The organism is Ruegeria sp. B11 (assembly GCF_056539785.1).
In genome coordinates this window covers 1-112,843 of the sequence record NZ_JBQFVO010000006.1, presented here as the reverse complement: position 1 = coordinate 112,843, position 112,843 = coordinate 1, and the positions used below count along the sequence as shown (strand labels likewise).

111 protein-coding genes, 3 tRNA genes and 1 riboswitch are annotated in these 112,843 nt (G+C 57.9%); of the genes, 62 read left to right on the top strand and 52 right to left on the bottom strand.

Features of this window, described 5'->3' with window-relative positions; genetic code table 11:
• The first annotated feature begins 131 nt into the window (after window positions 1–131).
• Window positions 132–833, top strand: a complete 702-nt coding sequence (locus ACR0I1_RS17855) for a Crp/Fnr family transcriptional regulator (protein WP_170648312.1) — start codon at window positions 132–134, stop codon at window positions 831–833.
• A gap of 33 nt (window positions 834–866) precedes the next feature.
• Here the strand turns inward: ACR0I1_RS17855 and ACR0I1_RS17850 are convergent, their stop codons facing one another.
• The 14 genes from ACR0I1_RS17850 to ACR0I1_RS17785 form a co-directional block, all read right to left on the bottom strand.
• Window positions 867–1,124 (bottom strand): hypothetical protein, encoded by a 258-nt coding sequence (locus ACR0I1_RS17850; protein ID WP_170408114.1) that lies wholly within the window; start codon window positions 1,122–1,124, stop codon window positions 867–869.
• Between the two features lies 1 nt (window position 1,125).
• Complete coding sequence (locus ACR0I1_RS17845) at window positions 1,126–1,830, bottom strand: NapC/NirT family cytochrome c (RefSeq protein WP_170398176.1); 705 nt, start codon at window positions 1,828–1,830, stop codon at window positions 1,126–1,128.
• Window positions 1,831–1,856: 26 nt separating this feature from the next.
• A complete protein-coding gene (locus ACR0I1_RS17840) occupies window positions 1,857–2,291 on the bottom strand; it encodes a nitrate reductase cytochrome c-type subunit (RefSeq protein WP_170398181.1) in 435 nt (144 codons plus the stop codon).
• A gap of 12 nt (window positions 2,292–2,303) precedes the next feature.
• Window positions 2,304–3,215 (bottom strand): quinol dehydrogenase ferredoxin subunit NapH, encoded by a 912-nt coding sequence (gene napH / locus ACR0I1_RS17835; protein WP_480707443.1) that lies wholly within the window; start codon window positions 3,213–3,215, stop codon window positions 2,304–2,306.
• Window positions 3,212–4,030 (bottom strand): ferredoxin-type protein NapG, encoded by an 819-nt coding sequence (napG, locus tag ACR0I1_RS17830; RefSeq protein ID WP_480707442.1) that lies wholly within the window; start codon window positions 4,028–4,030, stop codon window positions 3,212–3,214. The genes napH and napG overlap by 4 nt, the downstream gene beginning before the upstream one ends.
• A 27-nt stretch (window positions 4,031–4,057) precedes the next feature.
• The gene (napA, locus tag ACR0I1_RS17825; protein WP_480707441.1) at window positions 4,058–6,550 is read right to left on the bottom strand and encodes a nitrate reductase catalytic subunit NapA; all 2,493 of its coding nucleotides are present in this window, start codon (window positions 6,548–6,550) and stop codon (window positions 4,058–4,060) included.
• A gap of 17 nt (window positions 6,551–6,567) precedes the next feature.
• Window positions 6,568–6,840: a chaperone NapD gene (locus ACR0I1_RS17820; protein ID WP_170466518.1), complete on the bottom strand. Its 273-nt coding sequence runs from the start codon at window positions 6,838–6,840 to the stop codon at window positions 6,568–6,570.
• On the bottom strand, window positions 6,837–7,346 hold the full coding sequence (gene napF / locus ACR0I1_RS17815) for a ferredoxin-type protein NapF (RefSeq protein WP_170466521.1): 510 nt from the start codon (window positions 7,344–7,346) through the stop codon (window positions 6,837–6,839). Before napF ends, ACR0I1_RS17820 begins: the two co-directional genes overlap by 4 nt.
• A gap of 140 nt (window positions 7,347–7,486) precedes the next feature.
• Entirely contained in the window at window positions 7,487–9,415 is a 1,929-nt protein-coding gene (gene dxs, locus ACR0I1_RS17810; RefSeq protein WP_170466524.1) for a 1-deoxy-D-xylulose-5-phosphate synthase, read from the bottom strand.
• A 14-nt stretch (window positions 9,416–9,429) separates the two neighbouring features.
• A complete protein-coding gene (locus tag ACR0I1_RS17805; RefSeq protein ID WP_170466527.1) occupies window positions 9,430–10,296 on the bottom strand; it encodes a polyprenyl synthetase family protein in 867 nt (288 codons plus the stop codon).
• The gene (locus tag ACR0I1_RS17800; protein WP_010443127.1) at window positions 10,297–10,539 is read right to left on the bottom strand and encodes an exodeoxyribonuclease VII small subunit; all 243 of its coding nucleotides are present in this window, start codon (window positions 10,537–10,539) and stop codon (window positions 10,297–10,299) included.
• The gene (locus ACR0I1_RS17795; RefSeq protein ID WP_480707440.1) at window positions 10,536–11,462 is read right to left on the bottom strand and encodes a histone deacetylase family protein; all 927 of its coding nucleotides are present in this window, start codon (window positions 11,460–11,462) and stop codon (window positions 10,536–10,538) included. Before ACR0I1_RS17795 ends, ACR0I1_RS17800 begins: the two co-directional genes overlap by 4 nt.
• Window positions 11,463–11,531: 69 nt before the next feature.
• On the bottom strand, window positions 11,532–12,233 hold the full coding sequence (locus tag ACR0I1_RS17790; protein ID WP_170513633.1) for a response regulator: 702 nt from the start codon (window positions 12,231–12,233) through the stop codon (window positions 11,532–11,534).
• Complete coding sequence (locus ACR0I1_RS17785; RefSeq protein ID WP_480707439.1) at window positions 12,230–12,742, bottom strand: MarR family winged helix-turn-helix transcriptional regulator; 513 nt, start codon at window positions 12,740–12,742, stop codon at window positions 12,230–12,232. The genes ACR0I1_RS17790 and ACR0I1_RS17785 overlap by 4 nt, the downstream gene beginning before the upstream one ends.
• 158 nt (window positions 12,743–12,900) lie before the next feature.
• Here ACR0I1_RS17785 and ACR0I1_RS17780 point away from each other — a divergent pair, with 158 nt between their 5' ends.
• From ACR0I1_RS17780 to ACR0I1_RS17765, 4 genes are all read left to right on the top strand, one after another.
• Window positions 12,901–13,767, top strand: a complete 867-nt coding sequence (locus tag ACR0I1_RS17780; protein ID WP_170566675.1) for a branched-chain amino acid aminotransferase — start codon at window positions 12,901–12,903, stop codon at window positions 13,765–13,767.
• 116 nt (window positions 13,768–13,883) lie between these two features.
• On the top strand, window positions 13,884–14,834 hold the full coding sequence (locus ACR0I1_RS17775) for an AraC family transcriptional regulator (RefSeq protein WP_480707438.1): 951 nt from the start codon (window positions 13,884–13,886) through the stop codon (window positions 14,832–14,834).
• 111 nt (window positions 14,835–14,945) lie between these two features.
• The gene (locus tag ACR0I1_RS17770) at window positions 14,946–15,311 is read left to right on the top strand and encodes an SPW repeat domain-containing protein (RefSeq protein ID WP_480707437.1); all 366 of its coding nucleotides are present in this window, start codon (window positions 14,946–14,948) and stop codon (window positions 15,309–15,311) included.
• Window positions 15,312–15,579: 268 nt separating this feature from the next.
• The gene (locus ACR0I1_RS17765) at window positions 15,580–15,789 is read left to right on the top strand and encodes a hypothetical protein (protein WP_170398221.1); all 210 of its coding nucleotides are present in this window, start codon (window positions 15,580–15,582) and stop codon (window positions 15,787–15,789) included.
• On the opposite strand, the gene cobO is transcribed toward ACR0I1_RS17765, so the two are convergent.
• The 5 genes from cobO to ACR0I1_RS17740 all read right to left on the bottom strand — a co-directional run bounded on the left by cobO (window position 15,786) and on the right by ACR0I1_RS17740 (window position 19,732).
• The gene (cobO, locus tag ACR0I1_RS17760) at window positions 15,786–16,385 is read right to left on the bottom strand and encodes a cob(I)yrinic acid a,c-diamide adenosyltransferase (protein WP_170625409.1); all 600 of its coding nucleotides are present in this window, start codon (window positions 16,383–16,385) and stop codon (window positions 15,786–15,788) included. The genes ACR0I1_RS17765 and cobO overlap by 4 nt on opposite strands.
• A 58-nt stretch (window positions 16,386–16,443) precedes the next feature.
• Entirely contained in the window at window positions 16,444–17,379 is a 936-nt protein-coding gene (locus ACR0I1_RS17755) for a DMT family transporter (protein ID WP_170398226.1), read from the bottom strand.
• A 54-nt stretch (window positions 17,380–17,433) separates the two neighbouring features.
• Entirely contained in the window at window positions 17,434–18,096 is a 663-nt protein-coding gene (locus tag ACR0I1_RS17750) for an HD domain-containing protein (RefSeq protein ID WP_170613152.1), read from the bottom strand.
• Window positions 18,080–19,180, bottom strand: a complete 1,101-nt coding sequence (gene aroC, locus ACR0I1_RS17745; RefSeq protein WP_480707436.1) for a chorismate synthase — start codon at window positions 19,178–19,180, stop codon at window positions 18,080–18,082. Before aroC ends, ACR0I1_RS17750 begins: the two co-directional genes overlap by 17 nt.
• Before the next feature lie 111 nt (window positions 19,181–19,291).
• Entirely contained in the window at window positions 19,292–19,732 is a 441-nt protein-coding gene (locus ACR0I1_RS17740; RefSeq protein ID WP_480707435.1) for a 6,7-dimethyl-8-ribityllumazine synthase, read from the bottom strand.
• Window positions 19,733–19,804: 72 nt separating this feature from the next.
• A riboswitch (FMN riboswitch) is annotated at window positions 19,805–19,951 on the bottom strand.
• A 55-nt stretch (window positions 19,952–20,006) separates the two neighbouring features.
• Between ACR0I1_RS17740 and ACR0I1_RS17735 the strand changes: the two genes are divergently transcribed.
• Entirely contained in the window at window positions 20,007–20,621 is a 615-nt protein-coding gene (locus ACR0I1_RS17735; RefSeq protein WP_480707434.1) for an FMN-binding negative transcriptional regulator, read from the top strand.
• Between the two features lie 22 nt (window positions 20,622–20,643).
• Here ACR0I1_RS17735 and ACR0I1_RS17730 read toward each other — a convergent pair whose 3' ends face one another.
• On the bottom strand, window positions 20,644–21,090 hold the full coding sequence (locus ACR0I1_RS17730) for a c-type cytochrome (RefSeq protein ID WP_480707433.1): 447 nt from the start codon (window positions 21,088–21,090) through the stop codon (window positions 20,644–20,646).
• A 484-nt stretch (window positions 21,091–21,574) separates the two neighbouring features.
• Here ACR0I1_RS17730 and petA point away from each other — a divergent pair, with 484 nt between their 5' ends.
• Genes petA through ACR0I1_RS17715 form a run of 3 tightly spaced genes read left to right on the top strand, consistent with a single transcriptional unit; the run spans window position 21,575 to window position 24,308 of the window.
• Window positions 21,575–22,159 (top strand): ubiquinol-cytochrome c reductase iron-sulfur subunit, encoded by a 585-nt coding sequence (gene petA / locus ACR0I1_RS17725; RefSeq protein ID WP_170398293.1) that lies wholly within the window; start codon window positions 21,575–21,577, stop codon window positions 22,157–22,159.
• A 14-nt stretch (window positions 22,160–22,173) separates the two neighbouring features.
• Complete coding sequence (petB, locus tag ACR0I1_RS17720) at window positions 22,174–23,505, top strand: cytochrome b (RefSeq protein ID WP_170398296.1); 1,332 nt, start codon at window positions 22,174–22,176, stop codon at window positions 23,503–23,505.
• Between the two features lie 17 nt (window positions 23,506–23,522).
• Window positions 23,523–24,308 (top strand): cytochrome c1, encoded by a 786-nt coding sequence (locus ACR0I1_RS17715; protein ID WP_170398299.1) that lies wholly within the window; start codon window positions 23,523–23,525, stop codon window positions 24,306–24,308.
• Between the two features lie 144 nt (window positions 24,309–24,452).
• Here the strand turns inward: ACR0I1_RS17715 and mtaB are convergent, their stop codons facing one another.
• Both mtaB and dapF read right to left on the bottom strand, forming a co-directional pair.
• Window positions 24,453–25,709, bottom strand: coding sequence for a tRNA (N(6)-L-threonylcarbamoyladenosine(37)-C(2))-methylthiotransferase MtaB (mtaB, locus tag ACR0I1_RS17710; protein WP_170648334.1), 1,257 nt, complete (start codon window positions 25,707–25,709; stop codon window positions 24,453–24,455).
• A complete protein-coding gene (gene dapF / locus ACR0I1_RS17705; protein WP_480707432.1) occupies window positions 25,706–26,548 on the bottom strand; it encodes a diaminopimelate epimerase in 843 nt (280 codons plus the stop codon). Before dapF ends, mtaB begins: the two co-directional genes overlap by 4 nt.
• 209 nt (window positions 26,549–26,757) lie before the next feature.
• Between dapF and ACR0I1_RS17700 the strand changes: the two genes are divergently transcribed.
• Window positions 26,758–26,833 (top strand) — tRNA-Lys (locus ACR0I1_RS17700).
• Between the two features lie 293 nt (window positions 26,834–27,126).
• Here ACR0I1_RS17700 and ACR0I1_RS17695 read toward each other — a convergent pair.
• Window positions 27,127–28,395, bottom strand: a complete 1,269-nt coding sequence (locus ACR0I1_RS17695) for a cytochrome-c peroxidase (RefSeq protein ID WP_480707431.1) — start codon at window positions 28,393–28,395, stop codon at window positions 27,127–27,129.
• A 15-nt stretch (window positions 28,396–28,410) separates the two neighbouring features.
• On the opposite strand from ACR0I1_RS17695, the gene ACR0I1_RS17690 reads away from it, so the two are divergent.
• Entirely contained in the window at window positions 28,411–28,881 is a 471-nt protein-coding gene (locus ACR0I1_RS17690) for a tetratricopeptide repeat protein (protein WP_480707430.1), read from the top strand.
• 30 nt (window positions 28,882–28,911) lie between these two features.
• On the opposite strand, the gene ACR0I1_RS17685 is transcribed toward ACR0I1_RS17690, so the two are convergent.
• The 6 genes from ACR0I1_RS17685 to ACR0I1_RS17660 are packed head-to-tail and all read right to left on the bottom strand — an operon-like array spanning window position 28,912 to window position 34,489.
• Window positions 28,912–29,973 carry a TRAP transporter substrate-binding protein gene (locus tag ACR0I1_RS17685; protein ID WP_170408182.1) on the bottom strand — a complete coding sequence of 354 codons (1,062 nt, stop codon included), beginning with the start codon at window positions 29,971–29,973 and terminating at the stop codon, window positions 28,912–28,914.
• A 25-nt stretch (window positions 29,974–29,998) separates the two neighbouring features.
• On the bottom strand, window positions 29,999–31,288 hold the full coding sequence (locus tag ACR0I1_RS17680) for a TRAP transporter large permease (RefSeq protein WP_170398321.1): 1,290 nt from the start codon (window positions 31,286–31,288) through the stop codon (window positions 29,999–30,001).
• The gene (locus tag ACR0I1_RS17675; protein WP_170398319.1) at window positions 31,289–31,876 is read right to left on the bottom strand and encodes a TRAP transporter small permease; all 588 of its coding nucleotides are present in this window, start codon (window positions 31,874–31,876) and stop codon (window positions 31,289–31,291) included. It abuts the gene before it with no gap.
• 53 nt (window positions 31,877–31,929) lie between these two features.
• Window positions 31,930–32,445, bottom strand: a complete 516-nt coding sequence (locus tag ACR0I1_RS17670) for a flavin reductase family protein (RefSeq protein WP_170408253.1) — start codon at window positions 32,443–32,445, stop codon at window positions 31,930–31,932.
• Window positions 32,445–33,335: an aldo/keto reductase gene (locus ACR0I1_RS17665; RefSeq protein ID WP_480707429.1), complete on the bottom strand. Its 891-nt coding sequence runs from the start codon at window positions 33,333–33,335 to the stop codon at window positions 32,445–32,447. Before ACR0I1_RS17665 ends, ACR0I1_RS17670 begins: the two co-directional genes overlap by 1 nt.
• Complete coding sequence (locus tag ACR0I1_RS17660) at window positions 33,335–34,489, bottom strand: LLM class flavin-dependent oxidoreductase (protein ID WP_480707428.1); 1,155 nt, start codon at window positions 34,487–34,489, stop codon at window positions 33,335–33,337. Before ACR0I1_RS17660 ends, ACR0I1_RS17665 begins: the two co-directional genes overlap by 1 nt.
• A 105-nt stretch (window positions 34,490–34,594) precedes the next feature.
• Here ACR0I1_RS17660 and ACR0I1_RS17655 point away from each other — a divergent pair, with 105 nt between their 5' ends.
• Window positions 34,595–35,305, top strand: a complete 711-nt coding sequence (locus tag ACR0I1_RS17655) for a GntR family transcriptional regulator (RefSeq protein WP_170398311.1) — start codon at window positions 34,595–34,597, stop codon at window positions 35,303–35,305.
• A gap of 12 nt (window positions 35,306–35,317) precedes the next feature.
• Window positions 35,318–36,418, top strand: coding sequence for a Gfo/Idh/MocA family protein (locus tag ACR0I1_RS17650; protein ID WP_223117378.1), 1,101 nt, complete (start codon window positions 35,318–35,320; stop codon window positions 36,416–36,418).
• Between the two features lie 9 nt (window positions 36,419–36,427).
• Here the strand turns inward: ACR0I1_RS17650 and ACR0I1_RS17645 are convergent, their stop codons facing one another.
• A complete protein-coding gene (locus ACR0I1_RS17645; RefSeq protein WP_170398548.1) occupies window positions 36,428–38,284 on the bottom strand; it encodes an SLC13 family permease in 1,857 nt (618 codons plus the stop codon).
• Window positions 38,285–38,866: 582 nt separating this feature from the next.
• Between ACR0I1_RS17645 and ACR0I1_RS17640 the strand changes: the two genes are divergently transcribed.
• Both ACR0I1_RS17640 and ACR0I1_RS17635 read left to right on the top strand, forming a co-directional pair.
• Window positions 38,867–40,252: a bifunctional enoyl-CoA hydratase/phosphate acetyltransferase gene (locus tag ACR0I1_RS17640; RefSeq protein WP_170802521.1), complete on the top strand. Its 1,386-nt coding sequence runs from the start codon at window positions 38,867–38,869 to the stop codon at window positions 40,250–40,252.
• Window positions 40,252–41,424 carry an acetate/propionate family kinase gene (locus tag ACR0I1_RS17635; RefSeq protein WP_480707427.1) on the top strand — a complete coding sequence of 391 codons (1,173 nt, stop codon included), beginning with the start codon at window positions 40,252–40,254 and terminating at the stop codon, window positions 41,422–41,424. Before ACR0I1_RS17640 ends, ACR0I1_RS17635 begins: the two co-directional genes overlap by 1 nt.
• Before the next feature lie 213 nt (window positions 41,425–41,637).
• Here ACR0I1_RS17635 and gph read toward each other — a convergent pair whose 3' ends face one another.
• A complete protein-coding gene (gene gph, locus ACR0I1_RS17630) occupies window positions 41,638–42,300 on the bottom strand; it encodes a phosphoglycolate phosphatase (protein WP_170514506.1) in 663 nt (220 codons plus the stop codon).
• A 225-nt stretch (window positions 42,301–42,525) separates the two neighbouring features.
• Here gph and hemP point away from each other — a divergent pair, with 225 nt between their 5' ends.
• Together hemP and ACR0I1_RS17620 are read left to right on the top strand one after the other, a co-directional pair.
• Window positions 42,526–42,693 carry a hemin uptake protein HemP gene (hemP, locus tag ACR0I1_RS17625; RefSeq protein ID WP_170398358.1) on the top strand — a complete coding sequence of 56 codons (168 nt, stop codon included), beginning with the start codon at window positions 42,526–42,528 and terminating at the stop codon, window positions 42,691–42,693.
• Entirely contained in the window at window positions 42,690–43,166 is a 477-nt protein-coding gene (locus tag ACR0I1_RS17620) for a hypothetical protein (protein ID WP_170408198.1), read from the top strand. Before hemP ends, ACR0I1_RS17620 begins: the two co-directional genes overlap by 4 nt.
• Before the next feature lie 45 nt (window positions 43,167–43,211).
• On the opposite strand, the gene ACR0I1_RS17615 is transcribed toward ACR0I1_RS17620, so the two are convergent.
• The 3 genes from ACR0I1_RS17615 to ACR0I1_RS17605 all read right to left on the bottom strand — a co-directional run bounded on the left by ACR0I1_RS17615 (window position 43,212) and on the right by ACR0I1_RS17605 (window position 48,064).
• A complete protein-coding gene (locus tag ACR0I1_RS17615) occupies window positions 43,212–46,277 on the bottom strand; it encodes an aminotransferase class III-fold pyridoxal phosphate-dependent enzyme (RefSeq protein WP_480707426.1) in 3,066 nt (1,021 codons plus the stop codon).
• Between the two features lie 104 nt (window positions 46,278–46,381).
• The gene (locus ACR0I1_RS17610; protein WP_480459897.1) at window positions 46,382–47,308 is read right to left on the bottom strand and encodes an NAD(P)-dependent oxidoreductase; all 927 of its coding nucleotides are present in this window, start codon (window positions 47,306–47,308) and stop codon (window positions 46,382–46,384) included.
• 114 nt (window positions 47,309–47,422) lie between these two features.
• The gene (locus ACR0I1_RS17605; protein ID WP_480707425.1) at window positions 47,423–48,064 is read right to left on the bottom strand and encodes a pyridoxamine 5'-phosphate oxidase family protein; all 642 of its coding nucleotides are present in this window, start codon (window positions 48,062–48,064) and stop codon (window positions 47,423–47,425) included.
• A gap of 219 nt (window positions 48,065–48,283) precedes the next feature.
• Here ACR0I1_RS17605 and ACR0I1_RS17600 point away from each other — a divergent pair, with 219 nt between their 5' ends.
• Both ACR0I1_RS17600 and ACR0I1_RS17595 read left to right on the top strand, forming a co-directional pair.
• Window positions 48,284–49,441, top strand: a complete 1,158-nt coding sequence (locus tag ACR0I1_RS17600; RefSeq protein WP_170398374.1) for an acyl-CoA dehydrogenase family protein — start codon at window positions 48,284–48,286, stop codon at window positions 49,439–49,441.
• Window positions 49,442–49,658: 217 nt separating this feature from the next.
• Window positions 49,659–50,411, top strand: coding sequence for a nuclear transport factor 2 family protein (locus tag ACR0I1_RS17595; protein WP_480707424.1), 753 nt, complete (start codon window positions 49,659–49,661; stop codon window positions 50,409–50,411).
• 7 nt (window positions 50,412–50,418) lie between these two features.
• Here the strand turns inward: ACR0I1_RS17595 and ACR0I1_RS17590 are convergent, their stop codons facing one another.
• The gene (locus ACR0I1_RS17590) at window positions 50,419–51,318 is read right to left on the bottom strand and encodes a LysR substrate-binding domain-containing protein (protein WP_480707423.1); all 900 of its coding nucleotides are present in this window, start codon (window positions 51,316–51,318) and stop codon (window positions 50,419–50,421) included.
• 217 nt (window positions 51,319–51,535) lie between these two features.
• On the opposite strand from ACR0I1_RS17590, the gene ACR0I1_RS17585 reads away from it, so the two are divergent.
• From ACR0I1_RS17585 to ACR0I1_RS17575, 3 genes are read left to right on the top strand one after another with little or no spacing between them, the layout of a single operon-like run.
• Window positions 51,536–53,728 (top strand): dehydrogenase E1 component subunit alpha/beta, encoded by a 2,193-nt coding sequence (locus ACR0I1_RS17585; protein ID WP_480707422.1) that lies wholly within the window; start codon window positions 51,536–51,538, stop codon window positions 53,726–53,728.
• The gene (locus tag ACR0I1_RS17580; protein WP_170398386.1) at window positions 53,725–54,759 is read left to right on the top strand and encodes an ACP S-malonyltransferase; all 1,035 of its coding nucleotides are present in this window, start codon (window positions 53,725–53,727) and stop codon (window positions 54,757–54,759) included. The genes ACR0I1_RS17585 and ACR0I1_RS17580 overlap by 4 nt, the downstream gene beginning before the upstream one ends.
• A gap of 41 nt (window positions 54,760–54,800) precedes the next feature.
• The gene (locus ACR0I1_RS17575) at window positions 54,801–56,072 is read left to right on the top strand and encodes an NAD(P)/FAD-dependent oxidoreductase (protein ID WP_480707421.1); all 1,272 of its coding nucleotides are present in this window, start codon (window positions 54,801–54,803) and stop codon (window positions 56,070–56,072) included.
• Window positions 56,073–56,074: 2 nt separating this feature from the next.
• Here the strand turns inward: ACR0I1_RS17575 and ACR0I1_RS17570 are convergent, their stop codons facing one another.
• The gene (locus ACR0I1_RS17570; protein ID WP_480572295.1) at window positions 56,075–56,776 is read right to left on the bottom strand and encodes an SDR family oxidoreductase; all 702 of its coding nucleotides are present in this window, start codon (window positions 56,774–56,776) and stop codon (window positions 56,075–56,077) included.
• 103 nt (window positions 56,777–56,879) lie between these two features.
• On the opposite strand from ACR0I1_RS17570, the gene ACR0I1_RS17565 reads away from it, so the two are divergent.
• On the top strand, window positions 56,880–57,731 hold the full coding sequence (locus tag ACR0I1_RS17565; RefSeq protein ID WP_480707420.1) for a LysR substrate-binding domain-containing protein: 852 nt from the start codon (window positions 56,880–56,882) through the stop codon (window positions 57,729–57,731).
• Here ACR0I1_RS17565 and ACR0I1_RS17560 read toward each other — a convergent pair.
• Window positions 57,722–58,624, bottom strand: coding sequence for a LysR family transcriptional regulator (locus tag ACR0I1_RS17560; protein WP_480707419.1), 903 nt, complete (start codon window positions 58,622–58,624; stop codon window positions 57,722–57,724). The two genes, ACR0I1_RS17565 and ACR0I1_RS17560, sit on opposite strands and share 10 nt — an antisense overlap.
• A 77-nt stretch (window positions 58,625–58,701) precedes the next feature.
• On the opposite strand from ACR0I1_RS17560, the gene ACR0I1_RS17555 reads away from it, so the two are divergent.
• From ACR0I1_RS17555 to ACR0I1_RS17535, 5 genes are all read left to right on the top strand, one after another.
• Window positions 58,702–61,914: a reductive dehalogenase gene (locus ACR0I1_RS17555; RefSeq protein WP_480707418.1), complete on the top strand. Its 3,213-nt coding sequence runs from the start codon at window positions 58,702–58,704 to the stop codon at window positions 61,912–61,914.
• Window positions 61,915–62,043: 129 nt separating this feature from the next.
• Window positions 62,044–62,910 carry an FAD binding domain-containing protein gene (locus tag ACR0I1_RS17550; protein WP_480707417.1) on the top strand — a complete coding sequence of 289 codons (867 nt, stop codon included), beginning with the start codon at window positions 62,044–62,046 and terminating at the stop codon, window positions 62,908–62,910.
• Entirely contained in the window at window positions 62,907–63,386 is a 480-nt protein-coding gene (locus ACR0I1_RS17545) for a (2Fe-2S)-binding protein (RefSeq protein WP_170408211.1), read from the top strand. The genes ACR0I1_RS17550 and ACR0I1_RS17545 overlap by 4 nt, the downstream gene beginning before the upstream one ends.
• Window positions 63,386–65,641: a xanthine dehydrogenase family protein molybdopterin-binding subunit gene (locus ACR0I1_RS17540; protein WP_170408212.1), complete on the top strand. Its 2,256-nt coding sequence runs from the start codon at window positions 63,386–63,388 to the stop codon at window positions 65,639–65,641. Before ACR0I1_RS17545 ends, ACR0I1_RS17540 begins: the two co-directional genes overlap by 1 nt.
• A complete protein-coding gene (locus ACR0I1_RS17535) occupies window positions 65,634–65,879 on the top strand; it encodes a MoaD/ThiS family protein (protein WP_170408213.1) in 246 nt (81 codons plus the stop codon). The genes ACR0I1_RS17540 and ACR0I1_RS17535 overlap by 8 nt, the downstream gene beginning before the upstream one ends.
• 28 nt (window positions 65,880–65,907) lie before the next feature.
• Here the strand turns inward: ACR0I1_RS17535 and ACR0I1_RS17530 are convergent, their stop codons facing one another.
• Window positions 65,908–66,780, bottom strand: coding sequence for a LysR family transcriptional regulator (locus tag ACR0I1_RS17530; protein WP_480707416.1), 873 nt, complete (start codon window positions 66,778–66,780; stop codon window positions 65,908–65,910).
• 99 nt (window positions 66,781–66,879) lie between these two features.
• Here ACR0I1_RS17530 and ACR0I1_RS17525 point away from each other — a divergent pair, with 99 nt between their 5' ends.
• From ACR0I1_RS17525 to ACR0I1_RS17500, 6 genes are all read left to right on the top strand, one after another.
• The gene (locus ACR0I1_RS17525) at window positions 66,880–68,322 is read left to right on the top strand and encodes an aldehyde dehydrogenase family protein (RefSeq protein WP_480707415.1); all 1,443 of its coding nucleotides are present in this window, start codon (window positions 66,880–66,882) and stop codon (window positions 68,320–68,322) included.
• Window positions 68,322–69,299, top strand: a complete 978-nt coding sequence (locus ACR0I1_RS17520; protein WP_480707414.1) for a membrane dipeptidase — start codon at window positions 68,322–68,324, stop codon at window positions 69,297–69,299. The genes ACR0I1_RS17525 and ACR0I1_RS17520 overlap by 1 nt, the downstream gene beginning before the upstream one ends.
• Window positions 69,299–70,981: a hypothetical protein gene (locus ACR0I1_RS17515; protein ID WP_480707488.1), complete on the top strand. Its 1,683-nt coding sequence runs from the start codon at window positions 69,299–69,301 to the stop codon at window positions 70,979–70,981. The genes ACR0I1_RS17520 and ACR0I1_RS17515 overlap by 1 nt, the downstream gene beginning before the upstream one ends.
• Entirely contained in the window at window positions 70,978–71,607 is a 630-nt protein-coding gene (locus ACR0I1_RS17510) for a DUF3726 domain-containing protein (protein ID WP_170514563.1), read from the top strand. The genes ACR0I1_RS17515 and ACR0I1_RS17510 overlap by 4 nt, the downstream gene beginning before the upstream one ends.
• Before the next feature lie 13 nt (window positions 71,608–71,620).
• The gene (locus ACR0I1_RS17505; protein WP_170514566.1) at window positions 71,621–72,631 is read left to right on the top strand and encodes an Ldh family oxidoreductase; all 1,011 of its coding nucleotides are present in this window, start codon (window positions 71,621–71,623) and stop codon (window positions 72,629–72,631) included.
• Window positions 72,632–72,708: 77 nt separating this feature from the next.
• Window positions 72,709–74,526 carry a BCCT family transporter gene (locus tag ACR0I1_RS17500; protein WP_480707413.1) on the top strand — a complete coding sequence of 606 codons (1,818 nt, stop codon included), beginning with the start codon at window positions 72,709–72,711 and terminating at the stop codon, window positions 74,524–74,526.
• 145 nt (window positions 74,527–74,671) lie between these two features.
• On the opposite strand, the gene ACR0I1_RS17495 is transcribed toward ACR0I1_RS17500, so the two are convergent.
• Window positions 74,672–74,746, bottom strand: a tRNA-Thr gene (locus ACR0I1_RS17495).
• An 83-nt stretch (window positions 74,747–74,829) separates the two neighbouring features.
• Between ACR0I1_RS17495 and ACR0I1_RS17490 the strand changes: the two genes are divergently transcribed.
• The 10 genes from ACR0I1_RS17490 to ACR0I1_RS17445 all read left to right on the top strand — a co-directional run bounded on the left by ACR0I1_RS17490 (window position 74,830) and on the right by ACR0I1_RS17445 (window position 81,540).
• Window positions 74,830–74,985: a hypothetical protein gene (locus ACR0I1_RS17490; protein WP_170425679.1), complete on the top strand. Its 156-nt coding sequence runs from the start codon at window positions 74,830–74,832 to the stop codon at window positions 74,983–74,985.
• A gap of 6 nt (window positions 74,986–74,991) precedes the next feature.
• Complete coding sequence (murA, locus tag ACR0I1_RS17485; protein WP_480707412.1) at window positions 74,992–76,260, top strand: UDP-N-acetylglucosamine 1-carboxyvinyltransferase; 1,269 nt, start codon at window positions 74,992–74,994, stop codon at window positions 76,258–76,260.
• Complete coding sequence (locus ACR0I1_RS17480) at window positions 76,257–76,733, top strand: DUF2948 family protein (RefSeq protein WP_170408222.1); 477 nt, start codon at window positions 76,257–76,259, stop codon at window positions 76,731–76,733. The genes murA and ACR0I1_RS17480 overlap by 4 nt, the downstream gene beginning before the upstream one ends.
• A complete protein-coding gene (locus tag ACR0I1_RS17475; RefSeq protein WP_480707411.1) occupies window positions 76,730–77,251 on the top strand; it encodes a GNAT family N-acetyltransferase in 522 nt (173 codons plus the stop codon). The genes ACR0I1_RS17480 and ACR0I1_RS17475 overlap by 4 nt, the downstream gene beginning before the upstream one ends.
• Window positions 77,252–77,311: 60 nt before the next feature.
• Window positions 77,312–78,613: a histidinol dehydrogenase gene (gene hisD / locus ACR0I1_RS17470; RefSeq protein WP_480707410.1), complete on the top strand. Its 1,302-nt coding sequence runs from the start codon at window positions 77,312–77,314 to the stop codon at window positions 78,611–78,613.
• A gap of 98 nt (window positions 78,614–78,711) precedes the next feature.
• Complete coding sequence (locus ACR0I1_RS17465) at window positions 78,712–79,191, top strand: UPF0262 family protein (RefSeq protein ID WP_170398457.1); 480 nt, start codon at window positions 78,712–78,714, stop codon at window positions 79,189–79,191.
• A 3-nt stretch (window positions 79,192–79,194) separates the two neighbouring features.
• Window positions 79,195–79,647, top strand: a complete 453-nt coding sequence (locus ACR0I1_RS17460; protein WP_170398460.1) for an arsenate-mycothiol transferase ArsC — start codon at window positions 79,195–79,197, stop codon at window positions 79,645–79,647.
• A 2-nt stretch (window positions 79,648–79,649) separates the two neighbouring features.
• Window positions 79,650–80,048, top strand: a complete 399-nt coding sequence (locus tag ACR0I1_RS17455) for a ketosteroid isomerase-related protein (RefSeq protein ID WP_480707409.1) — start codon at window positions 79,650–79,652, stop codon at window positions 80,046–80,048.
• A complete protein-coding gene (locus ACR0I1_RS17450) occupies window positions 80,041–80,634 on the top strand; it encodes a GNAT family N-acetyltransferase (protein ID WP_170648417.1) in 594 nt (197 codons plus the stop codon). The genes ACR0I1_RS17455 and ACR0I1_RS17450 overlap by 8 nt, the downstream gene beginning before the upstream one ends.
• Before the next feature lie 144 nt (window positions 80,635–80,778).
• Window positions 80,779–81,540, top strand: coding sequence for a hypothetical protein (locus tag ACR0I1_RS17445; RefSeq protein ID WP_170513804.1), 762 nt, complete (start codon window positions 80,779–80,781; stop codon window positions 81,538–81,540).
• 56 nt (window positions 81,541–81,596) lie between these two features.
• Here ACR0I1_RS17445 and ACR0I1_RS17440 read toward each other — a convergent pair whose 3' ends face one another.
• Entirely contained in the window at window positions 81,597–82,370 is a 774-nt protein-coding gene (locus ACR0I1_RS17440; RefSeq protein ID WP_480707408.1) for a FadR/GntR family transcriptional regulator, read from the bottom strand.
• 330 nt (window positions 82,371–82,700) lie between these two features.
• On the opposite strand from ACR0I1_RS17440, the gene ACR0I1_RS17435 reads away from it, so the two are divergent.
• The 3 genes from ACR0I1_RS17435 to dld all read left to right on the top strand — a co-directional run bounded on the left by ACR0I1_RS17435 (window position 82,701) and on the right by dld (window position 87,645).
• Entirely contained in the window at window positions 82,701–83,753 is a 1,053-nt protein-coding gene (locus ACR0I1_RS17435) for a TRAP transporter substrate-binding protein (protein ID WP_170398473.1), read from the top strand.
• Window positions 83,754–83,881: 128 nt separating this feature from the next.
• Window positions 83,882–85,948 carry a TRAP transporter large permease subunit gene (locus ACR0I1_RS17430; protein ID WP_170514610.1) on the top strand — a complete coding sequence of 689 codons (2,067 nt, stop codon included), beginning with the start codon at window positions 83,882–83,884 and terminating at the stop codon, window positions 85,946–85,948.
• Window positions 85,949–85,962: 14 nt separating this feature from the next.
• Window positions 85,963–87,645, top strand: a complete 1,683-nt coding sequence (gene dld, locus ACR0I1_RS17425; RefSeq protein WP_170595211.1) for a D-lactate dehydrogenase — start codon at window positions 85,963–85,965, stop codon at window positions 87,643–87,645.
• 33 nt (window positions 87,646–87,678) lie between these two features.
• On the opposite strand, the gene ACR0I1_RS17420 is transcribed toward dld, so the two are convergent.
• A complete protein-coding gene (locus ACR0I1_RS17420) occupies window positions 87,679–88,302 on the bottom strand; it encodes a DnaJ domain-containing protein (RefSeq protein WP_170398478.1) in 624 nt (207 codons plus the stop codon).
• A gap of 107 nt (window positions 88,303–88,409) precedes the next feature.
• Between ACR0I1_RS17420 and ACR0I1_RS17415 the strand changes: the two genes are divergently transcribed.
• The 8 genes from ACR0I1_RS17415 (at window position 88,410) to ACR0I1_RS17380 (ending at window position 98,482) form a co-directional block, all read left to right on the top strand.
• The gene (locus ACR0I1_RS17415) at window positions 88,410–88,664 is read left to right on the top strand and encodes a BolA family protein (RefSeq protein WP_170398480.1); all 255 of its coding nucleotides are present in this window, start codon (window positions 88,410–88,412) and stop codon (window positions 88,662–88,664) included.
• Between the two features lie 162 nt (window positions 88,665–88,826).
• A complete protein-coding gene (locus tag ACR0I1_RS17410) occupies window positions 88,827–89,930 on the top strand; it encodes a cytochrome-c peroxidase (protein ID WP_480707407.1) in 1,104 nt (367 codons plus the stop codon).
• An 11-nt stretch (window positions 89,931–89,941) separates the two neighbouring features.
• The gene (locus ACR0I1_RS17405) at window positions 89,942–91,126 is read left to right on the top strand and encodes a cytochrome-c peroxidase (protein ID WP_480707406.1); all 1,185 of its coding nucleotides are present in this window, start codon (window positions 89,942–89,944) and stop codon (window positions 91,124–91,126) included.
• A gap of 5 nt (window positions 91,127–91,131) precedes the next feature.
• On the top strand, window positions 91,132–91,701 hold the full coding sequence (locus tag ACR0I1_RS17400) for an arsenate reductase (azurin) small subunit (protein WP_170425700.1): 570 nt from the start codon (window positions 91,132–91,134) through the stop codon (window positions 91,699–91,701).
• 13 nt (window positions 91,702–91,714) lie between these two features.
• Window positions 91,715–94,396, top strand: coding sequence for an arsenate reductase (azurin) large subunit (locus ACR0I1_RS17395; RefSeq protein ID WP_170664170.1), 2,682 nt, complete (start codon window positions 91,715–91,717; stop codon window positions 94,394–94,396).
• 144 nt (window positions 94,397–94,540) lie between these two features.
• Window positions 94,541–96,733 (top strand): HEAT repeat domain-containing protein, encoded by a 2,193-nt coding sequence (locus ACR0I1_RS17390; RefSeq protein ID WP_480707405.1) that lies wholly within the window; start codon window positions 94,541–94,543, stop codon window positions 96,731–96,733.
• A gap of 26 nt (window positions 96,734–96,759) precedes the next feature.
• Entirely contained in the window at window positions 96,760–97,245 is a 486-nt protein-coding gene (locus tag ACR0I1_RS17385; RefSeq protein ID WP_480707404.1) for a plastocyanin/azurin family copper-binding protein, read from the top strand.
• Entirely contained in the window at window positions 97,238–98,482 is a 1,245-nt protein-coding gene (locus ACR0I1_RS17380) for a molybdopterin molybdotransferase MoeA (RefSeq protein WP_480707403.1), read from the top strand. Before ACR0I1_RS17385 ends, ACR0I1_RS17380 begins: the two co-directional genes overlap by 8 nt.
• A gap of 153 nt (window positions 98,483–98,635) precedes the next feature.
• Here ACR0I1_RS17380 and ACR0I1_RS17375 read toward each other — a convergent pair whose 3' ends face one another.
• The 8 genes from ACR0I1_RS17375 to ACR0I1_RS17340 all read right to left on the bottom strand — a co-directional run bounded on the left by ACR0I1_RS17375 (window position 98,636) and on the right by ACR0I1_RS17340 (window position 102,939).
• The gene (locus ACR0I1_RS17375) at window positions 98,636–99,154 is read right to left on the bottom strand and encodes a GNAT family N-acetyltransferase (RefSeq protein WP_170425708.1); all 519 of its coding nucleotides are present in this window, start codon (window positions 99,152–99,154) and stop codon (window positions 98,636–98,638) included.
• The gene (locus ACR0I1_RS17370) at window positions 99,151–99,705 is read right to left on the bottom strand and encodes a helix-turn-helix transcriptional regulator (RefSeq protein WP_170802552.1); all 555 of its coding nucleotides are present in this window, start codon (window positions 99,703–99,705) and stop codon (window positions 99,151–99,153) included. The genes ACR0I1_RS17375 and ACR0I1_RS17370 overlap by 4 nt, the downstream gene beginning before the upstream one ends.
• Window positions 99,706–99,821: 116 nt before the next feature.
• On the bottom strand, window positions 99,822–100,838 hold the full coding sequence (locus ACR0I1_RS17365; protein ID WP_170566792.1) for a Fe(3+) ABC transporter substrate-binding protein: 1,017 nt from the start codon (window positions 100,836–100,838) through the stop codon (window positions 99,822–99,824).
• A gap of 141 nt (window positions 100,839–100,979) precedes the next feature.
• Entirely contained in the window at window positions 100,980–101,543 is a 564-nt protein-coding gene (locus ACR0I1_RS17360; protein WP_170398500.1) for a hypothetical protein, read from the bottom strand.
• Window positions 101,544–101,563: 20 nt separating this feature from the next.
• Window positions 101,564–102,085 (bottom strand): hypothetical protein, encoded by a 522-nt coding sequence (locus tag ACR0I1_RS17355; protein WP_480707402.1) that lies wholly within the window; start codon window positions 102,083–102,085, stop codon window positions 101,564–101,566.
• The gene (locus tag ACR0I1_RS17350; RefSeq protein WP_170398504.1) at window positions 102,075–102,461 is read right to left on the bottom strand and encodes a hypothetical protein; all 387 of its coding nucleotides are present in this window, start codon (window positions 102,459–102,461) and stop codon (window positions 102,075–102,077) included. Before ACR0I1_RS17350 ends, ACR0I1_RS17355 begins: the two co-directional genes overlap by 11 nt.
• 185 nt (window positions 102,462–102,646) lie before the next feature.
• Window positions 102,647–102,772: a type B 50S ribosomal protein L36 gene (gene ykgO, locus ACR0I1_RS17345; RefSeq protein ID WP_005648635.1), complete on the bottom strand. Its 126-nt coding sequence runs from the start codon at window positions 102,770–102,772 to the stop codon at window positions 102,647–102,649.
• A 92-nt stretch (window positions 102,773–102,864) separates the two neighbouring features.
• Window positions 102,865–102,939, bottom strand: a tRNA-Val gene (locus ACR0I1_RS17340).
• 149 nt (window positions 102,940–103,088) lie between these two features.
• On the opposite strand from ACR0I1_RS17340, the gene ACR0I1_RS17335 reads away from it, so the two are divergent.
• A complete protein-coding gene (locus tag ACR0I1_RS17335) occupies window positions 103,089–103,961 on the top strand; it encodes an N-formylglutamate amidohydrolase (RefSeq protein WP_170425714.1) in 873 nt (290 codons plus the stop codon).
• Window positions 103,962–103,963: 2 nt separating this feature from the next.
• Here the strand turns inward: ACR0I1_RS17335 and ACR0I1_RS17330 are convergent, their stop codons facing one another.
• Window positions 103,964–105,217 (bottom strand): DNA polymerase IV, encoded by a 1,254-nt coding sequence (locus ACR0I1_RS17330; protein ID WP_170737008.1) that lies wholly within the window; start codon window positions 105,215–105,217, stop codon window positions 103,964–103,966.
• A gap of 91 nt (window positions 105,218–105,308) precedes the next feature.
• Here ACR0I1_RS17330 and ACR0I1_RS17325 point away from each other — a divergent pair, with 91 nt between their 5' ends.
• Window positions 105,309–105,707 (top strand): NUDIX hydrolase, encoded by a 399-nt coding sequence (locus ACR0I1_RS17325; RefSeq protein ID WP_170398509.1) that lies wholly within the window; start codon window positions 105,309–105,311, stop codon window positions 105,705–105,707.
• A gap of 257 nt (window positions 105,708–105,964) precedes the next feature.
• On the opposite strand, the gene pyrF is transcribed toward ACR0I1_RS17325, so the two are convergent.
• A complete protein-coding gene (gene pyrF, locus ACR0I1_RS17320) occupies window positions 105,965–106,669 on the bottom strand; it encodes an orotidine-5'-phosphate decarboxylase (protein WP_170514647.1) in 705 nt (234 codons plus the stop codon).
• Window positions 106,670–106,810: 141 nt separating this feature from the next.
• On the opposite strand from pyrF, the gene ACR0I1_RS17315 reads away from it, so the two are divergent.
• Window positions 106,811–107,131, top strand: a complete 321-nt coding sequence (locus ACR0I1_RS17315; RefSeq protein ID WP_170636920.1) for a hypothetical protein — start codon at window positions 106,811–106,813, stop codon at window positions 107,129–107,131.
• A 127-nt stretch (window positions 107,132–107,258) separates the two neighbouring features.
• Window positions 107,259–109,877 (top strand): ATP-dependent chaperone ClpB, encoded by a 2,619-nt coding sequence (gene clpB / locus ACR0I1_RS17310; protein WP_170566798.1) that lies wholly within the window; start codon window positions 107,259–107,261, stop codon window positions 109,875–109,877.
• 72 nt (window positions 109,878–109,949) lie between these two features.
• On the opposite strand, the gene ACR0I1_RS17305 is transcribed toward clpB, so the two are convergent.
• Entirely contained in the window at window positions 109,950–110,327 is a 378-nt protein-coding gene (locus tag ACR0I1_RS17305; protein WP_170408243.1) for a VOC family protein, read from the bottom strand.
• 40 nt (window positions 110,328–110,367) lie between these two features.
• On the opposite strand from ACR0I1_RS17305, the gene ACR0I1_RS17300 reads away from it, so the two are divergent.
• The 3 genes from ACR0I1_RS17300 to msrQ all read left to right on the top strand — a co-directional run bounded on the left by ACR0I1_RS17300 (window position 110,368) and on the right by msrQ (window position 112,557).
• Complete coding sequence (locus ACR0I1_RS17300; protein ID WP_170408244.1) at window positions 110,368–110,907, top strand: winged helix-turn-helix transcriptional regulator; 540 nt, start codon at window positions 110,368–110,370, stop codon at window positions 110,905–110,907.
• A gap of 131 nt (window positions 110,908–111,038) precedes the next feature.
• Entirely contained in the window at window positions 111,039–111,938 is a 900-nt protein-coding gene (gene msrP, locus ACR0I1_RS17295; protein ID WP_480707401.1) for a protein-methionine-sulfoxide reductase catalytic subunit MsrP, read from the top strand.
• A gap of 4 nt (window positions 111,939–111,942) precedes the next feature.
• A complete protein-coding gene (gene msrQ, locus ACR0I1_RS17290) occupies window positions 111,943–112,557 on the top strand; it encodes a protein-methionine-sulfoxide reductase heme-binding subunit MsrQ (RefSeq protein ID WP_480707400.1) in 615 nt (204 codons plus the stop codon).
• Window positions 112,558–112,843: the final 286 nt, after the last annotated feature.

Here is a 112,843-nt window from a genome sequence, read left to right as displayed (position 1 = left end):
GCCGCAACATGACAATAGTCAAGTTTAGGCAACATAAAACTATGGTGCACAACTGCCGGCTCTGGCATAGCGTGGAACAGGGATGGACCGACCGCGCCCATGCGCCGGCAGGAAATAACAGGGGTATTCTCTTGTCTCACGAAGCACAAAAAGCGATCGCACGTCAGTCGCTGCTGCTGCGCAGTTTACCGGAACAGCATGTGGAAACACTGCTGAGCCACGCGATCTGGCGTCAGTATGACCGTGGTGAGACAATATTCCTGCAGGAGGAAAAAGCGCAGGCCATCCACGTCGTGCTTGAGGGTTGGGTCAAGCTGTTCCGCATGACCCCCACCGGGGCCGAAGCCGTCGTGAGCGTCTTCAAACGTGGTGACAGCTTTGGTGAGGCCGTAGCTCTGCGTAACGTTCCCTATCCTGTATCCGCCGAGGCCGTATCGGCCTGTGATGTCATGCATATCCCCAGTCCGATCCTGATCTCATTGATGAGAGAGGACCCTGAGATCGGTATTTCTATTCTGGCCGCGACCTTTACCCATCTTCACTCGTTGGTGGCGCAGCTAGAGCAACTCAAGGCTCAGACCGGAGCGCAACGCGTGGCCGAGTTTTTGTTGAATCTCTGCGACAGCGACAAAGGCGGATGCGAGGTTTTGCTGCCCTACGACAAGATGCTCATCGCAGGCCGTCTGGGGATGAAGCCGGAAAGCCTGAGCCGGGCGTTTTCGCGGCTCAAGGCGGTGGGTGTGAAGATCAACCGCAACCACGCCGAAATCTCGGATATCGCGCGTTTGCGGGACTATGCGGAAAGCGATCCGGCGGAAAACTGGGGGCGGTGACCCCGGAATTGCCGCCGGGCCCGACCAACCACTTCAGACGGTTGCGCCCTTGCGGCGAATGGCGGTGCCCAGACTTCCGGCGCAGAGACCAACGATAATTGCGATCAGCAGCGCTATCGTTCCAACGTGGGAAATCTGCCAACCGGCAAAGAGCAGAGGTGCGATCAGGCCAACCAATCCACCCATCAGTGCGCCCAACCAGTATTGGCGCGTCATCATTCCCAGTGCCAGACCCAGAATGCCGGGCAGACCCAGTACGTTACCGCCGATGGTTCCAAGTATCTCTAACATCTCAGTCCCCACCTTGTTCCGAGCTTTTGTTCAGGAACGCGCGGATGTCGTCCCCTGATGCTGCAGCGTGTTCCTGCAGAACCTCACCATCTACCTCTTTCGCAATCTTCTCATACGTTTCCAAATAGTTGGGTGGGAGACTGTGTGCGATGCCCTGGTGGCAATCGATGCAGGTCATGCCGGTGTCGATTGCGCGCTGGTGTTCGCTGGCTGCGCGGGTTTCCTGAAGGGTGAAGTCCATATAGTCAAAGTTGTGGCAGTTGCGGCATTCCCGGCTGTCGGATTCCTTCATCTTCTTCCATACGGCCGACGCCATGGAAAGACGATGGTCCTCATACTTCTCTTTCGTGCTGATAGTGCCTGCCAGTTCGTGGTAGACGTCCTTCACGGCCATGATCTTGGCCTTGATCTTGTGGTTCCACTCGTCCGGAACGTGGCAATCGGAACAGATGGCCCGCACGCCGGAATCGTTATTGTAATGGACCGTTTCCCGATATTCGCCCAGATTGGTTTCCATCGTGTGGCAGGATACGCAGAACTCTTCCGTGTTGGTCAATTCCAGTGCCCAGTGGAACCCACCCCAGAACAGGATGCCTGCCAGAAACCCGGCCAGTAGTGTAAAGCCGACACTGAGGACGGCGATCGGGCTCCAGAACCAGGTCCAGAGGCGCCGGATGAGTCCTTGTTTTTCTTGGGAGTCGGACATGTCGCGCTCTCCTTTTCGACCTGTGTTCAGTTTCCGGAGGAAGGTTCAAAAGTGTTATCGACCAGAGGCAGCGCATCGGCCTGTGGTACGTGGCACTGATTGCAGAAATACCGTGTGCCGGCGATCTGATCCAACTCTCGCCCTTCGCGGTCCAGATAGTGAGTCATCGACAACGTCGGAGCGTTGCGTTCACCAGCCTTGGTCCAGTCATGGCAGGAGAGGCACTGATTGGTGCGCAGGTCGATCTGGTACTGTTCGATCGAATGTGGGATCAGCGGCGGCTGCTGGCGATAATTACGCTGCATTCGGCCTTCGACTGTCCGATGCACCTGATCCAGGACGGCGGGCTCATCGACTTCGGCACCGCGTAGGCTGTTAACTCCGGCAGACTGCGCGAGGGCCAGGCCACCGAGGAGCAGCGGCGGGATCAGGGCAAGGCCCACTAGGATCGGCTTTTTCATCTTCTCACTCCTTCAAAAAGGTCTTGAGGCGCGCGGCTGGGGCGCGGCGGTTGATTCCGGTGGCGCGACGGTCAGGGCGTCGAACCGATGGGTGAATTTGAAAACGTCTTCAGCGCAGACATCGATGCAGCGTCCGCAATTGGTGCAGTCGGGCGACAGGATCAGCGGGTTGTCTTTGCCTTTCAGCGCCGGAGAGATCACATGGTTTTCCGGGCAAACCGCGTAGCAGTCCATGCAATCGTCACAGGCGTTGCGATTGGCGGCGCTGACCCGCAGCATCGTCTTGCTGCCCACCAGTCCGTAGAATGCGCCTACGGGGCAGACATGGCCGCACCATCCATGGCGCGAGACAAGCAAGTCAAACAGGAAAATCGCGGCGACCATCGTCCAGACGAAGCCCATGCCAAAGATCAGTCCGCGATGCAGCATGGTGATCGGGTTGACCAGTTCCCATGCAATTGCGCCGGTCAGGCCGGACACGACCAGCACGGTGGCCATGATCCACAGCCGCGTTCCGCGTTTGGGCTGCCAGCCTTTTTGCAGGCCCAGCTTGCGGTGCAGCCAGTGCGCGCCGTCGGTTACAGGGTTGATCGGGCAGACCCACGAGCAATAGACGCGGCCTCCGACCAACGCGTAGGTCGCCAGAACGATGACGGCACCAATGGCGGCGGTCAGCTCGGGCCAGTGCCCTGCGATCAGACTTTGCAGCAAGACGAACGGATCTGTCAGGGGCAGTACGCCTAGGGTCAGCGACCCGGCCAGAGTGCCCTGCACGATCCAGAGGCCGAACCACGGGCCCAACAGGAACAGTACCAGGAAGAACACCTGGCTGGCGCGGCGCAGCAGCAGGTATTTATGGGCACTCAGCCAACCTTTGGCGGCGATAGCTTCATGCCCCAGCGGCATGTTTGTGCGGACGGTCATTGAGTGAACTCCGGCAATTTGAAGCTGGGCTCAAACCCGCCCGGTGCGACAAGGTTATCGGTGCCCGGCCCCGGCAGGCGATCAGGCAAATCGATGATACCTTCGACGACGGGCGCGCCTTTGGCTTCTTTCTCTTCCCAGCCCTTGCGGTAGTGATCGGCGCTGCTGCCCCGAGCCAATCGGGCGGGAAGAACTTTGATCGCCGCTTCGGGCAGAACGCAGCTTTTCTCGCAAACGCCGCAGCCGGTGCAATGATCGGCGTGAACGGTTGGAATGAAGATTGCATGACTGCCCGAGCGGGCGTTGTGTTCGGTCTCCAGCGTAATGGCCTCGTCGATGACGGGGCAGACGCGGTAACAGACATCGCAGCGCAGGCCGAAGAAGTTCAGGCAGTTTTCCTGATCGACCAGAACGGCGACACCCATCTTGGCGTCGTCGATATTGTCCAGTCCGGGGTCCAGCGCCCCGGTCGGGCAGGCAGCGACGCAGGGGATGTCGTCACACATTTCGCAAGGGATATCACGGGCGGTGAAATACGGCGTGCCGGTGGCCACCGCATCGACACCCAGCTCGGCCAGTTTCAGCGTGTCATAGGGACACTCTCGTACGCACAGACCACAGCGGATGCAGGCTGACAGAAAGTCTTTTTCCGGCAAGGCACCGGGGGGGCGCAATGCCTCGGCCGGCAACGCCCGTGCGTCCCGCGCCAGCCAGGCCAGCAAGGAACCGGCTGCTACGCAGCCGCCCGCTGCGCGCGCCGAGTCCTGCAGGAACCGGCGCCGCTGCGGCGAAAGGGGAGTGCCAACACGAGACATGGGGACGACCTTTGCCTTGCCAGCCTTTTACGCGCGCTCGACCTTACAGGCGCATTTCTTGAAGTCGGTCTCTTTCGAGAGCGGGCAGGTCGCGTCCAAAGTCAGCTTGTTTGTCAACTGGCCTTCGTCGAACCATGGCATGAACACCAGGCCACGCGGCACTTTGTTCCGGCCTCGGGTTTCGACCCGGCTGTTAACTTCGCCGCGGCGGGTGGAAAGAACGATCTCCTGCCCGCGGCGCAGACCGCGGTCGCGCGCATCATCCGGGTGCATATAGACAACGGCGGCGGGATAGGAGCGGTGCAGTTCGGGCACGCGGCGGGTCATCGAACCTGAATGCCAATGTTCCAGCACACGCCCTGTGCAGAGCCACAGGTTGAATTCCTCATCCGGTACCTCGGGGGCGGGTTCGTATGGCGCGAAGATGATCTTGGCCTTGCCGTCCTTATGACCATAGAATTTCACGTCTTCGCCTTCAGGCACATACGGATCATAGCCTTCTCGGAAGCGGTACAGTGTTTCCTTGCCATCCACGACTGGCCAGCGCAGGCCACGCGCCTGGTGGTAGGTTTCGAATGGGGCCAGATCGTGCGCGTGGCCGCGCCCAAACTCGGCATATTCCTCGAACAGGCCCTTTTGCACGTAGTAGCCAAAGTGCTCGGACTCGTCGTTGTCGAATCCTTCTGCGGTCTCTGACAGCGGGAACTTGTCGATCGTGCCATTGGCGAACAGCACGTCATACATGGTCTTACCACGATGTTCTGGCATGGTGGCCAGCAGTTCCTCGCCCCAAACCTCTTCAACGGTGAAGCGTTTGGAGAACTCCATCAACTGCCACAGATCGGATTTCGCTTCGCCCGGAGCTTTGACCTGTTGCCGCCAGAATTGGGTGCGACGCTCGGCGTTGCCATAGGCGCCTTCCTTCTCGACCCACATGGCGGTAGGCAGGATCAGGTCAGCCGACAGGGCTGTTACAGTAGGATAGGGATCGGAGACGGCAATGAAGTTCTCCGGGTTGCGATAGCCGGGATAGCCTTCTTCGTTGATATTGGGCGCGGCCTGCATGTTGTTGGTGCACTGCACCCAATAGGCATTCAGATCGCCGTCCTTCAGCTTGCGGTGCTGCAAAACGGCGTGGAATCCGGGTTTGGGTGGGATGGTGCCCGCAGGAATTTTCCACGCGGTCTCGCAAATCTCGCGGTGTTTGTCGTTTGCCACAACCATATCAGCCGGCAGACGGTGAGCGAAGGTTCCGACCTCACGTGCCGTACCACAGGCCGAAGGTTGACCGGTGAGCGAGAAGGGCGAGTTTCCGGGTTCGGAAATCTTACCCACCAGCAGGTGCACATTGTACATCAGCGAGTTCACCCACGATCCGCGAGTGTGCTGGTTGAAGCCCATGGTCCACAGACTCATCACTTTGCGGTTGGGGTCGGCATATTGCTGGGCCAGACGCTCAAGCTGAGCGGCAGGAACACCGGAGAGTTCCGATGTGTATTCCAGCGTGTATTCCGATACCGCTTCGGCATATTCTTCGAAGCTGATCGGCTCCATCTTGCCAGAGTTTGGATTCTCTGCCTCTTCCTGCAGCGGGTTGTTATCGCGCAGTCCATAGCCAATATCGGTGGCGGTTTTGGTGATGTTGACGTGTTTGTTGACGAACTCTTCGTTCACCGCGCCGTTCTGGATAATGTAGTTGGCAATATAGTTCAGGATCGCCAGATCGGTCTGCGGCGCAAAGACCATTCCATTGTCGGCCAACTCGAACGAGCGGTGTTCATAGGTCGACAGTACATGCACTTCGGATCCCGGTTTGGTCAGACGTGTGTCGGTCAGGCGTGACCACAGAATCGGGTGCATCTCGGCCATGTTCGAGCCCCAGAGCACGAATGTGTCTGCGTGCTCGAAATCGTCATAGCAGCCCATTGGTTCATCAATGCCGAAGGTGCGCATGAAGCCGACAACCGCCGAGGCCATACAATGGCGCGCGTTGGGGTCGATGTTGTTGGATCGGAAACCGGCTTTCATCAGTTTGGCAGCGGCGTAGCCTTCCCAAACGGTCCACTGGCCCGAACCGAACATGCCGACACTGGTCGGGCCTTTCTTGGCAAGGGCCTCTTTCCACTTGGCAGCCATGACGTCGAAGGCTTCGTCCCAGCTGACGGGTTCGAACTCACCATTCTTGTCATATTCGCCGTTGGTTTTGCGCAGCATCGGCGTGGTCAGGCGGTCTTTGCCGTACATGATCTTGGACAGGAAATAGCCCTTGATACAGTTCAGACCGCGGTTCACCGGCGCATCCGGGTCGCCTTGCGTGGCGACCACGCGCCCGTCTTTGGTGCCTACCAGAACCGAGCATCCGGTGCCGCAGAACCGGCAGGCGGCTTTGTCCCAACGGATATCAAGGTTGCCGACCTGAGCGCTGGCTTGTCCGGTCGCAAGGGGAAGTCCTGCGGCTGATGCTGTCGCAGCAGCGGCGGTTGATTTCAAGAAGGTCCGGCGGGATTCAGAGATGGTCATGACATGGGTCTCCGGCTTTAGATCTGGCGAGAAGCATTAAGGTGCGGACGGGTCTCCGCGAGGTCTTCGAAATGGTGGTAGGTCAGGGTCAGAGAGATCACACCCGGGATCTGATGCAGATCCATGATCGTCTCAGAAGCCATTTTTTCCGGCGTATCCTCGACCACAACAACAATGCGGCCATCCTCGGATGCCGCGTGAACTTCTGCCCCGTATGTACCTGCAATCGCGGCCTGTGCACTCTGCGTGGTTTCGGGGGTTACATGGACGAGGCATCCACAGATATTCATAAGGCTACCTCCTGAGTGGGCGGGGTGTGGCGTTCAAAGCTGACAGAACCGGCAGGGCAGGCGCTGGCACAAGCGCCACAGCCGGTACAAATATCGGTGTCGAGTTGGGGTTCAGCACGACCACCGGTTTGCAGCCGAAAGCGGATCGCATTGTGGTCGCAGACATCCTGACAGACCCGACAGCTGACACCATTCATCGACAGGCAAGAGGCCGACACCGCAGCGCGCCAAGGCCAATCGGCCACGTGTTCAGGATTCAGCGCCCCGGTCGGGCAAGCGTTGGCGCAATCACCGCAAAAAGTGCAGGGGCCTGCATCCAATTGCACAACAGGCCAGCCTTGCGTGTCGAAACGGATGATATCTTCAGGGCAGGCCTCGCGGCATTCGTCGCATTGGGTGCAAAGCTCAAGAAACTCGTTCACCGCACCCGGTGGGTGGATGGCTGATGTATCCTCGCGCAGCACTTTCCCTTTCAGGAATGCGCGTCGGCTGGCTAGCTTGTTCATTCGCTCGCGACCTTTGAGTGATCGACAGGGGTTGGCCTGCCTGACTCGGGTGTTAGCGTAGCACAGCGTGTAAGGAATTGACCTAGATCATTTTTGAACTGCTTATTTTTTCAGCATCCAGGGGCGGCAACACCCGAATATCAGGCGCGTTTCTCACCGATTGTAGCAACGCCAAGAACCGAAAGCACCTTTGCCTCGATCTGTTCTGCGTTCATTCCTGCGACGGCGTACATATCCGCCGGGCTCGCCTGATCGATGAAGATATCCGGCAGCACCATCGAGCGATACTTCAACCCTTCGTCAAACACGCCCTCATCCGCAAGCAATTGCGCAACATGGCTGCCAAAGCCGCCGATGGCCCCTTCCTCGATGGTGATCAGTGCCTCGTGATTGGCAGCCAGATCAAGGATCAGGTCCCGATCCAGCGGTTTGGCAAAGCGTGCATCGGCGATGGTGGGCTTGATCCCGCGCGCCGACAGCGCCTCTGCCGCTTTCTGCACCTCGGCCAGCCGCGTACCGAAAGACAGCAGCGCCACTCGGGCACCTTTCTGGATCAACCGGCCCTTGCCGATCTCCAATACTTCTCCGCGCTCGGGCAGATCAACGCCCGCTCCTTCGCCGCGAGGATACCGGAAAGCGATCGGGCCATCGTCATGTGCCACCGCAGTGGCGACCATGTGCATCAATTCGGCCTCATCTGCAGCCGCCATGACAACCATACCCGGAAGGTTGGCCATGTAAGCAATATCAAACGACCCCGCATGGGTCGCACCGTCTGCCCCAACCAGACCCGCACGGTCGATGGCAAATCGCACCGGCAGGCGTTGGATCGCCACATCATGCACAACCTGATCATAGCCACGCTGCAGGAAGGTTGAATACATCGCACAGAAAGGCTTCATCCCCCCGGCGGCCAACGCAGCCGAGAAGGTCACGCCATGCTGTTCGGCAATCGCTACGTCGAAACAGCGCGACGGATAGCGCTCGGCAAACAGGTTCAGCCCGGTACCGTCCGGCATCGCGGCTGTAACCGCGACGATCTTGTCATCCCGCGCTGCTTCATCGACCAGTGTCTTGCCAAAGACCGAGGTATAGGAAGGCGCGTTCGAAGGCGCCTTTTTCTGCTCGCCCGTCACCACATCGAACTTGGCGGTCGCGTGACCCTTGTCGCGGGCCTGTTCGGCGGGGGCATACCCCTTGCCTTTCTTGGTCAACACATGGATCAGGATCGGTCCGCTTGCCTTCGCCTTGACCGCACGCAGAACCGTCAGCAACTGGTCCAGATCATGCCCGTCGATCGGGCCAAGATAGGAAAAGCCGAGCTCTTCAAATAGCGTCCCGCCCATGGCCATGCCCTTCAGCATATCCTTGGCGCGCTTTGCCCCTTCGCGGAAGGGTTCCGGCAGCAACGACACCGCACCTTTGGCAGCAGCTTTCAGATCGTGAAATGGTTCTTCGGCATAAATGCGCGATAGATAATTCGATAGGGCACCCACCGGCGGTGCAATGCTCATCTCATTGTCATTGAGAATTACGATCAAGCGTTTCTTCAGGTGGCCTGCGTTGTTCATCGCCTCAAAGGCCATGCCGGCGGACATAGAGCCATCGCCGATCACAGCGATCGCATCGCCCAGCCCTTCAGGCGTAACGCCGCCCAGATCACGCGCGACAGCAAAGCCTAGCGCGGCACTGATCGAGGTACTGGAATGTGCAGCGCCGAATGGATCATAGGCGCTTTCACTGCGCTTGGTGAATCCGCTTAGGCCGTCTTTTGTGCGCAGGGTGCGAATTCGGTCCCGGCGTTCTGTCAGAATCTTGTGCGGATAACACTGGTGACCTACGTCCCAGATGATCTTGTCTCGTGGCGTGTCGAATACCGCGTGCAGCGCCGTGGTCAGCTCGACGACACCCAGACCCGCGCCCAGATGCCCTCCGGTCACCGAAACTGCTGAAATCGTCTCGGCCCGCAACTCATGTGCGACCTGATGCAACTGCGCATCTGAAAACTGCTTCAGATCCGCTGGGCGGCTCACAAGGTCCAACAAGGGCGTATTCGGGCGGTCAGACATTTGGTGTTCCTGGCTTAGCTGTCCCGGGCAATAACGAAGCGGGCAGCCTGCTTCAAGGTTTCTGCAGCGGAGCCATGTTCGTCCAGCGCAGCACAAGCCTGTTCCACAAGCTCAATTGCACGGGATCTGGCGGCGTCCAAACCCAGTAGCGAGACAAAGGTCGCTTTGCCCGCCTCGGCGTCTTTCTGTAGCCGCTTTCCGGCCTTTTCGGCATCTCCTTCGACATCCAAAATGTCATCCGCGATCTGAAAGGCAAGCCCAAGCGCCTGGGCATATTGGCGCAATTGGGTGGGATCGGCCTGCGCCAATCGCGCACCCGCACAGGCGGACCATTCGATCAACGCACCGGTCTTGCCCGCTTGCAGATGTGTAATCTCATCCAGTGTCAGCGGCTCCGCCGCCGTCTCAGCGGCGATATCCAGCGCCTGACCCAGAACCATACCCTGTGCGCCGCTCGCTTTTGCCAGTGTTAGAGCCAGTTCAGCGCGTATTTCAGCATTTCCGACCTCTGGCCGCGTGCAAAGCTCAAACGCAAGTGTCTGCAGCGCATCCCCGGCCAGAACGGCGGTGCCCTCATCCCATTTCACGTGCACCGTCGGGCGTCCACGCCTCAGGTCGTCATCATCCATGCAAGGCAGGTCGTCATGGACCAGAGAGTATGCATGCAGCGCTTCGATACCCGTCGCTGGCCAGATTGCCCGAGCTGTATCGACGCCAAGCAACCGCGCGCTTTCCAATACCAGAAACCCTCGCAGACGCTTGCCGCCCTCGGTGGCATAGGCCATGGCCCGTGTCACATCCAGATCATCCAGCGCGCTCAGAACCAGATCGAAATGGCTCTGAATCAGCGTGGCATCCTGTGCCAGCTTTTCACGAAACATTTACTGACCTTCGACAGGCGTCGTCCCGGTTGGCTGGCCATCTGCGTCCAGAGTGATCGCGGCCACTTTTTCCTCAGCACGCTTCAGCTCATCCTCGCAGCGCTTCTTCAATGCGGCGCCACGTTCGTACAGCGCAATCGATTGATCCAGCGCCACATCACCACGTTCCAACTGGCCAACCACGGCCTCAAGCTCTTTCATCGCTTGTTCGAACGTCATTTGTTCAACTGGGGTATCGGTCATCGTGCTGCCTTTATCAGTTCTTCCACATGGGCGCGTGTCGCCTCGGCCAATGCGTTCAGATCATAACCGCCTTCCAGAGTCGAGACGATACGGCCATCACACACGTCATCGGCAATCTTGCACAGCTCCGCCGTGATCCAGGCGAAATCGCCAGTGGACCAATTGAGATTGGCCAACGGATCATCCTGATGCGCATCAAACCCAGCGGAAATAATGATCAGTTCCGGCCTAAACGCCCGCAGACGCGGAAAGGCTTGCGCTTCATAGGCTGCCCGCATCTCGGCCCCACCCGTGCCCGGAGCCAATGGTATGTTCAAAACGGTTTCATAAGCACCGGTCTCATCCGGGCGGCCCGAGCCGGGCCATAAGGGCATCTGCTGGCTGGTAATCACCAAAGCGCGTTTCTCGTCCCACAGCAGGTCTTGCGTGCCATTGCCATGATGCACGTCGAAATCCACCACTGCCACGCGGTTCAACCCGTGATGATCCAACGCGTGCTTTGCAGCCAGCGCGGCATTCCCAAACAGGCAGAACCCCATGGCCGTCTCGGTCTCGGCATGATGCCCCGGAGGCCGAATAGCGCAAAACGCGTTCGGCGCTTCGCCGGCCAGAACTATATCAACGGCCCGCACGGCGGCACCCGCCGCACGAAAGGCTGCATCAACAGATCCCGGAGACATGAACGTATCCCCATCAATCTGTTTGAACCCATCCGGGGGCCTGTGGTCGAGAATATCGCTGATATGGTTCTGCGGATGCACCCTTAGCAGATCATCATCCGCCGCCAACGGCGCCGTCACACGCTGAAGATCCAGCCCTTCAAGTGCATGTAGGATATGCTCTAACCGCGCCACCCGTTCCGGATGTCCCTCAGGTGTCACATGGTGCAAACAATCTGCATGGGTCAAAAGGGCGGTTTTCATCAGGATCCCATCTTCATCTGGCTAAAAATACCTTCGCCGAAGGCCTAAGATCGCCGCGCAGCGGCAAAATCAATCCGGTGCCAACATATACCCTGCACCCCGTACGGTCTGCAGATACCGGGGTTGCTTCGGATCTTGCTCAAGCTTCCGACGCAAGCGGGTGATCTGTACGTCCACAGCGCGCTCCTGTGCCTGACCTTTGTCACGCCCCAGATCTTCGACCAGCTTGGCTCGGCTGATCGGTTCGCCGGGTTGAGCCGAGAATATTTTCATCAACTGGCTTTCGGTCGCGGTTAGGCGCACCGGGTCTTCGCCCTGCCACATCTCACCGCGTTCGATATCATAGCGAATGGGCCCAAGATGTAGAATCTTCGCCGCCGTGTCCTGTGCAGGTGTCTCTGGCATCCGACGCAGAATGGCGTTGATCCTCAGCAGCAACTCTTTCGGCTCGAATGGCTTGGCCAGATAGTCATCCGCACCCGCCTCAAGCCCGGCAATCCGATGCTCGGTCTCGCCCTTGGCCGTCAACAGCAGGATCGGGGTGGAATGGGTGTCGCGCAGGGATCGGGTCAGGCTAACGCCGTCTTCGCCGGGCATCATCACATCCAGCACAATCAGATCGAAATCCAGCCCCGACAAAACCCGCCGTGCGTGCGCTGCATCCCGCGCCGCGGTTACAAGAAAACCGCTGCGCATCAGGAATTTCTTGAGCAAATCACGAATACGCTCGTCATCGTCGACGATCAGAAGATGGGCGTCCATTTCGCTCATGAAGTCGTATCCCGCAGTTTCGTATATGCACGACGCATATCAGCATCCATCATCGCTTCAAGCACTTTGCGAAACCCGGCCACCGCTTCGGGGCCCGCATCTTTGTAGGCCGCACGCATCCGGGCGCGCTGGGCGTCAGATAGTTTGGCCTCGAGTGCCTTTCCTTTATCCGTCAGAAATAGGTGGCGTTCGCGTTTGTCCACTGTTCCGACCCGGCTTTCGACCAACCCATCTTCAATCAGGCTGCGCAAGACGCGATTCAGCGATTGTTTCGTGACACCCAATATGGCCAGTAAGTTGTTGACGGTTGTACCCGGCGCACGGTTGATGAAGTGGATGGCCCGATGATGAGCACGGCCATAGGCCAATTCAGTCAGGATACGGTCCGGATCAGCGGTAAAGCCGCGATAGGCAAAAAACATGGCCTCGATGCCCTGCCTCAGTTGTTCATCTGTCAGAAACAACAGGCTTTCTCCGCCAAAGACCGGGGCGGGACGGATTTCGGTCATGTTGGGCCTCATTCGCAATATAATCTGACTTTATGTCAGCCTTATTGACATTCCAAGAGCGCACAGGTATCGAATCGCAGTTTTTGCGCAACATTGTGTCCGATACGGACCTAAACGGCGCAACATTCGGAAATATCGACCGGTTCAGGAGGTTTCGCATGGCTGGATATGACGATCGCGACGGTGTCATCTGGATGGATGGCGAATTGGTGCCCTGGCGTGAGGCCAATGTGCACATCCTGTCCCACGCGATGCATTATGCGTCTTCGGTGTTCGAGGGTGAGCGCGCTTACAACGGCAAGATCTTCAAAAGCCGCGAACATTCCGAACGCCTGATCGCGTCGGCAGAGGCGCTGGATATGCCGATGCCATACTCGGTCGATGAGATCGAGGCCGCCAAGGAAGAAGCGCTCAAAGCCAGTGGTCTTCAAGATGCGTATGTACGTGCGCTGGTCTGGCGTGGCTCGGGCGAGGATATGGGTGTGGCGTCCGCCAAGAATCCGGTTCGGATGGCCATCGCTGTTTGGCCTTGGGGTGCCTATTACGGTGACGCTAAGATGCAAGGCGCCAAGTTGGACATCGCCGAGTGGAAACGACCCAGTCCGGAAACCATTCCAGTCCATGCCAAGGCAGCAGGTCTTTACATGATCTGCACCATTTCCAAACACAAAGCTGAGGCCAAAGGCTGCTCGGACGCTTTGTTCATGGATTATAATGGCAACGTCGCCGAGGCGACGGGGGCAAATGTCTTCTTCGTTCAGGATGGCGAAGTGCACACCCCGCTGGCCGATTGCTTCCTCAACGGCATCACTCGTCAGACGGTGATCCAGATGCTGAAAGACAAGGGCATCACTGTTCATGAACGTCGGATCCGTCCCGAGGAGATGGCCGATTTCGAGCAATGCTGGCTGACTGGCACTGCAGCCGAGGTTACACCTGTCGGGCAGATCGGCGATTATACCTTCGAGGTCGGCGATCTGACCCGCGAAATCGCCGAAGATTACGAGAAATTGGTCCGCGCGTAAGTTAACACCGTATTGAACCCCCGCTCAGGCGGGGGTTTTGATTGCAGATCATGCAAATATGCATGCAGATCGTTCGAAGTTATGGACGCTGCCGGGCCAAGCCGTATTGTTGGCTCATGTTAGATCTTCTCAGCGATATCCTTACACGCCTGTCTCTGCGTGGCACATTTTATTTCCGCACATCCTTTACTCCGCCGTTTGGGATACAGGTGCCGGGCTTCGAGAACGTGGCCCGGTTTCACTTTGTGCAACGCGGTGAATTGAAGGTGCACCTGACAACAACCGGCGAGACCTTGCGGTTGCGGCAGGGTGATCTGATCCTTATTCCCCACGGTGCGCCGCATGCGCTGCTGTGTAATGAAGTCAAACCCTATGATGCCTTGCCCCTTGAGCAGGTGTTAGAGCTGTCAGGCTACAAAGGCGATGGTGTCCTGGTTTATGGCGGTGAGGAAGATGAGCGCGATACGCAACTGATTTGCGGACATTTCTCATTCACCGGGCCAGCCGGGCGAAACGGAACCGGTCATATGCTGATCGACCGGTTGCCACCTTTTATACTGATCGAGAATTACGGTGAAGAAGCGGGTGCCTGGATCGAGGCGACATTGCGCATGATCGGATCTGAAGTGTCCGGTGCTCGTATCGGCGGTGACCTGATCGCGCTGAAACTGTCCGAAGTGCTGTTTGCGCAAGCGATCCGGGCATACCTTGAACATCAAAGTCCTCATGATGCCGCGCTTGCCGGATTTGCCGATCCGCGCATCTCGCGGGCGCTGACTGCATTTCACCAGTCTCCGGCGCAGGAGTGGAGCGTTGCGATGCTCGCGCGAGAAGCAGCAATGTCACGCACCGCATTTGCGCAGCTTTTCTCACAAAAGATGGGGACTACCCCGATGCAGTACCTGACGGACTGGCGGATGCAGATCGCGTGCCATGGGTTGACCGAAAATCGCTGGAACGTTGCGGATGCCGCAGCAGAAGTGGGATACGCGTCCGAGGCTGCGTTTTCACGCGTGTTCAAGAAGCAGGTCGGACTGTCGCCCGCCGCGTACCGTGCGATGCACTAATCGTACTGATCAATTGAACGATCTGCAATAATTGCAAAACGAACTGAGATGTTGCGTTCAATCGCGTGCCCCTAATCTTTGATCATCACTGATTGAAGAAAGGAAGTTCACATGTCCCTGCGTTTTGTCACCCGCTCTGTCCATGCCTATCTTGACTACCCGGTTGCGATTGCGCTGATGATTTTGCCTTTTGTACTGGGGTTGGGCCAGTCCAACCCGCTGGCACTCTGGCTGTCCGTTGTGACCGGCATTGCAGCATTCTTACTGACCGTTCTGACAGATCATCACCTTGGGATTTGGCGGGTTCTGCCATACAAGTTTCACTTGGCTGTTGATTTGCTTGTCGGCGTCACCTTCCTTTTGGCACCCAGCCTGTTTGGGTTTTCTGGGCTTGATGCGTTGTTCTACTGGGTGAACGGGGCCGCAGTCGTTGTAGTGATCTCGCTCAGCGCGCCCGAACAGAGCGCTATTGCTTGAAGTGAGTCAGAACCGTAGCGATCAGCTGGGCCATGCGGGCATCCGGATGGCCCTTTTTTGTTTTAGACACTAATAAGGCCAAATTTGCCCAATAGGTCGCCCCTTTTGCATCAGGTTTTCAGGCTTGAATTTTCCGACAAAAACTATCAGATATAACGCAACGCCAGATGACACCATCAAGCAACTGGTTCCGGGGCGATCTGTGGGCTCAGCAAAAGCAGATGTGAAGGCCCGCCATCGCCCCGGGAACGACCAAAGGAGCCCGCGATTGCGTGATCGATTTGAAGAACTGATGGCCGATCCCTGCTGTGCATCGTGTGATTGCGACGCGCTAACCTCAGAAGTCGCGGCCTATCTCGATCACAAGACCTGCAACGCCGAGCGCTGCCGGGCGCTCGAAGAACGCTCAGCCGCAACGATGTACGCAGTCAGGCGCGATTCGATGCGCGCGCTGAATGAGGGTGGTGCGCGGGCCTAGAAATCCACACCACGTTGGGCTTTGATGCCAGCTTGGAACGGGTGTTTTTCTTCGGTCATCTCGGTTACCAGATCCGCATAGTCCCTGAGGGCTTGCGGGGCATCCCGGCCAGTCAGGAACACGCTGGTTTTGTCTGATCGGGTCTGAAGCCCCTCAATAACAGTGTCTACTGAAAGGTATTCGTAGCGCAGGGCGATATTGATCTCGTCGAGAACAACCAGATCGTAGTCGCCGCTTTTCATCAGATCACAGGCCTTGTTGAAGGCCGAAGTCGCTGCCGCGATGTCGCGCTCGCGGTCCTGCGTATCCCAGGTAAACCCTTCGCCCATCGTGTGCCAGGTGACCAGATCGCGTCCCTCAAAGAACCTGCGCTCACCGGTTTTCCACTTGCCCTTGATGAACTGAACCACAGCCACTTTCTGGCCCCAGCCCAATGCCCGGATCACCACGCCAAACGCAGCCGAGGATTTTCCCTTGCCCTTACCTGTATTGATCAGCACCAGTCCCCGGCCGGGATCGACCGCTTCCGAGACTTTCTTGCGGTGCTTGGCTTGCACCTCTTGCATCTTTTCTTTGTGGTTCTGTGCGTCGCTCATCGGGAAACCTCATAGGTGTATCGCGACCCAACCTAGGGAAAGATTGCGAAAGGTAAAGTCAGGCTTTGGGATCCGTTGCTGATCGCGCTTTGGTCCGATCAAGGCCAAGTTGTCGTTCACGCAGGATCACCACGACGTTGCCTGCAATCACCAACGCCGCGCCACCCAGCATCACCAGGGTTGGCAACTCATCGAACCAGAAATAACCAATGACAATGGCGAACAGCATTGTGGTGTAGTCATAAGGTGCCAGCATTGACGCTTGTCCAAACTTGTAGGACGAGGTCACCAGAATCTGCGCCACTCCGCCGATCAGGCCGATTGTCACCAGCAATGCGGCTTGCTCCCATGTCGGGATAACCCAGCCCCAAAACACTGTGAGACCCGAAAGCAAGGTCGCTGTGAGAGAGAAATAGAACACGATTGCGGCGGGATGATCCACCTGTACCAGTTGTCGAATATGTATCTGCACAAAGGCACGGGCAACGGTTGCAGCCAGCACGCAAAGCGCACCTATTGTTGCGGCGGTTTCGGCAGTGCCTGAACCCAGCCGGGGCCAGATCATGATCAGAACGCCGACGAGGCCAAGCGCGACGGCCCCGATACGAATCATTCGTATCCGCTCGCCCAACATGATTGCAGCCAGAATCAGCGTGAAGATCGGGGTTGCATATCCGATGGCGGTTACCTCGGGCAGCGGCAACAGGCTAAGACCAGTAAAGGTCAGTCCCATGGCCGAGGTTCCCAGAACCCCGCGCCAGAAATGGCCCATCGGCTTCTTGACGACAAAGCCGTGCACCAGCTCTCCTCGCCAGACCAGCCAGGCGATGATAACCGGAATCGCGAAAAGCGAGCGGAAAAACACCATCTCTCCCGGCGGGAAATCATCTGACAAAGCCTTGACCAATGCAGACATCGTCGTGAACAGCACGAGCGCACTGAGCTTGAGCGCCACGGCCAATGCCGGACGATGCGATGTTAAGGATTTCGCCATGGTCGCGAACCTGCGCCTTTGAGGCGGAAAGATCAACTGGCCAAAGTTGCCGTATCAGAGATTGGACCAGTCTAGTGGAAGCTGAGCTCCAATTTCCTCTGACAGGTCCTTTAGAAACCTCATCATCCGCGCGGCTCGGTCCTGCGCGATGGCCCTGCCTTTTTCGGTCAGCATATCATTGGGTAAGCGCAGCAGTTTTATTTGCCAGTGATCGATTGAAAAAATCAGGTCATTAGGTAAACGGTTTTCGGCAAACGGATCTGACGGGTCATAAAGGGTGCGTCCCAGGGCGCCCGAGACTGAAAAGTTGCGGGCAATACCGATAGCACCCAACGCATCCAGACGATCGGCATCCCGTAGTATTCGCGCCTCGGGTGTTTCGGGCGGGATGTTAGCCGAAAAGCTATGGGCGGCAATCGCGTGCTGCACGGCTCCAATTTCAGTGGTGGAATAGCCGAATTCTTCAAGAATAGGCTCTGATTCAGCGGCGGATCGCATCGAGGCCAGATGCCGATCCGGGTCATCTTTTGACAGGTTGATCAGATCATGCAGATAACACGCCGCCAGCAAGACACGCGGGTTGGTTTCATCATCCGCAATCGCCTGCGCATTAACCCAAACCCGATCCAGGTGCGCCAGATCATGCGCCGGATCCGTCTGCATCCGTTGCCTGACGACAGCGCGCAGCGAAGCGCGCAGATCAGCCAATCCGTCCACGGTTCTCGCCGATTTGACCACGATGCAGGAGCAGGTGATCGAGGATCACGCAAGCCATCATTGCCTCACCTACCGGAACGGCGCGGATGCCGACGCAGGGGTCGTGGCGGCCTTTGGTAATGATCTTGGTCTCTTCGCCGGATTTGGTGATGGTCTTGCGGGTGGTCAAAATGGACGAGGTCGGCTTGACCGCAAAGCGCACCACAAGATCCTGGCCGGTCGAAATGCCGCCCAGAATACCGCCAGCGTGGTTCGAGCTGTATTGAGGGCCGTCCTGTCCCATGAATATCTCGTCGGCGTTGGCCTCGCCAGTCAGTTCGGCGGCGCTCATGCCTTCACCGATTTCAACCCCTTTAACGGCGTTTATCGACATCATGGCTGCAGCCAGATCAGTGTCTAACTTGGCATAAACCGGCGCGCCGAGCCCCGCCGGAACGCCGCGCGCGACCACTTCGACCACTGCGCCGACCGAGTTGCCGGATTTGCGCAGGTCGTCCAGATAAACGGCCCAATCTTCGGCTGCTTTGGCGTCGGGCGTCCAGAATGGATTCTGTTCGATCTGCGACCAGTCGAAATTGGCACGGTCGATCTTGTGCGGACCGATCTGGGTCATATAACCGGTGATTTGAACATTCGGAGCGATCTGTTTGATAGCCTCACGCGCGAGTCCTCCGGCCGCCACACGTGATGCCGTTTCCCTCGCCGAACTGCGCCCGCCGCCGCGATAGTCACGGATCCCGTACTTCTGCCAATATGTGATGTCGGCGTGTCCCGGACGAAACTTGTCCATGATGTCGCCGTAGTCTTTCGAGCGCTGATCGGTGTTCTCGATCATCAACTGCACCGGTGTGCCTGTGGTCTGGCCTTCGAAAACACCAGACAGGATTTTGACCTGATCGGGTTCGCGCCGCTGTGTGGTGAATTTGTTCTGACCTGGTTTGCGCTTGTCCAGCCAATGCTGGATCATGCCTTCATCGATCGTGACGCCCGGAGGGCAGCCATCTATGGTCGCACCCAAAGCGGGCCCGTGGCTTTCACCCCAGGTGGTAACGCGGAAGAGGTGGCCAAAACTGTTCATCGACATGGGGCATGCTCCTTTGAGCGATGTGATTAGCGGGGAGTGCCTTGGTCCTCAAGCGGATTTGCATTTGCAGAGAAGCAAGCGCCGCCCTGTGGGCGGCGCGATTGGAATAAATCAGGCGGCTTGAGCCACCGCGGCGCGGGTTGCGTTGATCTTGAGCGCTGCATGAGCTGCCTCGCGCCCTTTCTCGATGAAATGCGCGCGATAGATGGCGTTGTGGTGATCCGTTTCCTGATACTGATGCGGTGTCAGCGAGACCGACAGGACCGGAACACCTGAATCGAGCCCGGCCCGCATCAAGCCATCGACAACCGCTTGTGCGACGAAGTCATGCCGGTAGATGCCGCCATCCACTACAAAGGCAGCGCAGGCTACGGCGGCGTAGCGCCCCGTTTGCGCTAGGTCACGGGCCAGCAGGGGCATCTCGAAAGCGCCCGGAACGTCGAATACATCAACCTGATCGGCTGGAATTAGTTCGAGAAACCCATCCAGCGCGCGATCCACGATATCTGAATGCCAGTTGGCTTTGACAAAAGCATAGCGGGTGTGTGTCATCATGATCTCCTTTCGTAACAGACACGTCACCCAAGGCGATCACGAGCAGGCACACCGCATTACCGGCGTGCTGCACGTTCTCTTTCATCCGGACTGTAACCGTCGGCTCTGGCTTCTCACCAGATCTGCTGACACCCCGGAGACCGGGGCCGCTCGCGGGCTTACGGGTCATGCCCGCATACCGCCGGTGGGGAATTTCGCCCCGCCCTGAGAACGAGTGGGACCTTGCCAAGGAGATATCGCTTCTGCAAGAGAAATTGGCAGGAGGACGAATATGCATCCCAATCCCACCTTTCGCGCCGAGACGCGCGAGCGTCACATCGAGTTTGCGCGTGACCGCGCCTTTGGTGTTCTGGCGGTGTCGACATCGGGTGTACCGTTGTTAAGCCACGTTCCCTTTCTTCTGAACGAGGATGCTTCATCGGCTGACCTGCATCTGGTCCGGTCAAATCCGATTGTTAGGGCGCTGAAACAGCCGCAACCTGCGAAGATCGCTGTGTTGGGGCCGGATGGGTATATCTCGCCTGACTGGTACGAAGTCGATGATCAGGTGCCGACCTGGAACTATGTAGCGGTGCATCTGACTGGAGTGCTTGAGATGCGGCCAACGGACGACCTGCGAAATCTGCTCGACCGGCAGGCGGCAGACTTTGAAAATCGCCTGCTGCCAAAGCCGCCATGGTTGGCGTCTAAGATGACACCAGACGCGCTGGATAGAATGATGCGCATGATCGTTCCCTGCCGACTCATGATCTCGGATATCGACGGCACTTGGAAGCTGAATCAGAACAAGCCCGATGAGGCGCGACATCGCGCGGCTGATCACGTGCACTCAGCAGGACTTGGCAGCGAGGTGGCGCGCTTGGCCTCGTTGATGCGCAAGGCCTGAGGCACGCGTTCTCGCCTTCCATTCATTGAGCGCTGAATGTGGCGAGATAAGCAGCGATGTCATCTGCGCCTTTTTTCAGCTTGACGCTCATGTTCGGGCGGGCGGTGTCATCACCCAGATATTCCTTGATGAACCCGATCGGATCCCGAGAATAGGCGGCGATGTTTTCTTCAGTCCACACAAGCCCTTCTTGCCCGGCGCGGATCATGTCGTCGGTGAACATCCCGATGGGCAAACGTTCACTTCCATAAAGATAATCGTTCTCAGTTCCGGCGGTGCGGCCAACTACGCCAAAGAGATTCGGCCCGGTGATGCCGCCTTTGACCAGAACCTCGCCATTTTTGATGATCGCATGGCACGAAGAGCATCTGTTATAGAGCTGTTCGCCTTTCGCCGGATCGCCGGCTGCGATCGCCTGTACTGAAGTCAGAAACGAAACAAAAACTACGGTTGCTGCTATCTTGAGCATTGAACATCTCCGGCTGGGAATATTGCGCCTGTGGCCTTTCACGCATTCCCGTTTAGAGTGCAATCGAATTCTGGTAGATAATCACGTGTTTGAAATATCTATTTTATATTAATAATTTAAGAGAAATCGTATCGCGCTAAAATAGAAGGAATACAGTGTTCTTAAGGTAGAGCTGCACGTGAAATCGGCGGCGTTCGCATAGGGTGAGGAGATTTCAATTTGGGGATCTACCAGCGCGGGTCGATGTCGAATCACGTCCCATCTGCCTGGCGCAATTCGCCGCTCTGAGGGTTAAAATCTGCATTTGAGATTGAAATTTTGCCCTTTCACCGTGACATGAATGCTTAGATGCGGCGTATTGCGCGTTTAAGAGCGCTGGACGAACTCTATTCTCCCCGATAGATACCCCGTTTAAGACGCCGCACTTGTGCGGTGCGCGAGCTTTATGCCCGTTCGCGGGCGCCAGATAATCGGAGATAACCTCGTGTCCCAAGCTGAAGACCACGAAGGCACCCGCAGAGATTTCCTCTACTACGTCGCTGGCGGCGCAGGTGTCGTTGCCACCGGGGCTGCCGTTTGGCCCCTGGTAAATCAAATGAACCCATCGGCAGACGTTCAGGCGCTGTCCTCGATCCGTGTGGATGTGAGCGGGGTAGAGCCGGGTACGCAGCTGACTGCAAAGTGGTTGGGTAAGCCTGTTTTCATCCGTCACCGCACAGGTGCCGAGATTCAGGAAGCTCAGGAGCAGGACGCTGAAGGTGTCGACGCGCTGCCTGACCCGCTGGCTCGTAACTTCAACCTGAACGCCGACGCACCAGCGACCGATGCCAATCGCGTCATGCCTTCGCCCGAAGGCGAAGGAGAAGGGGCGTGGATCGTTCAGATGGGTGTTTGTACACACTTGGGTTGTGTGCCGCTTGGCGATGCTGGCGACTTTGGCGGTTGGTTCTGCCCCTGCCACGGCTCGCACTACGATCTTGCCGGTCGTATCCGCAAAGGCCCCGCGCCTGAAAACCTGCCCATTCCGCCCGTTGAATGGGTGGACGCCACCACCATCAAGCTCGGCTAAGGGAGACCTAACTTATGTCCGGAATTCCCCACGATCATTACGAGCCGAAGACAAATGGCGAGAAGTGGCTGAACAGCCGTCTGCCCATCGTCGGCCTGCTTTATGACACCCTGATGATCCCAACCCCCAAGAACCTGAACTGGTGGTGGATCTGGGGCATCGTCCTGGCGTTCTGCCTGGCGTTGCAGATCGTCACCGGTATCGTTCTGGTGATGCACTACACCCCGCATGTTGATCTGGCCTTTGCCAGCATCGAACACATCATGCGCAACGTGAACGGCGGCTATATGCTGCGCTATCTGCACATGAACGGCGCATCGCTGTTCTTTGTAGCAGTCTACATCCACATCTTCCGCGGCCTGTTCTACGGCTCGTACAAAGCCCCGCGTGAGATTACGTGGATCATCGGGATGCTCATTTACCTGATGATGATGGGCACTGCGTTCATGGGCTACGTTCTGCCCTGGGGGCAGATGTCCTTCTGGGGTGCGACCGTGATCACCGGCCTGTTTGGTGCGATCCCGTTTGTTGGTGATGCGATCCAGACCTGGTTGCTGGGCGGACCTGCGGTGGACAACGCCACTCTGAACCGCTTTTTCTCGCTGCACTACCTTCTGCCGTTTGTTATCGCGGCGCTTGTGATCGTGCATATCTGGGCCTTCCACACCACAGGCAACAACAACCCGACAGGTGTTGAGGTTCGCCGTGGCTCGAAAGCCGAGGCAGAGAAAGACACGCTGCCGTTCTGGCCCTATTTCGTGATCAAGGACCTGTTCGCGCTGGCGGTCATTCTGGTCGTGTTCTGGGCCATCGTGGGCTACATGCCGAACTACTTGGGTCACCCGGATAACTACATCGAAGCCAACCCGCTGGTTACTCCTGCGCACATCGTCCCTGAATGGTACTTCCTGCCATTCTACGCGATCCTGCGTGCGTTCACTGGCGAAGTCTGGGTCGTTCAGTTCGCCAGCTTCATCACCGGCGGCATCATCGACGCCAAGTTCTTTGGTGTGATTGCGATGTTTGGTGCGATCCTGGCCATGGCCCTAGCCCCTTGGCTGGACACCTCGACCGTGCGTTCGGGCAAGTATCGTCCGATGTTCAAATGGTGGTTCTACCTTTTGATCATCGACTTCTTTGCTTTGATGTGGCTGGGTGCGATGCCCGCGGAAGAGCCCTATGCGACCTTCTCGCTGATCGCTTCGGCTTACTGGTTCGCCTATTTCTTCGTGATCCTGCCGATCCTGGGTGTCATCGAAAAACCCGAGGCGCAGCCGGAAACCATCGAAGAAGACTTCAACGCGCATTATGGCAAGGCAAACGCCGACGCCACGCCGGCCGAGTAAGAAGAGGGACCGGAAACATGTTCAAGAAACTTGCAATCGGTGCCGCGTTCGCTTTGGCCCTTGCGCCCGCCTCGACTTTTGCGGCAGGTGGCGGTGAGCAGCACATCGAAGATTTCGACTTCTCGTTCGAGGGACCGTTTGGAACCTGGGATCAGAACCAGCTTCAGCGCGGCCTACAGATCTATACCGAGGTCTGCGCAGCCTGCCATGGTCTGCAATATGTACCTCTTCGGACCCTTGAAGATTTGGGGTATTCGGAAGAGCAAGTCATCACCTACGCGGCCGACAACTTCGAGGTGTTCGATCCCGAGCTGGACGATTTCCGCCCGGCAATCCCGACCGACCACTTCCCGGCCAACAACGGTGTCGGCGCGCCTGACCTGAGCCTGATGGCGAAGGCCCGTGCCGGTTTCCATGGTCCTTACGGTCTGGGCATCAACCAGCTGGTCAAAGGCATGGGGGGCGCGGAATATATTGCCTCGCTTCTGGATGGTTATACCGGTGAAGAAAAGGAAGAAGCCGGTACTGTTCTCTATGAGAACAAGGCCTTCCCCGGTGGTTGGATTTCCATGGCTCCGCCGCTGGCAGAAGATCAGGTTGAATTTGCCGACGGACATCCTGCAACCGTTGAGGCAATGTCCGAAGACATAGCAGCCTTCTTGATGTGGAGCGCCGAGCCGAAAATGATGGAGCGCAAAAATGCCGGTTTCGTCGGTGTTCTGTTCCTGACAGTTCTGTCTGTTCTGCTGTACCTTGTGAACAAGCGCCTGTGGGCACCGATAAAGGGCAAACGTCTGGACTAAGGTCGACGTATAACTAAAAACTAAACCCCCGCGCCATCACGGTGACGGGGGTTTTTTTTGTTGCGATGGTGTGGAAGGGGCCAGCCCCTTCTTGGCCTGCGGCCAATTCATCCCCGAGGTATTTTGGGCCAGATGAACAACGGATCACACTTGTAATTGAGCTTTGCTGTGCCCCCGTATCGTCGCGATTACGATCTCGCCTTCGGGTTGGGCGTTGCCGAAGGTTACTTCGGTGAATTGTTCGGTGCGGCCCATTGTGGGATTTTCCATCAGGATATTGTGGGTTTTGCCGATCTGTGCCGTCAGATGCTTGATGACTTGTGCATCGCCAGCGGCGCGTAGGCGCGCGGCGCGTTCTTTGATGACATTGCCGTTGATCTGTTGCGGTATGCGGGCTGCCGGAGTGCCTTCGCGTTTGGAATAGGGGAATACATGCAGCCAGGTCAGGTTGCACTCGGTGACGAGCTTGAGGGAATTCTCGAAATGAGCCTCGGACTCGGTCGGGAAGCCAGCGATGATGTCCGCGCCAAAAGTCATGTCGGGTCGTAGTTTGATGGCGTCTTCAGTGAAACGAATCGCATCTTCGCGCAGGTGGCGGCGTTTCATGCGCTTCAGGATCAGATCGTCGCCATGCTGCAAGGACAGATGTAAATGGGGCATCAGGCGCGGCTCGGTCGCGATGGCATGCATCAGGTTCTCGTCGACTTCGATCGAGTCGATTGAGCTGATGCGCAGACGAGACAGATCGGGCACCAGTTTAAGGATGCGCATCACGAGATCGCCCAGTTTCGGCTGAGCGGGCAGATCCGCGCCCCATGAGGTCAGATCGACCCCGGTCAGAACAACTTCGTTGTAGCCCCTATCGACCAATCGTTTGATCTGATCCACCACAACGCCCGCAGGGACGCTGCGAGAATTGCCCCGGCCGTAAGGGATAATACAGAAGGTGCAGCGATGATCGCAGCCATTCTGAACCTGTACATAGGCGCGTGAGCGGGTTCCGAAGCCATCAATCAGATGCCCGGCGGTTTCCGTGACAGACATGATGTCGTCAACCTGAATCGCCTCGGTCTGACCGATGAAATCGGCGGCCATGCCTTTCCAGGTATCCGGTTGCATCTTTTCGGTGTTGCCGATGACCGCGTCTACTTCGTCCATAGCAGCAAAGGTCTGCGGCTCGGTTTGCGCCGCGCACCCGGTGACGATCAGACGTGCCGAGGGGTTTTCGCGGCGCAGCTTGCGAATCTCCTGCCGCGCCTTGCGGACGGCCTCGGCGGTCACCGCGCAGGTGTTGACGATCACAGCATCCGTTAGGCCAGCCTGCTGCGACAGTTCTTTCATCGCTTCGGTCTCATAGGCGTTCAGGCGGCAGCCCAGAGTGCTGAACTTAGGCGGGTTCATTCCAGTGACCTCAGGTATTCAGGCGTCAGCGTGCCCGAAAACACATGGGCTGTGGGTCCCGTCATCCAGACCCCATCCTCGCGCCAGTCGATCCAGATTGTGCCGCCATCCAGGTCAACTTGTACTTTGCGCCCAGTGAGACCTCTGCGTGCTGCAGCGACGGCCGTGGCACAAGACGATGACCCCGAGGCCAGAGTGATCCCCACTCCTCGCTCCCACACCCGCATGCGGATGTGGTCGGGTGTGACTATCTGTGCGACCTGAACATTGGTGCGTTCGGGATAGAGTGGATGGTATTCGTAACGCTCGCCGAACTCTTCCATCGGAATGGCCTCGGCGTTGTCGACAAAGAAAGTGCAGTGCGGGTTGCCCATGCCGGTCGCTGTTGGACCACCTTCTATCGGCAGTTCCAGCGTGTCCATCTCTTCCGCCAGGGGAATCTCGTTCCAAAGAAGTTGGGGGTGCCCCATATTCACCGACGTCAGTCCATCGCCAGCGTCGCGGGCCTGCAGTGTGCCGCGTTCAGTTGTGAGCGTGAGTTCGGATTTGCCCGTCTCGTCCATCAGAAACCGAGCGATACAGCGCGTGGCGTTGCCACACGCAGCCGAAGTCGACCCGTCGACATTGTAGAACACCAGATGCGCATCCGCTTCGCCGCGTTCGATCACCGCCAACTGATCGAATCCCACGCCGAACTGCCGGTGCCCGATTCCCCTGGCAAGGGCCGGGGTGACCGGCACGGCATGCGCGCGCGCATCGACAACGACAAAGTCGTTGCCCAACCCGTGCATCTTCATAAAGGCCAAACCGGTGTCGAGTATCTGTTGCATGGCGGGCATATAACGCCGGTCCGGACATGAATCCACCCTGTCGCGTAGATTCCTGAAAAAAGGGGTTGACCCCCCAGTTCCACCTGCCTAATTAGGCCGCCTATCGGGGCGCCGAACTCATACGAATGACGGCGAACTGAAGTACGAAATAAGGTCTTGAACCCGGTCGGGTATTTACCTTACAGAGTGCTGCGGATCGAAGAGATCCTAAAAAGAGTGGGCCGTTAGCTCAGTTGGTAGAGCAACTGACTTTTAATCAGTGGGTCGCAGGTTCGAATCCTGCACGGCTCACCACTTTTTTCAAAGAAAATAGATGCTTGCCTCCTTGGTGGCAAACCGTCCGTCCGAATGTCAGAGTCGGACGGCAGTTACCGCGTTTACGCGCGTGTATTCCAGATTGGCAACAGAGAAAGAGACCGGTGGAGTACGATAAGCGTCGCTACAAACGCCGTAATCGGATCGAGTTCATATTCGGCAGCCTGAAGGATTGGCGACGCGTAGAGAACCGATATGACCGAAGCCTGGTATTCTTTCTCTCAACAATCGCACTTGGCGCATTAGTTGTTTTCACGCTATGAGACTTGGCTCTAGGGCTCAAACCCATCTGGCACACCGAACAGTGGCGCATCCAGTGTGGTCCCGGTCAATGCACCCATGAACGCCACCAGATCTGCGACCTGGGCATCGGTCAGTTCCAGCGGTTCGATGTCAATTTTCTGGCGATGACGCTCCATCTCGAAACGGTCCTGCCAGACGATGAAATCAACATTCTCAAGCCACGGCACGTTGGGCAGCCCGGCCAAATCAGGGGTCCAGGCAGCGAGGCTCTGAGATGGGTTCAAGTGGTGGCGAATAATGCCTTCCAGATCGGGAAAGGCACCGTTGTGACCATAGGGCGCCGTCTCTGTCACATTGCGCAGCATCGGTGTGCGGAAACGATAGGCGTCCTCAAGACGGTTGCTTTCACCCATATGACCCACGTCGCGGGCATAGGGGTCCCATTGGCGGGTCTTGCCCGGTCCAAATGGCGGCAAGCTCAGCGCGTGGAATTTTTGATCCGATAGCAACGGGCCGGAATGGCAGTTTGCGCAACCTGCCTCACCATAGAACAAGGTCATACCATCGTATTGCTCTGGCGTCAGAGCGGCATGGTCTCCGGCCAGATATTGATCAAACGGGCTGTTGGTGCTGCGCCACTCCAGTGCCATGAATGCGGCCAGCGCGTTGGTGATCTGAGTTATCGTGATGTCCTCGGTCGTGTCGATGTCATCGAACGCCTTGACCATGGCGGGCCCATAGCGCGGATCGGTGCGTACCCGTTTGGCGAGGATCGGCCAGCCCTTGTCGATGCGGTCATGCACCGCGCCGGTGACCTGATTTTCGGCCACATTCCCGGCCATTTCAAACTGCGAAGTCAGCGGGAAAAGCGCCTGCGCGGCCAGCAGCGAATTCAAGCCGTCCGGCAACCACTCCTGCGCGGGTGAGTTGAAACCGTTACCGTAGACGTCAGAGATACTCAGACGGCCATCATGGAAAACCGTGTGAAGTTCCTTTGCACCAAGGTTCCAAAGCCCCGGCGAATTGCGGGGAATTCGCTTGCGGATTTTGTCCGTTCCGATGCCCGGCGTCCGGTCTGGCCCCAAGCCCATCCCGCCTTCTCCGATGCCAAGCGACAAGCCGTCCGAGGTGCCGAAATCCGGGTGATGGCAATGGGCGCAGCTTATGTTCCGGTTTCCCGATAAAATGGAATCGTAAAACAGTTGATGACCGATAGCGGCCTGTTCCATATCAAAGGGGATGAAATCGTCATCCGTCAGCGGGCGCGGCAGATCCTGAGCAGCCACAGTCCCTGCCAAAAGGAAAGAAATCCCATGCGCCAGTTTGTATTTGCCCTTTGCCTTCTCGCGACCCCAGCGCTGGCTGAACTGGAACAAGCACGCGATCTGATGGAGGCCGGAGAGTTTGAGGCTGCGCGCGAAGAGTTGATGCCAGCAGCGCGATCCGGCAATGCCGAAGCCGAGGAGTTGATCGGTGTGATGTACGGGTTGGGACTTGGAGTCGAACAGGACTATGAACGCGCGTTTGAATGGTACTTGCGCGCCTCGATGAAAGGTCATCCCGGAGCGCAATCTGGTATCGGTTGGTACTACGAGTTGGGTCTGGGCATGCCCGCGCCTGATCTGGTTCGAGCGTACATGTGGTATACGCTCAGCGCCATCGGCGGCGACCCCGATGCGGCGATCAGCCTTGAAGAAGTGGTCAAAAAAATGTCGCCGGAGCAGATCGAGAAGGCGCATCTTCTGGTCAACGACTACAAAGGGTGGATGTACCCGTTTCGGTGAGGGCCGGACCCCAGAGCCCGGCCCAGCAATTCAGTTCAGATCCGCATCACGTGAGGCATTAACATCCGCCTCGGCTGCTGCCACAGCGTCAGTCAACGCTACAAAGATCTCATCACCACGTGCCACATTGGACTGGAACCAGTCATAGACCGGGGTTGCGGCTTCTTTGAACGCAGCTTTCTGGTCGGGTGTAAGGACATAAAGGTCACCACCGCCGGCAACGAAATCCTCATACGCCTGGATCGACTTGCGCTTGGGTGAGGCAAAGGTCGCCTGCTGCAGCGCATAAAACCCGTCGACTACCACGCGGCGCATATCTTCTGGCATCTCCTGGAACTTGGCGTTGTTCATCCACCACAGCGCACCCATGTAGGCATGCCCATCCAGCGTGACATATTGCAGGCCTGCATCAGGGAACTTCATACCCATGATGTCAGTGATGCCGTTTTTCGAGCCCTCAACCACGCCGGTCTGGAAGCTGGTGAACAGTTCTGGCCACGGGATCGGGGTCGGTGATGCACCCAGTGCTTTGACCAGCTCCTGCGGCAGGTCGGCAACCACGGTGCGGATTTTCAGACCTTCCATGTCAGCCGGCTCGGCGACACGGCGTTGTGTATTGGCGAAGTTGCGCCAGCCACCTGTATTGCCGATTGTCATCAGACGGATCGCACCGCCGGAATCCTCCAGCGCCATGTCGCGCATCTGCCGGGTGAAATCACCAGATAGGACATGTTCGGCAATGCGGTCATCGGCCATCAGGTAAGGCAGGTCCAGAACCTGCACGTAAGGGAAGATGCCCGAGGCCCCTCCAGAGGTTGAGATGTAGATGTCGATCGTACCGTCTGCCACGCCCTGCAGACACTCAGCACCGTTCGAGCAGAGCTGCGTACCGATGAACAGCTCAACCTCAATGGCTCCGTTCGAGGCCGCCTCAACGTAGTTCTTGAAAACGACCAGACCGTCATAGTCTTCGTCGTTTTCATTCGAGTTTGCTGTGGCGCGTAGCGTGTAGTCGGCGGCTGCCGCGGCAATCGCAGACGCGGCCACTAGCGACGTGGCCACCGCTGCGGTTTTGATAAATCTTCTGAGCATGCGTTTCCTCCCTGTGATACTCAGTTCAGTTTGCAAATCCCGTTATCCTCGGGATCGTCATGGATAGTGCGGGGATGTATGTGATCAAGAAGATCACGATGATTTCGACCGCCAGAAACGGCAGGATTGCCTTGGCGATGGTTTCAACCCGTTCCCGAGACACGGCGGCGGCTACGAACAGCACCAGCCCCATGGGCGGGGTGGCCAGACCGACAGTCAGGTTGACGCTCATGATAATGGCAAAATGGATCGGGTCTACACCGAGGCTGGTGAAGATCGGACCGAGGATCGGGCCAAGGATGATAATAGCGGGGCCTGCATCCAGGAACATTCCGACGATGAACAGCAGCAGGTTGATCAGGAACAGCAGGATCAGCGGGTTTTCCGACAGGCTGAGGATTAGCGAGGCCAGCTGCTCCGGCGCATGGCTAAGACTAACGACCGTCTTGAAGGCCATTGCCGCCCCGACCAACAACAGGACGACAGCTGAGGTCATGCCTGCGTTGCTGAGCACTTCGGGGACTTCTTTCCACGTCAATGTGCGCAGGACGAAGAAACCGATGATGAAGGCATACCCTACGGCGACAGCGGCAGCCTCGGTCGGGGTAAAGATGCCACCCAGTATTCCGCCCAGGATGATCACAGGGGTCATCAGTGGGAAGAACGCCTTTAGGCTGGCCTGACGGCGTTCCGGCCAAGTGTATTTACGGCTGGCGACCGGGAAGTCGTAGCGATCCGCCATCAGCTTGATCATGAGCATCAAACCGACACCGACCATGACCCCAGGCACGATGCCAGCGAGAAAGAGCGCAGCCACACTTTCACCCATGACATAGGCATAGATGATCATGATGCCCGAGGGCGGGATGATCGGCCCGATCACCGAACTGGCTGCCGTGATCGCGGCGGCAAATTTGCGGGTATAGCCTTGCTTCTCCATCGCCGGGATCAGCATTGACCCAAGCGCCGAAGTATCAGCGACAGCGGACCCTGAAAGGCCCGCGAACAGGATCGAGCTGAGGACGTTCACATGCGCAAGGCCGCCCCGCAGGTGGCCCATCAGGGCCTGGCTGAACTCCACAAGTCGGATGGTAATGCCGCCCCGGTTCATCAGTTCTCCGGCCAGCATGAAGAAAGGGATCGCCATCAGCGGGAAGCTATCCATACCGTTATAGACATTGCGATAGAGCAGCGTAATGTCGTTGGTCTGACCGCTAAGCCATAGCAGAATGCCGGGCGCTGCCAGCAGTGCGAAAAAGACCGGCAGGCCGATCAGCAGGAAAATCAGGAAGGTGGGCAGGAACCAAATCAGCATTTATTCAGCCCCCACCGCAGCTTCGGGAATTTCAGGCAAAAGATGTGCTCCGCCCAGCATGGTTACTATCGACCGCAAGATCAGTTCGATATTGACCGAGATCAGCAGGATGATCCCAACCAGCAGCGAGGCCATCATCCAACTGCGCGGAATACGGTACCATTCATCGAACCCGAAAGAGGTAGGCAGGTACAACGCCGCAGTGGCGAACCGGCCACCAAAGCCCGTAACCTCAGACCAGCCGATATTGACCGCAACCAGCAACACGGCCAGCGAGATCAGCAGCAGGAACAAATTGAGCGATTGACCAAGCACGCGCGGCAGGAAACGTGCAAGCATATCGATGGCGACGAACCCTCCGCGACGGAAAGCTGTGGGGGCCATCAGGCCCGTCATCCAGAGCATGCAGAACCGGGCAGCCTCATCCGGCCATGGCAGGGCGTTACCCAAGACATATCGGAAGAACACCTGAATCAGGATCGCGATAACCATAACTGCAATCGCAACAACACCGACCGCGCGGCCCAGACGCAGCACGGTTTCGTTCACGAATGCAATCGGCGTCAACGCCGATGCCAGTCCGCCCATGCGGATCCTCCCACTGTCAGCTGCGGGTTTGACCCGCAGTCTTCATATCGCACTTAGCTCTGCGCGAATTGGCCGAGTTTTCCGGCAAAGAACGTCAGCGCGTCTCCATCCGCCATGCTGACTTTCAGAACTTTGCCCACCACGATCACATGATCGCCTGCATCGTGATAAGCGTGCTGCTCGCATTCGAACCGGGCAAGACTACCCGGCAACAACGGGGTGCCGTTTTCACAACGGTCATGTTCGATATCACGCAGCGCATGGGCGTCTTTTGAACAGCCAAAGCACAGCTCGGCCTGTTCAGCAGACAGAACGTGCACACTGAAATGACGCGCCGCGTGAAAATAACGAAACCGGCGCGAATTGCGGTCGCCCGCCCACATCACCAGCGGCGGATCCAGCGACAGGGACGAAAAGCTGTTGGCGGTAATGCAGATTGGCCCATCCTCACTGTCGCAGGTCACGACAGTAACTCCGGTGGCAAAACGGCCAAAAGCATCGCGCAGGGTTCGCGTGTCGTCCTTATGCGGGACGAATGTATGGTTCATATCGCGCGAGATTGCGTTCATCATGGCACCTCATGTCCCAGCGCCGCCTCATACAGGCGGTACCAGCTTTCACGATCCAGCTTGACCTTCAACGCATCCGACGCGCGCTTGATACGGCCCAGATTATTTGTGCCCAGAACAGGCAGAATGTTTGCCGGATGCGCGAGCAGGAAGGCGACGGCCACAGCGGCTCGGTCCACACCAAATTCTGCGGCGATCTCATCTGCAACAACACCGACCGGAGGGTTTCCGGCCATCAAAAGGCCCCCGCCAAGCGGGGACCACGCCATCAGCGGATGTCCATGCTGTTGATGGAACGCCAGATCGCCGTTAGTAAACGGACCGATCTCTCCAAGCGAGATTTCAATCTGATTGGTGACCAACTGGGTTTTCATTGCCGACTGCAGCAGAGACCAATCCCAAGGGCGGAAGTTTGACACGCCTACAGCCCCGACCTTGCCACTCGCAACCACCTCGTCCAGCGCTGCACCGGTTTCAGTGTGGTCCATCATTGGATCAGGGCGGTGGATCAATAGCAGGTCGATGTGGTCAATCGCCATTTCCGACAGAGACGTATCCACCGATTTCAGAACATGCGCGCGCGACGTGTCGTAGTATTTGACCTTGGCCTCCGCATAGCGACCCATTGGCGCGACGATGTCACATTTGGTGACGATCTCCATCTTCTGGCGCAGGCTGGGATTGGCGCGCAAGGCGTTGCCCAGAACAGCTTCGGCTGCGTATCCACCGTAGATATCTGCCTGGTCGAAGGTGGTGATCCCTTGATCCAGACAAGCCTGTATCTTGGCCTCGACATGCGCTGTCGAGGTGTCACTGTCATCACCCAAGCGCCACATGCCATAGACAAGGCGGCTCATTTCCAGCGTGTCAGATAGTTTCACACGTTGCATTAGCGACGAACTCCGTTGCCCAGCGGGGTTGCCGGGGTGGTTGCTGGCACGCGCCCGTAGGCTTCGGGAAGCGAGCAGGTTTTCAGGTTGGGCATCACGCGGGAGCCAAAATGCTTGGCCTCGTCCATGTGCGGATAGCCCGAAAAGATGAAGGCGCGAATGCCCATCTTCTGATACTCTTCGATTTTAGACATAACTTGATCGGTCGAACCGACCAGCGCAGCACCACAGCCCGACCGTGCGCGTCCGACGCCGGTCCAAAGGCCGGGTTCGACATAACCATACTCATCCGCCAGATCGCGGTTCTTGGATTGATGCGCCACACCCAATGATGTCGCGTCCAACGCCCGCTCGCGGATCGCGCGACCGTATTCGTCATCCAGTTTCGAGACGATGTAGTCGGCGTATTCCTGTGCCTCAGCCTCGGTATCCCGCACGATCATGTGGACGCGCAGGCCATAGTCCAGAGTACGATTGTAATTCTCGGCAACTGCATGAACGGCTTTCATCCGCTCGGCCAACTGATCCTTTGTTTCCGGCCACATCAGGTAGACATCGCAATGTTCACCGCACAGGTCCAAAGCAGACGGCGAGTAGCCGCCGAAATACAGCAGTGGGCCACCGGTCTGGTAAGGCCGAGCCGGGTCGGTGGTCAGGCCTGAAAAGTTATAGACCTCGCCCGCATGGTTGATTTCGTCCTGCGTCCAGGCCTGTTTCAGGATCTCGACCACTTCGCGCGAACGCTGATAGCGGTACGCACTGTCGGCTTTCTCGCCCGGGAAATCGGACGAGATGATGTTAACCGTCAGCCGCCCCTTTAGCATGTGGTCCAGCGTCGCGATGGTACGGGCCAGCATGATGGGCTGCATTTCGCCACAGCGCACGGCGGCCAGCAGGTTGATCTTTTCAGTGATCGGGGCGCAGCCTGCAACAAAGCTCAACGTATCCTGACCGACCTGGTACGATGACGGACACAGGATGTTGCGAAAGCCTTGCGCCTCGGCCTCTTTCACGATGCCTAAACAATGCTCCCAACTGGATCGCAGATCACCATCGGGCACACCCAGAAACTGGTAGTCATCCGAGCAAAGCGCTGCAAACCACGAAACCTCGGCCGCATCCAGGTCGGGGGATGTGATGGGGACGATGGTCATTTGATTCACGCTCCGTACATCTTTGACTTTCCTCTTGCGTAGCAAGCGCATTGATGTAGATCAATAGTGTATCAATTTTTCCTGCGACCGAGTGAAGCGCCCTCAATGTCCGCCAACAGCCGCAATCCAAATGCCCTGCCGATCTATGTCCAGATCTCAGAGCTTCTGATCCGCGATATTGCTGCGGGCCGTCTGATTGATGGTGAGCGTCTTCCACCTGAACGGGACATGGCTTCGAACCTAAATGTCTCGGTCGGGACCTTGCGAAAATCCCTCGCCGAGCTTGAGAAAAAAGGCATGTTGGAGCGTATTCAGGGTTCGGGCAACTACATCCGCGAGACCGGAACGCAGAACAGCGTCTATGCTATGTTCCGGCTGGAACTGCCCGAAGGCGGCGGGTTGCCGCGTGCCGACATCCTGTCGGTTGATCATCTCAAGAAGCCTGCGAAACTGCCGAAGTTCGGCCTGTCTGATAGCGGTTCGCGTGTACGTCGGATGCGTTATCTGAATGACACAATCATCGCGGTCGAAGAAATCTGGCTGGACGAATCAGCCGGGACCATCGACCAGAACCTGCTGTCCGACTCGCTTTATCGCTATTACCAGCAACAACTTGGCTTCTGGATCACACGGGCAGAGGATCGCGTTTCTGTCAGTGCCCTGCCCGACTGGACACCTGAAGGCTTCACCAAACCTGCGGGCCAAGCCGCAGGGTATATCGAACGGTTCAGTTGGTCTGAGAAAGCTGAACCTATCGAGTTTTCAAAAACATGGTTTGATCCAGATCGAGCCACATATGTTCAACGCCTGAAATAAAAGGAACTGCGCATGACCCGGACCACCAATTACGGGCTGATCGGATGCGGCATGATGGGGCAGGAACACCTGCACAACATTGCTCTGCTTGAGGGCACACGAGTCGCCGCAATCTTCGAACCCGACCCGGAGATGGCGCATAAGGCGCAGGCGATTGCACCCGACGCGCAGATGGTGTCTTCCCTTCAGGACCTTCTGACGGTCAATGATCTGGACTGTCTGGTCATCGCCAGCCCCAACCACCTGCATGTTGATCAACTGGCCGAGATTGCGGAAACCCGCCCACTGCCACTGTTGATCGAGAAACCGTTGTTCACTGATCCCGCCGATCTTGCACGGCTTGAAGAGTTAGAGCGCAATTTTCCGCACCCGATCTGGGTCGCGATGGAATATCGCTATATGCCCCCGATCACGGCGCTGATCGATGAAGCAGCGACCGCAGGTGGTGAGATCAAGATGCTCACGATCCGCGAACACCGCTTTCCGTTTCTCGAAAAGGTCGGCAATTGGAACCGGTTCAACCGTAACACTGGCGGTACATTCGTCGAAAAATGTTGCCACTTTTTCGACCTCATGCGCCTGATCCTGCAATCAGACCCGGTTCGTGTTTCCGCAAGCGGAGGCCAAGCCGTCAATCATTTGGACGAAGTTTATGACGGCGATACTCCAGATATTCTGGACCACGGCTATGTCATTGTCGATTTTGCTTCGGGCACACGCGCGATGCTCGAGCTTTGCATGTTTGCCGAGGGTTCGCGGTATCAAGAAGAAATCTCGGCCATTGGGCGCGATGCCAAGATCGAAGCGCTTGTGCCCGGCCCGGGCCGCTTCTGGCCCGAACATCTGGGCGACGCGCCTGTACCACAGCTGATCATCAGCCCTCGCGCACCGAAAGGTCCAATCCAGCGCGACATCCCCGTTGATCCCGAGTTGCTGGCGGCTGGCGACCACAATGGCTCGACTTATTACCAGCACAAAGGCTTTCTGGAGCTGGTCAGGGGCGAGCGCGCCAAACCCGAGGTCTCACTGCGTGATGGGATTTGGGCCGTGCGTATCGGCCTTGCCGCACAACAGGCGTCAGAGCAGGGCCAAACGATCAGCCTAGCTGGGTAATTAACAGGGTCAGAAAATCACATTCAGCATCAACAGTGAGACGATCAAGAAGATGATCGTCATGATCCCGCCCGAACGGACGAAATCGGTCACTTTGTACCCAGCTGGCCCCATGATCAGCGCATTCACCTGATGGGTCGGGATAATGAAACTGTTCGAGGTCGAAATCGCGACGGTTAATGCAAAGACCGCCGGGTTGGCACCCGCCGCAACCGCAATTGAAACCGCAAGGGGCACCAACAGAACCGTTGCGCCGACGTTTGACATGACCAGAGAAAATGCCGTCGCCAGAATGGCGACGCCCGCCTGTAGCGCCCAATTCGGCCATCCATCCAAGATGATCATGATCTGCTGCGCAATCCATGCCGCAGTCCCGGTATTCTGCACCGCCTGACCCAACGGGATCAGACACGCCAGCAGAAAGACCGTGTTCCATCCAACTGCTCGATACGCCTCGTCAACACTGAGCACCCGGGTCAACATCATTCCTGCGGCTCCGGTCAGCAAACAGAGCGACAACCGCACATCCGTGAACAGGATCAGTGACAATGAGATCAAGAAGAACAAGAGCGCCCAGCCTACTTTCTGCGGGCGCAATTCATCCTGCGGGAAGTCCGAGGTGACCACAACAAAATCCGGATCACGCTTTATCCGCATTAGGTTGTCCCAGCGGGTATGAGCAACCAACATGTCGCCAGCCTTGAACTTCTCAAGCCCGATCTGGGTGGATTCATGCGTCTCAGTCTCGACATGACTCAGCGTCTCTTCACCCCGGTGGATGGCGAGCAAAGACATTCCGTAGGTTTTACGGAACAGCAATTCGCGAGGGCATTTGCCGATCAGCTTGCTGTCAGGCGTCACGACCACCTCTGCGACCCCAGCATTCGTGGGTGCGAACTCTTCGACAAACACATCCAGATCAGGCAGCACCGTCAGCCCGTACTTTTCGGCAAACTCTTCGACAACCCAGCGCCGACCCACTATCGCCAATCGACAGGGTGCGGCAATCTCGGCTGTTAACACCTGAACCATCGAGGTCTTGCCACGGTAAAAGGTCGAGATGATATAGAGGTGATTTTCAAAGTTGATGTCGGCCAGAATCTGCCCAACCAGCGGGCTGTCGGCCGGAACCACAACCTCGAACACATCGGCCTTCAGCCCGTAGACCCGCTGAAGATATTCCTGAGTCCCGCGCCCGGTACCCGTACTCTCCGACCCTGAATCGCCCGGCAGCACCCAACGCCCCAGCAGCAGGAAATATGCGATCCCCGTCAAGATCAGCACCGCACCGATGGGGGTAACGGAAAACAATCCAAAGGGTTCCATCTTCTGAGCTTCGGGCAGTCCTTCGTTTGCAGTTTGGATCAGGTCATTCAACAGAATAAGCGGCGAGGACCCGACCATCGTCATTGTCCCCCCCAGAATGGCACAAAACCCCATGGGCATAAGCAAACGTGACAACGGAATACCCGATCGCGATGAGATACGGCTAACCACCGGTAGGAACAACGCCGCCGCCCCGACATTTTGCATGAATGATGAGATAACACCGACTGTGCCCGAAACGATCGGCAGCACTCGGTTTTCAGACTTACCACCATATTTCAAAATGACGGACGCGACCTTGTTCATTAGGCCCGTTTTATCCAAACCCGCCCCTACGATCATGACCGCAATGATCGAAATCACGGCATTGGACGCAAACCCGTCAAACAGATGAGGAACATTTGCCAGATTTTCGAGACCCGGTGCATAACTCAGCAGACCCACAATGACCAACACCAGGATGGCCGAAAGATCGATCCTTACAATCTCGGACACAAACAAGAACACCGTGAAGGCCAAAAGCGCCGAGACCACACCCATTTCGTATGTAAACGCCAATTGCTCCACTGGGATCACCTGGTTCCAAAAGCAAATCTAATAGGCATTTCTAGGCAATCAGCGCGGGCCTGTCATGGACTTTGTCTGTTTGGTCGAAATCCATGATTGCAATAACAACCGGCGACGTAGGGTCAGGCTTCATAACCGTTAGATGACGATAGCCCCGAGAGCGAAGGCTGCGAGACAGGCCCTTGGGCAGCGGTCATTGCCCCTCTCGCTCCAGTACTTTCATCGACTGCATAGCGTCTTGTGTGGGCTATAGGCTGCAGAAGCGTTATGCCAGCGCAAATCATTGCGGTTGATGAAAATCATTCCGCGCGACACACGCCTTTCGTCGACTTGGGGTTTTCCATGCGGCTTCGGAAAGAAGAGTTTCAGACCAGCAATCTGCGTGATGCTCGGTCAGAAAAGACTAACCAGATCAAAACTCTGTTCTCCATGTCGTGAAGTATGCAGTGCGATCAAAAATCGATGCATCATGACACGATAAAACCCACCGAACGTCATTGGAAATTTACCTGAAATCTCATAATGATCGGTGCAAAACAGCCGCCGAGAGTTTCAATGCAGTATCACAACAAGCCCTTTGATCAGCTTCAGATCGGTGACACCGCCGAGCTGACTCGGTTCTGCACAGAGGATGATTTTTATGTCTTCGCATCGAATTCCGGCAACCATAACCCTTTGAACCTGGCCGACGAAGATGGGGACGGTGATAACGTAAACGAGGCGATCGCGCCCGAGATGTTTCTTGGGGCTCTGATCTCGGCCGTTTTGGGGAATATCCTGCCGGGCGCGGGTACGCTGTATAAGTCGCAAAGCTTGGATTTTAGCGCCCGGGCATATGCGGGTGAAGAACTGCTGGCCAGAGTTACGGTTATCGAAAAACGCGATAACCGCGAGGTAGTTCTGAAAACTCAGGTGATGCGCCCTAGTGATGAGGCGCTGATCGTGTCCGGCATCGCGGTCGTGATCGCTCCGGAGAAAGAACTGTCATTCAATGAGATTGAAGTGCCTGGTCTGGTCGTCGAGCGGCACCGGCATTTTGATGCACTGCTCGATCGCTCGCGCCCGCTGCCTCCGATCCCCACGGCAGTTGTCGCCCCAGAAGAGCCCAACTCGCTGGGGGGGGCCTTATTGGCGGCGCGTGAAACCATCATCAAGCCGGTCCTGATAGGTGACCCCGACAAGATTGCTGCAGCAGCGCGTGAGATTGAGTTGCCCTTGGGTGACGTCGAGATCGTTCCTGTTAAGGACCATCTGGACGCCGCCAACAAAGCGGTTGATCTGGTTGTCGAAGGACATGCTGAAGCATTGATGAAGGGGCATCTTCATACGGACGAACTGCTACGGGCGGCGTTGCGGCGGGATCGTGGACTTCGCGCGGGGCGCCGATTTACGCATGTCTTCGTCATGGATATACCCGGCCAGCCGCATCCCTTGCTTGTGACCGATGCGGCCATCAATATCGAGCCGGATCTGGAAACCAAGATCGACATCACGCAGAACGCGATCGATCTGGCAATCTCAATCGGAATTGGCGCTCCGAAAGTGGGTGTTCTGTCGGCGGTCGAGACGGTGAATCCGGCTATCCGGTCGTCGATTGATGCCGCATTGCTGTCGAAGATGGCCGAGCGGGGGCAGATCAGGGGTGGCTTGGTCGATGGGCCGCTTGCCATGGACAACGCGGTCAGCCTGGCCGCGGCGCGCACCAAAGGGATCGTGTCCGAGGTGGCCGGACGGGCAGACATTCTTGTCGTACCCAATCTGGACGCAGGCAACATGCTAGCCAAGCAACTGACGTATATCGCGCACGCCGAGGCTGCCGGGGTGGTGCTGGGCGCGCGCGTACCGATTATCCTGACCAGTCGCGCAGATGGTGAAAAGGCGCGGCTGGTTTCCTGTGCCGTCGCGGCCCTGCATGCGGCGCGGATGTCGGGTAAGATCTGATGGACCATATCATCACACTGAATTCAGGCTCGTCCTCGCTGAAGTTTGGGCTGTTTTCCGCGGGCGAAGCAGATCCGATCCTTGTCTGTTCGGGAGAAGTGGAACGCATCGGCAGCCCTGCGGCGCGCATCAAAGCAGAGACCACGGATGGCCGTGTGCTTGCCGATACCGCTTCTGAAGCGCTGTGCGATCAGGCCAGCGCCTTGGACTATATTCTGGATTTGCTGGAACGGCAGTTCCCGTCGGCGGGCGTGACCGCAGTTGGACACCGCATCGTGCATGGCGGCCCGGATAATGACAGGCCCATTCTGCTGACCCCCGAAAGCTTGCAGATGCTGGAAAAACTCGAGCCTTTTGCGCCCCTGCACCAACCTTACAATCTGCAGGGCGCACGTACTGCGATGGACAGGTTCCCCAATGCCAAGCAGGTTGCCTGTTTCGATACCGCTTTTCACCGCCACCACCCTTGGGTCAATGACACCTTCGCATTGCCGACCGAGTATTACGATATGGGCGTTCGCCGCTATGGCTTCCACGGTCTGAGCTATGATTACATCTCGGACCATCTGGCCAAGACTGCGCCGCTGATACATGGCGGACGGGTGGTTGTGGCGCATCTCGGCAACGGTGCCTCGATGTGCGCTATGATCGGAGGTCGCTCGGTCGGTTCAAGCATGGGGTTCTCGGCCATGGATGGTTTGCCGATGGGAACGCGTTGTGGCCAGCTGGATCCGGGTGTTGTGCTGTATCTGATGGATCAGCAAGGCATGAATGCGGATGAGATTTCGGATCTTCTGTATCGTAAATCCGGGTTGCTTGGCCTTTCCGGAATGACCAATGATATGCGTACGCTTGAGGCGTCGAATACGCCGGGTGCACGCAATGCCATCAACTACTACACGTTCCGGATACGCCGCGAGCTGGGCGCTTTGGCCGCTGTGTTGGGAGGTCTGGACGCCGTCGTGTTTACCGGCGGGATCGGTGAGAACTCGACCTATATCCGTGATCGTATCTGCACTGACATGGGGTGGTTGGGTCTTGAACTGGACCACGATGCAAACGCGGACAATCTGCGCGTCATCTCGACCGACCTGTCACGTGTGAAACTGATGGTCATTCCGACGAACGAGGAACTGGTGATCGCGCGTGCCGCGGCTGAGAAAGCCGCATAAATCCCAGTTTTTAGGCTTCTGCGCGCAAAATAATTTGGAAGATCGGGGAAAAAATCGCAGCACTACGGGAATCCCCCAATTTCGCGATCCGCGCAGGTGCGTTAACTTTTCATTAACTACCGGGCCAGTGCGCCCAATCCACTTTCACTAATTTCCCCCGATGAGGGGCTGGCTTCTTACCCCCTTGGCCGGCCCCTCGACCTTTTTTGGGGTCTATGCCTGCGTCAGGATTTTCCGAACAAGTGCAGGCAGTGCGGTACTGTTATCATAGCTGAGCGTGTGCGGCATGTCCGAAACCGGTGACTTTCGATATCCCTGTTCAAACAGCAAAAACGGGACCTGAGCCCGTTGCGCAGTTTCTGCATCAACCTCACTGTCGCCAACGAAGATCTGTGGGCCTGCGGCTTGAAGGGTCTTGAAACAGGCGTGCAAGTGCTCTGGATCGGGTTTGCGTATATCCAGCGTGTCTCCACCAAATACCGTGTTGAAATAGGGTAGCAGGCCAAGTTCGCCCAGCACATGCCGGGCAGGGGCTTCGGGTTTGTTGGTGCAGACCCCAAGCGCACAGCCCATATCTCGAAGCTCGTCCAGCGCCTGGATCACGCCGGGATAAACTACGGTTTGATCGCAGGCGCCTGCATTGTAGTGCTTCAGAGTAAGCTGTGTTAGGTCCTTGTGAAGCGTTGGCTCCAGCCCGCAATGCGTCATCGCCCGCTCGACCAGCTTGGGTAATCCGTTCCCGACGAATCCCCGGATCGTATCCTGAGGCAATGAGGCCTGCCCCTGATCGTGCAGCATTCGGTTTACCGCAGCAGCAAGGTCGGCAAGGCTGTCTATCAGGGTGCCATCCAGATCAAATACGACAACTGCTGCCATCTGCGAATCCGCCTTTGTTTGTTGATATCCAATGCCTAGGTCGTGCTGTGCGACGGCGCAATAGAGACCCGTGGGAGCGATTGAAAAAACAGCAGCTTGACAAACCTTACTATTTTTATCAGATTAATCACACGAACAGATAGCCAGCCCAAAACAGGGTCAGCCAGATCAAGCGAAACGAAGACAGACAAGGCCAAGTGCCACAGATGCTCTGGAGATGCCCCAATGAACGCGCAAACCCCTACCTCGACCCTTAGCTACGCTGTTTCGATGCTTCCGGCCCACAAGGCGGAAGACCTCACCAATGGCGGCAATCTGGCCCATATCGAGCTGGGCGATCAGCTTTATACGCTGCGTATCACCCGCGCAGGCAAACTGATCCTGACAAAATGAGCGCACCTTCTTCGCGTGGCGGGGCGGCTGTTGGCCGTCTGGCTGACCTGAACCCCATTGAGGCCGGAGCCGTCATGTATCTGCGGCTTTGGGGTGATGGGGTCGAAGGCCGGGCAAATGCCGCAAGCGATTTTGACATCGCGCTGGGTGCAGATCAGGGACGCGCCACGATGCTGACGCTGGACCGGCTGTGTTCACTTTGTGCACATCACGGTCGCCGTCCGCTGGTGCGTCATGGGCTGGGATGTGCATGTCTGGGCGCTGATGAGAATTGTTTTGCCCAGATGATCGGTGCCGCCTCTGAAGGGGCGCGTGAAGATGCAATGATGATGGCCTCGCTGATCGTACGGCCCGATTTCGCCCCGGCACTGGCCTCGTTGTCCGAGGAACTGGGCTTGGCGTTACGCCGGATGACCGTTTCGATCCCTTTGCCGACGACCGGGCACCACCCCCCACATTCAGTGCTCCACTGATCGACGGCGACAAAACCCCAGCAATTTCGCTGGGGTTTGTGTTTCTTAGCAGCAGCCGCAGCCCGCATGATGATGATCGTGATCGCACATGGGGGCAGGGCTGTAGTCACCCACTTCGCCAAGAACCTCCCGCAGCGTCCAAAGAATCATGTCGACGTCCTCTGCTTCGATGGTTAGCGGTGGCCGGATTTTCAGGATATTGTCCTTGGGTCCCTCGCTACCGATCAGAATGCGATGATCGCGCATCCGATTCTTGACGTAGCTGCAAATCTCACCGCTTTCCGAGCCATCCGGGTTAATCAGTTCCACACCCAAGAAGAGGCCGATACCGCGCACATCGCCGACACAGCCAAAGTCAGCTTCGATCTGTTTGAGGCCATCCAGCAGGTGAGCCCCCATCACACGGGCGTTCTCTTGCAAGCCTTCATCATCGACGATGTCCAACACCTCTTTCCCGATTCTGCAGGACAGGGTTGAGCCGCCGAAGGTCGAGAAAAACTCGATCCCGTTGTCGAAGCTTTCGGCGATCTCTTTGGTAGTGACCAGCACACCCAGCGGGTGGCCGTTGCCGATGGGCTTCCCCATTACCACGATGTCAGGCAACGCGCCCTGATGTTCAAAGCCGAAGTAATAGTCGCCCAGGCGCCCGAGGCCAGTCTGGACTTCATCGGCAATGCAGACCCCTCCGGCGGCACGGATTTTTTCATATATCGCAGACAGATAGCCTTTTGGTGGAATGATCTGTCCCCCGACTGAGGGGAATGTTTCAGCGATGAACCCGGCTAGGCCTTGCCCTTTTGCCTGCAATGCCGAAATCGCCGGATCAATCAGGTCAGCAAACTTCCGGGCACGCTCGGGGTCATCACGCCGGAACGAACCGCGATAGTCATCCGCGACCTCAACCAGTTCCACCCAATCTGCCTGCCCAATACCGCCAGGTTTGTTGAATTTGTAGGCCGAGATCGCCACCGCAGCGTTTGTGTTGCCGTGATAGCCGTGATCGGGCGTCACGATCCCTTTTGCCCCGGTATGCGCGCGCGCCAGACGCAGAGCCAATTCGTTGGCCTCAGTCCCTGAGTTGACGAAGAAACAGACCTCAAGGTGATCCGGCAGTTTCGACAATACCTTGTCGGCAAAGGCGGTTTGCGCCGGGTGCAGATAGCGCGTGTTCGAATTCATGCGCTTCAGCTGATCCGCTGCAACCGCCTGAATACGCGGATGCGCATGGCCTACATGCGGAACGTTGTTGTAGGCATCCAGATAGGGTCGCCCCCATTCATCGAACAGGTGATGCCTCCAGCCACGCACCAGCATGACCGGGTCGTCGTATGTCAGGCTGAGATTGCCGCCGAAGTGTTCGCGCCTGTCCTGTAGGATCGCCTGCTTGTCGGTTGGTCGATAGAAAACCTTTTCATCAGGCAAGTTCAACAGTGCTGCGGGGTTGGGGCAGACCGCGTGCCAAAGCTCGAGCTCATCAGGATCCGCTACGCCCGGCCAGTCGGCCTGCATACCGTCGGTCGTCAGCGCCAGTTGGAAATGCACATGCGGGGCCCATCCGCCATTCTGACTGGCATCGCCCAGACGGGCAAAAGCTGCACCCTGAGCCACCGGGTCACCTGGTTTCAAACGCTCACTCACCTCAGGGTCCAGATGGCCATAAAGCGTGTAGAATGCATCCCCTTCGGGCGTTTCGTGGTGCAGGATCACAACCCCGCCATAGTCGAGATGCGCGTCCCTGTTTTCAACGGCTTCGACCCGACCGCTGAGAGGTGCATGCAGCACTGTTCCGGCGGGTGCAAACACATCCACGGCTAGATGCACTGTGCGCCGATCCGACGCTTTCCACGGTCCCTTGCGAAACCCCGGCTCAGCATAGATCAGGCGAGGCTCGCTGTAATACCCAAGCCAGGGACCTTCCCCAAACTCCTCACCGACCCGCGCCGCCTCGTCCAGCGGCATGTGGAACGGGTTTTGCGGCCAGGTCGAGTTCTCCACCGACAGTGAGCCCATTGGCGTGTCGCTCAGATCCTGCCCGAACATCTGCGCGAAATGTCCACGATGGTTGGACAGATAGGCATGGATGCGCTCGGCCCCATCCACAACGGGCAAGCCACACGCGGCGCGCAATCGGGCGGGCATGAGTGCGCCATTGATTGCCTCATTTTCAATCAATCGCCACGCCGGGGCCTGGCTGATCGTGACATACGGATCATCCGGGTTCTCAATCGCCATCAGCGTCGAATTCACCACGGACACCGCCAACCGTGCTTGCAACAAAGGCCAGATCAGGTCGATCTCATCCGGGCGTAACCGATTGGCGGCGTGATAACCGCGTACCAGCGCAGCCAATGCGCGCTCGGGTTTAGGGTGCTCCAGAACGACATAGGCCCCGGCAATAGCCAGATCGCAAACGCGCGGCGCCGCGCACATGTCGCCAAGATCGATCAGACCCGAGATGCTGCGTCGTTCGCCCAGATTGCCTTCAACAAGGATATTGTAATCATTGGCATCATTGTGAATCGCCTGTTTTGGCAATGCACCCAGTTGATCAGAGATCGCCTCAAAATCCGCTGTGATTTGTTGAACGCGCGCGCGTCGTGCCGGATCAGAGATGGCCTCTAGTTGGTCGACGATCCAACTCGCCCGCGTCAAATCCCATTTGAAATCCGCGCGATGCAAGCCCTCGTGGGTGAACCCCTCCAGCGCCCGGTCGGTTGCGCCCAGAACACGGCCCAGTTTTAGTATCAGGTCTTCGGTCTTGGGCGCGCTGCTTGCATAGCATGCCCCCGGCAGTCGTTCCTGCAGCCAGACCTGTCGCGGTTGCCCATGCGCGTCGGCAATCTCAGGCAACATCATCCCGTTCAAATCGGGATAAACGGCAGGAAAGGGCAATCCGGGCGCTGCTGCGCTGAGATGTCCCAGCGCCTTGACCTGCAGATCGACCAATGCCGCATCGCACCCCGCGCGCATCACCTTGAGCACATAATCCTGCCCGTTGGTGGCTTTGACCAGAAAGTTGAGGTCGTACTCCCCATCCAGACGCGTCAGACGGGCGTCCAAACCCCAGTGTTCACGCAGGCGACCAGCCCAGAAAGTGTTCAAGTCGCTCATGCGCTATCTCTTGCAACTGCCACGGTGATCCTCTTCATCTGGCCAAAAATATCTTCGGGCGGAGTCGCGTCCTGGCGCGATGGGGCAGACAGCCCCCTCTTTGCTCAGTCCAGTGCTCGCAACCGTTTGAACAACGAGGACGTATCCCACCGGCCCCCGCCAAGTTTCTGCACGTCTTTGTAGAACTGGTCGACCAGCGCCGTCACTGGTAGTGAAGCCCCGGTCTCATTGGCGGTATCCAGACAGATTCCCAGATCCTTGCGCATCCAGTCGACTGCAAAGCCATGCTCAAAATGGTCATCCAGCATGGTCTCATACCGGTTCGCCATCTGCCAGCTGCCTGCCGCGCCTTGGCTAATCACCTCGACCACAGCCCGACCATCCAGCCCAGCCTTTTCGGCAAAATGTAATGCTTCGCTCAGGCCCTGCACCAGCCCTGCAATCGCGATCTGGTTGCACATTTTGGTCATTTGACCCGCGCCGCTGTCTCCAATGCGGCGGCAGATTTTGGAATAGACCTGCATCACCGGCTCAGCAGCACGATAAGCGTCCATGTCACCGCCGCACATGATCGATAGCACACCATTTTCGGCTCCCGCCTGACCGCCCGAGATCGGGGCGTCCACAAAAGCAACCCCCTGTGTCTTGCCAGCCTCGTACAACTCACGCGTGACCTTGGCCGAGACGGTGGTGTGATCAACAAATACCGCACCCTTGGCCATTCCGTGAAAGGCGCCATCTTCACCTGTGCAAACCATACGCAGATCGTCGTCATTGCCAACGCAGGCCATCACGAACTCTGCCCCTTCCGCGGCTTGCCGCGGTGTCAGGGCCATCGCGCCGCCATGCTGGGCGACCCAAGCCTCGGCCTTGGATGCGGTGCGGTTGTAGACGGTGACTTCGTGGCCGGCAGCCTGAAGATGCCCGGCCATCGGGTAGCCCATGACGCCTAGGCCAAGGAACGCAACTTTTGCCATGTGATGATCCTCTCTGTTATCCGCTCCTGCCTCAAGCGGACGGCAGGTCGTGATGTTTAGAAAGGACAAAGCAAAGCTTGGACCAAAGGGCAACCCTGCGTCACAATTTGCCGCTCAGATCCATAGCGATCGCGCGCCATTCGTTTCACATCTGAACCGGCGCGGATTTCATCTTCGAAAAACGGCCGCAGCTTTGAGCTCAGCCAATTCCCTCTGTAAACGCTGGTTTTCTGATTGCAGAACAGCCAGTTGCTGACCCAGATCATTCAGATGTGGCCGAAGCTCGGCCTCGGTAAAGCGCGGCGTGATGTGGCGGGGGCAATTCCAGTCAAGCGCTTCAACTTTGATGATCGCGGCCCGTTCTGCCTCGGTCTCGGAGCCTTTGGTGTAAAGATCAGTTGCTGCCGCGGCACCTTCCTTGAATGTCATCCGGCCAAGTATCTTGAGGCGGCGCTGGTTCGCGTAATCCATCAAGATCAACGCCACATGGTCGTTTCCATCCAGGTTGCCGCGCGAGATATATTGTTTGTTACCAGACAGGTCCGCATAGCCGATGGTGTGCGGGTCCAGCACTTTCAGAAACCCTATCGGCCCACCGCGAAACTGCACATAAGGCCAGCCGGTTTCTGAGACGGTGGCCTGATAGAACCCGTCGCGGGCGCGAATGAACGCCTCTTCGGTCGGTCCGATTTGATGGCCCTGTTTTGGTCCTCGGCTCAGGAATTTCGCATAGGTCGCGGCGGATCCCATCCGCTCTTGATGGGCGCGAACGGCGGGTGTGAAGGTCAGTTCAGAAAAGGCGCGGGGCATTATGCTGTCTCCTGGGTCTTCCGGGGCGTTTGCGCAATATGGTCGATGATGGCCTGCTCTATCAGGCGTGGGAACACAGATGTGAACGTTTGGCCCCAAATTCGGCAACGGTGCCAAGGACGTTGCGTAGTATCTGTCCTGGACGCCACGTCACATGGATTGGAAGGAATCACACACCCGGCTAGTTTTGGGCAAACACCTGATCTGGAGAGCTATTTGATGTCGCTTTTTACCAGCACCGCCGCCTGGGTTACTGACGAACACCGAATGTTTGCTGAAATGGCGGGCCGGTTCATGGATGATGCCTTGGTACCCAATACCGAGAAATGGGCCGAGAACGGGGCGGTTGATCGTACCTTTTGGTTGCAGGCGGGAGAGACGGGTCTGATGGCCGGTTCGATTGCTGAGGAATATGGTGGCGTCGGCGGCGGGATGGGTTTCGATTCCGTTACTTTGTATGAGCAGACTGCGCGCGGGGACGCAGGATGGGGATATGGCATCCAGTCTATCGTGACCCACTACATCACCGCTTATGGCAGTGAGGATCAGAAACAGAAGTGGCTGCCGAAACTGGCCTCGGGTGAGATGATCGGCGCGCTGGCCATGACCGAGCCTGGCACGGGATCGGATGTGCAAGCCGTGAAGACGACCGCTGAGAAGGATGGCAATTCTTATCGGCTCAACGGGTCCAAGATATTTATCACCAACGGGCAATCGGCTGATCTGGTTATCGTGGCTGCCAAAACTGACAAGTCGTTAGGGGCGAAGGGTGTCTCTCTGATTGTGGTCGAAACCGACGGGGCTGATGGATTCCGGAGGGGGCGGAACCTCAAGAAACTGGGAATGAAGGGCAACGACACAGCCGAGTTGTTCTTTGAGGATGTCAAAGTTCCAATGACCAACCTACTGGGTCCGGAAGAGGGGCAGGGATTTTATCAACTGATGAAGCAGTTGCCGTGGGAGCGGCTGACCATCGGGATCATGGCGCTGGGCGCGATCGATTTCGCCATATCGCAGACGGTGGACTACGTGCAGGAGCGCAAGGCGTTCGGACAACGGGTGATGGACTTCCAGAACACACGTTTCAAGTTGGCCGAGTGTAAAACCAAGGCCGAGGTGCTGCGCAGTTTCGTCAATGACTGCATTGGTAAACTGGAGGCCGGTGAATTGGATGCCGCGACGGCCTCGATGGTGAAATACTGGGGCTCTGAGGTGCAGAACGAAGTTATGCACGAATGCCTGCAACTGTTCGGCGGTTATGGGTTCATGATGGAGTACCCGATCGCGCGGCTTTATGCAGATGCGCGGGTCCAGATGATTTATGGCGGGACGAATGAAGTCATGAAAGAACTCATCGCCCGTTCGCTGGACGTCTGAACCAAAACACTCCCGCCCGTCTTCGACATTCCTAGCGGAACGTCTCCTCCCGTTGGGCCAGGCAAGCGCGGGCGCAGCCCGCGCTTGCCTGGCCCCGCTGCCGTCCGCAGGACGCAAGGCCGAAGGCCGCGCAGGGTTTGGCTGTTGCTGGCGTTGATGCCTGACACGTCGCCTGCCATTGTGATCACGGAGTAGTCAGACCTGAAGGGAACCCGGTATGGAGAAGTCCAACAAAGATCGCATATCTGCCCTGCTCAAAAGCATCGAAACGGGCGATCCGGGTCCGGTTTCGGTGGTAAATGAAGCACGATACATCCAGCACAATCCGCAAACCCATGAAGGCAGCGAAGGGCTTGCATCCCTATTCAAACGGCTGTCCCAGACCTCACCGCGCGTGAATATCGTACGCGCCTTTGAAGACGGCGATTTTGTCTTCGCGCATACGGAATATGATTTCTCACGGCGGAATATCGGCTTCGAAGTGTTCCGGTTCGAAGACGGGCAAGCGGTAGAGCATTGGGACAATATCCAGAAGCGGTTGGGGCCAAACAGCTCGGATCACAGTATGGTGGATGGTCCGACTGAAGTTCGGGATGTCGAGAAAACCGAGGAGAACCGGGCCTTTGTTCGCGCCTTCGTCGAAACCGTGTTGATTGCCGGGGATCTCGACCAGATAGAGGCCTGTATCAATACTTCCGCTTACGTAGAACACAGCCCGCAGCTCTCGGATGACTTGACTGCCTTGAGGACCGCATTGGCCGATAGGAACGCCCTAAACTATCAGCATCTGCATCGGGTATTGGCGGAAGGGGATTTTGTACTGACCGTGTGCGAAGGTGAATATCAGGGCACTCACAGCGCATTTTATGATCTGTACCGCGTTGCGGATGGCAAGATCGTCGAACACTGGGACACGGTTGAGGCCATCGCACCACGCAGCGAATGGAAGAATGATAACGGTAAGTTCTGAGGTTGCGTTAGGCGTGGGCGTCTGCCCCAATCTGTTCACTGATCCAGGCTTGGAAAGACCGTAACGGCTCGGGCATCGAGCGGTCATGCGGCCAGACCAGATAATAGCTGCCAAGGCTCACGCGCGGCCCGTCCCATGCCTGGACAAGCCGCCCGGTGCGCAAATCATCCTGCACCAGATATGACGGTAACAGAGCCACGCCCAACCCATGAATCGTGGCCTGAATCATGGTCGAAAACTGATCGAACAGCATCCCCCGCAGGCCGGTGACGGGCTGGCCCTGTATCTCAAACCAGCGCTCCCAGGCATCCGGTCGCGACTCCAGATGCAGCAGTGGCGCGGCGCGGAGAGCATCCAAGTTACTGAAATTGAAGGCGGTAAGGGCAGGGGCGCAGACCGGCAGGACCTCTTCCCGCATGATCGGCAGATACTGAACGCCCGCCCAATCCTGCTGACCGAAATGGATCGCGGCATCAAATGGCTCAGTCGTAAAATCAAACGGTTTGAGGCGGGTCCCCAGATTGACAGTAACCTCGGGATGACCTCGCGCAAAATGCTGCAGGCGGGGTGCCAGCCAGTGCATGCCGAACGCTGGAAGGATCGACAGGTCAAGTGACCCGCCCGCCGGATTGGCTTTGAGTTTCAGTGCGGCCTGCGCCAGATTCTGAACAGCAGACCTTGCGGTTTGCACATAGACTTTGGCTGCAGGCGTCAGGTGCAGTCGCATCTGGCTACGCTCGATCAACTGGACTCCCAGCTGATCCTCCAACGTCTTCAATTGCCGGCTGATCGCGCTTTGTGTCAAGGACAGCTCAGCTGCAGCAGCAGATGCGCTGCCTAGCCGATCTACGGCTTCAAGCGCAAGCAAGGACGAGATTGAAGGCAAGAAACGGCGGGGTGCAATCATATGACAATTCCTCATACCTATTGAACGCAATAGCACTGGTTTTTTTCTGCCGCCAGAGCGATGACTGGTGCGCCACATCACCTTTGTGGCCGAGAGGGTGCCGCGCCATCCGCGATCTTGAAATTCACGTCGGAGCGCGGGACAAATCAGCAAGCGGGTCGCACCCGCGCAGAGGTTCCCCAAGGCCGATGACACCAACAAGACAAAAGCGAGAGACATGGACCGCGCCCAGATCGTACATGAGAATTTCCTGACCCGTGTCGCAAATCGTGATTTTCCCGACGGAGCCCCGCCGCGCGTCGGTCTGGGCGATGCTGAAGCCGTTTCGCTATTCCGGTCGCAAGTTCTCAGCCGCGCGTTGGATCGGACCAGCCGGGCGATGCAGAAGGCAGGGCAGGGGTTCTACACCATCGGCTCATCTGGCCACGAAGGGATGGCCGCCGTCGCGCACGCATTGCGCCCAAGCGATATTGCCTTTCTGCATTACCGGGATGCTGCGTTTCAGATCGCGCGTTCTGAACAGGTGCCGGGCCAGCAGATCGCGTGGGATATGCTGCTCAGCTTTGCGTGCTCGAAAGAGGACCCAACCTCGGGCGGGCGACACAAGGTACTGGGGTCAAGGGCGCTGATGATCCCGCCGCAGACCTCGACCATCGCCAGCCATTTGCCCAAAGCCGTTGGTGCGGCTTATGCGCTGGGGGCAGCCCGGCGACATGCGCCCGAACATCGCGTGTTGCCGGAAGACGGGATTGCGATGTGTTCATTTGGGGATGCCTCGGCCAATCACTCAACCGCGCAGGGGGCGATCAACACGGCAGGCTGGACCAGTGTGCAATCGACGCCGCTGCCGCTGCTGTTCGTGTGTGAAGACAACGGGATCGGGATTTCGGTCAAAACGCCCAAGGGCTGGATTCAGGCGTCGATGGAGCATCGTCCGGGGATCAAGTATTTTCAGGCCAATGGGTTGGACATTTATGAAACCCATGCAGTCGCGAAAGAGGCTGCAGATTATGTCCGCAAGCGCAGGAAACCGGCCTTCCTGCATCTCAGAACCGTGCGGCTTTATGGCCATGCCGGGGCGGATGTGCCCACGACCTATCTGCCGAAAACTGAGGTTGAGGCGGATGAGGCCAATGATCCGCTTTTGCACACCGTACGACTGCTGGATCAGGCGGGTGCATTGTCGTCGGATCAGGCGTTAAAAATCTACAGCGATACCTGCACCCGAACGGATCGTGTGGCTACAGAGGCTGCCAGCCGTCCCCATCTTGCCAATGCGACCGAAGTGGTGGCAAGCCTGATCCCGCCTAAGCGCCCTTGTAAAGCGACCAACGGCCCGAGCGCTGAGGCGCGTGCGAAGACCTTTGGCGCAGATATGCGCGCGATGGATGAGCCGCAGCCGCTCAGCCGCCTGATCAACTGGGCGCTGACCGATCTGATGTTGGAACATGCCGAGATCGTTTGCATGGGCGAAGATGTGGGCCGCAAAGGTGGCGTTTATGGCGTCACACAAAAGCTGCAGCAACGCTTTGGTCCGGACCGCGTGATTGATACGCTGCTGGATGAACAATCCATTCTGGGTCTCGCGATCGGTATGGGCCATAACGGTTTCATCCCGATCCCCGAGATCCAGTTTCTGGCCTATCTGCACAATGCCGAGGACCAGATTCGGGGCGAAGCCGCAACTTTGCCGTTCTTCTCGAACGGGCAGTTTACCAACCCAATGGTGCTGCGAATTGCGGGGCTAGGATATCAGAAGGGCTTTGGCGGACATTTCCATAACGACAACTCTCTGGCCGTTTTGCGGGATATCCCTGGTGTCATCATCGCCTGCCCGTCGACCGGGGCCGATGCAGCACTGATGCTGCGCGAATGTGTGCGGTTGGCGCGCGAAGAGCAGCGGGTCGTGGTGTTTCTTGAACCGATCGCACTCTACCCGATGCGCGACCTGCATGCGGCGCAGGATGGCGGGTGGATGACCACCTATCCTGCGCGGGATCAGAAAATTGCGCTGGGCGATGTGGGAGTACAGGGGGACGGCACCGATCTCGCCATCGTGACCTATGGCAACGGGCATTACCTGTCGCAACAGGCCCTGCCCGAAATTGAGGCGGCGGGTCTGAAAACCCGGATTATCGATATGCGTTGGCTAGCTCCTCTGCCGGTTGAGGCTTTGCGCGAAGCCACCAAAACATGCGCGCATGTTTTGATCGTCGACGAATGCCGCAAGACCGGCAGTCAGTCCGAAGCGCTGATGACTTTCTTCGCCGAACAAAGTTCTTCTACCCGAACTGCCCGCGTTGTGGCCGAGGATTGCTTTATTGCAACTGGCCCCGCCTATGCCGCACCTCTTCCTTCGAAAGACGGTATCGTTGCCGCAGCGCTGGCTTTGACAGGAGCAGCCTCATGACCCGCACCGCCGTTGTGATCTGCCCGGGCCGGGGCACTTATAACAAGCCTGAGCTGGGCTATCTGCACCAACATCATTCGGATCGTATGGACTTGTTCCGCAGCTTCGACGCCATTCGCGCCGGAACCGGACAGGATGCGATTACTGCCTTGGATGGGGCTGATCGCTTTAGCGTCGGGAAGTACTCGCGCGGCGATGTGGCCTCACCCCTGATCTATGCTGCCGCGTTGGCCGATGCGCAGGCATTGGCCAACGATATTGAAGTCGTCGCCGTCACTGGTAACTCGATGGGCTGGTATATTGCGCTGGCCACCGCAGGGGCATTGACCCCTGGGAACGGGTTTCGCGTGGTCAATACGATGGGCACGCTGATGCAGAAGCACCTGATCGGCGGTCAACTGGTTTACCCATTCGTCGATGAGACATGGGCGAATGATCCTGCCCGCAAAGCCGCATTGCTGGATGAGGTGGCGAGGATCAATGCGTTGCACGATCACACTCTGGCGCTTTCCATCGATCTGGGCGGGATGCTGGTATTGGCAGGCAATGAGGCGGGTCTGACGGCGTTTGAGGCGGCACACCCCACCGTGCAGGATCGGTTCCCATTGCGGCTGGCCAATCACGCCGCCTTTCATACGGCGCTGCAGGCCCCGGTGGCGGCGGAAGGTCGGGCGCAATTGAGTTCTGATCTTTTTGCTCAGCCCAAGTTCCCGATGATTGACGGGCGTGGCAAAATCTGGTGGCCCGGCGCAACTGACACGAGTGAGTTGTGGGACTACACGCTGGGCCATCAGGTGACCGAGACCTATGACTTCACCCATGCGATCCAGACCGCCGCACGCGAGTTCGCGCCCGATCTGTTCATCGTCACCGGCCCCGGTGCAACGCTGAGCGGCGCGGTGGCGCAGTCACTAACACTGGGGCGCTGGCGGGGCATGACCGACAAGGCGTCATTCCAGTCGCATCAGGAGGCTGATCCGTTCCTCATCGCCATGGGGCGGGCTGACCAGCGCGCCCTTGCAACCAATTGAGACCAGCCTGATGATCGGCGAAACTTTGGCGAGGCCCGGGCATGCGCGACTATGATCAATCGTTATGGCGGCAGACCTGTCGCGAGCGTATCGACACGCAAAAGCTGTCTGATGACGTAAGCGTTGATCTTGCCGTGATCGGCGGTGGTTACACCGGGTGTTCTGCGGCCTTGACCGCAGCAAAAGCGGGGGCTTCGGTGTGCCTGCTCGAAGCGCATCAGATCGGCCATGGTGGATCGGGGCGGAATGTCGGTCTCGTCAACGCAGGGCTTTGGCTGCCACCCGATCAAATTCGGTCGCATCTGGGGCAAATGGCGGGGGATCGGTTGATCGATCTGCTGGCTAACGCGCCGTCAGACGTGTTCGAGTTGATTGAAGCGCACGGGATTGACTGCGAGCCTGAGCGGCAAGGCACGTTGCACTGTGCTCATTCGGCCTCGGGCTTTGGTGATCTGCGTACCCGCCACGCACAGCTGAGCGCTTCTGGTGCGCCGGTCGAATTGCTCGATACTGACGCGTCGCGCCAGCGGACGGGCAGTCCGGCTGTCCACGGCGCATTGTTTGACCCCCGCGCGGGTACAATTCAGCCGCTGGGCTATGCGGTGGGACTGGCCCGCGCCGCACAGAATGCGGGGGCGCAGATATATACGCAAAGCCCGATTCGATCTTTGCGGCAGGAAGGCGGGGCTTGGGTGCTGCAGGGGGATGGTGGAACCGTACGCGCAAGATCGGTTATTCAGGCGACCAACGCTTATCATCTGGGCATCGCCGATACGGCACCAAACTATGTGCCGGTCTATTACTTCCAATACGCCACCGCGCCGCTGTCCCATAACCTGCGGGCCAGCATATTGCCCAAAGCAGAGGGATGCTGGGATACGGGCCTGATCATGACATCCTTCCGATTGGACCATGCAGGACGGTTCATCATTGGCGGCATGGGCGATCTGAGCAGCGCCGGAGGATTTGCACACAAATCCTGGATCAAGCGCAAACTGGCTGCACTTTATCCGCAATTGGCGGATCAGCCGTTGATTGAGGGCTGGCATGGGCGGATTGCCATGACTTCGGATCATATTCCCAAAATCACTCTGATCGGTCCAAATGCGTTAGCAGCGCATGGGTTTTCGGGGCGTGGGATCGGGCCGGGCACCGTGTTCGGGCGTTTGATGGCCAAAAGCCTGCTCAAGGACGATCCGTCCTTGCTGCCGGTTCCGTCAGTGGCTGAGTATAGCGAAAACTGGACTGGTCTGCGCCGCGCTTTCTTCGAAACCGGCGCGGCGCTGACACATCTTGTTAAGGCGCGGTTCTGAGTTCAGACAGACCGGGTGATACCGCCATCGACGCGGATGTTCTGCCCGGTTATGTAGCCTCCGCCTTCGGAGGCGAGCATAGCCACGACCGAGGCGATCTCATCATAGCTGCGCCCGTAGCGGCCCATCGGGATGCGTGTGCGGAACTCTTCTTTTTCCGGAAGGCTGTCGATGAACCCGGGCAAGACGTTGTTCATGCGGATGTTGTCGGCGGCGTATTTGTCCGAGAACAGCTTGGTAAACGCCGCCAGCCCGGCGCGGAATACGCCCGAGGTAGGAAAAACCGGGTCCGGTTCAAACGCAGCAAAGGTTGAGATGTTGATAATCGATCCACCGCCCTGCGCTTGCATGATAGGGGTCACCAACCGCGTAGGTCTTACGGCATTCATGAAATAGACATCCATGCCGGTGTGCCAGTCCTCATCGGTCAGCTCAAGCACCGCAGCGCGGGGCCCGTGCCCGGCTGAGTTCACCAGCACATCGATCCGCCCCCAATGGGACATTGCTGCATAAACCAGTTTTTGCAGGTCATCATTTGACTGGTTCGAGCCGGTGATGCCCACACCGCCCAATTCATGTGCCAGCGCCTCGCCCTTGCCCGACGAGGACAGGATGCCGATTTTGAAGCCATCAGCCGCCAGTCTACGCGCGGAATCCGCGCCCATGCCGCTGCCGCCTGCGGTGATCAAAGCTACTTTTTCCATCTTCACGCTCCTATGCCTTGTTTCGCAAGAAGATGGCGCAGTAACCTCGATTTGACCAATCAGTTCTGTTGCGCAGTGACAGTAGAAAATCTACAGTTTAGCTATGCCCGCTCTTCCACCTCTCAACGCGATGCGCGCCTTCGAGGCCTCGGCACGCCATCTGAATTTTCGTCTTGCTGCGGAAGAAATCGGCGTAACCCAAGGGGCCGTTGCGCAACAGGTGCGCGGCTTGGAAGCGCGGCTAGGGACGGCGCTGTTCGAACGCCTTCCGCGTGGGTTGCGCCTGACCGAAGCGGGGCGTCGGTTCCACGCGCCGCTGCGTCGGGCGTTTCGGCTGATTGAAGAGGCTGTCGATGAGCTGGCTGATCAGCGGCAGATCACGATCTCGGTCACGCCCAGCTTTGCCTCAAAATGGCTGGTTCCGCGTCTGAACGATTTTGTGACCCGCTACCCCGATATCTCGGTGCAGGTTGACGCGCGCGAGCGGTTGGCGGATTTCCAGTCTGATGGAATCGATATTGCAGTACGCCAGAGCCGTTCACAGGTTGCTCGAGATCTGCAAGCAACACCTTTGTTCTCCACCGAATTCGTTGTCGTGGGCAGTCCGGACCTCGCATCGCAAATTTCAGGTCCAGACGACCTGATGCAACACGTTTTGCTCAGTGATTCCCATGGGCTGTGGCCGTTGTTTCTTGAACGCGCCGGGGTCGAGGGGAAGCCACGGATGATGAGTTTCAGCCAGACAAGTCTGGCGATAGACGCCGCTGTCTCGGGGCAAGGCTTTGCACTTGCCAATGCGCCACTTGTGTCTGCGGAACTGACTTCGGGTCGGTTGGTGCAGCCGCTCTCTGAGGTGCTGGTTGACGATCTGAGCTTTTTCATCGTCACCCCGCAGAAACCGCGCCAACCGGAACTGGTGAAACAAATGCGCGACTGGTTGCTATCTCAGGTCTGAAGCGAGGCCGCAATCGCGTCGATCCGGTCGCGTAACCAACGATGTGCCGGGTCGTTGGCCGAGCGTTGGTGCCAGACCATATAGATTGACACTGCTTCGCATTTGAACGGCAGTGGCGCACTGTCCAGCGTGGCAAGCGGCCCGCATTTCATCAACTCCGTATCGGTCGAGATCAGGTCGCTGCCTTTCACGAATGGCGGGATCGCGTTGAAATGCGGCAGGGTTACGACGGGCGGTCTGATCTGGCTTTGATCCACGCCACGCATCACGGCACGGGCGTTGCGCCCGTCGGCAAATCGCACCTCGACATGATCGCTATTGCAATAGGACCGCCAATCCTCAGGCGGATCACGGAGAGCGGCATCATAGAATACCAACAACGGGCTGGTGATCAGCCGCTTCTGAAAGATATCCGGCCCGTCCGGTGGCAGCGGGGTGAGCATCAATTGACACCGGTCGCTGCGCAGCAAGTCCGGGTCGGGAACACCCGACGGGATGAACTCCAGCCGCAACCTGACGCCTTCGGCGCGTGTCGCCCGCAGAAGTTCGGGAAATATCAACTCACGCGGCATGTCGTTGGTGGCGATCTGAATGTCCATCTGTTCGGACAGCGGATCAAACGGGCGACCTTCTGTCAGGGCGCGCATGTTGTCCAGCACCTGTTGCACCGGCTCTTTCAACGACAAAGCGCGTTCGGTCGGGGTCAGCCCCTGACCGGATCGGACAAATAGTGGATCGCCCAGCACTTGCCGCAACTTGCCCAGCGTATGGCTGATGGCCGATTGCGTCACCCCTAACCGGTCGGCAGCTTTCGACACCGAGCTTTCTTCGAGTATCGTCAGGAACACCCGTAGGACCTTGCCGTCCAGATCTGTGAAATCAATTCTGCTCATATCATTTATGATTATTCATGAATGGATTTGGTGTCCATGCCGGGGTAGGGGAAAGGGCAGCTAACTGGAGGCGCGCGATGGGGATCCGCTTTTTCTCGGACAAGAACAGGCCTGTTCACATGGGTCCGTTCCCGCTGGAACGGCTGGCGCGGCTGGATCGGATGCCTGATCTGGCGCAGGTCGAACCGATGTGTGCGCTTAGCTTTCGCAAGCCCGAGCAGCCCGAAAGCATCGTGAATGCGATGGGCGAGTTTCAGGCGATGATGGATGCAATTCGGGATGGATTTGTGAACCCCGTCGCATCGGAAATTCCTGCCAACCCAGCAGATCGTGCCAATCATCTGAAAGCGTTTGGCTATTTCAACGATGCGTCGATGATGGGCTGCGGGCCGCTACCCGCGGAGGCGATGTTGGCTGAGCCTCGGCGCAACCCGGATATCGACCGGCTGGCACATGCGCTTAGGACGCGGCAAACCAAAACGCTGGCCTCGGGCATCGATGTGATCATGGCGGATCTAAAAGAAAGCATGGAGGCCGCGCCACGCCCGATGGACCGTCATCGCCATACGCTCGTGTTTCTCTATGAGTTCAACCGCGATCCGGACCCCTCGGAGCCCGGGTCCGATTGGATCATGGATGCGCAGGATCACCGCGCCTGTTTGCTTGCCACCGAGAATGCTGTGGTCATTGCCAACTACATCCGCCTCCTGGGTTTCGATGCGCGGGCGCATACGGCGATGTCCTCTGAGGTTGATCTGGGCAAGCTGGCAGTTGCTGCGGGTCTGGCCTCGGTTGAGGATGGTGCGGTTGTGGTGCCTTGGTTGGGTAAGCGGTTCGGATTGGCCGCTGTGACCACCGAAATGGAGATCGCGCATGACCGACCCTTACGACCGCTGGCCGAACAACCGTGGTTCCGCACGCAAGGACCTGCATGGTGGCTGGGTGCAGGCTTCGCCAAGAACGCTCTGAACCGGGATGCCTATGCCAAGCGGCGCTATGTGGACGGGGCACATCCTTTTGAAAACCTCAAACGAGTCGAAACACCGACCACCTATATCGACGAGCAAAACGTAGCCCGGGTGCCCAAACGCGCAGACATGTTTGCGCGGGCTCAGTTCGGCGACATGGGTAAGTCGCTGCAAGACGCGACCAAGGGCGGGCATTACGTGCGCAAATCCGCCCCCAGCTTCGCCCAACGCCGCGCGCTGGGCGCATTTGTTTTGCTGCAGGACGGTGACAGCGCCGAGGCTGTACAGCCCACAGATACCGAAAGAAATGCCGCGAATATCAAGGCTGCAACCTATTTCCTTGGGGTCGATGCGGTCGGGCTCAGCCGGTGCCCCGAGTGGAGCTGGTATTCCCATGACGCCACCGGTGACGAAATCGTTCCGCCCCATGATCAGGCGATCAGCATGATCATCGACCAGGGCTATGAGACGATGGAAGGCGCCAGCGGGGATGACTGGATCAGCGTGGCCCAATCTATGCGCGCCTACCTGCGGTTTTCACTGCTGGGGGGCGTGATCGCGCAGCAAATCCGAAATCTCGGCTACAAGGCCAAGGCGCATACGGTGATGGATGGCGAGGTGCTGCAACCGCCGCTGCTGCTGTTGTCGGGGTTGGGCGAGGTCAGTCGGATCGGTGAGGTGATCCTGAACCCCTATCTTGGCCCGCGCCTGAAATCCGGTGTAGTGACAACCGACATGCCGATGACGCATGACAAACCCATCGATTTCGGCCTTCAGACGTTTTGCGAAAGCTGCAACAAATGCGCTCGGGAATGCCCTTCGGGCGCGATCACTGCCGGGCCAAAGTTGATGTTCAACGGCTATGAAATCTGGAAATCCGACAGCCAGAAATGCGCCACTTACCGTATCACCACGCCCGGGGGGGCGATGTGCGGACGATGCATGAAGACCTGCCCATGGAATCTGGAAGGGATATTCAAAGAACGCCCGTTCCGCTGGGCCGCGATGAATCTCCCTTCGGCTGCGCCCGCCTTGGCCAAACTGGATGACGCCGTCGGTAATGGTGGTCTGAATGACACCAAGAAATGGTGGTGGGATATCGAGCTGGAAACCGACGGAGCCTATCGCCCGTCGCAGCACCCATTGAACCGGCGGGACCTACAAAAAGACCTCGATTTGAAGTACGAGGATCAGACGCTTGCTGTCTACCCCGCTCCGCTCGCTCCGCACCCATGGCCCTATCCCTTCAACATGGACCGGGAAGCCGGAATTGCCGCCTATGAGGCGATGGTCACAGCTGAAGACTACAAAGCGCGCAAAGCGGCAGGCGATATGTCTGTGATCCACCGTTATCAGGTCGCAGGGGACGCGCCGGTGATGCGGGTGGAACTAACCAAGGTCGACAAGATGACCTCGGATGTCACCAAGTACGAGTTCTCAACCCTCGACGGTGCGCCCTTACCGAAATGGACGGCGGGCGCGCATCTGGACGTGCTGGTTTCGCCCGAATTCCTGCGGCAGTACTCGATGTCGGGCGATCCCTCCGACCGCAACACTTATCAGATCGGCGTGCTGCGCGAGGATGAGGGGCGCGGCGGCTCGGCCTTGCTGCATCGCATCTTCAACGAAGGACGCAAGGTCTTCATCTCAAAGCCGATAAACCATTTTGAGCTGGACGAGACTGCAACCAGAACCTTTCTGATGGGCGGCGGTATTGGCATCACACCGATGATTGCTTTTGCCCACCGATTACATGCGATGGGCAAACCGTTCGAGCTTCACTATTCCGCCAGCACACGAGCAGGTGCCGGATATCTGGATGATCTGGCGGCTGTGCTATGGGCCGATCACGTGCACTATCACTTCTCGGACGAGGGCACACGGGCCGATCTGGAGGCTGTTCTGGGCGGATATCAGGACGGATGGCACGTTTATACCTGCGGCCCTGACCGCTATATGGACGGCGTCATTCACGCAGCCGAACGGCAGGGGTTTCCGGAAGGTGCACGGCATCTCGAATATTTCTCGGTGCCGGAACAGCCCGAATATGAGAACCATCCGTTCACTCTGAAATTGGCGAAATCGGGTCGGGAGTTGACTGTACCCGCTGACAAAGATGCGGCGCAGGTACTTAATGAGGCGGGCTTTCACGTGGATGTGAAATGCGCTGATGGGATCTGCGGGGTCTGCAAATGTGACGTGATTTCAGGTGAGATCGAACACCGCGATTTCGTTTTGTCCAACAAACAACGCGAAGGTGCGATCATACTGTGCCAAAGCCGGGCGGCCCGGGCAGACGGGGTGATCGAGATCGATCTGTGATTGCTCTCGATAAAACGACATTTTGAATCCCAAAAATTGGTCGTTCCAGCCATGGACGCCGCCGACTTGCTGCACTAACGTCCCCGGCGAACCCCAGTCTATCCTGATCAACAGGTGCGAGGTACTTTCATGGATTATCACAGCCCCGCCAGCTTTGCCGAGGCGTCGGCTCTGGCCGCAAATGCAACGGGCATCACTCGGTTTCTGGCAGGCGGCACCGATGTGCTGGTGCAGTTGCGCTCGGAATTGGTGACGCCCGATACGCTGATCGACATCAAGAAGATCGATGGCGTTAGCGAAATTACCCGCAATGCCGATGGCAGCTGGACGCTGGGCGTCGCCGCGACCGGCGCCGAGATGAGCGAGCACGCCGCGTTGGGCCGCGATTGGCCGGGTGTGGTCGAGGCGATGGACCTGATTGGATCGACTCAGGTACAGGGGCGTGCGACGCTGACCGGGAATCTGTGCAATGGCTCTCCGGCGGCGGACTCGGTGCCAGCGATGGTTGCGGCAGGCGTTACAGTCACCGTGACGGGCCCGAACGGCACACGAGAGGTGGCGGTCGAAGACATCCCGACGGGACCCGGCAAGACCTCACTGGCCAAAGGCGAACTGATCTCGGCGGTCAACATTCCAGCGCGTGGCGACAACGCCGGTGACGCCTATCTGCGCTTTATCCCGCGGACCGAGATGGACATCGCGGTGGTTGGTGTTGGCGTAAACTTACGTCTGGATGGCGATACCATCACCGAGGCGCGCGTTTCGCTGGGGGCTGTCGCACCGACCGTCTTGCTGGTTGAAGACTGCGCCAAAGCGCTGATTGGCAGCGCGTTGGATGACGCGGCGCTGGACGCGCTCGCTGCAGCGGCCTCGGCTGCCTGCAACCCCATTGATGACAAACGCGGCACTATTGCATTCCGCACCGAAGTTGCTGGCGTTCTGGCCAAGCGCGCCGCAAAAATCGCCTATGCCCGCGCAAAGGGAGAAGACGTATGAGTAAGTTTCACGTATCCACCACCGTGAATGGGGACGCGGTTGAATACCTCTGCGACCCGCGCGAAACCCTGCTGGACTGTCTGCGCGACAAGCTGAACCTGACCGGCGCGAAAGAGGGTTGCGGCACCGGCGATTGCGGTGCTTGTTCGGTCAGCGTCGATGGCCGTTTGGTGTGTTCGTGCCTGATGCTGGGCGTCGAGGCTGAAGGCAAGCAGATCGAAACGGTTGAAGGGATCGCGGACGGTGACGTCCTGCATCCGCTGCAGAAGAAGATGATCGAATATGCCGCCCTGCAATGCGGCATCTGTACCCCGGGCATTCTGGTGGCGGCCAAGTCGCTGCTGGAAAAGAACCCCAACCCCACCGAAGAGGAAACCCGGTACTGGCTGGCGGGCAACCTCTGCCGCTGCACCGGCTATGACAAAATCATTCGCGCCGTGATGGATACGGCGGCTGAGATGCGGGAGGCTTCGTAATGGCACTGGACGATCGCAAATCTGACTTCACCTTTGTCGGCACCCGACCAGATCGCCCTGACGGTCTTGACAAGGTGACGGGCCGCGCCAAGTTCGGTGCGGATATCTCAGCCCCCGGCATGTTACATGGCGCCATCCTGCGTTCACCCCATGCCCATGCGCGGATCGTCAAGATTGATGCTTCAAAGGCCGAGGCCCACAAAGACGTCAAAGCCGTTGTTACCCGCGCCGATTTCGCCGATGTCCCCTTCAAGCCGGGGCTGGAAGGGGAATTCTGGAACGTGCTGGAAAATGTCATGGCGGGCGAAAAGGCTCTATATGACGGCCACGCGATTGCAGCAGTTGCAGCGACATCAGCCTTGGCGGCGCGCGATGCGCTGAAGTTGATCGAGGTTGAATATGAAGTTTTGCCCCATGTCACAGATGTGGACAAGGCGATGGCCCCCGACGCGCCTGTCATCCGCGAAGGTGCGGCGGACTACTCGGTGCCTGAGGGGATGCACCCCAACGTGGTGCGCTATCACGAAAGCGGCCACGGAGATGTCGAAGCGGGATTTGCCGAGGCGGATCTGGTAATTGAGGACAGCTTCGTTACCGAGGCAACCCATCAGGGTTACATTGAACCTCATGCCTGCATGGGGTCTCTGGGTACTGACGGCAAAGGTGAGCTTTGGTGCACCACCCAGGGCCATTGGATCGCACAGAAAACCTGCGCGGCGTTGCTGGGCATCGAAACCTCACAACTGCGTGTGACCGCGTCTGAGATCGGCGGCGGCTTTGGTGGTAAGACCACTGTGTTCATCGAACCGGTTGCGTTGGCGCTCAGCCGCAAGGCCAACCGCCCCGTAAAGATCGTGATGACCCGGTCCGAGGTGTTCCGTGCGACCGGCCCGACCTCATCGGCGTCGATGGATATCAAGATCGGCATGAAAAAGGACGGCACCATCACAGCAGCCGAAGGCATCTTCCGCCTGCAGGGTGGTGCCTTCCCGGGTGCACCCGGCGACATGACCGCCATGTGTGCCTTTGCGCCCTACAACCTGACCAACGTTCGCCAGGTCGGCTATGACGTGATGGCCAACCGCCCGAAACAGGCCGCCTATCGCGCGCCGGGCGCTCCGATGGGTGCGTTTGCGGTCGAATCCGTTCTGGATGAGCTGTGCAATCAACTCGGCCTCGACCCGGTGGATGTGCGCCTAAAAAACGCCGCGCATGAAGGCACCAAAGCCAGCTATGGCCCGACCTATGAGCGTATAGGTCTTGTCGAAACGCTTGAGGCCGCCAAGGCGCATCCGCATTACTCGGCCCCTTTGAAGCCGGGGCAAGGGCGCGGCATTTCCTGTGGGTTCTGGTTCAACCATGGTGGTGAGACCTCGGTATCTCTAGCACTGTCCGAGGACGGCTCGGCCCAAGTCATGGTCGGTACGCCGGATATCGGCGGATCACGCGCGTCAATGGCGCTGATGGCGGCCGAGGTTCTGGGCATTCCCTACGAGAACATTCGCGTCACCGTCGCCGATACGGCAACGCTGGGTTACAATGATGTGAGCCACGGCAGCCGCGTGACCTATGCCTCGGGTCTGGCGACAATCAAGGCGGCGCGCCACGCGGTCGAGCAGCTATGCGCCCGCGCAGCGGCCAGTTGGGGAATCCCGGTTGATGCGGTGAAATGGGAGAACGGCTGTGCCGTGCCCTCAGGCCCCAATGCCGGTGACTTCGATCCGCGCCCGCTGGCCGATATCACCGCCCATATGGGCGCGACCGGCGGCCCGATCTCGGGCCATTTCGAGGCCACGCCGGAAGGCGCGGGTGTATCCTTTGGCACCCATATCGTGGATGCCGAGGTCGACCCGGAAACCGGCAAGACCAGCATCACCCGCTACACGGTCATTCAGGACGCGGGCAAGGCGATCCACCCGACCTATGTCGAAGGCCAGTATCAGGGCGGAGCTGCGCAGGGCATCGGTTGGGCGCTGAACGAGGAATATATCTATGGTGAGGATGGCCGCTTGCAGAACTCGATTTTCCTCGATTACCGCATCCCGGTCGCCAGCGATCTGCCGATGATCGACACGGTGATTGTCGAAGTGCCCAACCCCGGCCACCCGTTCGGTGTGCGTGGTGTGGGAGAGACCGGCATCGTGCCGCCCTTGGCCGCCATCGCCAACGCGGTCTCCAACGCGGCCGGTGTACGCCTGAAGCAACTGCCAATGTCCCCGCCGCGCATTCTTGCCGCGCTCAAGGACAATGGTTGAGGTCCACCTCTGGTCCAGCCTCCGGTCTTTGACCGGGGGTCGCGAGGTGGTCGAGGTTGAGGCCGCCACCACGGGCGAATTGCTGCAGGAACTGGTGCGTATACATCCCCGGCTGCAGGCACCGATCGATGCGGGGGTCTCGGTGGCGTTGGACGGGCGCATCATCGCGACCGGACTGTCCGAGCCGATTCCGGAAGGTGCTGAGGTTTATCTGATGCAGCGTCTCAGGGGCGGTTGAAGGCGAAAGGTCTAATCGACCCCCTCCCTCACGCGAAATCACGGGACAGGATGAACGCGCAACACTGCTCGGTCAGATATTGGAAGCGCGAACGCTCGCGGACATAGAGATACACTTGCCTTTTGTCGTGAAGGTCCGTGATCGGGCGGTAAGACACCGCCTCCGGCAAGAATTCGGCAACGGTTTGAGGAAGCACTGTGATCCACTCGCCCGATCGCACCAGCGTGATCAATGAATGCGTGTTGTGAATTGTGATCTCGGCGTTTTTGATTGCCGTATGGAAAGCCGGCGTTTGAATCAGATCGCACAACGTGTTTCGGACAAAGGGCGCGGTGGCGATGTCGGGGATATTCAGCGGTTCTGCGCGTGTGATCAGAGGATGATCCGAGGCAGCGACCAATCCAAAGGAGTCCTGAAATAGCGGAATGGTTCGGATGCCGTTCAGGGCGTGATACCCGGATGCGATTCCGATATCTGCCTGATCCTGAGCGATAGCATCCAACACCTGCTGCGTGTCGGTGTCGCGCAGCTCGATCTTCACCCCGGGGGATTCGCTGCTCATGTGGTGCAATAGTGGTGGAAAGATCAACGCGCCAACCGACGGGACGGATACGATCCGGATCAATCCCTGTTCAGCCAGCGCGGCGGCCTCGATATTCTGGACGGTCTGATCGAATTGGCGCACTTGCCGCAAGCCCAGATCGAGTACCTGCTCACCCAGCGGGGAAAGCTGGCTCTTGCGCTCGCCTTCGAACAGCTTTTTGCCCAGATGGTCTTCGAGCTGCTTCAATGTCATCGAGACGGCTGATTGCGTTCGACCAAGGCGGTCGGCGGCCTCGGACAGGTTCCCGGTCTGGGCCACCGTGCAAAAGCAACGCAGCATTTCAATCTTGATTGCCAAATTCAGTTTCCTTGAAGTTTGTTTAAGTTATTTGAGTTTGACTGATGTGCATCGGAAAATCCATCCTGTGACAAACGAATTCTGACTCTGGGGCGCATTGTGACCAAACTGAACCTGATCGCTGGCGAATGGCTGGCAGGCGAAAGCGAAATCGAAAACCGCAACCCTTCTGATCTGACTGACCTGGTTGGTATGTTCGCGCAAGCCAGCAGCGACCAACTTGAAGCGACGCTGGATCAGGCACGTGTCGCGCAAGCTGAATGGGCTGCCTATGGGCTGGAACGTAAGCAGGCAGTTCTGAACGCCATCGGTAACGAGCTGATGACCCGCGCCGAGGAACTGGGCACGTTGCTCAGCCGGGAAGAGGGCAAACCGCTGGCCGAAGGTAAGGGCGAGGTCTATCGAGCGGGTCAGTTCTTTACCTACTACGCCGCTGAATGTCTTCGTCAGATTGGGGAAAACGCCGACTCCGTTCGCCCCGACATCGAGATTGACGTGCGCCGCGAAGCGGTGGGTGTTGTCGCCATTATCAGCCCGTGGAACTTTCCCACCGCGACCGCTTCGTGGAAGATTGCGCCCGCGCTGTGCTATGGCAACGCTGTTGTGTGGAAACCGGCCAACATCACGCCTGCCTCGGCTGTGGCCCTGACCGAGATCATCGAACGTCAGGACATTCCCAAGGGTCTGTTCAGCCTGGTGATGGGCTCGGGCCGTTCGATTGGCCAACGTCTGGTCGAAAGCCCCAAGGTCAACGCGATTTCCTTCACCGGTTCGGTTCCGGTCGGCAAGGGCATCGCGGCGGCGGCGATCCAGAACCTGACCAAGGTACAGATGGAGATGGGGTCGAAAAACGCGCTGGCCGTGATGGACGACGCCGATCTGGATCTGGCGGTGACGCTGGCGCTGGGTGGTGCATTCGGCGGCACCGGTCAAAAATGCACCGCCTCGTCGCGGCTGGTGGTTCACGCGGGCATCCATGATGCCTTTGTCGAAAAGCTCGTCGCAGGTGCGCAGGCGATGAAGGTTGGTCACGCGCTGGAGCAGGGCACTCAGATGGGTCCCGTCGTAAGCCAGCAGCAACTAGGCGAGAACCTCGCCTATGTCGATCTGGGTAAATCTGAAGGGGCCGAACTTGCCTGCGGTGGACAGCGCCTAGAGATGCCGCATGAGGGCTTCTACATGTCGCCGGGCGTGTTCCTGAACACCACCAACGACATGCGCATAAACCGCGAGGAAATGTTCGCGCCGCTGACCAGCGTGATCAAGGTCGGCAGCTATGACGAGGCGCTGAGTGTGGTGAACGACACCAATTTCGGCCTGACCTCGGGCATCGTGACTAAATCGCTGGCCCGTGCCACCCATTTCCGCCGCAATGCGCGAACTGGTGTGGTGACGGTGAATCTACCTACGGCAGGCACCGATTATCACGTACCCTTTGGCGGTCGCGGCGACAGCTCGTACGGGCCGCGCGAACAAGGCAAAGCAGCGGCAGAGTTCTATACCACCGTCAAGACCGCCTATATCAGCGCAGGCCCCGTCTGATGCGTATCGACGCGCTGCAATATGCCAACTGGTCGGAGAAGATTTTCCGCCAACTGCGCGAAGGCGGCGTGGATGCGATCCACGTCACCATCGCTTATCATGAGAATTTCCGTGAAACCGTTCTGAACTTTGAGAAGTGGAATCGCTGGTTCGAGCAATACCCGGACCTGATCATGAAAGGCCGTTGGGCCAGCGACATCGACATCGCGCGCGAAACGGGGCGGACGGTTGTGTTCTTCGGGTTTCAGAACCCATCCCCGATCGAAGACGATATTGGTCTGGTTGAGGTTCTGCATGATCTTGGCGCCCGCTTCATGCAGCTGACCTATAACAACCAGTCGCTGCTGGCGACCGGCTGTTATGAGGCCGAAGACACCGGCATCACCCGCATGGGCAAGCAGGTGATCAAAGAGATGAACCGCGTGGGCCTTGTTGTCGATATGAGCCATTCGGCGGATCGGTCGACCATCGAAGCGGCGGAATTGTCCGAGCGCCCCATTGCCATCACCCATGCCAATCCGCACGAATGGTCACCTGCTTTGCGCAACAAGCGCGATGCGGTGATCCGGGCGGTGACGGAAAATGGTGGGATGCTGGGCTTTTCGGTCTATCCTCATCACCTGAAGGACAAGTCCGACTGCACGTTGGAGAGTTTCTGCGAGATGATCGCCCGCACGGCAGATACATATGGCGTCCAGCATCTGGGGATTGGCACCGACCTGTGTCAAGATCAGCCCGACAGTGTGGTTGAATGGATGCGCGTGGGGCGCTGGACAAAACAGATCGACTATGGCGAGGGTTCGGCCTCGGCCCCCGGTTTCCCGCCAATGCCGGGCTGGTTTCGGGACAATCGCGACTTCGGCAACATCGAGTCCGGCTTGCGCGCCACTGGCATGAACTCCGACGAGGTCGCGGGGATCATGGGCGGCAACTGGTACCGCTTCTTTGCCGATAATTTTGAGCCACAAGGCACATGATGGACCAAAACCCGCATATCGCACGCCGCGACCCGGCGACTGTGATGCGCCTGTCCCGTCTAGGATCGTTGCATCAATGCCGTCTAAGTTTCATGCGGCAATTGACCCGTCGGATGGCTGCCGAAAACTGGACGTTCACCCGCCCAGTCTTCCAGATTGATGAAAAGGGCGTCGGTCACGCGGTCTACACTGCACAAGGTCCGGAACGCGCTTATTCGTTGGTGGCGTTTGCCCATGATCTGCCACCCGAGCAACGCTCGGATCGTGTGATCGCCGAGGCATGGGACGCGACCTTTGCGTTGTTTGACGGAATTCCTGACCCGGAAGACATTGAGCGGCTTTCGCAAAACGTACCTCTGCAAGAGGCCGGGCGTGTAAGCGAAAGCGAGCTGTCCTTGTCACGGGCCAACCGCTCGGTGCGTCTGTGGGCACATGTCGTGGATCGTCTTGCCACCGGTCAGCAGCCCGACCTCGAACAGATTTACAAGGTCGGTTACCTGATGCGGACAACCGCCGTGTATGGCTCGGGCAAGTTCGGCGCGGCAGATCGTGAGAGGATTGCAGACCGAGGCGAAGTCAGCGCGCCATTTCAGGCCGAGATGCTTTCGGTCTACCTGACGCGGACCTTCGTGCGCGATCTGGTGGAACATATGGCCCGCGCCAGGGGTGGCGACCAGACCGCAGAGTTGAGCCCGGAAATCGCGCGTTGGCTGGGTATAGGCAATTCGACCGGGCTAGGTATGGCACCTTTCATCGTCAATCACCCGATCCTGTTCAACAACTGGATCATGGTCCGGGAAGAGGCGATCTCGCGGGTTCGGTCCATTGAGACCGCAACAGAGGCAGAAGCGGCCAAGTTTCGCAACATCTTCGCCCGTAGCAAATTGTCGATCTCGTGGTGGAAGTCCGAGCATCCAATCCAGATCGAAAAGCTCGCGGCGCTGAATGCTGACTTGTGCGCAATATCGGACTATCTCGACAAGACCGATCTGACGGGCAATCAGCCGTGGGACCGCTTGATATTGTGGTCTCAGGCTACGCTCAGCGAAGAAGGGCAGGAGTTGTTGGCCTCGCTGATCCTTGAACCCTACGGTGAACTGGTCGATGGGCTGACCAGCTGTATGGCAGACAGCAACGGTGCGGCGCATGTGATTGATGGCACGATGACCGTTGGCGCGGTGCGCGACCTGATCCGCGCCAGCTTTGGCTGGGCAATGGGTCTGGACTGGAACGCGCCCGAACACTGCGCGCGCGCTTGGTATGTGTCCGAGGAAAAGCTCGAGCCCCGGCTGGGTGAGCGGTTTGACGAACCGATTGCAGACTACGAACAGCCGCTTGCCCCGGCGCGCGACGCGGCTCTGGCCGAAAGCGCGCTTTCGGAATGGGCGGATGGTGCACCCATAGCCGAGTTCCTACTTGAACACCCTGAACACCGCCACACGATCCGTCGCGCGCAAATGAGCCACGTCGCGCCTTACGGCGAAATTCGCGACAACACGATCAGCGCGGATGTTCTGCCGATCGACATGCTGCGTGCCAAACTCTCGTTCTTTGGTGCCACGCATTTCGATCCTCGTTCAGACCGCTGGGTACGTATCTGCATGTATGCTGGCGCACCTTATCCCGAAGAGTTAAGCAGCAAGACTGCCGATCTGTGGGTCTATCCGGAGCTTGGACCGTGAACGTATCGCTGAATGAGGTCGAAGCCACGGCCAAACGCGCCGCGCGCGGAGCCGGATACCCCTGGGGACTGGCGGAAGAGGTCGGCAAAGCCACACGTTGGCTATGCGCGCACGGGATTGATGGCACGAATTCCCTTGCGCAATTGTTGGAGCAAGGTCTGGCGGCCTCGCTCAAGAATCACCGCCCGGTTGAGATGCAGTCGGCTTGGGCGGGGCAAGGCGTGCTTTGCCCGATCATCACGGGCGCTTTGCTGTCTGATCGGTCTGACCTGCTGCACGCAGGTCCCATACGTATTCAGAAGCTCGCAGTACCTGTTTTTCTGCTGCCCTTCGTAGCCTCGGCGGCACGCGCCCAGAATAACGTGATCACGCATACGTGCGATCTGTTCAGGGCCGCAACGGATGGCGATCGTCTGGAGGCGGGGCAGGATTGGCCATCGTTTTCTGATCACACCCAGATCACGCTGGGCGGCCAACTTACCACCCCTCGACCGCACGTGACCCGCGCATCCCCGGACCCGGTTTGCTGGGACACCCTCAACCGATTTGCCCATCGCACCTACGCGCCTGCTACCGAAGAATCCCGACTGTTGGGTGCCGGCGCTGGCCTGTCCGACAATGACTGAATGAGAGAGCGACATGATCGAAACCCGTACCCTTAGCCTTGCTGAAATCGAGGATATTTCTTTCCGTGCATTGGTGTCCGCGGGCACCAGCGAAGAAAACGCGCGCCCATTGGCAATTGCAACCGCCGCAACCGAGGCGGACGGGGTGGCGAGCCATGGTCTGGCCTATATCCCGATCTATTGCGAACATGTTCAGTGCGGCAAGGTAGATGGGCAGGCCACCCCTCAGCTGTCCCAGCCGCGCCCCGGCGTAGTGACGGTCGACGCCGCGACCGGGTTCGCCCACACGGCGATCGACACGGGATTTGAGGTGTTGACCAATACGGCGCGCACGCAAGGCGTTGCGGTGCTGGCGATCCGCAACAGCTATAACTGCGGCGTTCTGGGGTATCACACCTACCGGCTGGCGCAGGCTGGTTTTGTGGGACTTGGGTTCACCAACGCGCCCGCCTCCATCGCGCCGTCCGGTGGTGCCAAACCGGTGGTCGGAACCAACCCATTTTCAATCGCGGTCCCTGGAAACGACGGCCAACCCGCATTACTGATCGATCAAAGCGCCAGCACCATCGCCAAAAGCGAGGTCATGAAACACGCGCGCGAAAGCAAACCAATCCCGGTTGGCTGGGCGTTGGACGCAGATGGCAACCCTACGACCGACCCGAATGTTGGGCTTAAGGGTTCCATGGCCCCATCGGGTGGGTACAAGGGGGTTGGCGTTGCCCTGATGACCGAGGTTTTGGCTGCAGCGCTGACCGGTGCCACGCTTGGGATACACGCCTCACCTTTTTCGGGAACCGCCGGTGGGCCTCCGAAAACAGGTCAATTCTTTATTGCAATTGACGCTTCTGCGACTGCGGATGACGCATTTTCTTCCAGAATTGTCGATCTTGTCGAAGCGATCCGATCTCAGAACGGCGCACATTTGCCCGGTGACGGCCGCCAGGCAAAGCGTTTGGTGGCCAAGAACGATGGTGTGGCTGTCAGTGTAGCGACCCTCGACAAAATAGAAGCTCTGCTGACGTAGGGCTCGATGGCGAAGCTCCGGGACGCTCATGAAGATCTTTCTGGAAATCAGGACACGTGCGAATAGGGAGGAAACACATGTCTATGAAGGAACCTTTTACCGATCTGGAGATCAAGCGATCTTCGGGCGGGTTTTATGAAGGGCACAGTGTTGAGATTGCCTTGCTGAGCAAGTCAATCATGGTCGCGCTGGTTATCTGGGCGCTTGTCTGGCCCGCAAATGCAAACGGAGTTCTTGGAAGCCTGAACTCGCGTCTGCTGGAAGATTTCAACGCCTTCTATATCATTATTGTCGGCTTTTTTGTCTTTTTCCTGTTTGTCGTGGCGGCGCTGCCGCAAACCGGTAAGCGGCTTATGGGCCCAGAGGGCGAAAGACCAGAATTCTCGGATTTCTCATGGTTTTCGATGATGTTTGGCGCGGGCTTGGGCGTCGGTCTCATGGTGTTCGCTACCGCTGAGCCTTTAGGGCTGTGGGGATCGAACCCGGTTGTCATCGCGGGCGATGTCGTCGGCAATAGCGAAGACGCATTGCAGTCGGGATATCGCTACACTTTCCTGCATTACGGGTTTCACGCCTGGGCGATCTATGTGGTGACCGGCCTGTCGCTGGCCTATTACGCCTACACGCGCAACATGCCCCTGACTATTCGCACCGCGCTGACACCTCTGTTCGGCAAGCTGATGAACGGCTTCCTGGGCCACGTCGTGGATGTGCTGGGCGTGGTGGCAACCATTTTGGGTGTTTCAGTTACCATCGGGTACGGGGTTTCGCAGTTCATCGACGGCCTATACGCCATTTCGGGTATGGAATGGATGATGGATCTGACCGGTGACGCACCAGCCCCCAGCACTGTTGGTCTGCTGGCTGGCCTCATTGTGATCATGGGCCTTTCGATCATCTCGGCTGTCTCTGGTGTTGGTCGTGGCGTCAAGTACCTGTCTAACCTGAACCTGGTGTTGTCGCTGATCCTGTTGCTGGTCTTTGTTGTCTTTGGGTCGTTCCTGTTCGCGATGACGACTTACGCAACTGCATTTGTCGATTACATCCAGCACTTCATTTCGCTCAGCTTTGGTGCTTTCAATCCGCAATCGGCGGCGGCGTTTGATGCTGCCCTGCCGAGTGAAGCAGCGCCGTTTGCCGATGCGCTTTATGCCGGTGCGACCAATCCTTGGGGATCGTTTGACGGGTTCAAATCTGGCCTGGAAGGCGACGCCGCCGCGCTGCCGGACTCTGTTCTGGCTTCGGTCTACGCCGCAGGTGATCCGGGTCGGCAGTTTGGCTGGCAAGCGGGCTGGACCACGTTCTACTGGGCCTGGTGGATTGCGTTTTCGCCTTTCGTCGGCCTGTTCCTGGCGCGCATTTCCAAAGGACGCTCTGTGCGTGAGTTCATCATCGGTTGTGTCTTTGCCCCTGCGCTGGTCTGCTTTGCGTGGATGACCATTCTGGGTGGCACCGCGATCGATCTAGAACTGAATGGCACCGCCGAAGGCGCCATCGTCGGGGCGTCGAACACCGCCAAGCTGTTTGTCACATTGCAAGAGATGATCACCGGTGGGCTGTTGTCTGGCATCACCGTGATGTGCGTCGTCCTGATCATGACCTTCCTGGTCACCTCGGCGGACTCGGGCATTCTGGTGATGAACACCATCATGTCTGGCGGAGATCAGAACATCGGTAACAAGCACAAGATCGTCTGGGGCCTTATCCTGACAGCGGTGATTGGCGCTCTGATCCTCGCTGCGGGTGAAAACAACCCGATGGACGCCTTGCGAAATGCGATGATCATCGGTGCGCTACCCTTTACGATGGTCATGGGCCTGATGTGCATAGCGCTCGCCAAGGCGCTTTATCGCGATGGTCTGAGGCAAAAGCAGACCACAGCACCTGCGGAATAAACCTAGGCACGGGCGGTTGTGATGCAACCGCCCGCTGTAATCAGGCGCTTGCGCGCGTCAACTTCAACTCAATTCAATGAAAATGCCAGTGGCAGAGACGCCACGTTTTCGTGCACCATTCGAAGTATTATGTCGGACGTGAAGATGGTGCTGCTGGAGAGAATTGAACTCTCGACCTCTCCCTTACCAAGGGAGTGCTCTACCTCTGAGCTACAGCAGCGCTGTGGGCGGGTGATTAGACTCAAACGAAACGCGGCGCAAGGGTGTCTGGACGGTTTTTTTCTACTCCTGTAGAGAAAGGCAATGGCAGACAAAAATTCACCTAAAAAACACGGCAAGTCCGGGGAAACGCGCGAAGACCGTCTAAAGGCGGCGCTAAAAGCGAATATGGCGCGGCGCAAGGCTCAGGCCAAGGCGCGAGCCACCTCCGGGGACAAAGCCGGCAAGGACGAGGGATAAGAGCAGATGGATTCGATTCTGGTTACGAGCAATGGCCCGCTGAACGGGCAGATTCCCATTGCGGGGGCCAAGAATGCGTGTCTGACGCTGATGCCCGCGACCTTGCTCAGCGAAGAACCGCTGACGTTGACCAATGCGCCGCGTTTGAGTGACATCAAGACCATGACGGCGCTGCTGCGGTCGCTGGGGGCCGAGGTGTCTTCGCTGCAGGATGGTCAGGTCATTGCGATGTCCAGCCATGACCTGAACAGCCACACGGCGGATTATGACATCGTGCGAAAAATGCGCGCTTCGAACCTGGTGTTGGGGCCGTTGCTGGCGCGGCTGGGGCAGGCCGTGGTGTCGCTACCTGGTGGATGTGCCATTGGCGCGCGCCCGATGGATTTGCATGTCGAAGGGCTTGAGGCGCTGGGCGCCGAGATCGAGCTTAAAGATGGCTATCTGCACGCGAAGGCGTCGGGCGGGCTGAAAGGCGCTGTGCATGAGATGCGCTTTGCCTCGGTCGGCGCGACCGAGAACATCGTCATGGCCGCCACGCTGGCCAAGGGCACCACGGTGCTGAAAAACGCCGCGCGCGAGCCCGAGATTGTCGATCTGGTCGAATGCTTGCGCAAGATGGGCGCTCAGATTTCGGGTGAGGGGACCTCGACCATCGAAATTCAGGGTGTCGATCGTCTGCACGGCGCGACCCATCAGGTGGTGACCGACCGGATTGAGCTGGGCACTTATATGCTGGCCCCGGCGATCTGCGGGGGCGAGGTTGAGCTGCTGGGCGGGCGCATGTCGCTGGTCGAGTCCTTCGCCGCCAAGCTGGATGCGGCGGGGATCAGTGTTTCTGAAACCGACAAGGGGCTGAAGGTTTCTCGTAAGAACGGGCGTGTGACCTCGGTAGATGTGGTCACCGAACCCTTCCCCGGCTTCCCGACCGATCTGCAGGCGCAGATGATGGCGCTGATGTGTACTGCCGAAGGTGTGTCCGTGCTTGAAGAGCGTATTTTCGAGAATCGCTTTATGCATGCGCCCGAACTGGTGCGCATGGGCGCGAATATCGAGGTACATGGCGGCACGGCCACCGTAACCGGGGTCGAACGATTGAAAGGTGCTCCGGTGATGGCGACAGACCTGAGGGCCTCGGTTTCGCTGATCCTTGCTGGAATGGCGGCGGAAGGTGAGACGGTTGTCAGCCGGGTCTATCATCTGGACCGCGGATATGAACATGTGGTGCGCAAGCTGGAAGGCGTGGGCGCAAAGATCGAACGGATTAAGGGTCAATGACAGACGCAAGTTTCAAAGATGGCCGCGAGGCACCGCTGAACCTTGGAGCCGAGGATGCCGATGATCTCCAGGTGATTGCGACCCTGACGCAGGATGCGGTTTTCCCGGTGACCGAGATGACATGGCAACCCGGCCAGCGCCGCTTTGCGCTGCTGCTCAATCGCTTTCGCTGGGAAGACAAGGATGCCGCTGCCCGGCGCGGTCGCGCCTACGAGCGGGTGCAGGCCGTTTTGATGTTCGGCTCGGTTCTGTCGGTAGCGAGTCAGGGCATCGACCGCAGCGACAAGGACATGATCCTGTCTCTGCTCTCGGTCGAATTCGAGCCAAGCGAGGATGGTGCGGGACAAATCCTGTTGACCTTGGCAGGCGACGGCGCGATCCGCCTGTCGGTTGAGGCCATCGATGCAACGCTCAAGGATGTGACGCGTCCCTACAAGGCGCCTTCTGGACAAGCGCCCCATCACCCCGAGTGAAGAATAAACGTGGCATCGCTCAGGCCTTCCCGAATCCGCCACGCGGCATCGCGGTGCGGCGGGCAACCGTGTTTGATGTATTCGACATCAGCCGTGTTCTGATCCGATCGATCCGTGACCTCTGTCGGGCGGATCATCTGGATAATCCCGAAAACCTTTCCCGCTGGTCTGCCAATAAGGATCCGGCTTCGGTCCGAAACTGGATCGATAGTGGAGCAATCCTTTGGGTCGCTACGCAAGTGGGAGTGGTTACTGCAGTTGGCGGTTTAAGTGGCGAGGGTGAGATATCTCTGCTCTATGTCGATCCCGATCACGCAGGGCGCGGGCTCGGAGCAGCGCTGCTGCACCGGTTGGAACAGGAACTGCAAGCACGTGGCGCCTCTGAGGCGCATCTGCACGCGACCAAAACGGCACATTCGTTCTATCTGGCGCACGGCTGGCATGATGTCGGCGACCCGACGGAATGGCACGGCATCCCCCAATTCCCGATGCGCAAATCGCTGCACCCAGCGGCCTAAGGGTTGAGGCCACCCGGCCCGGGCGATAAGACCCGTTGAAACGCTTCCGGAGTCTCTCACATGCCCGCTTTCCTCGATACGACCTCCGCCGATTTCGAAACTGCATTTCAGACGCTGTTGTCCGCCAAGCGCGAGGACAGCCCCGATGTGGATGCGGTTGTGGCGCAGATCATCGATGATGTGCGGACCCGTGGTGATGCTTCGGTGATCGAACTTACCGCGAAATTCGACCGGCTGGAGCTGACGCCCGAGACCATGGCCTTTTCATCCAATGAGATCGCCGAGGCCGTCGCGCAGGTCACGCCCCAGGACCGCGCCGCGTTGGAACTGGCAGCAGAACGCATTCGTGCATATCACGAAAAGCAGATGCCCGAGGATCATCAGTGGACCGATGAGGCAGGCGCTACACTCGGCTGGCGCTGGTCGGCGGTGTCGGCTGCGGGGCTTTATGTGCCGGGCGGATTGGCTTCATACCCGTCGTCGGTTTTGATGAACGCAATACCTGCGAAGGTGGCGGGCGTAGACCGGTTGGCCATTGTCGTCCCCACACCTGAGGGTCAGGCAAACCCGCTGGTCCTGCTGGCGGCACAACTGTCGGGCGTGGATGAGATTTATCGCATCGGCGGCGCGCAAGCTGTGGCCTCGCTGGCTTATGGCACCGAAACCATTGCGCCGGTCGATAAGATCACCGGACCGGGCAACGCCTTCGTGGCCGCCGCGAAACGCCGTGTATTCGGCAAGGTCGGCATCGACATGATCGCGGGCCCCTCGGAAATTCTGGTCATTGCAGACAAGGACAACGACCCCGACTGGATCGCGCTGGACCTGCTCAGCCAGGCCGAGCATGACGAAAGCGCCCAATCCATTTTGATCACGGATGACGCAGAATTTGGTCAAGCCGTGACGCAAGCGGTGGAAAAACGTCTTGAGACCCTGCAACGCCGCGCCATCGCCCGGGCCAGCTGGCGCGACTTTGGTGCCGTAATCACTGTGCGCGACCTGGACGAGGCTGCCGCGCTGTCCAACCGCATCGCGCCTGAACATCTGGAACTCTGCGTGGCCGACCCGGTGGCGTTAAGCCAGCAAACGATCCATGCCGGTGCCATTTTCCTTGGCCAGTACACGCCCGAAGCCATTGGCGATTATGTCGGCGGCCCCAATCACGTGCTGCCCACAGCGCGTTCGGCGCGCTTTTCGTCTGGCCTTAGCGTGATGGATTTTCTCAAACGCACAACGCTCAGCCAGATGACACCCGAAGCTTTGCGCGCCATCGGCCCGGCGGCTGAAACGCTCGCGCAATCCGAAAGCCTCGAAGCGCATGGCCTGTCCGTTTCGGCGCGCCTTAATCGGCTGAATGGCTGAAGTGACGCAATGACTTGGCACGCATGGCGCTTCTGTACGTTGCTCAATGAAAATCGTTGTTATAGGTCTGTGCAGACGCAAGGATTGTGACCGTTAAGATGACCCGTATTTCGCATATCGAACTGGACGACCGAAATCTGCCCCCGCCGACACCGGAGATCGAGCAGGAGCGGAAGGTCGCCATATATGATTTGCTTGAAGATAACTCGTTCACGCTGCCAGCGCGCGACGATCGGATGATCCCCGACGGGCCCTACCATGTGCAGCTATCAATCCGTGATAAGCGACTGGTTTTCGATATCGCCACCGAAGCCAGCGAGAAGGCGGCTGAGTTTCATCTGTCGCTTGGTCCATTCCGGCAGGTCGTAAAAGACTATTTTCAGATCTGCGAGAGCTATTTCGATGCGGTGAAAACACTGCCGCCCAGCCAGATCGAAACGATCGATATGGCTCGGCGCGGCATCCACAACGAAGGCAGCCGCGTGTTACAGGAAAGGCTGGAAGGCAAAGCTGAGGTTGATACTGATACTGCCCGCCGCCTCTTTACGCTCATCTGCGTCCTTCATTTTGGAGGCTAACGGGTGACGCCTCTGCCGCAGTCCATTCTGTTCTGTTGCGACCACAATTCGGTTCGGTCACCCATGGCCGAAGGCATCATGAAGAAGTTTTACGGCACCGGCACCTATGTGCAATCCGCTGGTGTGCATAACGATCTTGAGATCGATGGGTTCTGCATCGCAGCCTGTCAGGAGATTGGCGTTGAGCTGTCCCGTCACCGCTCGCGTTCTTTTGACGAAATGGAGCAATGGGGCGATGACCTCAGTTCATTTGATCTGATCGTGGCCCTGTCACCCGCCAGCCAGCGAAAAGCGCTGGAACTGACGCGTTTTTTTCACCTCGATGTCGATTATTGGCCAATTATGGACCCTACCGGACTAGGTGAAACCCGCGAGGACAAGCTACGTCATTATCGACAAACCCGAGATCAGATCATCGCGCATCTGAAAGACCGCTGGGGTGAACCGACGGAGTGACCATGAACCCGATCGTGAAAACTTACTTTGATGCCTTCAATGCCGGTGACGTGGATGGCATGTTGGCCTGCCTGTCGGATGACGTGGCCCATCATGTCAACGAAGGTCAGATTCGCGTCGGCAAAGAGAAATTTGCCGCCTTCTGCGCGCATATGAACCGCTGCTACCGCGAGAACCTGACGGATATCGTGATCTTCGAGGCCGAAGGCGGTACCCGTGCCGCGGCTGAGTTCATCGTCAACGGAACCTATCTGGAAACTGATGAAGGTCTGCCAGAAGCGTATGGTCAGACTTACCGCTTGCCTGCGGGTTCGTTTTTTGACCTTAACGACGGCAAGATCACCCGCGTGACCACGTTCTACAACCTTGCGGACTGGACCAAACAGGTCTCGAATGGCTGAGATTTCGCAGGTCCGCGCAATGACCGGATCGACATTGGTCGACGCGTTGGATGAAGTCGCGCGTCTGCGGATCGACGTATTTCACGCCTGGCCATATCTCTATGATGGCGATCTGAAGTATGAGCGGAAATACCTGCAGTCTTACGTCGATAGCGCCAGGGCCATCGTTGTCGGAGCGTTCGACGGTGATACTTTGGTAGGTGCTTCGACGGGTGCGCCCTTGACGGATCACGCCGACGATTTCGCGGCCGCGTTCGAAGGCTCGGGCCTGTCGCTGGGCGACATCTTCTATTGCGCAGAATCGGTTCTGCTGCCGGAGTATCGCGGACAGGGCGCAGGCCATACGTTCTTTGATCTGCGCGAAGCCCACGCCCATGCGATGGGATTCACCAAAAGCGCCTTCTGCAGTGTAGTACGCCCTGACGACCACCCCATGCGACCAGATCATTACCGCCCGTTGGATGCCTTCTGGCGCGCGCGGGGTTATGCGCCGCTTCCTGGCGTCGTGGCGCAATTCTCGTGGAAGGATCGAGGCGACGATTGCGAAACCCAAAAGCCGCTTCAATTCTGGATTCGGGATTTATAAGCCATCCATGCGCGTCGCGCCGGGTGTTTGAAACGGGTTGTGGCATTGTGAGTTGGCGATGACATGTGCGGCCGAATTTGCCTGAAACACCCTGTGATTGTATAGTTTCACTTATTCAATTGCGTGTTTTCATGGGGAAATTTGATGAAGTCCGTTTTCAATCGCCTGATTCCGGCCTTGGTGCCGCTGACTTTGATCACCGGTTGTGCCTACGAGAACAGGGCCTTTAATGCCGAGCAAACCGTGCTGTCGAATACATCGGGAGACGTTATCCAGCACGCTGTAGGGATCGGGGGTGCGTTTGAAACGGCACCAAAAACATTTCAGTCCACAAGCCTGTTGCTTGAACGCGGTCCTATTCGTACGTCGTATTATGCGCTGCAACTTTCAGATGCCTACAAAAGGCTGGGCGACGAAGCAGCGCGCAATCGGGACCTGACAGCGGCGGCACTGATCACTGTAGCAGGCGGTGCCGCGCTTGGAAGTGCGGCCTCGATCTCAGGGAAAGACCTGGCCTTGGTCTTGGCCGGTGGAGCTTTGATCAATGAAGGCGTTAAATACGTAAACCCTAACAGCGCGGCGCAGGCTTTCTACGTGGCATCCGAGTCAATGGCGTGCGCAAGCGCTGCGATTGCCGCCCATGTACCTGTGGACACTCCACCCGACATTCGTGTGTCTTCTCTGACCCTTTGGTACATTCGAAAAATTGAGGTTTTGCTGCGCGCGGGATTGAAGCGGGACGTACCGGATTGGAACACGTTGCTCAAAAACCTTGGTTTGACGAGGCAGGGAGCCAATGAGGTGGACGCTCTGCGAGCTGGAGACATAAACCTCAGTGCATTGGAAGTAGACTTGGAAAAGTGCCTGAGGCGAGAACCGGTCGAGAAAGGCAAAGCCAAGACTTAGTACGTCGTGCGGGAGACTTTTCCGTAGAACAAAAAAATACGCCTCTGTTTTTGACCTCAATCCGAAAACTGCCGCCGTTTTGCTGCGCGGATCTCGCGAGCTTGTTGTTCTTGTCCTACGCGAAATGAATCCTCGACGAAATCCATATGCGTGCGTGCGGCGGTTTCTGCGCGGTCCGGGTCGCCGTCGATGATGGCCTGCGCGATTGCCTTGTGCTGCTCAAGCAACGCTTCACCCGTGCCGTCCATCGAGCGCAGGAAGCGGCGGTTGTAGAACACGCCTTGGCGCGTGAGGTCATAGATGGATGCCATCATGTGGATAAGGGTCGTGTTTTGGCTCGCATCGACAACGGCGGCGTGCAGTCGAAAATCAGCCTCTTCACTGGCATCCTGATCATCATTCTCCCAGGCTCGCTGCATTTCATCGATGATTTCAGCAATCCGTTCCTTGTCGGATTGTGTAGCGCGCTGTGCGGCGAGGCGGCTGGCAAAGGCCTCTTGCTCGCGCCGGTATTCAAGATAATCGTAGAAAGCACTGCCGTGCCGGGCATAGAGAGACAGAAGGGCGGGCGACATGGCACGACCGGTCAGTGGGGCGATAAAGGTGCCCTCGCCATGTCGCACGGTCACCAAGCCGCGATTTTCGAGGGTTTGGAGTGCTTCGCGCAGCTTGGGGCGTGAAACGCCTAGGGCTTCCGCAAGCTCCCGTTCAGACGGGATTTTGCGACCCTCTTTCAGGATTCCATCAACAATCATTGTCTCGATTTGTGCGACGACCGCATCGGCAATTGATTCGTGACCAACGGGATCAAAGAGGCTGTTCGTGCTCATAATTCCTGTCCGGTAGTTAGATTAAAGATCGTCGAGGTTGTTTATAATATTTACCACTAGCTTCCGGCATTGCAAGAAAAACTACCCAAAAATACGGACGCTCGCCGCGCATATAAGCGTTTGTTTTTATTGAGTGTCGCAAAATTATTCGAAAATTTCGGGTTATGAAAGGTCAATCTTGGTTATGAGCCACACCACCGCGGCGTAGCCAAATTGGTAAATAAAATTGTTGACTAAATTATAAGGTAAACAATATTTACCACTTAAGCCGTGCTCGCGGCGAGAGTGACAGCCAGACCACCGGCTGATCTTTACCTTGGAGGAGAACCCATGAAGACCACCCTGACATCGCTTGCCGTTGCGGCCTCGCTGCTGGCAGCCCCGGTTGCCCACGCGGCGGATAAGATGCTGCTGAAAACCCCAATCGCGTTTTCAACCGCTCTACCGGGCCTCGGCTCGCCGATCCCGCGCGTGGCCGAACAGCTGGACCTGATGTCCGGCGGCACGCTGAAGATGAAGGTTTACGAACCGGGCAAGCTGGTCCCGCCGTTTGAAATTCTGGATGCGGTGTCTTCAGGCAAGATCAATTCGGGCTATACCACCGCCGGCTACTGGGCGGGTAAGATCCCGGCTGCACCGTTGTTCTCGGCCGTTCCGTTTGGCCCTGAGGCGGGTGAATACATGGCGTGGCTGTACTATGGCAACGGCATGAGCTTGTATCAGGAGATGTATGATCAGGCCGGTTTCAACGTCCATGTCATTCCCTGCGCCATTATCGCTCCCGAAACCTCGGGCTGGTTCGCGAATGAGATCAACAGCCCCGAAGACCTGAACGGCCTGAAGATGCGCTTTTTCGGTCTGGGCGGTGAAGTGATGCAGAAGCTGGGTGTGGCGACGTCACTGCTGCCCGGCGGCGAAATCTTCCCGGCACTGGAAAAAGGCGCGATCGACGCGACCGAATTCTCGATGCCTGCCATCGACGCACGCCTCGGTTTCCACAAGTTGGTCAAGTACAACTATTTCCCCGGCTGGCACCAGCAAGCGACGGTGTTTGAACTGATGATCAACAAGGACGTCTGGAACGAAGCCAGCGATCAGCACAAAGCGATCATCGAAAATGCCTGTAAGGCTTCGATGGCTGACAGCTTTGCCGAAGGTGAGGCGATCCAACACGCTGCGCTGCTGGACAACGTTGAAAACAATGGTGTTCAGATCAAGCAGTGGAACGACGAGATGCTGTCGACCTTCCGCGCGACCTGGGAAGAGGTTGCCGCAGAACAGGCCGCCAACGACGAATTCTTTGCCAAGGTTCTGGCCGACATGAACGAATTCCGTGACGGTTATGCGGTCTGGAAAGAGAACGCATTCCTCCCCCGCAAGTAAATTTGCCACTTGCGATTATCCGGGGGCGGCTTCCTTCCGCCGCCCTCGTACAACTCTGATTTTCTTCATTTTCCCAAGCATTCCGGGCGCATTCACGTCCCCACCGCCAAACTCTTGAGGAGGAGACCATGGCCGAGACACAGCGTCATCAGGACGACCCGATTGAAGTCTATGAAAGCATCCTTGAGCATGGGGAGCCCGATCGCCAGAAACTGGCCGTTGCCATCGACAACGGCGTCAAGGCGGTGGGTCATGTGGTCATGTGGGCCAACTTGCTGCTGGTTGCGGCCATCGTTTCGCAAGTGGCGATGCGCTATCTGCTGAACCAGAACTATCCCAAGCTGGATGAGATTCAGTGGCATTTCTATGGGTTGGTGACGATGATCGGCATTTCTTATGCGCTGGTCACCGACAGCCATGTGCGGGTGGACCTGCTGCACATGCAGCTCAGCCAGCGCGCGCGGCGGATTATCGAGATCATCGGAATCTTCACCCTATTGGTGCCGTTCATCTATTTAATGATCGATCAGGGGTATGACTATTTTTACGAAAGCTGGCGCGTCAATGAATCCTCGGACAGCCCTACCGGTCTACCTGCGCGTTGGGCTTTGAAAGGTGTGATCCCGGCCAGTTTTGTATTGCTGGCATTGGCTGCGGCGGCGCGGCTGATCCACGATGTGCACGCCCTGATCGTCAATCTCGACGAGGAACGGCAAGGCAAGGGCCTGCGTCTGATCGTCTGGGCGCTGTTGGGCTTTGCTGTGGTGGCGACCGCGCTGACCTTCCTGGTGGAAACGACTGAGGAAAAACTGGTCATCGCGATGTTCCTGACCTTCATCGCGCTGCTTTTCACCGGCTTCCCGGTGGCATGGACGCTGGCCGGGGTTGGCGTTGCCTATTGCGGTCTGGCCTATCTGTTCGACAATGGCATGATGAACTGGACCGGGCTTGAGGAAACGCTGACCGGTCTGGACTATCTGACGCTGGGCGCGGTGGTGAACCGGGTCTATGCCACCATGTCAAATGCGGTTCTGGTGGCGCTGCCAATGTTCATCTTCATGGGCCTGATGTTGGACGAATCCGGTGTGGCCGAGCGCCTAATGACCTCGATGCAGCGCCTGTTCGGCACAGTGCGCGGCGGGCTGGCGATCACGGTAACGATGATCGGCATCATTCTGGCCGCCTCGACCGGGATCATTGGGGCGTCTGTGGTTCTGTTGGGCGTGCTTTCGCTGCCGTCGATGATGGAGCAGAAATACAGCCCCTCATTGGCCGCCGGTGTGGTCAGCGCTTCAGGCACGCTGGGCATCCTCATCCCGCCGTCGATCATGCTTGTCATCATGGCGGACCAGATGGCGCTATCGGTCGGCGACCTATTTATGGCTGCAGTGTTCCCCGGCGTGATCATTGGCGCGCTCTACCTGACCTATATTTTTGTCATCGCCCTAATCAAACGCGACGTGGCCCCAGTACCCGAAGGCGCAACCCGTCCTGACTGGAACGCAGTCAAGGACGTGCTGATTGCAGTCCTGCCGACGCTGGCCCTTATCCTCGCCGTGCTGGGCTCGATCTTCGCGGGTTTGACCACACCGACCGAAGCCTCGGGCGTGGGCGCGTTGGGAGCCACTCTGCTGGCGCTGGGATATCGCAAGCTGACGCTGGCCAAGCTGGTGAATGTGCTGAAAGCAACGTTCAACACCACCGCCTATATTTTCGCGATCTTCCTTGGTGCGACGGTGTTCTCCTATGTCTTGCGCGAACTGGGCGGCGACGCGCTGATCGAGGATATGATCCACGGTACCGGGCTCGGCCCAAATGGCACTGTCTTCATGATCCTGTTCATCGTCTTCCTGCTGGGCTTCGTGCTGGACTGGATCGAGATCACGCTCATCGTTCTGCCCTTGATGCGCCCCATCGTGAACGGGCTGGGCCTGGATATCGACGGCTTCGGTGTCATCGATGAACCTGCGCTGGTGTGGTTCGTAATCCTTGTGGCGGTGACGTTGCAGACCTCTTTCCTGACACCTCCGGTTGGATTTGCGCTTTTCTATCTGAAAGGGGTCTGCCCGCCCGAGATCAAGCTGACTGACATCTACAAAGGGATTATCCCATTCGTGATCCTGCAGCTGACCGGCCTGTTCTTTGTCTTCTTGTGGCCGCAATTGGCCACGTGGTTGCCCTCGGTCGCGTATTAACGGAGGGTAGCGGGATGAACGATGCCGATCTGATCAAGCGTCTTCAGGCCATTTGTGGGCGGCGGCGCGTTTTGACTTCGTCGCGCAGCACCCGCCGCTTTCGCCGAGGGTTCAGATCGGGTGAAGGGGACGCGCTCGCGGTGGTTCAGCCCGCTACGCTGCTGGAACAATGGCAGGTGCTGCAGGCCTGTGTTGCCGCTGACAAAATTGTCATCATGCAAGCCGCCAATACCGGCCTGACCGAAGGGTCTACGCCCAAGGGTAGCTACGATCGTGATGTAGTGTTGATCAACACGCGGCGGATGGACGATCTGCATCTGATCAATGATGGCAAGCAGGTCATCAGCTTTCCGGGCAGCACACTGTTTGCGCTGGAAAAGCTGCTGGACCCGATTGGCCGCCAGCCGCATTCGGTGATCGGATCTTCGTGCATCGGTGCCTCAGTCGTTGGCGGGGTGTGCAACAACTCGGGCGGTTCGCTGGTCGAGCGCGGCCCCTCCTATACCGAGCTGTCACTGTACGCGCGGATCACTCAGGACGGCGAGCTTGAGTTGGTCAATCATCTAGGCATGCAATTGGGTGATACACCCGAAGAAATCCTGACCCGACTGCAGAACGGTGATTTCTCAGCAACTGATATCGAGACCGACAATCGCAAAGCCTCTGACACCGATTACGCCCGTCGGGTGCGTAATGTAGATGCTGAAACGCCAGCACGCTTTAACGCTGATAAGTCGCGTCTATACGAAGCAGCGGGCTGCGCGGGTAAACTGGCGGTTTTTGCGGTTCGGCTGGATACATATGCCAAGAACGAAGCAGAACGTACTTTCTACGTCGGGGCGCACGACACCGAGGCATTCACGGAATTGCGCCGTCGCATCCTGTCCGACTTCAAAACCCTGCCGGTCAGCGCTGAATACATGCATGAGGAGGTATTCGATATCTCTGACCGCTATGGCAAAGACACCATGGTGATGATTGACAAGTTGGGAACCGACCGTTTGCCCACTTTCTTTGCGCTGAAGGGCGCGGTGGACGCGCGTTTGGAAGGCATACCGGTTCTCGGCAATTTTACCGATCGTTTCATGCAGTTCGCGATGCGACTTTGGCCCGATATCCTGCCGCGCCGGATGCGGGCCTATCGGGATCGGTATCCGCATCACCTGATACTCAAAATGCGCGATGGCGGTATCGATGAAGCGCGCGATCTACTCAATGACATGACTGCCGAAGACAAGCTGGATTTCTTTGAATGCGACCTGCGTGAGGCAAAGATCGCTGGGCTACATCGTTTTGCTGCCGCAGGTGCAGCCATTCGTTATATGAAGGTTCATGCAGCCGAAGTGGAAGATATCATCGCCCTAGATATCGCGCTGCGCCGCAATGACGTCGACTGGTTCGAAGACTTGCCAGTTGAGATCGCGGATCAACTGGTCGGCAAACTCTACTATGGCCACTTCATGTGTCATGTTCTGCATCAGGATTACATCGTCAAGAAAGGCGCAGACCCGAACGCGTTGAAGGCCGCAATGCTAAAGTTGCTGGACAAACGCGGCGCTGAATACCCGGCGGAACATAATGTTGGCCATCTCTATGCAGCCAAACCCGATCTGGCAGCTTTCTACAAGTCGATCGATCCCACGAACAGTATGAACCCTGGAATCGGAAAGATGTCCCGCAACAAGCACTATTCGTGAGATGGAACGCTGCTGACCCGTATCCGTTGAATACTACTTGAAGCTGCGGCTGTCCTTGATCTGATCCCAGGCCCAGACGACCTCTTGCAACTGCTCTTCCTGAGATCGGTCACCACCGTTCATATCCGGGTGCAGCACCTTGATCAGCTTCTTGTAGGCTTTGCGAATCTCTGCCTTCGACCAGCTATCTTGCGCTTCGAGGATCTCAATCGCGCGGCGCTCAGTCGGCGGCAGGCGTCGACCGCCGGAATTGGCGCGGCCGGGATTTTTGGTGGCGTTTTCGCCTAGAACCTGATGCGGGTCCTCGATCCCCAGACGTGCCCAGGCACGGGCCTCGGGATCGCCCATCGGTTTGGTCTCACGCTCCCACACTTTGTCCTTCGAACGCTGCGCGTTCAGTTCGGCCTCGGTGGTGCCGTCGAAGAAATTCCACTTCTGGTTATATTCGCGCACATGTTGCTGGCAGAACCAGAAAAAATCATCCAGCACGTCCGGAGCTTTGGGCGCGCGAAACTTACCGGGTTCTTCACAGCCCTCATGATCACAGATTCGCACCGAAGTTTCGGACGCACCTGACATACCCCGACGGCCGCGCGGCTTCTTTTTCTTAGCGCTCGACACGGACATATCGAATCCGAAGGGATCTGACTTTACCATCTGCACAACCTCACGAAGGCATCTTTTCGACTCGGAGGCAGCAGTTTAATCTAAGCAGCCGAAAGTAGAAGAGGGGGACGGCAATTTATTTGCCGCTGAGCATAAAAATGAGCGTGACCGACGAAATCCGTGAACGATTGCAGGCAGCATTTAACCCGCGTGAGCTGGAGGTGGTTGACGACAGCGAGAGCCATCGTGGTCACGCTGGATATCAGGAGGGCGGTGAGAGTCATTTCAACGTCCTTATTCGTTCTGCGGCTTTCGAGGGGCAATCCCGCGTTGCTCGCCATCGCGCAGTACATACGGCATTGGGGGATATAGTCCCCCGTATCCATGCGCTTGCTTTGGATATCGACGTCTGACAGTCGCGGCCTTGGTTCAGATAAGCGACGATCACGTCGCCAATTCTCTGCGGATTTAATCTCGATCAAGGCATCGCGATACATGACCCTCTAATATTCGCCTCGTCGATCTCCGGTTAACCGGAGCGATCAGATTTGCGGATAATGAGGGCTTTTTAAATGATGACCAAAGCCAGAACGTGGTTCTCGGCACTGTCGACAGTTTCATTGCTGTCGGTTGGTGTTGCGTTCCCGGTTCACCATGCCCAGGCGGAACAGCCGGGCCCGGTAGAAGCCATTGAGTTCGACCAAGCCAAGGCGGCACTTGGCAAACGTTTGTTTTTTGACCCGCGCCTGTCTGGCGACACCGAACTGTCCTGCGCCAGCTGCCACCAGCCGGAAAACGGCTTTACCGACGGGCGGGCCCTATCGGATGCCTATGCCGGCAGCCTGCATTTCCGCAACGTGCCGACGCTGATTAACAGCGCCAAGCGCGCCGCGTGGTTCCATGACGGGCGCATTGGCACCAACCTCAACGACGCGACCCGCGAAAGCATCACCGAGACATACTCGATGAACATGGATATGCGTTTGATGCAGGAACGCATCAAGCAAGATCCGGTTTATGTCGAGATGTTCGAAGCCGCCGGATTTGGCGAGCCGTCGAACGGCGGGGTCCGTAACGCCATCCCGGAATATCTGAAAACGTTGATTTCGCGCGGCGCGCCGTTCGATACAGGCGAGATGTCGGAAGAAGCCAAGGCGGGCTATGAGCTGTTCAATGCCAGCGGCTGCAATTCCTGCCACTCGGGCGAGCGGTTCACGGATGATCTGCCGCACAATATCGGCGTGGGCGACAACCCCGATATCTGGGCGACCCCGGAACGTCACATCACCTTTGTGACCATGATGAAGTTCCTCGGCGTCGAGAATTACATGAACCTGCGCGCCGACCCCGGTGCGTATATCCGCACTCACACCGCCGATACATTCGGCACGTTCATAACCCCCACGCTGCGTGAGCTGATCTATACCGCGCCATTTATGCATAACGGCTCGATTGCGACGCTCGAGGATGTGGTGGCCTTCTACAACGCCGGTGGTGGCGAAGATGAAAACAAGGATCCGCGCATCAAGCCGCTTGGCCTCAGCGAGACCGAACAAGCACAGCTGGTGGCCTTCCTTAAGGCGCTGTCTGGTGAGCCGCTGACCGGCCCGGACTTCGTCGCCGAGGACATCGATACGGATTATGCGCCGATCGAAAACTGGCAAGACGCGACAAACTGAGGAGTGGACCCATGAAAGACCTAAAGTCTTACCTTTCAGGCACAATCGCCACCGCTGCCCTGTTTGCCGTCCTAGGTGCACAGGCGATTGCGGAAACCAGCATGGAGATTGAGGCCGGCATCGGTGGCGCAGACCCCGATGCAGACTCGCCGCTGGTGGCGCTGGGCGAGCCGCCGATCCCGCTGGACAACCCGCAAACCGACGCCAAGATCGAACTGGGCAAGATGCTGTTCTTTGATGCCCGTCTTGGCGGGAATCCGTCGACGCCCTGTTCGGCCTGCCACATGCCAGATGTCGGCTGGGACGTCGAGGCACCGATCTCGTTCGGCTATCCGGGCACGACCCACTGGCGCAATAGCCAGACCATCGTGAATTCGGCCTATTACGGAAAGCTGTTCTGGGCGGGTTCAAGCAAAAGCCTTGAGAGCCAGGCCAAATCCGCCGCAGGCGGTGCGGTCGCCGGCAACGGTGAGGCCGACATGATGGAGGCGCGCCTGGCCTTCGTCCCCGAATATGTCGAACGCTTCAACGATGTCTTCGGCGATCAGTGGCCGCGTATCAGCAATGCATGGCGGGCCATCGCCGCGTTTGAACGGACCATAGTTCAGACCGACACGCCCTTCGACAATTATCTGCGTGGGGATGACGCGGCGCTGACCGACGAGCAGAAACGCGGGCTGGAATTGTTCACTGGCAAGGCGCAGTGTTCCGAATGCCATAACGGTGCGTTGCTGTCGGATGAAAAATACTACAACACCGGTGTGCCCGCCTATGACGGTTGGCAGGACGATGGTCTGGCGCAAGTGACCTTCCGGTATGAGCTTTTTGCCAAAGGCTCGACCGAAGAGATGTACCGCCACACCAAGGACGACCCCGGCTTCTATTTCCGTACCAAGGAAAAGGCCGACAAGGGTAAGTTCCGCACGCCAAGCCTGCGCTACACCCTCTATACCGAACCCTACATGCACAACGGCATGTTGGAGACGCTTGAGGATGTGGTCGAGTTCTACAACCAGGGCGGCGGCGAGAATGAGTTCTCGGCCAATAAATCTCCGCTGATCCAACCCCTTGGCCTGAATGATCAGGAAAAAGCGGATCTGGTGGCCTTCCTGAAATCCCTGTCCGGTGACGAGATTCTGGTCGAAGAACCTGATCTGCCGGATTACCAGCCGCTTCCCGCGGCAGCAGAGGAGTAAGCGTCATGAAAGATCATAACGCAACCGGATGCAGCTGTTCGGGCGAGGCCAAAAAGGCCTGCACCGTGAACCGCCGCCAGTTCCTGTTCGCCTCGGGTGCCACCACCTTTGCCGTGATGGTGACCATGCCCACCCGCCATGGCCAGGCGGAACAGGTGCCCGCTTTGGTATCGACCTATCCGCGCAAGCTGATCGGCAAACTTTCCGAGTTGGAACAGGATGTGCCGGTCGAGTTCTACTACCCGGACGAGGGCGACTATTCGGACTCGATCCTTGTGAAAACCGGCGTGGAAAGCGGCGGCGGCATTGGTCCGCAAAAGGATGTTGTGGCCTTCAACCTCACCTGCACCCATCAGGGCGGGTCGATGTATGACAGCTACAAGCCTGAACATAAGGTGCTGGGCCCGTGCCCGTTGCACCTGTCCACCTATGACGTGACACGGCACGGCATCCTCGTCTCGGGGCAGGCCTACCAATCGTTGCCACAGGTCCTTTTGGAACTGGATGGTGACGATATCTACGCCGTTGGCATGTTCGGCCTGATCTACGGCCGTTACGACAACCTCATTGCATAAGGGAAGCGGAATCATGGCAACCCCGTATTACGTACCCGAAACCAACGTCCCGCTGCCGCCCAAAGGGGCCGAGGTCATCTCGACCGCCTGCGACTACTGCATCGTGGCTTGTGGTTACAAAGTCTACCGCTGGCCCGTGACGGCCAAACCCGGTGGCCCAACTGCGGACGAGAACGCCTTTGGCGAGGATTTCCCCGTTGCACCGTTGGGTGCCTGGGTCGCGCCGAACCAGCACAATATCGTACTGCACAAAGGTCAGCCGCACCACGTGGTGATCATCCCTGACAAGGACACGCAATACGTCAACACCGACGGCGACAGTTCCTTGCGGGGCGGATGTATCGCGCAGAAATGCTATAACCCACAGACCCCGACGCGTGACCGTCTGAAGACACCGCTAATGCGGATCTATGGCACGCTGATGCCGGTTCCGTGGGATCTTGCGCTGGATGTGGCGGCTGAGGTGGGCAACCACGTGATCGCCAAGCACGGTACCAATGCCTATGGCGTAAAAACATTCAGCTATCAGTATATCGAGAACACCTATGCGATCTCGAAATACGCGCTGCGCCATATCAACACCGCGAACTTTACCTTCCACGACACGCCGTCCGATGTCACCTCGACCCCCGGTTTCCGGGATGCGGGTTTCGACAATTTCGGCCCGTCGTACGAAGATTGGCGCGACGCGGAAACCCTTCTGGTCTGTGGCACCGACCCGTATGAGACCAAGACTATCCTATATACCCAGTGGATGATGAAGGGGATGCAGAACGGTCAGAAAGAGATCTATCTGATTCCGCGCCGGTCTGCCGGTGTGGCCCATGCTGAAAAGATGGGTGGCCTGCATATCGACGTTCTGCCCGGTACCGACCTGCTGGTCGTCAACGCCATCGCCCGCGTCATCGTGGAAAATGGCTGGGAAGACAGCGACTGGATCAAGAAATGGGTCAACAACAAGTGGGAAAGCTCGTCGGGCTTCGGTCAGGGCACCCGGAACACGCCATGGCAGTGGCGCACTACGTGGGGCAAGTTCCAGACCAAAGGCTTCGAGGATTGGAAAGAATGGCTGCTGTCGCAGGACGAATTCGCGCCTGAGACCGCCGCCGCTATGGCCGAGATCGACGTGCAGAAGATCTATACGGCTGCTGAATGGCTGGCCAAACCCAAGGCGGATGGCACCCGGCCCAAGACCTCGGTCATGATCGAGAAAGGGTTCTACTGGTCGAACAACACCGGCAACACACAGGCGATATCCGCGCTGGGCATCATCTGTGGCTGTGGCGGTCGTCCGGGTCAGGTGATTGGCCGGGCCGGTGGTCACCAGCGGGGCGGCGTGAAGGGCGGGAAATACCCGCGCAACAAGTCGCCCGAGAAACTGCCGGGTCGCCGTCGCCGCGCCATGGATACGGACCGGTATCTGATTGCAGGTCATACCCGTATGGCCCATGTGATCGGCACCACATGGATTCAGGCGATGTGTGGTTCGCAACAGTTAGCTGACAAGTTCGAGGAACTGACCGTCCGCAACCCGCATCAGATTGCGTCTTTCGACAAGCAAGAAATGATCGACACGCTGAAGGCCCGCGCCGACAGCGGCGGTATGGTGGTCATCAACCAGGACATCTATCTGCAGGATCCGATCGGCAACCGCTATGCCGACATCGTGTTCCCCGCAGCGACCTGGGGCGAAGAGGACTTTCTGCGCGCCAACGGCGAACGCCGCCTGCGCCTGTACCAGAAGTTCTATGATGCGCCCGGTGCGGCCAAGCCCGACTGGTGGATCATTGCGCAACTGGCACAGCGGATGGGCTTTGACGGGTTCGACTGGCAGAACTCGAACGAGGTTGCCGAAGAGGCCGTGCGCTTTACGCGCGGGTCGCGCAAGGACTTCCACGCGGTCTTCCGTCTAGCCAAGAAAGAGGGCAAGGGTCTGCACCAGAAGGTCCGAGAATTCGGCACCGATGGTGTGCAATGCCCGGTCATGCTGGATGCCGACGGTGTCACGCTGATTGAAACCAAGCGTCTGCATGACACAACCCGCACGCTGCCTGATACCGGTGCGGCTGGTGCGGATGTATTCAACAAGAAGCTGACGCACTTCAACAGCCAGACCGGCAAGTGCAACATCCAGAAATCGCCGTGGGGCCTGTTCTCGGATTACTGGGAATGGTTGAAACCCAACAAGGACGAAGGCGAGTTGTGGGCCACATCCGGTCGGATCAACGAACGCTGGCAGTCTGGTTTCGACGACCGCCGCCGCCCCTATATCGTGCAGCGCTGGCCGGAAAACTGGGTCGAGATTCACCCCGACGATGCGGCCGAGCGTGGCATCGAAAACGGTGATTACGTGATGGTTTACTCCGAACGTGTTCCGGGCAACAAGCACACTTTGCTGGGTGTGGAAGGCGACGACTTCCAGTTCTCGAAACTGATGGAGAATGGGCATATCGAACTGACCAAAGCGGCGATCACCGCCGTGGCCATGGTTACGCCCGCCATAAAGAAAAGCGTCGTTTACATGGACTTCCTGCACATGCAGCAGCCCGCCAACGCGCTTGAGGGCCGGATCGTCGACTGGATCAGCGGCAACTACAACTACAAGATGGGCGTTGCCAAGGTCCGCAAGCTGGGTCCGAGCCCCTACAAGACCTCGTTTCGCACGATGTCCTTCGCGCCGCGCGACATCGCCTGACGCTTTTCCGGGGGGCGGACGCCATGCCGCCCCTCGGGTCCGGTCCCGCTGCAGAAGGGACCACCTGGAAGGCAGGCTTCGGTTGGGAAACCTGTCTTCCACATTCACCCAACCCGTCCCAACGCAAAACATGGCAGACCTGATATGAACATGCATTCCGATACCGCCCTGCGTGACGAGGCCACCAGCCTGTTCTCCGACTACGCAAAATCCGATTATGACGTGATCCGCCTGCGCGCTATTCAGGCCCTGACCGCCATTGGAGCCAGCAACAGCCCGGCCTTGGTCGAGGCGTTGCTGGATGATGACGAGGACGTCCGTCAAGACGCAGCCCAAGCGCTGGGCGCGCTGGGCGTAACGGAGGCCGCGCCGCAACTGCTGGAAAACTTGATCCATGATCCCTGCGGTGAGGTGAAACTGGCCTGCGTCACCGCCTTAGCACAGCTGAACGCCAAGGACGCCACGCCGTACTTGCGCACCCTCGTCACTGGACGCGGCGAGGATATCACGTGGGACGAGGACGAGCTGCATCAGGATGAATGGGACGACTGGCTGGATACTCAGATCGCGGCGATCAAAGCGTTAGGTCGCATGGGCGATGCGGCTGCGATTGAACCCATTGTCATGGCCCTGATGGACGAAGACGGGCAAGAACTGGGGGATGTGGCCTGCGAAGCGCTGGGCCAGATCGGTACGCCGTCCGTGCCGACCTTGGGTGTGTTCGCTCAATCCTCGAACCGCCGTCTGCGTCACCGCGCTCTGCGCACGCTGGCCACCATCGGAGGACCCGAGGCCGAAGCCATTTTGCGCAAGGCTGTCACCGACAAGGACGGGGCCGTGCGTCTGATCGCCTATGAGGCGCTGATGCCAAGCGACCCCGCATTGGTCGAACAGGCGCTGACCGACGCAATCGAGGATATTCGTATCGCGGCGCTGAACCTCTCGGGCTTCTCGGAACCCGAACTGCTGGACCGCATGATGCGCGACCCCGGCGCCAAGGTGCAACTGGCGCTGATTGACCGGTTAGACCGCAGCCGGCCTATCGTTGATCAAGACGACCTGCGCTGGCAGGTGCTGGATTTCCTCGCAACCGGACAACAGCCCGAGGTCTCGGCGCAGGCGCTGGGCCTGCTGGCGGCGTTGGCCCCGCAACTGGTGGCAGATCGGCTGAACGCGCTGTTTTCGGTCGATGCCGATGACCTCAAGGCCGAGCGTCTGCAATGGGCGATCGTAGACGCGCTGGCGACCTCGCCCCTGCGCGAGACGGCAGAGTGGTTGCAGCGCGCCTGCCGCTCGCCTTTTCGGTCGGTGCGGCTGAAAGCAGTTGCGTCAGTGGCGATGATTGTTACTGACACCCACCGCCCGCATGTGAACCAGCAGCAGGGCCGCGAATTGCTGCTGTCCTTCGCGCTCGTCCCGATGAGCGTGGTCGAAGACGCGCACGAGGAAGAGGCCCCGCAAACCGACATCGCCGCGCTGGAAGAGGCAGGGCTGGATGTATCCGACGGTGGTGAAAACGGCCCTACCTCCAGCCTCGGCGCGATCCTTGGCCATGACGCTATCGCGGCAGAGATGAAGAAAGAGGCCGAGGATGATGACCTGCACCCCTTGACGCCACGCGAGCAGGCATTGTTGGTCAAGGCCACCCGCCATCCCAAACGCCGCCGCGTGGCGTTGGATGACAATGCCGAAGCCTTGGAGCGTGAGACCCGCATTTCGGCCATCCGCCTGCTGGGCGACGTCACAGGTATGCAGATCATGCTGGCGCAGATCGCGCAGGACCCCGAGACCGAGATCGCTGCGCAGGCGCTGGCGGCACTGGGCTTGTCGGTCGCGCGCAACGGGTCCGAACTGAACCAGTCGCATTTGATCGAGCTGATCACACAGGGGCTTTCGCATACCGATGCCAATCTGTCCCTGCAGGCGCTGAACCTGCTGCAACAGGCTGACCTGCCACCGCAGGATGCGCTGCGGGGCAAATTGCGGGCTATGCTGAAAACCGGAGATACTGCCTTTCGTATCGACGCCATGCAGATTTTGACCCGCTGGGACGGGACGGCCGATGTGGCGCGCAGCTTGCTGGACGATGTCTCGGCCCCGGTACGGCAGGCGGCGATGCGGCTTTTGTCTGAAACGGCCCCGGATCAGGCTGGTGCGGCCATCGTACCCTTCCTTCTGGCCAATCCTGAGCAACGGATCGTGACCTATGTCAATGACAGCACCCCTGCCTTGGTGTCCATTGGGCGCGAATTGTTGGCCGGATTGCGCGACGAGAACCGCCGCGCCCAGTGGCCGGTGTTGATCAGCGCTTTGGCCGACCTGTTGGGAGACCCCTAGCGGGCGGTCTGAAACCGGAGGGATAGATGGCGATTTCGCTGAAACTATGCGCGGCGATTCTAACGGGGGCAATGGCTTTTGGTAGTGTCGCACTGGCCGAGGAGATCCCCGAGGTTGCCGTAGTTCATCAGGTCATCGACCTGAACGCCGACACTCCGGCGCATGCATTTCGGTTCGAACCCAAATTCCTGCAGGTTCCCGCTGGGGCGACTGTGCGTTTCAAAGGCTCGACCGGGCGGCACACGGTCACTGCCATTCCTCGAATGATACCCGTGGGCGCGCGCGTCTTCGAGATTCGGGGCAAACCCGAACTGGATCTGACTTTCGAGAAAGAGGGAGTCTACGGCATCCGTTGCCGCGTTCATGGGCGTCACGGAATGGTCATGCTGCTGGTAGTTGGTGATCCAAGCTCGAATCTCGAAGAAGCCAAGGCCTATCTACCTAAACTTGGAGAGGCCGAGCGGGTCGGTTTCGAAGAGCTCTTTGCGTATGTGGAGGCCCAAAATGGCTGATGGATGTGCCTGCGACCACCATGCTCATATGTACCTGACCGTAGATGACGCCCTGAGGCGCGGTTTGTCCGTGGCCAACCCCATCACGGATACCGAAACACTACCGCTGGTGCAGGCTATTGGCCGGATACTGGCTGAGAATTGCGACAGCAAGGTAGACATGCCCGCCTTCGATAACTCGGCTATGGACGGCTATGCCGTTCGCAGCGCCGATCTGGGCGAGGGGCCTGTGTTCGAACTGCTAGTTGGCGGTCGCATAGCCGCCGGCGATAGCGGCGCACACGATGCGCCGGATGGCGGTGCCTTGCGTATATTCACAGGAGCGCCGGTGCCGTCTGAGTTCGATGCGGTATTAATGCAGGAAGACTGTGAGTTTCAGTCCGATCGCATCCGGTTCAACCGCCGTCCAAAATCCGGTCAGCATATCCGTCGCGCGGGCGAGGATTTGAAAGCTGGTGCCCCGATCCTGCGGCGCGGGTGTGAAATTTCCGCGCGTGAGGCCGCCGCGTTGGCCTCGGCTGGTTATGGCGAGGTGAAGGTTTTTCGCAAGCTCAAGGTCACGATCTTCTCGACCGGTAGCGAGCTGCGCCAGCCGGGTGAAGCGCTTGGCCCCGGACAGATCTACAACTCGAACCGCTACATGCTTTTGGCTTTGCTGGATAAACCCTGGATCGAACTAGCCGACCGAGGCCCGGTCGAAGATGATCCGGTGCTGCTGAAGCAGGTCTTGAGGGATGCCTGTAATAGCTCGGACCTGATCATCACCACGGGCGGTGTTTCGGTCGGGGACGAAGACCACATGCCGCGCCTGTTCAGTGAAATCGGTGGCGAAACCGAGGTGATGAAAGTGGCGATGAAACCCGGCAAGCCGATCATGTTCGGTTGTCGGGGTGATGCGCTTTATGTGGGCCTGCCGGGAAATCCGGTTTCGGCCTTTGTGACGTGGCAGATCATTGGTGCGCGGATGATGGAACGCCGTGCCGGTCTGCATCGGAACGAACGCACCCCCGAGCAGGCGGTTTTGGCAGAACCTCTTCAACGCCGCGCGGGGCGGCGTGAGTACCGCCCGGTAAGCATCGACGGATGTACACCGAATGGCGCACCGCGATTGCGCCTGATGGCCGAGTCTTACAGCGGGCGCGTTGCCCTTCTTGCACAGGCCGATGGTCTGGTAATTATTCCGGCAGAAACTGAGAAGCTGCCAGCCGGAGAAGCTCTGGAGTTCCTTCGATTCTAGATTGATCCCGATGCGCTTGAGGTATCAAATTCTTTGGTCAACGAGCGCCCTTTGCTGTCGATGGCGCGCGGCTGTAGGCCATTGGTGCCGACCTATGTCGGGACCTTCGGGGATCGCCGAATGCTCTGTCGCGAATGTGCGCGCGACGGACAGCTAGGTGACGTCCTTGAACATGTAAGTGGTCGGCTCCAGCCGATCCTCAAACGGGTTTCGGCAATAGTTCGGGATCTCTCCGGCAATCTGAAAACCCATCGACTGATACAGCAAGCGTGAAGGATCGCTGCTACGGGTGTCCAGCACCAGCATCGTGCGTTTCAATTCCCGAGCACGCTCATGCAGTGCCTCCATCAGCGACCGACCCAAACCGCGACGGCGAGCCTGCGGATGAACCAGCAGCTTTGCCACATCCGCGCGATGTGGCTGGTTTGGCATTGCGGCGGGGATCAGTTGCACCGTGCCCAGAATGCGTCCGTCACCATATGCGACAAACAAATCGAGTGTCTCCGCGCGGAGTTCGGGCTGCACCCTGTCCCGCCAATAGGCGCGGGCATCGTCCCGCGAAAAAGGAAGGATGAACCCGATACTGGCACCGGTATGGACACAGCGGTGCAGGATATCGGTCAGATCCTCAAGCGCTTCGTCGAAATATTCCTGTGGCAATCGCGTAATCATATCAGCACCAACAGATAGCGCGCACCGCGTTTGGGTCCGGTTTCGAACTGCGTTGGCCCCGACAGGTGATAGCGAAGGCAGTCGCCGCCGCTGAGCGCATGGGCAATCCCGTCCACTGTCAACGTTAGCCCTCCATCAAGTAGGATCAGGTGGTGCTCCTGTCCCGGCTTGGGCGGAGTATCGTAGGTGATGACAGTACCTGGGGGCAAATGACCTTCCATTACTTCCCCACTGAGGCCAGTCGCCGGTGGTGAAACCGAACGGCGGGTAAACCCGCTTTCGGGGTCATGCCATTCAGGCTGCTTCTCGAAAGGTACTTTGGGATCGAAACTGTCTTCGACCATCATCAGCAGGCGTGACATGGGCAGGCCGTATGCCGCGCATAAACGGCCAAGCGTTTCAGCGGTAGGGCTGACATCACCGTTTTCCATTCGCGACAGTGTCGCCCGGCTGATCCCACTTTGGTCTGCCAGCTGCTCAAGCGACCAGCCATGACCCTTGCGCAGCTCGTTCAGACGCTTAGCGAGGCGGTTTGATAGTGTATCGAGCATGGCTCACATATGGGAATCAGTTACGAATATGGGATTATTGCCTTGCTTTACTTCAAACACAATAGAAAAAGGGCGCAGAAATCTGCGCCCTTTTGCTGCTCGGGTATCGGACTGGATTACTTCCAGCCAACTTCGTTAAAGATCTTCTGTGCCTCGGGGATGTTTTTGGCGACTTCTGATAGGTTCACCTTATCCGCTTTGAATTCCCCCAAAGCGGCCACGTTCTCAGCCAGCGCAACGCCTTCGACAGCGGGGAATTCATCGTTTCCGTTCGAGAAGTAGACCTGTGCCTGATCGCTTGCGAGATACTCTAGGAACTTAATCGCGTTCTCTTTGTTCGGCGCGTTAGCTGCGACGCCCGCACCCGAAAGGTTCATATGCGCGCCTTCGGCGTCCTGTGCCGGGAATTGCACGCCGATCATCTCGATATCCGCGCTCAGGTCTTTGACGTCTTTGCGTATGGCGCGGGCGAAATAGTATGAGTTCGAAACTGCAATCTCGCACTCACCCGATACGATGCCGCGCAGTTGGTCGGTGTCACCGCCCTGAGGTTTGCGTGCCATATTGGCAACGATACCTTCGGCCCATTTCCTGGCTTCTTCCACACCGTGATTGGTGATGATCGATGCCAAAAGCGTCTGATTATAGGTATTGCTGGACGAGCGAATGCAAACCAGCCCCTGATACTCAGGCTTTGCCAGATCCAGATAAGTTGCAGGCGGGTTAGCGACATCAGCTTTGTCAAAGAAGATGATCCGCGCGCGCTGCGAAAAGCCGTACCACTGATTGTCTTCGTCCTGTAGGTTCGAAGGGATACGCTCCTCCAATACCGTACTTTCGACTGGTTGCAGGATGCCTGCGTTTTTGGCGCGCGCCAGACGCGAAGTGTCGACCGTCAGCAAGATATCAGCGGGCGAGTTTGCGCCTTCGGCTTCCATCCGCGCGATCAGTTCGTCGGCCTTGCCTTCGATGCGGTTGATGGTGATGCCGGTGGCCTCTTCGAAGTCGGAATACAGGCGTTCGTCGGTGTCGTAGTGGCGCGAGGAATACAGGTTCAGCTCGCCCTCGGCTGCGGCAGAGGTGGCGATCAGGGCCGTCAGGGTGGCGGCAAAGCAGGTAGAGGATTTCAGCATCATTTGTCCCAACATTGAAAATCGTGACGGGGATTAACCCGACTGATTTGGTCAATTAAACGATTCTCGGTGGGATGCAAGGAAATCCGACAAAATTAGTTGGTCAAAACGTCGCTGAACTTACCTTGCCGGACGGCCCCTTCAGGATTGACGCCGCCTACTTTGTTTTCTTTCGGGTTGCGGTGGGACGGGTGACGGTGCCGGCTCGGGGTCCGGATCGTCGCTGAGCACCGGTTCTTTGGTCAGCATCGCCTGTGTTACCGCTTCCATGTATTTCTGCAGCATGACCGGCGGATCAGCTGGGGCCAGCTTGATTGACAGCCTACTTGCGCCTTCCTGATTATAGGCATAGCGCGAGGAATAACTTGCGTTGACCTGCGCCGCCACGGGGCCCCAGCCACCTTTGACCGATGCGCTGCCTGATTTCTCGGTCTGTTTGGTCATCGAGATCGCCATCTTTACCTCGATCTCGGCCTCTTGCACCGCATAGAACGCGGGCAGGAAACCCATCGACACGAGGCTGAATTCCTTTGGGGGACCATCGGGGTTGGATAGATCGGGAAGCTGGATCTTCTGATCCGCCATGTATTTGGCGATATCAGTCGAATGTCTATCCAATTCAGTTTGCGACTCTGCCACGGAAATCGCCAGTTTCTGAACCATTTCCGCGAAAGGGACGTTTAGCAGTTCCTGCCCGATACTCATTTCCAATCTCCTTTGTGAATTCAGTCTCTATCAATAATCTTCGTTGCGGACCGTCTTTTGACCGAGAACGAGACCTTCGCTGCGTTCTGGCTGACCGCCTGTTTCTTCGCGTTTGTAGCGAACTGGGCTTTATTGCCATCCCGACCAAGCCCAACAAAGGCTTCGACCTGGACATTGTCGATGGTGAAATCGTCGCTGCCGTCGGATCCTGCAAGGATCTGTTCGCCCAGGGCCTGCGAAAAAACCTGCGCATCCACGATCTGCGTATCTTTGTCTTCAACCTCCATTCCGCTCTGGCCTCCGGCCATTGGGTTCACCACCGGAGAACCCGAGCCCATCAGCATGCCACTGCCTCCTTCTTCCAGATCGTCGATCTGGTCTTGCAGGTCCTGGATCGTCTCCAGCAACACGACCTCGCGCGCCTCCAGCGCGGTCAGGCGGTTTTCCAATGACTGAAGCAGTGTGGTGAACGCCTCGGGCAGTTCGGTGACGCGCACATCTATAGGCTGTTTTTTGGGGGTCTTGTCCTTTTTAGTCGCCATCGACCCCTCCACCAGAACCACCTTCATCCACCGGTCCCGGCGCAAACCGCATCCGCATGGTCGACGCGCTGCTTGCATCGAGCGTATCTGTCTGCGTCAGTTTTGGCCCACACAGAAACGCGCCAATGATCCCGCGTTTGCCTTCTTCTGTGGTACTGGTCATCTCCATGACGACCTTCAATTCTACATCGACATCCTGCATGTGGTAAAAGACTGGCGGAATGCCCATCTCGCGCAGTTCCTGAGGATAGTTCTTCAGCGCGTTCAACTGATCCAGACTAAGCTGTTCGGCGGCTTGGGCCACGCTTCGGCCTATATCGGCCACCATCTCGGTCAGGGTTGTTCCTAATAGCGTATCCAGATCATCGTTAGCCAACCCGACCTCCCGTCATAAAAAACAGGGAAAGCGTAGCACGAGACCGTCTCATAACAATACTAAATCTCAGAACCGGACTTTCGGAGCGATTTCCGGCGCTTCCGCCGACATGAAAGGGCGTTAGAAGCAGGGCATAAAAAAACCGCGCTCGAAAGCGCGGTTTTTGAATTAAGTTCGTGCAGTTCTTAGCCCTGGCGAGCTTTGAACTTGCGCTGCGTCTTGTTGATCACGTAGACGCGGCCTTTGCGACGCACAACCCGGCAATCACGGTGCCGGTTTTTGAGCGAGCGGAGCGAGTTCTTGACCTTCATGGGTCTGTCTCCAATCTGCGGCGCCTTCATCAAAGACGTGGCCAGCGCCTGGGTTAATCGGGTGCCCCGGAAAGACCAGAGCAATGAATTCATGGTGGGCGGTACAAGGATCGAACTTGTGACCCCTTCGATGTCAACGAAGTGCTCTACCGCTGAGCTAACCGCCCATGAAACCGTTGCGTGACCTGCCCCATAACGAAATGGGGCGCGGAACCCCGCGCCGGTAGCGGGGTCTATAAAAGGAGTCGTTGGGGGGATCAAGGGGTTTGGCAGAACTATTTTACGGTCTATGTTGAGTGCGAACAACGGAGAGCCCATGCCCGACGCCGCCACCAATGCAGCCTATATTCTGGATATGCCCGCAACGCGTACGTCCTGCGTGGTATTTGCCTCGCCCCATAGCGGTCGGACCTATCCCGAGTCTTTGTTGAAGCGGTCTGTTTTGAACCGCAATATGATTCGGTCCTCCGAGGATGCGTATGTCGATCAGCTTTTTTCCTCAGTCGCTGAATTCGGTGCACCGCTGCTCGCCGCGGCCATGCCGCGCGCCTATCTGGACCTGAATCGCAATTCGGATGAATTGGACCCCGCTTTGATACAGGGTGCGCGTCGTCACGGACATAATCCGCGGGTTACCTCGGGCCTCGGGGTGATTCCCCGCGTGGTCGCCAACGGCAGGGCGATCTACAGCGGCAAGCTGACTATGGATGAGGCGCGCCTGCGGATCGATACCTATTGGCGTCCATACCATACTCGTCTGAAATCTCTGCTGGCGGAATCGCATCAGTTGTTTGGGCAGGCCATTCTGATTGATTGCCACTCGATGCCGCACGAGGCGGTGGCGCTGGCCGGCGGCTCGCGCCGGGCCCGACCGGAAATCGTTTTGGGCGATCGGTTCGGTGCGGCCGCTTCCGGTGTGATCGTTGATCAGATCGAGGCCGCTTTTGCCGACGCGGGTCTGAATGTGGCGCGCAACACGCCTTTTGCAGGGGCCTACGTCACCCAGACCTATGGTCGACCTGCCCGCCATCAGCATGCGGTTCAAATCGAGATCGATCGTTCACTTTATATGAACGAGGAAACGATCCAGCCGAACGGCAACTTTGAGGCGTTGCGTGATGTGTTGCGGCAGGTCACCGCGCAGATCACCAGTATCGGGTCCGATCCAATGTCACTTGCCGCCGAATAGACCTAGCGCAGCGCACGACCTTTTACGATTGCATCACTGCCGAAACGGCGCCGGATTTCGTCCGTCGCACGTTCGGCCTGTGATCGGCGTTCTGCACCGGGATCCAGAAGGTCGCCCGAGATATCGGCCTGATCCTCTGAGCACAGGTCAGACAGGCCGCATCCCAAAAGGCGATAGGGACCCTGATCGCCAACCTGATCAAATAGCCCACGAGCGGTGCGATAAATCCGATCCGCTATCTGAGTCGCATCGCGTAGCGATATCCGCCGGGTGATGATCTTGTGGTTGGCCTGTTTCAGCTTCAGCGTCACCACTCGCCCAGCCAATCCCTTGGCTTTGGCCCGGTCGGCTACCTTTTCAGACATACGCCACAGATGCCCGTCCAGAATTTCAAGACTGGCGGTATCCTCGAAAAAAGTGGTCTCATTACTGATCGACTTCATCGGCTCATGGGCCGATACGCGCCGTTTGTCCTGCCCTCGCGCCAGATGCCACAGACGGTAGCCCATTGATCCGAACCGCGCTGTCAGCGCCTCCTGATCCCAGCGCAGAAGATCAGAAAATGTGCGAATCCCTGCGCGATCCAGTGATTCCTGCGCCGCCGGACCAATTCCCCAGATTAATCGCACCGGCCGGTCATGCAGGAAATCAGCCGTCTCGGCCTGGCCGATCACTGAAAAACCCCGAGGCTTGTCGAGATCCGAGGCCACCTTGGCCAGAAACTTGTTATGGCTCAAGCCAATCGATCCCGTCAGGCCCAGCTCATCTTTCATCCTCTTGACCAGACGTGCAAGCATGACCGCTGGCGGTGCACCATGCAGCCGCTCGGTGCCGGATAGGTCCATGAACGCCTCATCCAGCGACAGTGGTTCAACATCAGGTGTCAACTCGTCCATCATGGTGCGTATCTCGCGCGAGACGCTGGCATAGACCGACATACGTGGTTTGATCACCACCGCTTCGGGGCATAGTTGAAGCGCCTTGAACATTGGCATGGCTGAACGTACCCCGCGAACGCGGGCCACGTAACAGGCAGTCGAAACCACCCCGCGCTTGCCGCCGCCAATGATCACAGGCTTGTCGGCAAGTTCGGGATTGTCGCGCTTTTCGACCGAAGCATAAAAAGCATCGCAATCCATATGCGCGATCGTCAGGTCAAACAGCTCTGGGTGCGATTTGACCCTCGGGCTGCTGCAAGTTGGGCAGCGCGGCCCTTGCTTAATTTCCTTCAGGCAGTCGCGACAGATGGCGGGCATGATGTAGTTTCTTTCCGGCCAGCGGCGGATTGGTCAAGACATTCGATAGGTTAAAAGGTATCGCGAATGGATAAGGATAAAAAGAGGACCGATGGACTTCACCGGGGCAAAAATAGCGTTGTTTCTGGGGCACAAGCTGCTGGTCATTCTAAGAGATGATCGATCAGATATTCCGTTTCCAGGTCATCTCGATTTTCCAGGCGGCGGGAAAGAGCCAGGTGAAACACCGATCGAATGCGCGTTGCGTGAAACAGATGAAGAGGTTGGACTGCGCCTGTGCGCAACCGATCTTGTCTGGTCACGGCAATATGGTCAAAGCTGGTTCTACGTCGCCCTGCGCCCGCCGGAAGATGTTGGTCTGATCCGTTTTGGGGACGAAGGGCAGGGGTGGAGGCTGATTTGTCCGCAGGATTATCTGTCGAATCCGTTGGCCATTCCAAATTTTGCAGATCGCCTTCGGGATTATTTGTCGGAAACGGCGCAGCTTTGAACGGGACTTCGAAAGAAAACCCCCCGCGCCTGCGGGGGGAGGTAACGAGCCTCAGGAAGAGATGGCCCGTTGGGGAGTGTCTTGTGTGTAGAATCGCCGAAAATGGCGTTTTTCGATAGCCACAAGCCGAACGCCATAAAACTCATGTTTTTCATGTGTGTTTTCGGGCACAGGGACGATTTGGCGCGGCGGCGCGAAAAATTGACCTAACGTCAATTGCTTGAGCACCGTTCCTTCCGCAATTTTTGGCTTTTCGCCTAATGGTGAGTCAATGAATTTAACTCGCTCAAAACTGCTTGTGCGGCGGCTTTGGGGTCATCCGCCTGATAAATCGGGCGGCCCACAACGATATGATCGGCCCCATCGCCGATTGCACTGGCCGGGGTTGCGACGCGCTTTTGGTCGCCCAAAGCTGCACCAGCAGGGCGTACCCCAGGGGTTACAATCAAACGACCTTCGGATTGGGGCAGGGCGCGGATTAGCGCGGCTTCCTGAGGGCTGGCGATCACGCCATCAGCTCCGGCCTCGAAAGCCTTGGCCGCGCGTTCTACAACGAGGTCCTGCACGTCACCCGCTTTCAGAAGGCTTGCATCCAGATCGTCCCTGTTCAGTGATGTTAGGACGGTTACCGCCAGAATTTTCATGTCCTTGCCTGCAGCGCCCTCCTTTGCGGCGCGTACGACATGCGGATCACCATGCACCGTCAAGAAGTCCAGATCGAACTGAGCCAACCCACGCACTGCATTTTCTACAGTGTTGCCGATATCGAACAGCTTCATGTCCAAGAAAATGCGCTTTCCGTGATCCTGTTTCAACTCGTTGGCCAACGCCAGACCGCCGCCAGTCAACATACCCAGCCCGATCTTATAGAACGAAACCGAGTCGCCCAGCCGCTCGGCCATGGCTAGACCCTGCAGGGCGTTTGGGACGTCGAGGGCTACGATAAGGCGGTCATCGGACATGGGGCGCTCCTTTTTGGCAAACGTTTGCGTCCTAACGGGTTCAGGGCGATCTGTCCATGTGTGAAGTCCGAGGTGACGCAGATCACTCACTATTTTGCGCAATGTGCTAAAGTACCGACGTTCAGAACAGGGATAGAAATGATGAAAAAGGTAATAGTACTTGGCGTGGCACTGATGTTGGCCGCATGCGAAGACGCGCCTCAAAGCGATCCGCCCGAAACCGGTGTCGCGCCGGCTCCAACCAATGACAATCTTCTGTTAGTGCGTGGGTACCGATCGGAAGACGACTGGTGTCAATTGACCGGGGAAACAGCCTATACCGGCAACTTCCTCGATCATACAGCAGATCTGGTTTCATGCCCTACAGGCAGCAGTGCCGAGCAGTCTTTGGTCGAAATGTACAACGCTGAATTGATGGGAGAAACTGGCGGTTATTCCGTCTACTCGATTCCGCGCGGATGACGCCGTTTTATATGCTCTAGCCTCTTGAATGGGAAAAGACATTTCCCAAATTGAATGTGAGGCCCAGACCGACGCGTGCCGCCAAGCGGGCGCATCAATACGGGGCGCTTAAGAAAAGGAGAATGCTATGGACTTGAACAAGTTCACCGAGCGGGCACGGGGTTTCGTGCAAGCCGCGCAGACCATTGCGCTGCGCGAGGGGCACCAAAGGCTGGAGCCCACACATATCTTGAAAGCATTGATGGACGACGATCAGGGGCTGGCCAGCAACCTGATCACACGCGCTGGCGGCGCACCGAACCGCGTGGTTGAGGCGTTGGACGCGGCCATGGGCAAAATCCCTAAGGTCAGCGGCGACGCCAGCCAGATCTATATGGACGGCCAGACCGCCAAGGTTTTGGACGAGGCAGAGAAGCTCGCCACCAAGGCGGGCGACAGCTTTGTGCCGGTCGAACGCGTTCTGATGGCGCTGTGTATGGTGAAATCCAAAGCCAAAGAGGCTTTGGAGGCCGGTGCTGTATCGGCCCAGAAACTGAACGAAGCGATCAACGATATCCGCAAGGGCCGCACTGCTGACACCGCATCGGCGGAAGAAGGCTACGACGCGCTTAAGAAATATGCGCGCGACCTGACCGAGGCTGCAGCCGAAGGCAAGATCGACCCGATCATCGGGCGGGATGAGGAAATCCGCCGTTCGATGCAGGTTCTGTCGCGCCGCACCAAGAACAATCCGGTACTGATTGGTGAACCCGGCGTCGGTAAGACCGCGATTGCCGAGGGCATGGCCCTGCGCATAGTCAATGGTGATGTGCCGGAATCATTGAAGGACAAGAAGCTTCTCGCGCTCGACATGGGTGCGCTGATCGCCGGTGCTAAATATCGAGGTGAGTTCGAAGAACGACTGAAGGCTGTTCTGACCGAAGTGACCGAAGCCGCCGGTGAGATCATACTGTTCATCGACGAGATGCACACGCTGGTAGGTGCAGGTAAATCCGACGGTGCGATGGATGCCGCCAACCTGATCAAGCCTGCGCTTGCCCGGGGTGAGCTGCATTGTATCGGCGCGACGACGCTGGATGAGTACCGCAAATACGTCGAAAAAGACGCGGCGCTTGCGCGGCGGTTCCAGCCGGTGATGGTCACTGAGCCGACAGTTGAGGACACGATCAGCATCCTTCGCGGTATCAAGGAAAAGTACGAGCTGCACCACGGTGTGCGCATCTCGGACTCGGCGCTCGTGTCGGCGGCGACCCTGTCGCATCGCTACATCACCGACCGCTTCCTGCCTGACAAAGCCATCGACCTTGTCGATGAAGCGGCTTCGCGTTTGCGGATGGAGGTGGATTCCAAGCCCGAGGAACTCGATCAGCTGGATCGTCAGATCCTGCAAATGCAGATCGAGGAAGAGGCGCTGAAGCTGGAAGATGACGCGGCCTCCAAGGATCGTCTGGAAACCTTGCAAAAGGATCTGGCCGACCTGCAGGAGCAATCCGCTGAGATGACTGCTCAGTGGCAGGCAGAACGCGACAAGCTCGCGGGTGCCCGTGATCTTAAGGAACAGCTCGACAAAGCTCGCGCTGATCTGGAAATCGCGAAGCGCGAAGGGAACCTCGCCAAAGCGGGTGAGCTGTCCTACGGTGTCATCCCTGAGCTTGAGAAAAAGCTGACCGAGGCTGAAAACGCCGAAAGCAACGCCATGATGGCCGAGGAAACGGTGCGCCCAGAACAGATTGCGTCGGTGGTCGAACGCTGGACCGGTATCCCGACCTCGAAAATGCTGGAAGGCGAGCGTGAGAAACTGCTGCGGATGGAAGACGATCTGCATTCCCGCGTGATCGGTCAGGATGCGGCGGTGACCGCCGTGGCCAACGCCGTGCGCCGCGCGCGTGCGGGTCTGAATGACGAAGGTCGCCCGCTGGGCTCGTTCCTGTTCCTTGGACCCACGGGTGTGGGGAAAACCGAGCTGACCAAGGCCGTGGCGAACTTCCTATTCGACGACGACAACGCGATGGTACGCATCGATATGTCTGAGTTTATGGAGAAGCACGCGGTCGCCCGTCTGATCGGGGCCCCTCCGGGCTATGTCGGCTATGACGAAGGCGGTGTGCTGACCGAAGCCGTGCGGCGCCGGCCCTATCAGGTCGTGCTGTTTGATGAGGTCGAAAAGGCGCACCCGGATGTGTTTAACGTGCTGCTGCAGGTTCTCGATGATGGTGTGCTGACCGATGGTCAGGGTCGTACCGTGGATTTTAAGCAGACGCTGATCATCCTGACGTCGAACCTTGGCTCTCAGGCGCTGAGTCAGTTGCCCGAAGGCGCGGACAGCGCGCAGGCGCGGCGGGATGTGATGGACGCAGTCCGGGCACATTTCCGGCCCGAGTTCCTGAACCGTCTGGATGAGACCATCATCTTTGACCGGCTCAAGCGGGCCGATATGGATGGCATCGTCGATATCCAGATGGCACGTCTGCAGAAACGTCTGGCTGCCCGCAAGATCGAGCTGGCACTGGACGATGGCGCGAAGGAATGGCTGGCCAATGAAGGCTATGATCCGGTCTTCGGTGCCCGCCCATTGAAACGCGTGATCCAACGCGCCCTGCAGAACCCGTTGGCCGAAGCACTGCTGGCCGGTGAGATAAAGGATGGTGAGACCGTTCCGGTGACCGCCGGAACCGATGGTTTGATCATCGGCGACCGGCTGGGAACGTCCGAGCGTCCGCGCCCGGATGATGCAGTCGTGCATTAAGTCTCAGGTAATGAAGAGACCCGCCATCCAGGCGGGTCTTTTTTTGGTGGCTTGTATTGCGACTAAGAGCGTTCAGACCTGCCCGGTCAGATCCTGCGCCAGCATCATTGCATTGCCGTCCGGGTCGTAAAATGTGGCGGTGCTGACCATCCCCTCGATCGTCTCGGTTTCGCCGTCAAACCGAACGCCGGACCCTTCCAGAGCACCGCGTGCGCTTGCGATATCAGCAACACCAAAGACCGGAACGGTGTTTCCGGGCGCGGGTTCTGCCTGCTCGCCCAAACCAAGGGTCACGCCTTCGGTTTTGGTGAGCATCTCGCTCCAACCCGCCTCATCAATATGATGGATCAACTCAAACCCGAGCTTGTCATTATACCAGCGCGCACTGGCGTGGCGATCTTTGACCGAAATGGCAAGAGTGATGGTGTTTTCTAAGGAAACGAGGGGCATGGAACTTTCCTTTTGTCCTAAAATAAAGTAACTATATTTTATGGACATAAAACTACTTGTCAAGCTTACCTCCCGGGCCTGGTCACTGAACATTCTTGCGCAGCTGCACCAAGGGGTTCCGGGCAGGCAGGCCCCGTTGCTCGCCGCGACGGGCGCAAGCCGGACGGCGTTTGCGGCAAGTCTGGAGCATCTGGCTAGCCTTGGCTTGCTTGAACGGAACCCGGGCCACGGGCACCCTTTGCGACCTGAATTCCGTTTGACCAAAGCCGGGGTTCAGGCGGCGGCTGTAGCGGCAGAAATCATGGCCTTGGTGCCGGATGATACTGAATTGAAGCTACTGCGCCGCAGCTGGACGGTTCCTATTCTGGCGCTGACCCGCCAACCGCGGCGCTTTTCAAGGCTCAGGTCGGATCTTCAGGTGATCACTGATCGCGCATTGTCATCCTCGCTCAAGCAATTAGAGGAGCAGGACTGGGTTCGGCGCGATATCGAAACTTCGGCCCGGCTGCCCTTTCCGACCTATCAGGCGGTCAATCTTGGGTGCGAAATAAACCGTGTTGTCGGCTTGAACATCGGGTGACCGTTATCCTCGCGCCCAAGCGTACCTAATTTTCGTTACAATCTGTTCGCTCAATCGTGACGCCTGTTTCCTTGGCTCTGTGCTATCAGACCTTACCTCAGTTTCGAGGTTAATGGATAACGGAGAACCAAATGGCGCATCGCTGGACCAACAAACTGACGCATGCGGACGTCACCCCAAGGGCGGCGTTTCTGAACCGGCGACAGGTCATGGCCGGTTTGGCGGGTGTCGGGCTGGCGGGTCTGGCGCGGCCAGCGGCGGCCGAGGCGCTTGAACCGAATACATGGGAAGAGATTACTTCCTACAACAATTTTTATGAGTTCGGGACTCGCAAGGATGATCCGGCGAAATATGCACACACACTGGTAACCGAGCCCTGGAGTGTAACCATCGACGGTCTGGTCGACCGCCCTGGTGAATATGATTTCAAAGACATCATGTCTGAAATGACTGTTGAGGAGCGAATCTATCGGTTCCGCTGTGTTGAGGCCTGGTCGATGGTGATACCTTGGAACGGGTTTGAACTGGCAGATCTACTCGGCATGGCTGGCGTTCAGGACGGCGCGAAATACGTGGCGTTTGAGACCGCCTATCGTCCCGATGAGATGCCGGGTGTCGCGTATCCGGTGCTCGACTGGCCGTATCGCGAAGGGCTGCGTTTGGATGAGGCGATGCATCCGCTGACCATTATGGCTACTGGGATCTACGGCAGGGACATCCCGAACCAGAACGGCGCGCCTTTGCGATTGGTGGTACCGTGGAAATACGGCTTCAAATCGATCAAATCGATCGTGCGGATTACCTTGACGGATACGCAGCCTCCGACAAGTTGGAATATGGCGGGTCCGCGTGAATATGGATTCTACAGCAATGTGAACCCCAATGTGGATCACCCCCGATGGTCGCAGGCCTCGGAACGCCAGATCGGCGGAGGCCTGTTTGCCAAGCGAATCCCGACGCTGATGTTCAACGGATATGAAGATGAGGTCGCCAGCCTTTACGAAGGCATGGATCTGGCGAAGAACTACTGAGATGATGCGGCGGCTCAACGACCTCTTGCGACGGCTTCCCAATTGGGCTGTTTATCTGCTGGGCGCACTGCCTGTGCCCTGGTTGTTTTATCAGGGCATGACCGGTGGTCTCGGGGTCGAGCCGATCGAGGCGCTCGAGCACGAGTTTGGCGAACTGGCGCTGCAGCTTCTGATTTTGGGTCTCGCGATTTCGCCCTTGCGTCGCTTCGCTGGCCTAAATCTGATGAAGTTCCGCCGCACGATAGGTGTACTGACATTTTCCTATGTCGCATTGCACCTGTTGATTTGGCTGGTTCTGGATGTTCAGATTCCCAGCCAAATCTGGGCGGACATTATCAAGCGGCCCTATATCACGGTGGGCATGGCTGCTTTTGTATTGTTACTGCCGCTTGCAATCACGTCTAACAACTGGGCGGTTCGCCGTTTGGGGCCTCGTTGGCGCAAATTGCATCGTCTGGTCTACCCGGCAGCAATTCTGGGCGCGCTTCATTATGTGATGCTGGCGAAGGGGTTTCAGATCGAGCCATTGGTCTACCTGGCTATTATTCTGGGCCTTCTGGTCATGCGCCTGCCGGTCACATCATTCCTGATCCGGCTTAGGCAAGCCGATTCAGCCTGACTCGCAGGCGAGTCTGTGGGTAACAGTGTGAATAACATATCCATGGCGCTGATTTGCGATGGTCTGTGTCCGCGACTTCCGGGTTGAATGGCTGGATGCTCTTCGTAACCGTTTGTTTTAGTAAGATAAAATCCTGTTTTTGCGTTTTTTTGCGTTTTTTTGATTTTTCCACTTGCGGCTTTTGGGCGATATACTTAGAACGCCCTTCACCGGCGCTGCTGAGGTGCTGGGACGCGGTGGAAGCTGCGGAGACGCTCGGGAGAGACTGGGGGCATCTGAGGTTTTT

Coding starts and splice junctions, on each gene's coding strand:
- ACR0I1_RS17450 (WP_170648417.1), top strand. CDS start 80,041: ATGGCTGAGATTTCGCAGGTCCGCGCAATGACCGGATCGACATTGGTC.
- ACR0I1_RS17540 (WP_170408212.1), top strand. CDS start 63,386: ATGGCACTGGACGATCGCAAATCTGACTTCACCTTTGTCGGCACCCGA.
- ACR0I1_RS17780 (WP_170566675.1), top strand. CDS start 12,901: ATGGCTGGATATGACGATCGCGACGGTGTCATCTGGATGGATGGCGAA.
- ACR0I1_RS17415 (WP_170398480.1), top strand. CDS start 88,410: ATGAGCGTGACCGACGAAATCCGTGAACGATTGCAGGCAGCATTTAAC.
- ACR0I1_RS17480 (WP_170408222.1), top strand. CDS start 76,257: ATGACAGACGCAAGTTTCAAAGATGGCCGCGAGGCACCGCTGAACCTT.
- ACR0I1_RS17370 (WP_170802552.1), bottom strand. CDS start 99,705: ATGCTCGATACACTATCAAACCGCCTCGCTAAGCGTCTGAACGAGCTG.
- ACR0I1_RS17445 (WP_170513804.1), top strand. CDS start 80,779: ATGAAGTCCGTTTTCAATCGCCTGATTCCGGCCTTGGTGCCGCTGACT.
- ACR0I1_RS17785 (WP_480707439.1), bottom strand. CDS start 12,742: ATGACCGAAATCCGTCCCGCCCCGGTCTTTGGCGGAGAAAGCCTGTTG.
- ACR0I1_RS17300 (WP_170408244.1), top strand. CDS start 110,368: ATGGACATAAAACTACTTGTCAAGCTTACCTCCCGGGCCTGGTCACTG.
- ACR0I1_RS17805 (WP_170466527.1), bottom strand. CDS start 10,296: ATGTTTCGTGAAAAGCTGGCACAGGATGCCACGCTGATTCAGAGCCAT.
- aroC (WP_480707436.1), bottom strand. CDS start 19,180: ATGTCGATGAACAGTTTTGGCCACCTCTTCCGCGTTACCACCTGGGGT.
- ACR0I1_RS17620 (WP_170408198.1), top strand. CDS start 42,690: ATGAGCGCACCTTCTTCGCGTGGCGGGGCGGCTGTTGGCCGTCTGGCT.
- ACR0I1_RS17505 (WP_170514566.1), top strand. CDS start 71,621: ATGATCGAAACCCGTACCCTTAGCCTTGCTGAAATCGAGGATATTTCT.
- ACR0I1_RS17400 (WP_170425700.1), top strand. CDS start 91,132: ATGAAAGATCATAACGCAACCGGATGCAGCTGTTCGGGCGAGGCCAAA.
- ACR0I1_RS17545 (WP_170408211.1), top strand. CDS start 62,907: ATGAGTAAGTTTCACGTATCCACCACCGTGAATGGGGACGCGGTTGAA.
- ACR0I1_RS17590 (WP_480707423.1), bottom strand. CDS start 51,318: ATGATTGCACCCCGCCGTTTCTTGCCTTCAATCTCGTCCTTGCTTGCG.
- ACR0I1_RS17490 (WP_170425679.1), top strand. CDS start 74,830: ATGGCAGACAAAAATTCACCTAAAAAACACGGCAAGTCCGGGGAAACG.
- dxs (WP_170466524.1), bottom strand. CDS start 9,415: ATGTCTGACCGCCCGAATACGCCCTTGTTGGACCTTGTGAGCCGCCCA.
- ACR0I1_RS17325 (WP_170398509.1), top strand. CDS start 105,309: ATGGACTTCACCGGGGCAAAAATAGCGTTGTTTCTGGGGCACAAGCTG.
- ACR0I1_RS17575 (WP_480707421.1), top strand. CDS start 54,801: ATGCGCGACTATGATCAATCGTTATGGCGGCAGACCTGTCGCGAGCGT.
- ACR0I1_RS17600 (WP_170398374.1), top strand. CDS start 48,284: ATGTCGCTTTTTACCAGCACCGCCGCCTGGGTTACTGACGAACACCGA.
- ACR0I1_RS17740 (WP_480707435.1), bottom strand. CDS start 19,732: ATGACACACACCCGCTATGCTTTTGTCAAAGCCAACTGGCATTCAGAT.
- ACR0I1_RS17500 (WP_480707413.1), top strand. CDS start 72,709: ATGTCTATGAAGGAACCTTTTACCGATCTGGAGATCAAGCGATCTTCG.
- ACR0I1_RS17375 (WP_170425708.1), bottom strand. CDS start 99,154: ATGATTACGCGATTGCCACAGGAATATTTCGACGAAGCGCTTGAGGAT.
- ACR0I1_RS17670 (WP_170408253.1), bottom strand. CDS start 32,445: ATGAACGCAATCTCGCGCGATATGAACCATACATTCGTCCCGCATAAG.
- ACR0I1_RS17570 (WP_480572295.1), bottom strand. CDS start 56,776: ATGGAAAAAGTAGCTTTGATCACCGCAGGCGGCAGCGGCATGGGCGCG.
- ACR0I1_RS17840 (WP_170398181.1), bottom strand. CDS start 2,291: ATGAAAAAGCCGATCCTAGTGGGCCTTGCCCTGATCCCGCCGCTGCTC.
- ACR0I1_RS17845 (WP_170398176.1), bottom strand. CDS start 1,830: ATGTCCGACTCCCAAGAAAAACAAGGACTCATCCGGCGCCTCTGGACC.
- ACR0I1_RS17420 (WP_170398478.1), bottom strand. CDS start 88,302: ATGGTAAAGTCAGATCCCTTCGGATTCGATATGTCCGTGTCGAGCGCT.
- ACR0I1_RS17770 (WP_480707437.1), top strand. CDS start 14,946: ATGTCCCTGCGTTTTGTCACCCGCTCTGTCCATGCCTATCTTGACTAC.
- ACR0I1_RS17360 (WP_170398500.1), bottom strand. CDS start 101,543: ATGAGTATCGGGCAGGAACTGCTAAACGTCCCTTTCGCGGAAATGGTT.
- ACR0I1_RS17800 (WP_010443127.1), bottom strand. CDS start 10,539: ATGACCGATACCCCAGTTGAACAAATGACGTTCGAACAAGCGATGAAA.
- ACR0I1_RS17435 (WP_170398473.1), top strand. CDS start 82,701: ATGAAGACCACCCTGACATCGCTTGCCGTTGCGGCCTCGCTGCTGGCA.
- ACR0I1_RS17655 (WP_170398311.1), top strand. CDS start 34,595: ATGTCCGCCAACAGCCGCAATCCAAATGCCCTGCCGATCTATGTCCAG.
- ACR0I1_RS17550 (WP_480707417.1), top strand. CDS start 62,044: ATGGATTATCACAGCCCCGCCAGCTTTGCCGAGGCGTCGGCTCTGGCC.
- cobO (WP_170625409.1), bottom strand. CDS start 16,385: ATGAGCGACGCACAGAACCACAAAGAAAAGATGCAAGAGGTGCAAGCC.
- ACR0I1_RS17680 (WP_170398321.1), bottom strand. CDS start 31,288: ATGCTGATTTGGTTCCTGCCCACCTTCCTGATTTTCCTGCTGATCGGC.
- dapF (WP_480707432.1), bottom strand. CDS start 26,548: ATGCCCGCCATGCAACAGATACTCGACACCGGTTTGGCCTTTATGAAG.
- ykgO (WP_005648635.1), bottom strand. CDS start 102,772: ATGAAGGTCAAGAACTCGCTCCGCTCGCTCAAAAACCGGCACCGTGAT.
- ACR0I1_RS17850 (WP_170408114.1), bottom strand. CDS start 1,124: ATGTTAGAGATACTTGGAACCATCGGCGGTAACGTACTGGGTCTGCCC.
- napA (WP_480707441.1), bottom strand. CDS start 6,550: ATGACCATCTCTGAATCCCGCCGGACCTTCTTGAAATCAACCGCCGCT.
- pyrF (WP_170514647.1), bottom strand. CDS start 106,669: ATGTCCGATGACCGCCTTATCGTAGCCCTCGACGTCCCAAACGCCCTG.
- ACR0I1_RS17455 (WP_480707409.1), top strand. CDS start 79,650: ATGAACCCGATCGTGAAAACTTACTTTGATGCCTTCAATGCCGGTGAC.
- ACR0I1_RS17520 (WP_480707414.1), top strand. CDS start 68,322: ATGCGTATCGACGCGCTGCAATATGCCAACTGGTCGGAGAAGATTTTC.
- ACR0I1_RS17615 (WP_480707426.1), bottom strand. CDS start 46,277: ATGAGCGACTTGAACACTTTCTGGGCTGGTCGCCTGCGTGAACACTGG.
- ACR0I1_RS17790 (WP_170513633.1), bottom strand. CDS start 12,233: ATGAGCGAAATGGACGCCCATCTTCTGATCGTCGACGATGACGAGCGT.
- ACR0I1_RS17390 (WP_480707405.1), top strand. CDS start 94,541: ATGAACATGCATTCCGATACCGCCCTGCGTGACGAGGCCACCAGCCTG.
- ACR0I1_RS17820 (WP_170466518.1), bottom strand. CDS start 6,840: ATGAATATCTGTGGATGCCTCGTCCATGTAACCCCCGAAACCACGCAG.
- ACR0I1_RS17515 (WP_480707488.1), top strand. CDS start 69,299: ATGGACCAAAACCCGCATATCGCACGCCGCGACCCGGCGACTGTGATG.
- hisD (WP_480707410.1), top strand. CDS start 77,312: ATGCCCGCTTTCCTCGATACGACCTCCGCCGATTTCGAAACTGCATTT.
- ACR0I1_RS17395 (WP_170664170.1), top strand. CDS start 91,715: ATGGCAACCCCGTATTACGTACCCGAAACCAACGTCCCGCTGCCGCCC.
- ACR0I1_RS17580 (WP_170398386.1), top strand. CDS start 53,725: ATGACCCGCACCGCCGTTGTGATCTGCCCGGGCCGGGGCACTTATAAC.
- ACR0I1_RS17650 (WP_223117378.1), top strand. CDS start 35,318: ATGACCCGGACCACCAATTACGGGCTGATCGGATGCGGCATGATGGGG.
- ACR0I1_RS17560 (WP_480707419.1), bottom strand. CDS start 58,624: ATGAGCAGAATTGATTTCACAGATCTGGACGGCAAGGTCCTACGGGTG.
- gph (WP_170514506.1), bottom strand. CDS start 42,300: ATGGCAGCAGTTGTCGTATTTGATCTGGATGGCACCCTGATAGACAGC.
- napG (WP_480707442.1), bottom strand. CDS start 4,030: ATGTCTCGTGTTGGCACTCCCCTTTCGCCGCAGCGGCGCCGGTTCCTG.
- ACR0I1_RS17380 (WP_480707403.1), top strand. CDS start 97,238: ATGGCTGATGGATGTGCCTGCGACCACCATGCTCATATGTACCTGACC.
- ACR0I1_RS17715 (WP_170398299.1), top strand. CDS start 23,523: ATGTTCAAGAAACTTGCAATCGGTGCCGCGTTCGCTTTGGCCCTTGCG.
- ACR0I1_RS17665 (WP_480707429.1), bottom strand. CDS start 33,335: ATGCAACGTGTGAAACTATCTGACACGCTGGAAATGAGCCGCCTTGTC.
- ACR0I1_RS17690 (WP_480707430.1), top strand. CDS start 28,411: ATGCGCCAGTTTGTATTTGCCCTTTGCCTTCTCGCGACCCCAGCGCTG.
- msrP (WP_480707401.1), top strand. CDS start 111,039: ATGGCGCATCGCTGGACCAACAAACTGACGCATGCGGACGTCACCCCA.
- msrQ (WP_480707400.1), top strand. CDS start 111,943: ATGCGGCGGCTCAACGACCTCTTGCGACGGCTTCCCAATTGGGCTGTT.
- ACR0I1_RS17605 (WP_480707425.1), bottom strand. CDS start 48,064: ATGCCCCGCGCCTTTTCTGAACTGACCTTCACACCCGCCGTTCGCGCC.
- ACR0I1_RS17755 (WP_170398226.1), bottom strand. CDS start 17,379: ATGGCGAAATCCTTAACATCGCATCGTCCGGCATTGGCCGTGGCGCTC.
- ACR0I1_RS17685 (WP_170408182.1), bottom strand. CDS start 29,973: ATGCTCAGAAGATTTATCAAAACCGCAGCGGTGGCCACGTCGCTAGTG.
- ACR0I1_RS17555 (WP_480707418.1), top strand. CDS start 58,702: ATGGGGATCCGCTTTTTCTCGGACAAGAACAGGCCTGTTCACATGGGT.
- ACR0I1_RS17735 (WP_480707434.1), top strand. CDS start 20,007: ATGCATCCCAATCCCACCTTTCGCGCCGAGACGCGCGAGCGTCACATC.
- ACR0I1_RS17335 (WP_170425714.1), top strand. CDS start 103,089: ATGCCCGACGCCGCCACCAATGCAGCCTATATTCTGGATATGCCCGCA.
- ACR0I1_RS17595 (WP_480707424.1), top strand. CDS start 49,659: ATGGAGAAGTCCAACAAAGATCGCATATCTGCCCTGCTCAAAAGCATC.
- ACR0I1_RS17305 (WP_170408243.1), bottom strand. CDS start 110,327: ATGCCCCTCGTTTCCTTAGAAAACACCATCACTCTTGCCATTTCGGTC.
- clpB (WP_170566798.1), top strand. CDS start 107,259: ATGGACTTGAACAAGTTCACCGAGCGGGCACGGGGTTTCGTGCAAGCC.
- ACR0I1_RS17565 (WP_480707420.1), top strand. CDS start 56,880: ATGCCCGCTCTTCCACCTCTCAACGCGATGCGCGCCTTCGAGGCCTCG.
- ACR0I1_RS17365 (WP_170566792.1), bottom strand. CDS start 100,838: ATGCTGAAATCCTCTACCTGCTTTGCCGCCACCCTGACGGCCCTGATC.
- ACR0I1_RS17405 (WP_480707406.1), top strand. CDS start 89,942: ATGAAAGACCTAAAGTCTTACCTTTCAGGCACAATCGCCACCGCTGCC.
- dld (WP_170595211.1), top strand. CDS start 85,963: ATGAACGATGCCGATCTGATCAAGCGTCTTCAGGCCATTTGTGGGCGG.
- mtaB (WP_170648334.1), bottom strand. CDS start 25,709: ATGAACCCGCCTAAGTTCAGCACTCTGGGCTGCCGCCTGAACGCCTAT.
- napH (WP_480707443.1), bottom strand. CDS start 3,215: ATGACCGTCCGCACAAACATGCCGCTGGGGCATGAAGCTATCGCCGCC.
- ACR0I1_RS17660 (WP_480707428.1), bottom strand. CDS start 34,489: ATGACCATCGTCCCCATCACATCCCCCGACCTGGATGCGGCCGAGGTT.
- ACR0I1_RS17355 (WP_480707402.1), bottom strand. CDS start 102,085: ATGGCGACTAAAAAGGACAAGACCCCCAAAAAACAGCCTATAGATGTG.
- ACR0I1_RS17330 (WP_170737008.1), bottom strand. CDS start 105,217: ATGCCCGCCATCTGTCGCGACTGCCTGAAGGAAATTAAGCAAGGGCCG.
- ACR0I1_RS17585 (WP_480707422.1), top strand. CDS start 51,536: ATGGACCGCGCCCAGATCGTACATGAGAATTTCCTGACCCGTGTCGCA.
- ACR0I1_RS17465 (WP_170398457.1), top strand. CDS start 78,712: ATGACCCGTATTTCGCATATCGAACTGGACGACCGAAATCTGCCCCCG.
- ACR0I1_RS17635 (WP_480707427.1), top strand. CDS start 40,252: ATGGACCATATCATCACACTGAATTCAGGCTCGTCCTCGCTGAAGTTT.
- ACR0I1_RS17795 (WP_480707440.1), bottom strand. CDS start 11,462: ATGAAAACCGCCCTTTTGACCCATGCAGATTGTTTGCACCATGTGACA.
- murA (WP_480707412.1), top strand. CDS start 74,992: ATGGATTCGATTCTGGTTACGAGCAATGGCCCGCTGAACGGGCAGATT.
- ACR0I1_RS17385 (WP_480707404.1), top strand. CDS start 96,760: ATGGCGATTTCGCTGAAACTATGCGCGGCGATTCTAACGGGGGCAATG.
- petB (WP_170398296.1), top strand. CDS start 22,174: ATGTCCGGAATTCCCCACGATCATTACGAGCCGAAGACAAATGGCGAG.
- ACR0I1_RS17410 (WP_480707407.1), top strand. CDS start 88,827: ATGACCAAAGCCAGAACGTGGTTCTCGGCACTGTCGACAGTTTCATTG.
- ACR0I1_RS17675 (WP_170398319.1), bottom strand. CDS start 31,876: ATGGGCGGACTGGCATCGGCGTTGACGCCGATTGCATTCGTGAACGAA.
- hemP (WP_170398358.1), top strand. CDS start 42,526: ATGAACGCGCAAACCCCTACCTCGACCCTTAGCTACGCTGTTTCGATG.
- ACR0I1_RS17440 (WP_480707408.1), bottom strand. CDS start 82,370: ATGAGCACGAACAGCCTCTTTGATCCCGTTGGTCACGAATCAATTGCC.
- napF (WP_170466521.1), bottom strand. CDS start 7,346: ATGAACAAGCTAGCCAGCCGACGCGCATTCCTGAAAGGGAAAGTGCTG.
- ACR0I1_RS17730 (WP_480707433.1), bottom strand. CDS start 21,090: ATGCTCAAGATAGCAGCAACCGTAGTTTTTGTTTCGTTTCTGACTTCA.
- ACR0I1_RS17430 (WP_170514610.1), top strand. CDS start 83,882: ATGGCCGAGACACAGCGTCATCAGGACGACCCGATTGAAGTCTATGAA.
- ACR0I1_RS17645 (WP_170398548.1), bottom strand. CDS start 38,284: ATGGGTGTGGTCTCGGCGCTTTTGGCCTTCACGGTGTTCTTGTTTGTG.
- ACR0I1_RS17640 (WP_170802521.1), top strand. CDS start 38,867: ATGCAGTATCACAACAAGCCCTTTGATCAGCTTCAGATCGGTGACACC.
- ACR0I1_RS17315 (WP_170636920.1), top strand. CDS start 106,811: ATGAAAAAGGTAATAGTACTTGGCGTGGCACTGATGTTGGCCGCATGC.
- ACR0I1_RS17775 (WP_480707438.1), top strand. CDS start 13,884: ATGTTAGATCTTCTCAGCGATATCCTTACACGCCTGTCTCTGCGTGGC.
- ACR0I1_RS17535 (WP_170408213.1), top strand. CDS start 65,634: ATGGTTGAGGTCCACCTCTGGTCCAGCCTCCGGTCTTTGACCGGGGGT.